Below are 100,842 nucleotides of genomic sequence, written 5' to 3' on the forward strand. Positions count from 1 at the left end.
CCAGGCACGGAGCTTCGGTGCGGTGCCCCAGGCTGCCCGTTCGGGATATGCGGGAGGCAGCACGGGCCCGCCGAAGAGTGTTTCTGTCACCGGGGTCCCTCCACTACGTCTGCCGCTGCCGGAGAAACCCAATTAAGCACAAAAACACCAATCTTTTTCGGATGAACCGTAAGCATGAGCCGGGAACGCCGCGCGCCAGCCGCGCACGGAAAATCAGGGACCTGCCCGCGGAGGTTTCCCGGCCGGGACAGGAGTGATGGTCACACCACGGAAGCGGGGCGGCGGACTGTGCCGCCCGGGAAGGATCTCCGGTTACTTGTCCCCGGAGCCCTTGCCGCCGCTGCTGTCGGGGCGGAGGCCGTCGTAGACCTCTTTGCATTCCGGACAGACGGGGAACTTCTTCGGGTCACGGCCGGGTGTCCACACTTTGCCGCAGAGCGCGATGACCGGCTCCCCGGACAGTGCGGATTCCATGATCTTTTCCTTGCGCACGTAGTGCGAGAAGCGTTCCCGGTCGCCCGGCTCCACTTCCTGGCGCAGTTCCTCGCGCTCGATCGTGGCCGTCGACGTTCCGGCTCCGGAGAGCTCGCGCATCGGGTCGTTTTCGAGGGGATCGGTCATGCTAGTCATGACACCCATCTTAGCCGCTGGAACCGACGGACTTGCGACAGAACGGCCCCGGCCCGGCACTGGCGGGGTCCTACAGACCCTGCCAGGCGGGCTTGTTGTCGAAGCTGTGGCGGTAATAGTCGGCGAGCCGGAGGGAGGACGCCGCGGCCTCGTCCACCAGGATCGTGGCATGCGGATGCAGTTGCAGCACCGAGGCCGCACAGATGGCGGCGACAGGTCCTTCGACAAGGTCCCGTACGGCCTGCGCCTTTTGCGCCCCGGTGGCGATGAGAATCACGTGCCGGGCGGCCAGGATGGTCCCCAGGCCCTGGGTGATGACGTGGTGGGGCACCTCGGCCAGGCTTCCGAAGAACCGCGCGTTGTCCCGGCGTGTCTGCTCAACCAGCGTTTTGATCCTGGTTCGGGAAGCGAGCGAGGAACCCGGCTCGTTGAAGCCGATGTGGCCATCGGTGCCGACGCCCAGGAGCTGCAGGTCCACTCCCCCGGCGTTCCTGATGGCGTCCTCGTAGGCCTGGCAGGCGGCGGGGACGTCTGCGGCCGCACCGTCCGGGCCGTGCACGCTGGCCGGGCTGATGTTCACCTGTTCCGTGAATTCGCGCCTGATGACCTCGCGGTAGGACTCCGGATGGCCGTGCGGCAGCCCCACATACTCGTCGAGGGCAAAACCCCGGACCCGGCTGAAGTCCAGGCCGTCGCGCTCGTGCCGCCGCGCGAGCTCGGCGTAGACGGGCAGCGGCGAGGATCCGGTGGCCAGGCCCAGGACGGCGTCCGGCTTCCGCCGCAACAGCCGCTCGATCGCGTCCGCAGCAAGCGCAGCGATCGCCTTGCTGCCGGGGAGGATAACGACTTCCATGGTCCGGGCCCTTTCTGCGGTGGTACTGCTGCCGTGCGTTCCGGGTGGCATGCCCTACTGGCAGGCTATCCCAGTCGGGTCCTTCCCGGACCCTGTCAGCGGTTGACGGCCAGCTGGGCCAGCAGCTCGGGTGCGCGCGCGTCCAACCACTTTCCGCCGAGCCGGACCCCCGCGGCGAACAGGCCCAGCCCCAGGACCGGCCCGAGGACCAGGTTGATCCAGCCCGGCACGGTGCTTCCCGTGACGAGCTGCACGGCCACGAGGGCGGCTTCGGGGGCCACGAGGAGCAGGAGCACGGCCATGCCGCCGAACTGCACCGCCATGGTCTGTCCCACGTTGCCTGGCGGCTTCTTGAACGGGCTGTCCCCCGGGAGCGGCACGGCGACGGTGTAGCGGGCCGAAACCACCGAGGACAGTCCCATCCCGCTGAACAGGACCCCGAGCGAGAGCCCCAGCACGCCCGGCAGAAGCGCCCAGTCGCCGCTGAACAGGAACGGGAGGATGCTGAAGGCCACCGCGGCGGGCAGCGCGAACACCAGGCACGCGATGGACCGGCCGAGCCTGTCCTGCACGCCGCGCAGGCCGGTGGACACGTGCAGGGCAAAGGCCGTGCTGTCGTAGGAAACATCGGAGGAGATGGACCAGGCCAGCAGGAACGCGGTCAGCGGCCCGATGAAGACCAGCAGCCCGTAGGAGCCGGTCTGGCTGCCCTGGAAAATCAGCAGCACCGGCAGCAGCGGAACGACCACGAGCGCCCCGGCGTAGCGCGGGTCCCGGAGCCAGTAGGTCAGCGAGCGGGCCGCGACCGCTCCGGTTGGCGTGGCCGGGAACAGGGCGAAGAGACCCAGTCCGCCGGTCCGCTTTTTGGCGCTGCCTTCGAAGGGCGGGGTGACGAGGGCGCGCCGCAGCAGGGCCATCCAGCACAGGGCAAGGCCGGCCGTGGTGGCCAGCGCGATGGCGAACTTCTGCGACGCGGCCGCGTAGTCTCCGGCGGCCAGCTCGCCGCCGAGGGACCAGGCGGCCCCGGCCGGCGTCCAGGCAAGCGCCCGGGCCAGCCCGGTCAGGAAATCCCCCGACTCGGCGATCCCCCGGGCGATGCCTCCCACGATCGGCCCCATCAGTACCAGCGGGATGAGGAAGACGATGGCGCTGACGTCCTTGAAGCGGCGCGAAGCGGCAAGTCCTGCCGTGGCCGTCGTCACCACCTTGGACACGAGGACACAGCTCAGCAGGCCCAGAACGGCCCCCACCAGGGCGCCCGCCGCGGCGGGGACGCTCCGGGACCAGGTGCCTACGGTGGCCAGCGCCACAAGCGAGGTCGCCACGCCCGGGATGCCGATGAGGCCGCCCAGGGCCAGCCCGGCCAGCAGCTGCGGCATCGGCACAGCCGAGGTGGTGAACCGCGAGGGGTCCAGGGTCATGTCGGCCGCGGACGCCGCCACCGGGATGATGGCCCAGCCCAGCAGGGCCGCTGCACCGCCCAGCACCACCACTGTCTGGGCCAGCGCGATGTCCGCCTGCCGCAGGAACAGCAGCCCGGCGACGCCGAGCCCCACGATGCCCAGCGCGTACAGGGCGCCGAGCCCGAGGCCCACGAGCTGCCACGGGCTGCGCCGGACGCTGTTGCGCAGCAGGGTGAGCTTGAGCCTTAGAAGGTGCGCAACCATTCCAGTCCTTCCGTGTTGCCGCGGCCGCCGACGAGCTGGACGAAGCGGTCCTCGAGGGACTCGCCGTCCCGGACCTCGTCCACCGTGCCGGCCGCCAGGAGCCGGCCCGCGGCGACGACGGCCACGTGGTCGCACATCCGCTGGACCAGGTCCATGACATGGCTCGAGACGATGACGGTCCCGCCGGAGGCCACATAGCGGTCCAGGATGTCGCGGATGTTGGCCGCGGAGACGGGATCCACGGATTCGAACGGCTCATCCAGCACCAGCAGCCTGGGTGCGTGGATCAGCGCCGAGGCGAGGGCAATCTTCTTGGTCATGCCGGCGGAGTAGTCCACCACGAGGGTCGCGGCGTCCTGGCCCAGGTCCAGCGCGGAGAGCAGCTCCTTGACCCGGTCCGCCACCACGCGCCGGTCCATGCCGCGCAGCAGACCGGCATACGTCACGAGCTGTTCACCGGTCAGCCGGTCAAAGAGCCGCACGCCGTCGGGCAGGATCCCCATCAGCTTTTTGGCTTCCAGCGGGCGCTGCCAGACATCGACGCCGTGCACGTGGGCCGTGCCGAACTCGGGCCGCAGCAGCCCCGTGGCCATCGAGAGCGTGGTGGTCTTGCCGGCGCCGTTGGGGCCGACGATCCCGTAGAACGAGCCGGCCGGCACGTCCAGGCTGAGGCCGTCGACGGCGATCTTGTTACCGAAGCGCTTGGCGAGCCCGCGCAGGGACAGGGCGGGAACCGGCGGCAGGTTCCCAGGGGCATGAGTTTCCGGTTGCTGAGAAGTCATGTCGTTAGACTAACTGCCGCCGGCCGCGAAAAGGATCGTCCGGAAGGCGTACCCGGGCCTAGAAGGAGTGGCGCGGCAAGGCCCGCTCGTACTGTGGCGGCCAGGCCAGCTCGTGGCCCAGTTCAAACGCGGCACGCAGCCACCAGTGCGGGTCCCGCAGCGCGGCCCGGGCGATGAACACGCCGTCGGCCTGGCCGGTGGCCACGGCATGCTCCGCCTGGCCCGCCGAGGTCAGCAGCCCGACAGTTCCGGTAGGCAAACCTGTTTCGCGCCGGATCCGGGCGGCGAATCCGGTCTGGTAGCCGGGCCCCACCGGGATCACCTGATGGGCCACGGCCCCGCCGCTGGAGACGTCGACAAGATCCACGCCGTGTTCCGAGGCGGCCCGGGCCAGCCGGACCGAGGACTCGACGTCGATCCCGCCCTCGGCCCAGTCGGATGCGGAGATCCGCAGCAGCAGCGGCATGGAATCCGGGATGACCTTGCGGACGGCGTCGACCACGGCCAGGGTCAGCCGATTGCGGCCGGCCTCGTCGCCGCCCCAGGCGTCGGTCCTGTCGTTGACGAGCGGGCTCTGGAACTGGTGCAGCAGGTAGCCGTGGGCGCCATGGATCTCAATCGTGTCGAAACCCGCGTCGACGGCCCGCACCGCGGAGGCCGCGAAGTCGGCAATCACGCCGTCGATCTCCGCCAGCGTCATGGCTGAAGGGGCCGCATAGCCGTCGAAGGCCCCGGTGCCGGGTCCCACGGTGTCCCAGCCGCCGTCGGACGCCGGGACCGTGCCCTGCTTGCCGGAGAACGGCCAGTAGGAGGATGCTTTCCGGCCGGCGTGGGCCAGCTGGGTGCCGATTTTGGTGTCAGCGGTTCCGTGGCGGTGCACGAACGAGGTGATCCGTTCCCAGCCGGCAGCCTGTTCGTCGTTGTAGATCCCGGCGTCCCGGGGGCTGATCCGGCCCGCGGCGTTCACGGCGGCGGCCTCGGTGAGGATGAGGGCCGCACCGCCGGTGGCGAAGGCGCCCAGGTGCATCAGGTGCCAGTCGTTGGGGACCCCTTCCCCGGTCTCGGGACCGCAGCTGTACTGGCACATCGGCGAGACCCAGCCACGGTGCTGCAGCTGCATGGAGCGCAGGTCCAGCGGCGTGAACAGGGCCGAACCCATCAGAACAGCACCCGGGCCAGGTTCTGGCGGGACTTGGCGACGCGCTCGTCGGCGGCTCCCACGACGTCGAACAGCTCCAGGAGGCGGACCCGGGCCTTTTCGCGCTCGGGGCCGAAGTTCCTGCCGATGAAGGAGACGATCCGGCCGAGTCCGTCCTCGACGTGTCCGCCGGCGACGTCCAGATCGGCGACGCAGAGCTGCGCGTCGAGGTTGTCCGGCTCATCAGCGGCCTGCCGCCGGAGGGCGTCGGTGTCCGCGGCGGAAAGGGGCTGGAGCCGGCCCATCAGCTCCACCTGCGCCAGCCCGGCCTTGGCGTCGGCATCGGCCGGCATTTCCAGCAGGGCCTGCCGGTAGGCGGCTGCCGCCGTGGCGTAGTCCCCGGCCTCGATCGCGTCGAAGGCCTTCTGGTGCAGCGGCGGCAGCGGCGGAGCCTCGGCCTCCACTCCGGCTGCGCCGGGTCCGGCGGCACCGATCCGGCCGGTGACACCGTTGGCTGCTGCGACCTTGAGCAGTTCATCGAGCAGGGTACGGATCTGCTCTTCCTCGGCCCCGCCCTGGAACAGCGGCACGGGCTGGCCCTTGACCACGGCGACGGCAGTCGGCACGGCCTGGACCTGGAAGGCCTGGGCGAGCTGCGGGAAGGCTTCGATGTCGGCGGCGCCGAGCACCATCCGGCCCTCATAGCTGTCCACGATCCGGGACAGGGAGTCCACGAGCTCGCCGGAGCCTGGTGAATAGCCGGCCCACAGCGCGATCACTACGGGAACCTGGGCAGAGAGGTCCACGAGTTCCTGGAAGTTGGCCTCGGTCACCTCCACCCGCAGGGGGCTTCCGGCGTGTTCCGTGGCGTCGGCCGCGGGGGTCTGGGCACCGGGGGCTCCCGGGGCGGGAGGGGCCGCGGCTCCTCCGGCGGCAGCGGGCGCCGGTGGGCGCTGCTTCAGCGAGGAGAGGTCGACGGCGCCCCGCAGGTTGAGCGGGTTGGCTGCAGCTGGCGGGACCGGGCGGGAAGCTGGCGAAGTCATAGCTCCACTCTAACCACTGCAGCCCCGCCCGGTGCCACCTGGAAACGCAGCGGCCCGGCGGCAGCGGCGCACCGCTGCGGCCGGGCCGCTGTTACTGCAAGGGGGCCGGGGGTTACTTGAAGCCTGCCCCGACCAGGCCGCGGGTGGCCGCGATGAGCTTCATCGGGTCCGTGGATCCTGCCGGCGGGACGTAGACGGCCACGGACTCGGCGAAGTTCAGCACCATGCCCGTGCTGGTTTCTTTGCCGCCGGCCAGGGCGGCCGCGTCGTCACCGATCGTCAGCTTGTCACCGGACGCCTTGGGCGTGCCGTCGAACGTGAAGGTCAGCCGCCCCAGGACCAGCGCACCGCCGTCGGCGGTGCGGAACACAACAGTGCTCTCGGGCAGTGCCTTGTGGGTGAAGGAGAACGTCCCGTTGACACCGGAATTGACCACGTCCGCCTGGTAGGCGAGTGTGTCCCCGATGTACGGGGAGGATTCTCCCTCCACGAGCTTGTCCTTGAACGGGGACTCGGCAGTGGTCAGGCGGTCGCCGAGTCCGGCCAGCGCTTCCTCACCGCTGTACAGGAGCCCCGTCTTCTCTGACGGTGCAAGCGTCTCGGTGCCGTCCCGGGGGATGGCCGGGAACGTCGTGCCCGGCTGCAGCGGAGCGGTGCCAACCAGCTTGTAGTTCTCGCGCGGCGATGCCTGGGTCAGCGTGAGCAGCTGCGGAACAACGTTGCCGTCGCCCTGCGTCACGGCCATGACCGAGCGCGGCCAGGTCCGCTTGTTGGTGACCACGGTGGTCAGGAGCTTGGCGGCGCGGACCGGCATCCGCGGCTCGTAGGCACCGACCTGGGAGCTGATCTTGTAGTTCGCCGTGCGGACTTCAAGCTCCGTCTGGGCCACGCGCGGCTCGAGCTTGGAGGCATCCTTTGCCGCGTCGCCGGCGTCGACGGCGCCGGCGACCTGCTCGAGGATCCGGCGGAACTGCGCATCGATCAGCACGGGAGCGTCCTCCGCCGCGGCGCCGGTGGACGCGGCGGGACCCGGCGCGGGAGCGCTGGTGGACGTGGAAGGGGCCGGCGCCGGGGTCTGGCTGGCCTGGGCGGCCACACCGCTGCCTGCGACGGCGGAAGCCGTCAGGACGGCTAGGACCGCTCCGGACCGGCGCAGCCGCTGCAGGGCGGTGCGCGGGACGGCGGCAATGGTTTCGGCCGGTTTCTCCGGCTCCACCGTGGGGATGGCGGACGTTGTGCCGTCGGCGTCCTTGCCCGCGACGCGTCCGGTGGTCTTGGCCCGCGGACGGTCAGCGAACAGGCGGCCGATTGGACCGCCCTTGGAGCCGCCCGTGCCGTTGCCGTTGCCGGCTCCCGTCCTGGGTTTGAGCACCAGCAGCGCGCTGCCGGCCACGATGAGCAGGCCGCCCAGCCCCATAAGCGGAATGGCCCACGGAGTGGAGGTGTCGTTCGGGAAGGTCATGGTGATCGACGTCGGGGCGGGCTTGGTGCCGTCCGACGCGAGCAGGAGCGACCAGTCGCCGTCGGCGGGCGGGGTCCACGCGTAGTTCAGTTCGCCGCTGGCGTTCTCCGTGGTCACCCACAGGTCCGAGCCGGCAGGCGTCGGCGCGGTTGGCTCGCCGTCGGCATGCGTCAGCTGCAGTGCCTTGCCGTCTTCGGAGACTCCGGACACGGTGTTGTGGGCGGCAGGGCCCACCCATGCGTCGACGTCGTCCGGGCGGCCGACGGCCAGCATGAAGCTGCCCTCCCCCTTGACATTGATCTTCACGGTGCCGCCGTGCAGCGTGCGCAGCTTCTCGTCGAAAACGGTCAGCGGCGCCGCGGTGGCATCGGCAGGGGCGGTGGCGGTGACGGTCTCGGCCGGAGCCCAGATTGTCTTCTGGCCGATTCCTGCCAACAGTGTCAGGAGGCCGAGCAGCATTAATGCAACTGCAGTCTTGAAACGCAAAATATTACCCATCATCAGCGGACACTTAGATTCAATGGTAACCATTTTGTTACCCGGGAGTCAGATCGGCAGATTTGTCAAGGCCTCCGGCGGCGGGCATGTGAACCTGCGAACCGCGGGCTAACAAGCCTGCTGATAGTGTTTGCGTTGATCGTCACATCCGGCCCGCGACCGCGGCTCCACAGGGGATAACCAGAGATAAAGGGCATTAAGCGCAGTGAGTGAACACACGGATTCGTCCCCCGCCGGACAAGAAGTCAGCCCAGAATCCGGAGCCGAGGAATTGGGGCCCCAGGAGCACGTATCGAAGCGCCGGGCCGCCGTGGCGGAAGTCCTGACCACCGTGGCGCGCCGCCTGCGCCAGCCGATCCCGGGCGCGCAGCCGCGGCTCCGTTTCGAAATGCCGCCGGAGCATGAGCAGGACTCCATCACCCCGGAAAGCGAGACGAGCGCCCGCTTCGGCAACCCGGGGCCGCGGATGTCCTCCCAGCACCCCCTCTACGTCGGATTCATGGGGACGGTCGGCGTCGGCGTGGCCCTGCTCGTGTACTGGATCGGTTCCAACACCACCCAGCTCCTGCTCTGGATAGTGGCCGCACTGTTCATCGCCCTCGGCCTGGACCCCGTGGTGCGCTGGCTCGAGGGCAAGAAATTCCCCCGGGCCGCCGGCATCCTCGTCTCCGTCGCCACCCTGGCCGTGGCCGTCGCCGGCTTCTTCGCGACCCTGATCCCCACGATCGTCCAGCAGGTGACCCAGATAGTGCAGCAGGCGCCGCGCTGGATCCAGGACTTCATCGACTCCGACTTCTTCCGCAGCCTCGACAGCCAGTTCGGCGTGCGGGATCGGATCAGCCAGGAACTCGAAAAATTCGTCAACAACCCCGAGGCGATGGGCGGCATCTTCGGCGGCGTCGTCGGCTTCGGCACCACCGTCGCAAACGGCCTGTTCGGGACGCTGATTGTCCTGGTCCTGAGCCTCTATTTCCTGGCCGCCCTGCCCGCCATGAAGAAATGGGGGTACCGGCTGGCGCCGCGGTCCCGCCGCGCCCGGGTGGAGGCCCTCTCCGAGGAGATCACGGCCTCGGTCGGCAACTACGTGATCGGCCAGGCGGTCGTCGCTTTGGTCAACGCCACGTTCGCGTTCATCGTGATGACAATCGTCGGCGTCCCGTTTGCCGTGCTGCTCGCCTTCGTTGTGGCCCTGCTCGCCTTCATTCCGCTGGTCGGCGGCTTGATCGCCGGCGTGATCGTGACCTTGATCGCCCTCACCGCGGGCTGGCAGACGGCAGTGGTGTACGCGGTCTGCTACTTCGCCTACCTGCAGTTCGAGGCGTACTTCATCTCACCGCGCGTGATGCAGAAGGCCGTCGCGGTGCCTGGCGCCGTGGCCGTCATCTCGGTGATCGCCGGCGGCAGCCTGCTCGGTGTGCTTGGTGCCCTCATCGCCATCCCCACGGCCGCGGCGATCATGCTGCTCGTGAAGGAAATCTTTATTGTCCGCCAGGACAACCACTGACGCAGGCGCGCCTCAGGCGTGCGCCGTGGCGACCGGGCCGTCCCATTCCCGCGGCAGCCCGGTCTCCCCGGTTGCGCCGGGAAGGACCTCGTCCACGATCTCGTTGAGCACCCGGCCTGCGTACTTCTCCCCCACCCACAGGTGCTTGGCGCCGTCGACCCCCACCACCCGGGCCTGCGGCACGAGGCTGAACCGCCCGGCCGCGGCCATCGGCTGCAGGTAGTCGTCGTGCTCCGGCACCAGCACTTTCAGCGGTTTGCCTGATCCTGCCCATTCCTTGAGGTGGACATCGGTGGCACGGTGCAGCGGGGGCGAGAGCAGGATGGCGCCCTCGATCTCGGAAGCGACCGGCTCGGATGCACCGTACATCAGGGCCAGCTCGGTCCCGAAGGACCACCCCACGAGCCAGCGGTTGGGCAGGCCGCGGTCCACGGCGAACTGCACGGCCGCTTCCACGTCGAGGCGTTCGCCGATGCCCTCCTCGAATTCCCCCGTGCTGGTGCCGCGCGGGGAGGCGGTGCCGCGGGTGTTGAAACGGAGCACGGCGATTCCGGCCAGCGCCGGCAGCCGGTAGGAGGCCTTGCGGTAGACGTGGGAGTCCATGAAGCCGCCGTGCGTCGGCAAGGGGTGCAGGGTGATCAGGGTCGCCTTGATCCCGCCGGATTCCGGCAGCGCCAGCTCGCCGACCAGCCGGTGGCCGTCCCGGGTGCGTAGTTCCACGTTTTCGCGGTGCGCCGGCAGCACTGTGGAGGCGCGGATCGCGGTGGGTGCGGAGGGCTGGCTGAAAGCGTACGACGCCGGGTCAAAGGTCATGCTGACCAGCTTAGCGATACCGGTAACTGCGCGAGGTCCAGCAGTTCGAATGCCAGTGCCGGCGCTCGGCCAGCCCGGCGGCCGCACCGAAGATATGGTCCTCGGACCAGACCACGAGGTGGGCCACGCCCGGGAGGACTGCGGTGAAGCAGCCCGGGCAGATATAGGTCTTACCGGCCTTGGCCGCCGTGATGGAACGGACCATCCATTCGCCGTCCGGAGCGCTCTCCCGGCGGGCAATTCCCGAGCGCGCGCGTTCCAGGTCCAGTTCGGGTACCGGCCCGCCCCTGGTTCCGGGCTTCGCTGCCTTGCCGGCGGCGGCCCTTCCGGTGGCCGTTCTTCCGGAGACGGCTCGGCGGGGTCGGTTGGAACGGGGCATGGTTCCATTCTGCCCCAGGCCGGAGCCCCCCGTTCCCTCCAGCCGGTACAGTTGACCGGGTGCGTTTAGTCATAGCCCGCTGCTCCGTCGATTACGTCGGCCGGCTCAAAGCCCATCTTCCGCTGGCCACCCGCCTCCTGCTGGTCAAGGCCGACGGTTCCGTCCTGGTCCACTCCGACGGCGGTTCCTACAAGCCGCTGAACTGGATGAGTCCGCCGGCCTCGCTGCGCGTCTCCACCCCGGAGGAGATCGACGTCGAGGTCGGGGTGATCGAGCAATGGACCGTCCAGTCCGCCAAGACCGATGACCGGCTGATCATCAACATCCACGAGCAGCTGCACGACACGTCCCACGAGCTGGGCCAGGACCCGGGCCTGATCAAGGACGGCGTGGAGGCGGACCTGCAGCGCCTGCTGGCCGACCAGATCGAGCTCCTGGGCAGCGGCTTCACCCTGGTCCGCCGCGAGTATTTCACCGCGATCGGCCCCGTGGACATCCTGGCCCGGGACGCCGACGGCGCCACCGTCGCCATTGAGCTGAAACGCCGCGGCGACATCGACGGCGTCGAACAGCTCACGCGGTACCTTGAACTGCTGAACCGAGACCCTTTACTGGCCCCGGTCCGCGGAGTCTTCGCGGCCCAGCAGATCAAGCCCCAGGCGCGGGTCCTCGCGAAGGACCGCGGCATCGATTGCCTCACGCTCGACTACGACGCCATGCGCGGAGTCGACGACAGCGAATCCCGCTTGTTCTAGCGCACCGCCCTTTCCTGGCACCGGTTCCGGCCCGGGAATTCGCTCCCGTTGGGGTTCATCAGTTCTTTGTACAAAATTTGAGGAATTCTCTGCCGGGACCGTTGACCTTACGCAAGTGTCATGAAATTCTTATACGAGTCTTTGTGTAGGTGTTTTTTTATGCTCGCAAGACATGTTGCGAGCGTGAAGCTCCTGCCGCCGAAGCCCGGTTTTCCCGGTCCGGAAGCCAAAGGTTCTTCTCGCAGAGTGACCAAGGCCGGCGCGAAGTGTGCCGGACTTAAACGAGATTGACAATGAGGAGAAATACATGGCACAGGGAACCGTCAAGTGGTTCAACGCTGAAAAGGGCTTCGGCTTCATCACCCCGGATGACTCCGATGGCGATGTCTTCGTTCACTACTCCGAGATCCAGACCGGCGGCTTCAAGACCCTCGACGAGAACGCCCGCGTTCAGTTCGAGATCGGCCAGGGCGCCAAGGGCCCCCAGGCTACCGGCGTCACGCTGGTCTAGTCTCCCGCTGGGGGGCTGCCCCAGGCAGTCTCCGCGATGAATGATCCCCGGCATTGGTGCCGGGGATCATTCTTTTGTTTGCCGGAAGAACAGTGAATTCGCATTCCCGCCGGCGTTCCGGAATGGTCCGCACATGGCCGGGCCCGTGCAATCAGCCGACGAGCGTCCTGAGCAGCCGCGCGCTGTGCCGCACTGACAGGCCCGGCAGGTAGGCCCGGCTCAGCGCCCGTCCGATCGCGGGCAGCTGCAGCGGGTCCTGGTAATAGAGGTAGAGCGTGCGGTAGTCGGGCTTGAACCTGGATTTGAACGTGGCGAGGGACCGGAACCCGTATACGGGTTCCAGGGCCCTGCCCACGACGTCCAGGATCCCGGCCAGGCCCTCGGGCTTGTTGGCGTCAGCGTCCTTGGCGAGCGGCGAGCCGGACAGCGAAATGACCTCCACCGAGCCCCGCAGCTCCTGCACGGCAGAGGCGATGAGGAACTCCATGACGCCGGGGAAGGCCTCGCCGCGCCTGCGCATGAAGTCCAGGGTCCAGCTCACGAGCCGGCCGTCCTCGAACACCGGCAGCCAGCTGGTGACGCCCTGCACCTGGCCCGCGGCGTCGACGGCCAGGCAACAAAGCACCTCGTCGTCGTCGAGTTCGTCGAGGCCGCCAAGGGTGAATCCCATTTCCGGGACGGATTTCTGGGCCGCCCATTCCTCGGAGACTTCACTCAGCTGGAGCCGCAGCGGCGCCGGGAAGTCGCTGTAGCGGCCCCACACTGCCTGCACGCCCGTCTTGGTGGCCCGGTTCAGGGCGGTCCGGACGTTCTGCCATTCCTTGCCCTTGAATTCGAGTTGGCGTACCGCCAGCCGGGTTTCCTGTGCCACGCCCACCCGGCGGAAGCCCCGCGACTGCAGCGACGGCCACAGCTGATCCGTGCAGGAGTAGAAGCACGGAATGAGCGCATGCTGGGCGCAGTAGCGCACGAACCCGGCGGCGGTCTCCTCATGGAGTTCCGCCGGTCCGAACGGGCCGGCAAGGGTCAGCGCCACGTTGCCGTGCTGCTGGTAGGCCACCCCGCTGCGCCGGTCCGGGGTGAACCAGAACTTGTTCGGTTCCCACAGCGCCATCCAGGAGAGCGAGTCGCCGCCCTGCCGGATCAGCCCGCGGGCCACGTCCCGGTCCCCGCTGCCGGCGTCCGTGAGGTGCAGCCGGCGCAGCAGGACCAGCCACACCGCGGCCAGGGCAACACCCCAGAAGATGATGCCGGAGTAGGCAAAGAGGAAGGCCTCGAGGGCGTCCCGGTTCTGGAAGATCCGGCTGTAGGCACCGGGGATCGGCAGCGGCAGGTACTGCCGCGCCAGCTCCGCGGCGAGTCCCAGCAGGCCGCCGTCGCGGGCCATGCCGCCGGCGGCGAGCCAGGCGGCGGTGTAGCCTGCCGCCAGCAGCAGCCAGGTGCCGCCGACCACTATGCCGAGAATGCGCCGGGCCCGCGGGGTGGTCTCGACGCGGAACTGCCGGCGGTTGAGCCAGAGCAGCACCACCAGCAGCAGCGGGACCGCCACGAGCGGGAGCACGTGGACAAAGCCGGAACCCAGCACGCCCGCATGCGGCCGGCTGTTCGGATAGTGCGGCATCCGGGCGAACAGGGCCAGGTACACGGCAGCCATCGCCGTCACCGCGAGCTGCACGATGATGGCGATCCGCAGGGCGAGCCTGCGTCCGTGCCGCATGCCGTCCGCGCAGATGAGCAGCAGGACGACGGGCACGATGGCAAGGGCGACACCCAGCGGGCCGGCGAAGCCCGCCCGGCCGACCTCAAGGCACCCGACGTCGACGGTGCCGCCGCAGTTCCGCTCCAGCTGGCTCAGCGTGGGCAGCGGGTTCAGGACAACGTCCCGCAGCAGGGCCAGCGGCCCGGTGGGGCTCCTGACCGCCGCTGTGAGGATGGGCCCGACGGCAAAGATCGCGACGGTGAGGGCGAGCAGGTTCCGCGTCTCGCGCCCGGTTGAGCGGTGCCGGTGCAGGGTGCCCTGGTCACCCTGGATCCACCATCCCGCAGCCATCCCGGCAAGTGCCCCCGCGAGCCCGACGACGGTTTCCGGGTGGCCCACGTACAGCACCAGCAGGAGTGAGGCCGACAGTACGGCCGTCCGCAGCCGGCGCTGCCACAGCGTTGGCAGCAGGCCGCTGGACGCCAGCGAGACGGCGAGGACCGCGGCGTAGGGCCCGATCAACCGGGCGTTGACCATTAGCCCCAGCCACCCGTCCCCGGCGTAGTGGGCGAGCTGGGTGGCCAGCAGGAACAAGGTGACGGCAGCAAACTGGCCGGCAACGAAGAACGCGGCCGTGCGCCGGGCGCCGAGCTGCCGTTCGGCAAGGCCGAGCAGCAGCAGGATCATCAGCGCGGCAGCAACGTAGGCCAGCAGGTTGGTCGCGAAGAACAACGACGTGAACAAGGACCACCAGTGCCCCGCCTTCAGGCCGGAGGCGCTGACGGAGGCCAGGTCGAGCAGCCGTTCGGGCGGTCCGGAGAGGAAACTGCCGGTCACCGCCCCCGTCGCGAGGAAGACGCCGAGGACGGCCAGCGTGAAGGGTATGGTCCGGAAATGCTTCAGCACGCCCGTCACGGTTGGATTCCCCAGCGCTTCGCCAGGAAATCAAGGCCGCCCGGCAACCCGCTGGACGCCGTCGCCCAGGAATGCCCTGCGTCGGCGATGCTGCGGGTCTGCACGGTGAAGCCGGCAGCCCGCGCCGCTGCCGAGAGGACGTCCATGTAGCCGAGGAACTCGGGATCGCGGACACCGGCGGCGAAGTAGATGGCCTCCCCCTCGAAGCGCCGCTCCGTCATCACCCGCAACGGCGTGAGGGCGTCGAAGGCCTCCGCGTCGCCGCCGAATGAGGCTTCCACGGTCTTGTCCCGTTCCTTGGCGATGGCCGGTTCCTGTTCGCTGGAGAACGCCAGCGCCACCGGGTAGGTCTCCGGATGGCGGGTCACCATCTGCATGGCGCACGTGCCGCCGAAGGAGAATCCGCCCACCGCCCACTGCCGGTGGTCGGGGTCGACGTCGAGTGTCCCGCTGATCCAGGCCGGGACGTCCCGGGACAGAAAGGCGTCGGCCTGGGCGATCCGGCTGTCCATGCACATCGTGTTGCCGGCGGCGGAGCCGTTCGGATCGACCACCACCGTCACCGGCGCCACTCCATGGTGCGCCGACGCGAACCGGTCCATCCGGTTGCGCAGCGCTCCCCCGGTCAGCCAGTCCGCCGGCGCCCCCGGCTGGCCGGAAAAGAGCACCAGCACGGGCAGCGCGGGCCGCGGGGAAGAGAAGTACGCAGGCGGAAGGTAGACATAGGCCTCGCGGCTTTGGAAGCCTGACGCCGTCCCCGGAATCGGGGCCCGCCGCAGCTGCCCGCCGTCCGGAAGGCCGGCAGGCGCCTGCCAGCGGGCGAGGCTGACCGCGGTGGATGCGCCTGCGGCGCGCTTCAGGCCGTCCTCGAGGGGCTGGATCCGGGCCACGGCCGTCCCGGTGAGGTCGCTGACCGTGTGGTTGAGCCCGAAGTAGTCGTTGATCTGCACGGCGGACAGGGTCAGCACGCCGAGGAAAGCAGCCAGGGCGGCAGCAGTCTTCCGCCAGGGTTGCGCGGCGGGTCCGGCCCGCCAGCTCCTCCGGAGGTGCAGGGCCAGGAGCAGCACAGCCGCGACGGGAGGAACAGACCACGCGAGCACATCGAACGGAAGGACTGCCGGGAAGACCGAGAAAACGTAGATCAGCAACCAGTGCACGCCGGCCACGAGGGCGGCAGCGAGCAGGGCTGAGGCCAGGGCAGAAGCGGCGGTGCCGAGCCCCCGCTGTTTGCGGGACACGTTGCCGCGCCGCCAGAGCAGATAGGCCAGGCCGGCCGGGCCGGCCGCCCAGGCAAACCAGAGCACCGGGCCGTCGACGAGCCTGATGTCTTCGATGAAGTCCACCGCGGCTAGCGCCAGGTCCCGACGCCGATGACCGGTCCCGCCTCGAGCCACGAGGACAGCCCGGTGTAGGCGTCGAACCTCATCGCGAGCAGGACGTCCTGTCCTTCATAGCGGAGTTCAACGATCACGGCGTCGGGCTGGACTTTGACGAGCTCCGATTCCGTGGGTTGGCGCCGTCCCAGCAGCTCCAGCGAGCTGCGGCGGAAGGTGTGCTTGGGCCGGGTGCTCAGGGAGGCCAGCCGGAACCATTCGAGGTCGTTGTCCTGATAACGGCAAACCCCCATCAGCCAGCTGTTTCCAGCCATGCAAATGGAGGCGTCCACCGTGCCAAGGGCGCGCCGCAGATTGAAGCGGCGCACCCCCGAAAGGCACAGTGCAAAGACCAGCAACGCAAAGACAGTTGCCAGGACGATGAACGGAAGATCAGTAACGTTCATCAAGGTCGTGCTAGCGGATCCCCGCAGTAGCCGCGTCACCCATTTGGGCGTTGTCAGCAACAATGACGACCCTGTTGTTGTCGACGGAGAAGAATCCGCTGTCGACAGCTACAGAAATGCGGTCACCGGACACCGGCTCGATTGCCAGTTCACCTTCGGCCAGAATCGCCAGCAGGGGCGAGTGGCCGGGCAGGATTCCGATTTCACCATCGCTGGTGCGGGCCTTGACCATCTTGGCCGCTCCGGACCACACGAAGTGGTCCGCTGCGACAATCTCAACCTCAAGCTCAGCCATATTACTTGGTCTGTTCCTGGATCTTGGCCCACTGGCGCTCGACATCATCCAGGCCGCCAATGTTGAAGAACGCCTGCTCTGCGATGTGGTCAAGGTCGCCGTCGCAGATGGCCGTGAAGCCTTCAACCGTGTCCTTGATGGAAACGGTGGAGCCTTCGACGCCGGTGAACTGCTTGGCGGTGTAGGTGTTCTGCGAGAGGAACTGCTGGATGCGGCGTGCACGCGACACGACGATCTTGTCCTCTTCGGAGAGTTCGTCAACGCCGAGGATGGCGATGATGTCCTGGAGTTCCTTGTTCTTCTGCAGGATCTGCTTCACGCGGACGGCCGTGTTGTAGTGGTCGTTGCCGATGTACTGCGGATCCAGGATGCGGGACGTCGACGTCAGCGGGTCAACGGCCGGGTACAGACCACGGGAAGCGATTTCACGGGAAAGTTCCGTGGTCGCGTCGAGGTGTGCGAAGGTCGTGGCCGGGGCCGGGTCGGTGTAGTCATCTGCGGGGACGTAGATGGCCTGCATCGAGGTGATGGAGTGGCCCTTGGTGGACGTGATGCGCTCCTGGAGGAGGCCCATCTCGTCAGCCAGGTTGGGCTGGTAGCCCACGGCCGACGGCATGCGGCCGAGGAGGGTGGAAACCTCGGAGCCTGCCTGGGTGAAGCGGAAGATGTTGTCGATGAACAGCAGCACGTCCTGGTTCTGGACATCGCGGAAGTACTCCGCCATGGTCAGTGCGGACAGGGCCACGCGCAGACGCGTTCCCGGCGGCTCATCCATCTGGCCGAACACAAGTGCGGTGTCCTTGAGGACGCCTGCCTCTTCCATTTCAACCCAGAGGTCGTTACCTTCACGGGTACGCTCGCCGACACCGGCGAACACCGAGGTGCCGCCGAAGTTGCGGGCAACACGGGTGATCATTTCCTGGATCAGCACGGTCTTGCCGACGCCGGCGCCGCCGAACAGGCCGATCTTTCCACCCTTGATGTACGGGGTGAGAAGGTCGATCACCTTGATGCCGGTCTCCAGCATCTCGGTGGAGCCTTCGAGGGTCGCGAAGGCGGGAGCCTTGCGGTGGATCGGCCAGCGTTCGCTGATCTGGAGTTCCGACTCGGCAACGTCGAGCGGCTGGCCCAGCACGTTGAAGATGTGGCCCTTGACGCCGTCGCCCACGGGTACGGTGATCGGTCCGCCGGAGTCAACCACGTTGGTACCGCGGACAAGTCCGTCGGTGGCCTGCAGGGAGATGGCGCGGATGAGGTTGTCGCCGAGGTGCAGGGCAACCTCGAACGTGATGGTCTTGGTCTCACCGTTGAGAGTAATCTCCGTGGTGAGAGCGTTGTAAATCGAGGGGATTGCGTCAGCCGGGAATTCGACGTCGACAACCGGGCCAATGACACGTGCAATACGGCCGGTAGCACCGGACGTTGCGGCTACGTGATCGGTAGCAGTGGCAGTCATCTCTCTCACTTCACTCAGTAGATGGCGTTGGGGTTAAGTTTATCTCTTGGTGCAGGTACAGCTGGACCCGGACTCGTGCTGGCTAGGACGCGCTCAAAGCGTCGGCACCGGCCACGATTTCGGAAAGCTCCTGCGTAATCTCAGCCTGGCGGGCAGTGTTGCGCAGACGCGTGTACTTCTTGATGAGGTCCGTGGCGTTGTCGCCGGCGGACTTCATTGCGCGCTGGCGGGCAGCGAGCTCGGAAGCGGCAGCCTGCAACATGGCGGCGAAGATACGGGACTCTATGTAGCGCGGCAGCAGAGCGTCAAGGACCTGCTCTGTTTCCGGCTCGAACTCGTAGAGCGGCAGGAGGTCCGACTCGGACGCAGCCTGCTCTTCCACAACTTCGAGCGGGAGAAGACGGATGACCGTCGGCTCCTGGGTCACCATGGACTTGAAGCGCGTGTAAACGATGTGGATCTCGTCGACGCCGCCCTCTTCGTACGCGGTCGCAAAGTCAGCCAGCAGTGCTTCGCCGACTTCCCGTGCGGTCGCGAACTCCGGTGAGTCCGTGCCGCCGGTCCAAACACGCCCGTAAGGACGGTTGCGGAAGTCGAAGTACGCCTGTGCCTTGCGGCCGACCAGGTACGTCTTGACTTCTTTGCCTTCCTCGTGGAGAAGTTCGTTGAGGCCTTCCGCCTGCTTGAGCACGCTCGCCGAGTATGAGCCTGCGAGGCCACGGTCGGAGGTGATGACCAGGACCGCTGCCCGGCGGATCTGCTCCGGCTCGGTAACCAGCGGGTGGTCGATTTCGCTCTGGCTTGCGACAGCAGAAACGGCGCGCGTGATCGCGTTTGCGTAAGGCAGTGAAGCTGCTACGCGTGCGCGGGCCTTGCCGATGCGCGACGTAGCGATCAGTTCCATCGCCTTGAAGATCTTGCGCATCGACGTTGTCGAGCTGATCTTCTGGCGGTAGACCCGGATCTGGGCTCCCATACTTATCCTTTCCTAAGATCCCGGTGGCCGGGACTGCCGGAACCTAAGGGCTCCGGCAGTCCCTGCCAGCGAAACTAGCGCTTCTGCTTGACGATTTTTTCCTGGTCGACCTGCTGCTCGTTGATGGGGGCGTGTTCTTCGTGCCCCGCACCGACAAGGTAGCTGTCGCCCTCGCCGAAGAAGCCCTTCTTGAAGTCCACGATGGCGGTCTTCAGTGCTTCTGCGGTGTCATCGTCCATGACGTTGGTCTGGGCCAGCGTCGTCAGGATGGAGGACTTGTGCTTGAGGTGCTCCAGGAACTCGGTCTCGAACCGGTTGATGTCCTCAACCGGAACTTCGTCGAGGTAGCCGTTGGTACCGGCCCAGATGGAGACGACCTGGTTCTCGACCGGGAACGGCGAGTACTGGCCCTGCTTGAGCAGTTCCATCAGGCGGGCACCCCGGGTCAGCTGCTGGCGCGACGCGGCGTCGAGGTCCGACGCGAACATTGCGAAAGCCTGCATGTCGCGGTACTGGGCCAGTTCCAGCTTCAAAGTGCCGGAGACCTTCTTCATGGACTTGACCTGGGCGGCGCCACCAACGCGGGAGACGGACACACCCACGTCGACGGCCGGACGCTGGTTGGCGTTGAAGAGGTCCGACTGCAGGAAGATCTGGCCATCGGTGATGGAGATCACGTTGGTCGGGATGTAGGCGGAAACGTCGTTCGCCTTGGTCTCGATGAGCGGCAGGCCGGTCATCGACCCGGCACCGAGCTCGTCGGAGAGCTTGGCACAACGCTCCAGCAGGCGGGAGTGCAAGTAGAAGACGTCGCCCGGGTAGGCTTCGCGTCCCGGCGGGCGGCGGAGCAGCAGTGACACTGCGCGGTAGGCCTCAGCCTGCTTGGAGAGATCATCGAAGACGATGAGGACGTGCTTGCCGCCGTACATCCAGTGCTGGCCGATGGCCGAGCCGGCGTACGGTGCCAGGTACTTGAAGCCTGCGGGGTCGGAGGCGGGGGAAGCCACGATGGTCGTGTATTCCAGTGCGCCGTTGTCCTCGAGGGTCTGGCGGACAGCCGCGATGGTCGATGCCTTCTGGCCGATCGCCACGTAGATGCAGCGCACCTGCTTCTTGACGTCGCCGGAAGCCCAGTTGGCCTTCTGGTTGATGATCGTGTCGATGGCAATGGCGGACTTGCCGGTCTGGCGGTCACCGATGATCAGCTGACGCTGGCCGCGGCCGATCGGGATCATGGCGTCGATCGCCTTGAGTCCGGTCTGCATCGGCTCGTGGACCGACTTCCGCTGGGTCACGCCGGGCGCCTGGAGTTCCAGTGCACGGGTGGTCTCGGCCTTGATGTCGCCGAGGTCATCGATGGGTTGGCCCAGCGGGTCAACCACGCGGCCGAGGAAGGCATCGCCAACCGGCACGGACAGAACCTGCCCGGTGCGGTGGACTTCCTGGCCTTCTTCGATTCCGGTGAAGTCACCGAGGACGATGACGCCGATCTCGCGGACGTCGAGGTTCTGGGCCAGGCCCAGAGTGCCGTCTTCGAAGCGAAGCAGCTCGTTCGCCATGACCGAGGGAAGACCCTCAACACGGGCGATGCCGTCACCTGCGGTTGTTACACGGCCGACCTCTACGCGCTCTGCGTTTCCGGGTTCGTAGGACGCCGCGAACTCGTTCAACGCAATACGGACGTCGTCGGCGTTGATGGTCAATTCGGCCATCTGCAGTCCCTGCTCTCCTGTTTTCGTGATCATCGTTGCTCACGATGACCGGGGTTTCGTTTCGTTAGGTTGTGCTTGTCCGGCTAGCTAAGCAAGCTGACGGTGAAGCTGGCCCAGGCGGGCGGCAACGGAAGCGTCAACCACTTCGTCACCAACCTGGACCCGGATGCCACCGATCAGCTCCGGGTCAACGCTCATATTGATCTTGAGCTCGCGACCGTAAAGGGTGTTCAGCGCCGTCTGGAGCCGGCCGATCTGTGTCTCCGTCAGCGGACGGGTGACGCCGACCGTGGCAATCCAGCGCTGTTGGCGCTTGGCCGCAAGCTCGGCGAACCGACGCACGAGCCTGGTGACCTTGAGCCCGCGGGGCTGCGAAACTGCCTGTCCGATAAGGACTTTCGCTTCCGCGCTTGCGCCGGGAACGAGCTTTTCGGCGAGGACAATCTTGGCCGCCGGGCTCGCTTGCGGCTCCGACAGAGCACGCTGCACCTCATGGTTGGAGTCGACAGCCTGGCTGAAGGTGAACAGATCGTTCTCCAACGCTTCCAGGCCGCTGATTCCCGAGGCAGAGACGGCCGACTTGTTTTCAGCAACGGCAATGACCACCGTGGCGGCAAGAGTCTCGAGTGCATCGCCGATATCCCGGGCGGATGCCCAGCGTGAGCTGGCCAGACCGCTCGCGATTTCCACAGCGTCCGCGGAGACTTTTCCGCCGAAGAGCTGCTTGACCAGCGCCGACTTTTCGTCACCGCTGCGGGACGGGTCAGTCAGGGCGCGGCGCAAGCCAGCCGAGCTGTCCACCGTTCCCAGGATTCCGAAGAGTTCTTGAGCCAACTGCAGCGATGCGCCGGGAAGCTTTGCTTCCAGCGCTGCCAGCGCCGCGGCCAGCGATTCGCTCGATACACCTGCCATTATTTAGCTACACCTGCGTCCTGAGTCTCCAGGTCTGCCAGGAAACGGTCAACCACACGGGCCGCACGAGCGTCGTCCTCGAGGGACTCGCCAACGATGCGGCCTGCCAGGGTGGTGGCCAGCGTACCGACCTCAGCGCGCAGCGACACAACGGCCGCCTGGCGCTCGGCCTGGATGGCCGCGTGTGCCTGGGCCGTGATGCGGGCAGACTCTGCAGCTGCCTTTTCCTTCAGCTCCGCAAGGATCTGAGCGCCTTCGGCACGTGCTTCCTCGCGGATGCGGTTGGCCTCGGCACGGGCATCCGTGAGCTGCTGCTTGTACTCTTCGAGTGCGGCGGAAGCCTCTGCCTGGGCCTTTTCAGCCTTGGCAATGCCGCCTTCGATGGCCTCGGCACGCTCTGCGAAGGTCTTCTCGAACATCGGGACAACAAACTTGACCACGATGTACATGAGGACAGCAAAGCCGGCGAGGACGACGCCCATTTCCCAGACATTGGGAACCAGGGGGCTCGCGCCCTCAGTGGCGGCTGAGATGATCAGCTGATTCATAATTCACCCGTCCTTATCTACTCGTTCTGGATGTTCGCTTGGTTCCGACGCTTAGCTAAGAACGAAAGCGAAGACCAGGCCGAGGATGGCGAGGGCTTCAGTCAGCGCGAGGCCGAGGAATGCGATCGGCTGAAGGACACGCTGGGCTTCCGGCTGGCGTGCCACGCCGTTGATGTAAGCCGCGAAAACCAGGCCCACACCGATACCACCACCGATTGCGGAGAGGCCGTAGCCGATGAGGTTGATGGAGCCGTTGATGGTGCCGTTCATTTTTCTTCCTTTCAAGATGCCGCCTGTGCGGCAGGTTGTTTGGGTTGCTTCATTCCCCTTGGGGAAGTTTGTGGGTGCCTAGTGGCTGTCCGCGTGCAGGGCGCCTTCGATGTAGATGGCTGTCAGCAGGGTGAAAACATAGGCCTGCAGCGCCATGATCAGCGCTTCCAGCATGTACATGGCGATCGCACCGGCGAGCACGAGGACGGAGGTCCCCTTCAGCAGCACGTTTTCCTGCATGACGAGGTACTCGATGCCGGAACCGGCAATCATGACGATCAGGTGGCCGGCCAGCATCGTGGCGAACAGACGGAGGCTGTGCGTCACGGGGCGGACCAGGAAGTTGGAGATGATCTCGATCGGAATGACGATCGGGAGGATGTAGCCAGGCACTCCGCTCGGCACGGTGGCCAGCTTGAAGTACTTCAGCCCGTTCTTCTTGACGCCGATTCCAATCCAGGTGATGTACACAATGGCGGCCAGTACGTAGGCGCCGCCGACGTGCGAGAAGCTCGGGAGTTGGATCACCGGAATGGCGCCGTAGATGTTGTTCACCAGGATGAAGAAGAAGAGGCTGAACAGCAGCGGGACGTACTTCATGAAGTCTTTGCCGCCGATGATGTCCTTGGCGATGCTGTTCCTGACGAAGCCATAGGCCATCTCGCCTGCGAACTGCAGTTTGCCGGGAACAAGCTGGCCCTTACGGGCAGCTAGCAGAAAGAATGTAGCGATAATAACGACAGACAGGATTACCAGCAGCATCTGCTTGGAGAATCCGTCCGCCGCACCCCACGGCAGGATAGCCGGCAGGTGCATTTCATCAATTCCAGGAGGAGTGAACTCTCCTGAATCTTGGGCCGGGAGCGCAAGCGCGATCAACGCGTTTCCTCTCTGCAGTGTCCATCATTGGGCGTCGGTCGGGGACCGGCGACATTCCTGTCAGCCATTCCCCCTGTGAAATTATTTGGCATTACTGTTCCTCGCCCTTGGCCGGGCCACGTGCAGCATTGTCCCCGCCAGCTGATGTACCGGAACTGGTGAGGCCGTGCATATGAGAAAGATAGAACCCTCCCGCGGCTCCAAGCAGTGCGCCTGCGAGCACAATCCAGCGGGTTCCCCACAGATTATCCAGACCCCACCCTATCAAACTCCAGACGATGATTCCGCCAACAATGTAGCTGAACACGGCGATGCCGGCGTTGTATCCGCCGTCCCCGCCGTCCTCGGATACACCGGGGGCACCGGACGTGGTTTTCGGGGTGCGGGGCTTGTTTTTGCGTCCGTCTTTGCGGCTAAACATCGGTGCCGCTTTCTTTGGTTTCGGGGTCGTTATAGATCTGCAGCCGCGCTTTGCTGAAGCCGTAGATTTCCGCGGACTGCCACGACACCACTGTCACGACAGCGCCGGCGAGGAACCACTTGCCGTTCAACCAGGCGGGGGCGCCGATCGCGAAAAGGACCACGGCAAAGCCGACGACCTTGATGAAATACGTCCCGACAAACAGGCCGATGGCGCCGGAGGGGTTGTTTCGGCCGGCTAAGTGGCCGACCAGCAGGCTGATCGCGAAGAACGCCATCACCAGTGCACCGCCGAAGAGACAGGAAAGCGCGGCCTCCATGCCGTCCAGCAGAAGTACGCCCAGCCCTGCCAGCAGCAGGGCCCCGCCGGCGGCTGCCGAACTCAGGGCCAGCAGGTGCAGCCACAGCGATCCCGTGGGACCGGAGACGCCAACGGGCCCGTTACCGGACGGGCGTCCGGGACCGGCGCTGGAGGTCATAAGATCCCAATCGTCGAAGGGGTGTTGCTCGGGGCAGGGCCGCGGCCGGAAGCCGCCCCTGAATTCTACACGAGATAGAAATTATTCGGAAAGCGTATTGCCGCCGGCATTTGCTCCGGCCGGGGCAGTCCCCAGCCACTGGAGGCTAGGCCAGCGGTGCCCGTTGGCGGAGGTAGGGCCAGGCCGTCACGACGGCCATGATCGCGGTGGCCGCAACATCGACGGCCAGCACGATCTGCCAGGGGAAGATGGCAAATGCCAGTCCCCCGAAAGCCAGGATGCACGTCCACAGGTACATCAGCACCACCGCGCCGCGGTGCGAGTAGCCGAAGTCCAGGAGTTTGTGGTGCAGGTGCCCGCGGTCGGCAGACCACGGTGAACGTCCCAGGGCGGTGCGCCGCACCACCGCCAGGCCCAGGTCCAGCAGCGGCAGGAACAACACGGCGAAGGGCAGGAGTATCGGGATGATCGTGGGGATACCGTTGGCCCGGTCGTACAGCCCGGAACTGATCTGTCCGGTGGACACGATGCCCGCCGACGCCATGATCAGGCCGATCAGCATGGCCCCGGAGTCACCCATAAAGATCTTTGCGGGGAACCAGTTGTGCGGCAGGAAGCCGACGCAGCTGCCGACCACAACGGCTGTCAGGAGGGTGGCCAGGTCAGAGCGGTCCAGCAGAACGGCGGTCCGGTGCACCCAGTAGGCCGTGAGGAAGAACGCCGCTCCCCCGATGATTGCGACCCCGGCAGCGAGGCCGTCCAGCCCGTCGATGAAGTTAAACGCGTTCATGGTGGTCACGATCAGCCCGGCCGTCAACACGATGCTCACGGCCTGGTTCTCGATCACGAACGGCTCGGATATGAACGGGATGATCGTCATCCGCACGCCCCACGTAGCCACCACCAGCGCTGCGGCGCTCTGGCCGATCAGCTTGACCCACCACCGCAGATCCAGCAGGTCGTCGGCCACTCCCACCAGCACAATCACGGCGGAACCGGCCAGGATCCCCCACGGCGCGTCGTTGTTGCGGAAGATGTCCTTGACGAAGAACGAGTTGCTCGCCGTGACCAGGGCCACGAGGACCCCGGCAAAGATGCCCAGGCCGCCGAGCCTGGAAATCGGGGTGGAATGCATGTCGCGGCTGCGGATCGGCGAGTACAGCTCCAGCTTGTGTCCGACCAGGCGGGCTCCCCATGTGGCCGCGTAGCTCACGACAGCGGCGGTGAGCATCATCAGCAGGTACATGATCATGCCGAAGCCACCTGCCCGGAGGCGTCAGCGCCAGCCGCACCCGGCTGCACATTCCGCAGCCACGGTGTCCGCAGCGGGTTTGGGGAGGGGGGTGGCGCCAATTGCCGTAGAACTGTCTTTCGGTAAATGAAACTTCTCCGTCGCCGTGCTCAGGGCAGGCAGTGCGTAGTGCCTGACAGGGCTGTATTACAGTGGACTCTAGTCAAGATACTAATGCCAACGGCCACCTGTCTTCGCGTCACACGGCCCATCGCCGGCGGGAAAACCACTCAAGGCCCGCTGAAAGGACCCCCGCGATGACCCAGTCGGTAGCAGTTGCCGCCGTGACGTTTGACCGTCCCCGGGAGCTGGCTGTTCTTCTGAACGCCATCAACAACCAGACGGCTCCGGTTCGCTCCATTTGCCTCGTTGACAGCGGCACGGAGCCTGCCAAGCACGTCGCCGCGGAGCACGGCAACGTCGATTACGTCCGGTCCGAAGCGAACCTGGGCGGGGCGGGCGGTTTCTCCCTCGCGGTCCTTAAAGCAGTGGCCAGCGGGGCGGACTGGATCTGGATGATGGACGACGACGCCGAGCCGGCCGACGCCGAGTGCCTCGCCACCCTGCTCCGGGAGGCTGCGGCACGCGACCTCGACGCCGTCGTCCCCCTCGTGGTTGCACCCGGCCACCCGGACCGACTGTCCTTCTTCTTCCGCCTGGACGGCAAAGTCACGCACGACCGTGCCGAAGTTGAGAAAGTCGGGTTCCTCCCCGACGACGGCCACTTCTTCAACGGCGCGTTGATCCGCTCCGACGTTTTCTTCAAGGTGGGCCTGCCCGATATGCGGCTCTTCATCCGCGGCGACGAAGTGGACTTCACGCTCCGGCTGCGGAAAGCGGGCATCCGGTTCGGGACGGTGACGACGGCGGCGATCACCCACCCGCACGCGTTCGCGGAGACCAAGCATGTCTTCGGCGCCCGGTGGCATGTGATCGTTCCGGAAACGGCCTTCAAGCGCTACTACTACTACCGCAACCGCGGGTACCTGATCCGACGCTACTTCCGGGTCAAGTCCCTCGTCGCGGATGTAGGCGGCTACCTGGGCTACTTCCTGCGCCGCGGAGACTTCCGCGGCCTGGCCGACTGGTTCCGGGCCTTTTCCACCGGGCTTCGCGGGAAGGGCTTCGGACCGCTGGAGGACCAGAAGTTCTAGGGCCTGGCCCCGGCGCGCAAATACTAGCCCTTCCGGCGGAGGCGCCGCCGGAGCAGCAGTCCCAGCAGCACCCAGGGCTCGCCGAACACGCGGTACGCCACGCGCTTCGGGTGCAGCAGGAGCCGCCAGGCCCATTCGAGTCCGAGGCGTCCGATCCACCGCGGTGCGAGTTTCTGGATTCCGGCGATCTGTTCGATGGCACCGCCGACGGTGCAGTACACGGCCGGAGGCAGGGAGGCCAGGCTCCGCTGCAGCACCTGTTCCTGGAGCGGCATTCCGAGGCCCAGCAGCACCAGCTGCGGACGCAGCCGCTCCAGCCATTGAATGGCTTCCGCTTCGAGTTCCCCGTTCCAGCCCTCGCCGGGCATGCCATCCACCTGCGCGTGCGGGACGGCTTCCTGGAGCCGGGCCACGGCTTGGGCGTTGGCCTGACCGCCGGCGCCGATGATCGCGATCCGCTGGAGCCCTTCGATGTGCTCCAGCGCCGGGATCCAGTCGGTTGAACCCAGCCGGTAGTCCATGGCACGGTCCATGGCGCCGTCCCCTTCCTGGCCCTTGGCCCAGAGCCACAGCACCGGGGCGCCGTCAATGAGCACCACGTCGCTCTGTTCGTAGAAGGCACGGAATTCCGGATCGGAATGCAGCAGGGTCACGCTGTGCAGGTTGTGGCCCACGATTGTCCTGGTGCCGCCTTCGGCGACGAACCGGTTGAGCACGTCCGTCAGTTCGGCCACCGTCATGGGCGTCGCGTCGACCTCGAGGAAAGGGACGAACTGTCGCTGCAGGGTCATGCCGGCGTCTCGCCCTCGGCGGCGTTGCCGTCGATGTCCAGCAATCCCGGCACCACTTCGCGCAGGCGTTCCAGGCTGATGGCTCCCTGGCGGACCACCCGCAGGGGCAGGGCCGTGCCGTCAACGATCGTGGAGGGCAGGGCGTCCGCACCCTCGACCGGCCGGCGGCCGTCTTCGAGGTAGACCTCGACGGAGTCCGCGAGCTGCTCCTCGGCCTCCGCGGCCGTCTGCGCGGCGGCGTGTCCGGTGCGGTTCGCGGAGGAGACGGCCAGCGGTCCGGTGATGGTGAGGAGGTCCTGGGCGATGTCGTCGGCCGGGATCCGCAGGGCGACAGTGCCCTTGGTCTCCCCCAGATCCCAGTCCAGCGAGGGCTGGGCATGCAGGATCAGCGTCAGTCCGCCGGGCCAGAAGGCCTCCGCGAGCCGCCTCGCCTCAGCCGGGACGTCGGTGGCGAGCCCGTCGAGCGCGTTGAGCCTGGGGATCAGCACGGGCGGCGGCATCTTCCGGCTGCGGCCCTTGGAGGCAAGCAGCATGGTGACGGCCAGCGGCGAGAAGGCGTCGGCGGCGATCCCGTACACGGTGTCCGTCGGGAAAACCACGCATTTGTGTTCCCGGATGGCCCGCTGGGCGTGCTCAAGTCCTGCAGCCCGCTGCTCAGCTGCCGTGCAATCGTAGCTAGTCGTCACTGCCCTATTCTTTCATCAGTTCCGGGCTGCTCTGTCCGCCGCGTCCCCGGAGGCGAGGACCGCGCTGGTTGCGCGCTCCTTACCGTTGAGGTCCAGGTGCGTCGTCACTGCGGTCCACAGCCCGGATCGCCGCAGCATGCCGGCAATCCGGCCCGCCTGGACTTCCGCATGTTCCATCACGAAGTAGCCGCCGGGAAGCAGCAGCCGTGCGGCGGAGGCCGCGGCCGCCGTCGGCAGTTCCATTCCGTCCGCTCCCCCGCCATAAAGCGCCTCGGGCGGATCGTGCAGCGCCACTTCGGGCTCGTTCGGGATTGCTTCGGCGGGGATGTACGGAGGGTTGGAGACGACGACGTCGAAGCTGCCGTTGTGTTCGGGGAGGGCCGTGCGCAGGTCCCCGCGGACCAGATTCACACCAAGGGGCAGCAGGTTCTTTGCGGCCCACGCGTGCGCGAACTCGCTGAATTCCACCGCATGGACCTCGGCGCCGGGCACTTCGTGGGCAATCGACCCGGCGATGGCCCCGGATCCGGTACCCAGGTCCGCCACTTTGGGGTGCGGCAGGTCCTGCCGGCGGTCCCTGTCCTTGAGCCAGTCAATGACCAGCTGCACCACTGATTCGGTTTCCGGACGGGGAATGAACACCCCCGGGCCGACAGCCAGTTCCAGGTAGCGGAAGTGCGCCACGCCGGTGATGTGCTGCAGCGGGATCCGTTGCGCCCGCTCGGCCACGAGCCCGGCGTAGCCTTCCGGCGCCGGCGAGTCGCCCAGCATCATTGCCCGGAGCCGGCCAAGGCCGACGCCGAGGAGGTGCTCGGCGAGGAGTTCGGCGTCGACCCGCGGGCTGGGAACCCCGGCAGCGGCCAGCACGGCTGTCGCCTCGCGGACTGCCTCCGCAAGGCTCAGCGCAGGGTCATCAGTCATCACCACGGCACCTGGCGCTTATTCGCCGATGGCGTCGAGCCGGGACTGTTCGTCCAGCTCGATGGCCGACTGGATCACGGGTTCCAGGTCGCCGTTCATGACCTGGTCAAGGTTGTAGGCCTTGTAGCCGGTGCGGTGGTCAGCGATCCGGTTTTCCGGGTAGTTGTATGTGCGGATGCGCTCGGAGCGGTCCATGGTGCGGATCTGCGACTTGCGCTGGGCCGAGTTCTCGGCGTCGATCTGTTCCTGCTGGTGCGCCAGGATGCGGGCGCGCAGGACGCGCATGCCGGCCTCGCGGTTCTGCAGCTGCGACTTCTCGTTCTGCATGGCCACCACGATTCCGGTGGGAAGGTGGGTGATGCGGACGGCCGAGTCGGTCGTGTTGACGGACTGCCCGCCGGGCCCGGAGGAGCGGTAGACGTCGATTTTGAGATCGTTCTGGTTGATCTCGAGTTCCTCGGGCTCGTCCACTTCGGGGAGCACCAGCACGCCGGCGGCCGAGGTGTGGATGCGGCCCTGGGATTCCGTCACGGGGACGCGCTGCACGCGGTGCACGCCGCCTTCGAACTTCAGCCGGGCGTAGACGCCCTCGGCGGGGTCGTTCGAGTTGCCCTTGATGGCCACCTGGACGTCCTTGTACCCGCCAAGGTCGGATTCGTTGGCGGAAATCATTTCCGTCTTCCAGCCGCGGGATTCCGCATAGCGGGTGTACATCCGCAGCAGGTCGGCAGCGAACAGGGCAGCCTCGTCGCCGCCTTCGCCGCCCTTGACTTCGAGGATCACGTTGCGGGCATCGTCGGGATCGCGCGGGATCAGCAGCCGGCGGAGCTTTGCCGCGGCCGTCTCCAGCGCGGCCTCCAGTTCGGGCACCTCCGCGGCAAACTCCGGATCCTCCGAGGCCATCTCCTTGGCTGCCGCCAGGTCATCCTGGATGCCGTGCCAGGCATGGTAGGCCTCGACAATGCCGTTCAGCTGAGCCGAACGCCGCCCCAGTTTCCGGGCCAGCCGCTGGTCAGCATAAACGGCAGGATCCCCAAGCTGCGCCTGGATGGCATCATGCTCATCCAACAGCCCCTGTACGGACTCAAACATTTTCAAACCTCTTTCGACTCTCTCAAGTCTAGTAACTGCGGGCGGGCCCTTTTAAACCAACAACCGCTCGATAAATTGGCGGCCAGGGAGTGGCTTCGGGCCTGCCCTGGCCGGGTGGCTCTCGATCGCAGATCGTGAGCCACCCGGCGGAGGGGCGGGACCGCCAATTTTCGAGCGGTTACGCGACGCTACTTGTCGTTATCGGACTTCGCACCAAGCGTTGTCTTCTGCACCTGCATGAGGAACTCGACGTTGCTCTGGGTCTCCCGGATCTTGTTGGTCAGGAGTTCAAGGCTCTGCTGCGTTTCGAGTCCGGAGAGGACGCGGCGCAGCTTCCACATGATCTTGACTTCCTCGGGGGAAAGCAGATTTTCCTCGCGCCGGGTACCGGACGCGTTGACGTCCACGGCCGGGAAGATGCGCTTGTCCGCCAACTGGCGGGACAGGCGCAGTTCCATGTTGCCGGTGCCCTTGAACTCTTCGAAGATGACCTCGTCCATCTTGGAACCGGTCTCCACGAGGGCGGTTGCCAGGATGGTCAGCGAGCCACCGTTTTCGATGTTGCGGGCTGCACCGAAGAAGCGCTTCGGCGGGTACAGCGCGGCGGAGTCCACGCCACCGGACAGGATGCGGCCGGAGGCCGGTGCTGCCAGGTTGTAGGCGCGGCCCAGTCGGGTCATCGAGTCGAGGAGCACCACAACGTCCATGCCCATTTCCACAAGGCGCTTGGCGCGCTCGATGGAGAGCTCGGCCACGGTGGTGTGGTCGTCGGCGGGACGGTCGAAGGTGGAGGCAATGACCTCGCCCTTGACGGTGCGCTGCATGTCCGTGACTTCTTCGGGGCGTTCGTCAACAAGCACCATCATGAGGTGGACCTCAGGATTGTTGGTGGTGATGGCGTTGGCGATGGACTGCAGGATGAGCGTCTTGCCGGCCTTCGGCGGCGAAACGATCAGGCCGCGCTGGCCCTTGCCGATCGGGGCAACCAGGTCGATGACGCGGGGGCCGATCTTCTTCGGGTCCGTCTCGAGGCGCAGGCGCTCGGAGGGGTACAGCGGGACGAGCTTCGCGAATTCGACGCGGTCCTTGAGTTCCTCGGGGGTCTTGCCGTTGACCGAGGTGACGCGGACCAGGGCATTGAACTTCTGGCGTGCGGACTGCTGCTGGGAACCTTGCGGTGCCTCGCCTTCACGCGGTGCACGGATGGCACCGACGCAGGCGTCGCCCTTGCGCAGGTTGTACTTCTTGACCTGGGCAAGGGACACGTAGACGTCGTTCGGGCCCGGCAGGTAACCGGAGGTGCGGATGAACGCGTAGTTCTCCAGCACGTCGAGGATACCGGCGACGGGCAGCAGGACATCATCCTCGGTGACCTCGACGTCGTCGACGTCCGGTCCCTGGGTGCGTCCCCGACGGCGGTCGTTGCGGTCGCGGAAGCGGTCGTTGCGCGAGGAGTTGTCGCGGCTGTCCTGGCCCCCCGAGCGGTCATTGCGATCGTTGCGGTCACGCCGGTTGCGGCGGTTCCGGCGGCTTCCGCCGTCCGAATCGTCGATGTCGCGGGTGTTGTCCCGGGTGTCATCGCGACGGTTGGTGTCGCGGCCGGCGGTTTCCGTGGTGTCACGGCCGCCGCGGGTGCGGGTGTTCTCGCGGCGCTGGCCGTCTTCGCTGCCCTGTTCGGACTGGCGCTGGTCTGCGCCGCGCTGCTCGGAACGCTGCTCCGTGCGCTGCTCGGAACGCTGCTCCGTGCGCTGCTCGGAACGCTGTTCCGTGCGCTCGGCCTGGCGCTGGTCGCCGGAAGCCTGCTCGGCCGGTGCCTCGTCGCCTGCAGTCTGCGCGGCAGCTTCGCCGCGGCGGCGGTTGCGGGTGCGGGGCTGGCGGGTGCGTTCGCCGGCTTCCGTGCCGGAAGCGGAGGAGCCGTTTTCGGTGCTGCCCGACTCGGCGGCGGCCTCCACCGCGGGGGCAGCAGCGGCCGGTGCTTCGGCGGTCGGAGTCGTGATGACCCCGTCGCTGCCTGCACGCCGGCTGCGGCCACGGCCGCGGGCCCTGGAGTTGTCCTGGCCGTCGGCCTCGACGGTGGTTGCGACGGGCGCTGCAACGGCGGCCTTCGAAACGGTGCTTTCGCTTGCCTTTTCAGCGGCGCGGGCCGGAGCCTTGTTCACCGGAGTGCCCGCACGATGGGCCGAAATGGCTGAGACCAGATCGCCCTTACGCATGCGGGACCCGCCGGAAATACCGAGCTGGCTGGCAAGAGCCTGGAGCTGGGCGAGCTTGAGGCCTGCGAGGCCGCTGCTCTTGGCGGGTGCTGACGTTGACGATCCGGCAGCAGAAGATGATGTTTCCACAGCTGAAGACAGCTCAGTGGTTTCGGTCACGAAGGATCCTTCCCCCTCGACGGCGTCCAGACTAGGAGCTGGACGCGATGATTTGATCTGGGCTGCAGTTCAGATCTGCAGCCGGGATTTCGGCCCTGCCGGATGGATTTTGGCCAGCAAGGCCGGATACTGCGTTCACCTGGCGCGTTCCCGGAACTTAGGGAACGGCGGGCTGACATTTCAGATGGCAGAGATAGTGTCTGCTGAGTCCTGCGTCAGACCAAAAGCAGGTGGCACCGGAGAATATTGCGCAGTGAAAGATGAGAGAGGCAACTGGGCCAACATCGCGGTCTTTTGAACAGTAACTGTATTACCGCCTGCGTGATTACCGCCGGTGCACTTCCACTTTAGCACCTTCAACGTCCACAGCCAGCTTCATCACACGCCAGGCCACTTCCGGCGTGTTGCCTGCAGTGTGGGAACCGATGAAGTCGAACACGGCCCCCGCTTCCGCTTCCCCGTTGGCAAGGACCAGCACCGTGGGTCCTGCTCCGGAGACGACGGCGGCGTGGCCCGCGCGCCGCAGGGCCGCGATCAGTTCGGCGCTGGGCCGCATCGCCTGCGCCCGGTAGCTCTGGTGCAGGTAATCCTCGGTGCCGGGCAGCAGGAATTCGGGCTTTTGCGTCAGCGCATGGATCAGCAGGGCGGCCCGGCCCGAGTTCATGGCCGCGGCGTGGTGGCCTACCGACGCCGGCAGCAGGGCACGCGCCGCCTCGGTGGAAAGCTCAAAATCCGGGACGGCAACGACCGGAATCACCGATTCCGCGACGGCGGCACACGTGCTGCTGTACTGGTCACTGTCCTGCCACGACAGCGCCAGTCCGCCGAATATGGCAGGTGCGACGTTGTCCGGGTGGCCTTCCATGTCGCTTGTCAGCTGCAGGATCCAGTCCTTGCCGCGCCGGGACGCCTCCGGGACCAGCGCATTCGCTGCCGTCACGGCGGCGACCACGGCGGAGGCCGACGAGCCAAGGCCGCGGCCGTGCGGGTTGACGTTGTCGGCGGTGATCCGCAGCCCTTCGTGCCGGAAACCCAACCGGTGCAGCGCCTCGGTGATGGCCTTGACCACCAGGTGGCTCGCGTCCCGCGGCAGGGTTTCCGCACCCTCGCCGCTGAGTTCGAACTCCAGCTCACCGCCGGCCAGCGTTTCCACCGTCAGCGTGTCGTGCAGCGACAGCGCCAGCCCGAGGCTGTCGTAGCCGGGTCCCAGGTTGGCGCTGGTGGCCGGCACCCGCACGGTGACCAGCTGGCCGGCCGGCACTGCCGGGGCGTCGGCGGGAGACTCGGCCGGAATGGTGAGCGTGGTTTCCAAGGCTATTTTTCTTCCAGTCCCAGGGCGGAGGCTACCGTGACGACGTCGTTGGAGACCTTTACGGGCTCGACGTCGCTGCCGTCCTCGGTCCGAAGGGCCCACTGCGGGTCCTTCAGGCCGTGGCCGGTGACCGTGATGACAATCGTTTTCCCGGCGGGGACTTCCCCGGCGGCGTGCTTCTTGATCAGCCCGGCAACGCCGGCAGCGGAGCCGGGCTCCACAAAGACGCCTTCGCGGGCGGACAGCCAGCGGTGGGCGGAGAGGATTTCCTCGTCCGTCACGGCCTCGATCACGCCGCCGGACTCATCCCGCGCAGCCACGGCGGTATCCCAGGAGGCCGGGTTGCCGATCCGGATGGCGGTCGCGATGGTGTCGGGTTCGGTGATGGGGTGGCCGGCGACGAACGGCGCCGCGCCGGCGGCCTGGAAGCCCCACATGACGGGCGTCTTGGTGGCCACGGGGGCCAGGGTGCCGGCCGTCGTGGACTCGAACGGCGCGGAGTACTCCTTGTAGCCCTTCCAGTACGCGCTGATGTTGCCGGCGTTGCCTACCGGGAGGACATGGAAATCGGGGGCGTCGCCGAGGGCGTCGACCACCTCGAACGCTCCGGTCTTCTGGCCTTCGATCCGTGCGGGGTTGACGGAGTTGACCAGGAACACCGGGTACGACTCCCCCAGTTTCCGGGCGATGTCGAGGCAGTCGTCGAAGTTTCCGGCGACCTGCAGCAGCGTGGCGCCATGCGCGATCGCTTGGCTCAGCTTGCCCATGGAGATTTTGCCCTCGGGGACCAGCACGGCGCACTGCAGCCCCGCCGCCGTCGCGTAGGCGGCGGCGGACGCGGAGGTGTTGCCGGTGGAGGCGCACACCACGGCCTTGGCACCGGCGGCGACGGCCGCCGTCATGGCCATGGTCATGCCGCGGTCCTTGAAGGAACCGGTGGGGTTCATGCCTTCGACCTTGAGGTACACATCGCACCCCGTCAGTTCGGAGAGCTTCAGGGCAGGCACCAGCGGGGTGCCGCCCTCGCCCAGGGTGATGACCTTCGTGGCCTCGGTGACAGGCAGGCGTTCGGCGTATTCGCGGATGACTCCGCGCCATTGGTGAGCCACTTAGACTCCTTCTACCCGGAGTACGGATGTAACGGAATTGATGACGTCCAGGCCCTTCACGGCCTCGACGGTGGCTGACAGTGCAGCCTCGCTTGCACGGTGGGTGACGATCCGGAGTTCCGCCGACTCCACCTTGGAATCGGCATCCCGGTGGATGGTCTGCCGCATGATTTCGATGGACACGCCGTGCTCGGCGAACAGCTGGGCGATCCGGGCCAGCACGCCGGGCTGGTCCGCGACATCGAGGCCGATGTAGTAGCTCGTGACGGCGGCGTCGATGGGCAGCGCCGGGACGTGGCCTGTGGTCGTTTCGGTCCGGCCGGGGCCGCCAAGGACCAGCCGGCGGGCAGCGGACACGAGGTCACCCATGACGGCCGAAGCCGTCGGGGTACCGCCGGCGCCCTGGCCGTAGAACATCAGTTCACCGGCGTTCTCGGCCTCGATGAAGACGGCGTTGAACGCGCCGCGGACGGCGGCGAGGGGGTGTTCACGCGGCAGCAGGGTGGGGTGCACGCGCACCGAGACGCCCGGCTGGCCGTCCGTATCCGTGCCTGCGGCAGGCAGCTTCTCGGCGATGGCGAGCAGCTTGATGACGAACCCGGATTCCTTCGCGGCGGCGATGTCTGCGGCGCTGACGGAGCTGATGCCCTCGCAGTGGACGTCCTCCAGGGCGAAGCGTGTGTGGAAGGACAACGAAGCAAGGATGGCTGCCTTCGCGGCGGCGTCGTGGCCTTCGACGTCGGCCGTCGGGTCCGCTTCCGCGTAACCCAGGCGCTGGGCCTCGGCCAGGGCATCGGCGAACTGCGCCCCGGTGGAGTCCATCTGGTCCAGGATGAAGTTGGTGGTGCCGTTGACGATCCCGAGCACGCGGGTGATCCGGTCACCGGACAGGCTGTCCCGGATGGGGCGGAGGATGGGAATGGCCCCGGCCACGGCGGCCTCGTAGGAGAGCTGGACGCCGGCCTTGTCCGCTTCCTCGTAAAGCGTCGGACCGTCCTGCGCCAGCAGGGCCTTGTTGCCGGTGACCACGGAGGCCCCGTGCCGGATGGAGGTCAGGATCAGGCTGCGGGCCGGCTCGATGCCGCCCATCAGTTCGATCACGAGGTCGGCGTCCTTGACGAGGGTCTCGGCGTCGGTGGTGAACAGTTCGTGCGGCAGTTCGACGTCGCGCGGCGCATCGACATTCCGGACGGCGATGCCGCTCAGTTCGAGGCGCGCCCCCGTCCGGGAGGCCAGCGATTCGGCGTCGTCAATGAGAATCCGCGCAACCTGGGCCCCAACGTTGCCACAGCCCAGCAGGGCTACTTTCAGGGTTCGCAATTCTGTCATTCAGACTCCCATGTCGCGGTTCAGCAGATCTTGTTCGGTTTCCCCGCGGACAATCAGCCGGACAGATCCATCGCGCACAGCGACAACGCCCGGCCGGGCCAGATAGTTGTAGTTGCTTGACAGGGCCCAGCAGTAGGCGCCGGTCCCCGGTACAGCGAGCAGATCACCGGCTGCCACGTCCTCGGGCAGATATACATCTCTAACAACTATGTCGCCGCTCTCGCAATGTTTGCCCACCACTCGGGACAGCTGCGGGGCCGCATCGGAGGTCCGCGTCGCCAGAATCGCGGAATAATCCGCGTCGTACAGCACCGGACGGGCGTTATCGCTCATGCCGCCGTCCACTGACACATACCGGCGCGGGTACGTAACGTTTTCCGGCTCTTCATCTGCCGTTCCGGCCGTTCCGCCTGCCGGGGTATCGACCCGGACAGTCTTCAGGGTGCCGACCTCGTAGAGGGTGAAAGTGGTGGTGCCCACGATCGCGCGCCCCGGTTCGATCGAGATCCGGGGAGCGGTGATGCTGAGCTCGGCACACTTGGAACGGACGACGGCGGCCATCGCCTGGGCGATCTCGGTGGCCGGGCGCGGGCTGTCCACGGGCGTGTAGGCGATGCCGTAGCCGCCGCCCAGATCCAGTTCCGGAAGCACGATGGAGTATTTGGCCTGCATCGCGGCCAGGAAGTCCAGGAGTTTCTCCGCCGCGAGGGCGAAGCCGTCCGGCTCGAAAATCTGCGAGCCGATGTGGCAGTGCAGGCCCAGGAGTTCGATGCTGTCATAGCCCGAGGCCGCGGCCACGGCTTCCTCGGCCGCGGACAGCCCGGCCTGCTCCGTGGAGTCACCGGCCATGGAGAGCCCGAATTTCTGGTCCTCGTGCGCGGTGGCGATGAACTCGTGGGTGTGGGCGTACACGCCCGGCGTGAGCCGCAGCATGACCCTGGCGGTTTCGTTCCGGGCTGCGGCGATCGTGGCGACGCGGTCGAGCTCGGCGAGGCTGTCCACGACGATCCGGCCCAGTTTCATGTCCAGGGCCCGGTGGATCTCGGCGTCGGACTTGTTGTTGCCGTGCAGGGCGACGTCGGCGCCCGGGATGCCGGCACGCGCCGCGACGGCGAGTTCCCCGCCGGAAGCGGTGTCGAGACGCAGTCCCTCTTCCTCCACCCAGCGGACCACCGCGGTGCACAGGAAGGACTTCCCGGCGTAGTAGACGTCCACTCCCCCGCAGATATCGGCGAAGGCGTCGTTGAACGCGTCGGAAAAAGCACGCGCCCGGGCGCGGAAGTCGTTCTCGCTCATGACGAACAGCGGCGTCCCGTACTGGCGCTGCAGCTCACTGACCGGGATGCCGTCGATGGCGAGTTCGCCGTCGCCGTTCCGGGCGACGCCGGCCGCCCACATCGGCTCGTGCAGGGCGTTGAGGTCCGCGGGGACCTGCAGCCACTCCGGCGCGAGCGGGGAGGCCGGGTTGGCAGATTTTCCTGTGGCAGCGGTCATGGCAGTTACATCCGTTCCGGCGCCGAGACGCCCAGCAGTTCCAGGCCGTTGGCCAGCACCTGGCTGGTGGCTTCGTTGAGCCACAGCCGGGTACGGTTCACATCGGTAATGGGCTCGTCGCCCTGCGGGGCCACACGGCAGGCGTCGTACCAGCGGTGGTACGCGCCGGCAATGACTTCCAGGTGCCGGGCGACCCGGTGCGGTTCGCGCAGCTCCGCGGCCTTGGCCACGATCGAGGGGTAGCTGCCGAGGTAGGAGAGCAGCTCGTTCTCCGTTGCGTGGTCCAGCAGCGAGGCCTCGAAGCTGTCTCTGCCGTCCACACGGCGCTCGACGCCGGCAGCCACCGCGTTGCGGGCCGTGCCCCGGGACCGGGCGTGGGCGTACTGGACGTAGAACACCGGGTTCTCATTGCTGTGCTTTTTGAGCAGCTCGGGGTCCAGGGTCAGCGGCGAGTCGGCCGGGAAGCGTGCCAGCGAGTAGCGGACGGCGTCCTTGCCCAGCCAGGAGATCAGGTCCTTGAGCTCGATGATGTTGCCGGCGCGTTTGGACAGCTTGGCGCCGTTGACGGAGACCAGCTGGCCGATCAGGACCTCGATGTTGACCTCGGGGTCATCGCCGGCGGCGGCGGCGATGGCCTTGAGCCGGTTGATGTAGCCGTGGTGGTCGGCGCCGAGCAGATAGATCTTTTCGGTGAAGCCGCGGTCCTTCTTGGAGAGGTAGTAGGCGGCGTCGGCGGCGAAGTACGTCGGCTCGCCGTTCGCGCGGATCATCACGCGGTCCTTGTCGTCGCCGAAGTCCGTGGTGCGCAGCCAGACCGCGCCGCCGTCGTCGTAGACATGGCCCTGTTCGCGGAGCCGTGCCACGGCGTCCTCGATGGCACCGGCGTCGTGGAGTTCCTGCTCGGAGAAGTACACATCGAAGTCGACGCCGAACTCCGCAAGGGTCCGCTTGATGTCGTGCAGCTGCGCCTTGTAGGCCGCGCTGCGGATGACCGGCAGCGCCGCCACATCGGTCAGTTCGCGGATGTCCGGGTGCTGCGTCAGGACCTCATGGCCGAGGTCCGCGATGTACTCGCCCGGGTAGCCACCCTCGGGAACGCCGCGGCCGTGCAGCCGGGACAGGACAGAGCGGGCAAAGACGTTCATCTGCGAGCCGGCGTCGTTGACGTAGTACTCGGCCGTGACATCGGCGCCGGATGCCCGGAGCACGCGGGCGATCGAGTCGCCCAGGGCCGCCCAGCGGGTGTGCCCGATGTGCAGCGGGCCCGTGGGGTTGGCGGAGACGAATTCCATGTTCACCACGTGGCCTGCGAGCGCCGAGTTGGTGCCGTACGCCGTGCCCGCCTCAACGATTGCCTTGGCCAGGGCGCCGGCAGCGCCGGCGTCCACCGTGATGTTAAGGAACCCGGGGCCTGCGATGTCGACGGCGGAGACGCCGTCGATGGACTTCAGCCGTGCGCCGAGAACGGCGGCGAACTCCCGCGGATTGGAGCCGGCTGACTTGGCCAGCTGCAGGGCGATGTTGGTGGCCCAATCGCCGTGGTCCCGGTTCTTCGGCCGCTCCACGCGCACCTCATCCGGGACGTCGGATGCGGAGAGCCCGATTTCGCCGGCAGCGACGGCGTCTTTCAGGCAGGCGGAAATGGCGAGGGAGAGTTCTTCTGGGGTCACGGTTCCAGCCTACCGGTGGCCCGCAATGTGGCGGAATTCGGCGGCGGCATGACGGGCCGTCGCAGCGGCACCGGACCGGCCGCATGAGGGCCCCGGCATCACGGGCCGGTCGACACAATCTTTTCAAGGTCGTCTCCGGAGTGAACCATTAGGCTGAAGAGAACGTTGTCATCGGTGTAACCGCCTTGAGCGACACCCCCTGTCCGATCAAACTTGTCCGATCGACCCATGAAACGAGCCTCGGCATGAACACCTCGCTCCGCAAGACCGTCCTGGTCGGCATCGCCGGCCTGTCCCTGGCCGGAACCGCGGCCGGTTGCGCACCCGGCGCCCAGAACACGCCAGCGCAGGCTGCCCCGGGCGCGACGTCCGCGCCCGGTACCGCAAACGGCAACTACAAGGACGGCATCTACTCCGCCGACGGCAACTACATTTCGCCGAACGGCACCGAGACGGTGGGCGTGCAGCTGACGCTGGCCGGCGGGACGGTATCCGATGTCACCATCACCCCGCATCCGTCCAACCCCAATACCAAGAAGTTCCAGGGCGAGTTCGCCGGCGGCATCAAGTCCCAGATCATGGGCAAGAGTCTCGATGAGATCAAGGTCTCCAAGGTGGCCGGTTCCTCGCTGACCAGCGGCGGCTTCAACGCGGCCGTGAAAAAGATCAAGGCCGATGCCGCGTAGTCGTCCGGCAGCCGGGCGGTAGGGAGGCCACGTGCCGCATCCGGGCTGGACGGACTTCAGTTTCGAGGGGATCGGTACCCGCTGGGAGGTTTCCACGCCCTCCCCGCTGCCGGAGAAGCACTGCCGGCGGTTGCTCGACGTCGTGGCGGACTACGACGCCGCCTGGTCCCGATTCCGGCCGGACTCCCTCGTAGCCCGGGCGGCACGGCAGCCGGGGAGCTATCAGCTGCCCGCGGGGGCCGCCGGCCTCGGCCCGCTCTACGAGACGCTGTACCGGCTCAGCGACGGCGCCATGACCCCGCTGATCGGCGGCAGCCTCGAACAGCTCGGCTACGACGAAGGGTACTCGCTGCGGCCCGGCGGTCCCCCGCTTCCCGCCCCGCGCTGGGAAGACGTGCTGGAATGGGACGGCACGGTGCTGACCATTAGCGCGCCCGTCGTGATCGACGTCGGCGCGGCGGGGAAGGGGCAGCTGGCCGATCTGCTTTCCGCCGAACTCCTCGCCGCCGGGATCGGCGAGCATTTCATCGACGCCAGCGGGGACCTGTTGAACCCCGGGACGGCGCCGGTCGAGGTAGCCCTGGAGCACCCCTACGATCCGTCCCGCGCCATCGGCGTCATCAGCCTTGGCGCCGGCGCCCTGTGCGCGTCCGCCGCGAACCGGCGGACCTGGGGAGACGGGCTGCACCATGTCCTGGACGGCACCACGGGCGCGCCCGTGCGGACCGTCGTGGCCAGCTGGGCCATGGCCGGAACCGCGATGCTGGCCGACGCGCTGGCAACCGCCCTGTTTTTCGTCGACGGACCCCGGTTGCGGACCGTCTTCGATTTTTCCTGGCTGACCGTGTACTCGGACGGGCACGCCGAATATTCGGCCGAATTTGAAGGGGCGCTGTTCTCATGACTGCCGTAATCTCGACTCCCATCGGCTCCCGGCTGGACACTGCACTGGGCCGGTTCACGATGTACCGGCTGGTGCTCTGGGTCCTGGCCGTGCTCGCGGCATACAGCCTGCTGCTGAACGTGCTCGGCTGGCTGACCTTCGGGCTGCCGGAGATGCTTGCGCACCTGGCGCTGTGCCTCGGACTGACGTACGGCTCCAACCGCGCACTGGCGGCCCTTTTCCACGTGCGCCCGCATACCGAGTCGTCCCTGATCACGGGCCTGCTGCTGTACTTCCTGTTCTGGCCGACGCAGATCTCGGCGGGGGTGCAGCTGCTGGACCTGGCCGGTGTGGCGCTGGCCTGCGTCCTGGCCTCCGCCTCCAAGTACGCCCTGGCCCGGCGCGGCCGCCACATCTTCAATCCGGCGGCGGCCGGGGCCTTCATCACCGGGCTGACCGGCCTCAACATCGCCACCTGGTGGGCTGCCACACCTGCCATGCTCTGGCTCCTGCTGCCCGGTGTGCTCCTTGTGCTCTACCGGGTGCGGAAGATGCTGATGGCCACCGTGTTCACGGTGGTGGCCGTGTCCATCGTGGCGGCCGAACTGCTCCGGGCCGGTGCGGGGATCGGCGAGGCACTGTGGCAGCCGCTGGCCCAGCGTCCGGTGCTGTTCTTCGTCGGCTTTATGCTCACGGAGCCGCTCACGCTGCCGCCGCGGCGCTGGCAGCAGCTGGCCCTTGCCGCCGTCGTCGGGCTGCTGTTCGCCATCCCGTACAACCTGGGCTTCGTCGCCAACTCCCCCGAACTGGCGCTGCTCGTCGGCAACGCCCTCGCCTTCGCCGCCGGGCAGCGCGGCGGCGTCCGGCTCCGCTTCAAGGGCTCCCGGCCGTTGACGCCGACGACGACCGAGTTCCATTTCATGCCGGAACATCCGGTCCGGTTCAGCCCCGGCCAGTATCTGGAGCTGCACCTGCCCCACGACAAGGCTGCCGGGAAGCCCGATGGCAAGGGGCGGCGGCGGGTGTTCAGCCTGACCAGCGCTCCGGGCGCCCCGGAGCTGAGGATCGGGGTGGGAACAGCCGAGCCGCTGTCCTCGGCCAAACGGTCGCTGCTGGACCTGGAGCACGGCGAAGAACTGACCGCCACCACCGTGGGCGGAGATTTCGTCCTGCCCCGGAAACCCTCGACGCCGGTGCTGCTGATTGCGGCCGGGATCGGCATCACGCCTTATCTGGCCCAGCTGGCCGCGGGCGCGGCCCGGGACAGGGACGTAGTGCTGCTGTACCTGGTCAGGAACGCCGAGGAGTTGGCCTACGCCGGGGAGCTCGAACGTTCCGGCGCCCGGGTTCTGGCCCGGCTCGCAGATGGCTCCGTCCCGCCGCCGTCCATGCAGGATGCAGGGCCCGGCAGGATTGCCGGGGGTTCGCTGAAGACGCTGGTGCCGGACATCGCCGGCCGTGACGTCTTCGTTTCCGGTTCGCCCGCCAGCGTCCGCTCCCTCCGCGCCGCTGCGCGGGATGCCGGCGCCCGGCGCGTCCATGTGGACTCCTTTTCGGGCTACTGAGCGCGTCGATTTTCCCTTGGAGGCCACCTTCCTGCTAAGCTCTAGGACGTCCCGCCGGTAACGGCAGGAACCCTGATTGCCCTCGTAGCTCAGGGGATAGAGCGTCTGCCTCCGGAGCAGAAGGTCGTTGGTTCGATTCCAATCGAGGGCACAGCCAAGAACCCCTAGGATCCACTGGATTCTGGGGGTTCTTTCGTGTTTGCTGACAGGGTGCAGGTTTACAGGCCGCGCTGCGGCCCTACGAATGGGGACATCGGATGGACTTCGGTGCAGCGCTGCTGTTTCCGTTCCAATGGCTGGTCTCGGCCATCATGGTGGGACTCCACGATGGCCTGGGTACCATCGGCATGGCGGCGGCCGGCGGCTGGACCTGGACCCTGTCCATCATCGGCCTGGTGCTGGTCATCCGCGCCGCACTGATTCCCGTATCCCTGAAGCAGATCAAGGCCCAACGCAGCATGCGGCTGCTGCAGCCTGATCTGAAGAAGCTGCAGGAGAAGTACAACGGCCAGACCGACCCGCTGTCCCGGCAGGCCATGGCGCAGGAACAGATGGCCCTGTACAAAAAGCATGGCACCAACCCGTTCTCGGCGTGCCTTCCTTTGCTGATCCAGGTGCCATTCTTCTTCGCGCTCTTCACCGTGATGTCAGGCATTGCGACGGCGGCCGCCAAGGGCCAGGGCATCGGGGCGATGACCGCGGAGCAGGTGGTGCAGTTCGGGGCGTCGAGAATCTTCGGCGCTCCCCTGTCCGCTTCCCTGCTCCACGTCGGCGCCGGTGATCCCCTCAGCGCCGCAGTGCTGGCCATTCTGATGATCCTCACCATGACGGCCGCGCAGTTCATCACCCAGAAGCGCATCTTGGCCAGGAACCTGTCCGCTGAGACCGCGGCAGCTGCGTTCATGTGGCAGCAGAGAACCCTGCTCTACGCCTTGCCGGTCATCTTCGGCGTGGGTGGCATCCTCTTCCCCCTCGGGGTCCTGATCTACTGGACCACCACCAACCTCTGGACCATGGCGCAACAGTTCGTCCTTGACCCGCGGTCGCCCTGAGAGGCGCCGGCCGGGCAAGTCCGCCGGCTCAGCTCCGCGACTCGGCGACGAACTCCTCCTCGCCGTCGAGCTCCACGTCAACGGTGGTGACGCCGTCTGATTCCTTGAACGCATGGGTTTCGTGGGCACCGATGAAGGCCTTGGCAGCATTGCTCGCGGTGTCATCCACACCGCCGACAATCTGGCCGGTGTAGCGCAGGGAAATGAATTCGTGCGGCCTGTACTGCTCAACGGTCGCTTTCATGCCGCCGAGTGAGCCGTCGTCGTCCGGACCCAGGAACCGGATTTCGCCGCTTTGGTCCCAGCCGCCCTCGTAGCGGGAACCGGAGTTGAAGACCCTGGTCCACTCCCGGTAGCTGGCATCGTCCAGCATCGAGTGCCACACGTCCTGCACGGGCGCATTGACCGTCACCGAATATCGCAGTTTTTCCATGCGCGATTCTACGTCCGGGCACGGACCACGAACAGGCACGGACAATCGCCGGCCCGGTCCCCTGCCAAATGTCGGCGCCCGCTCGTATGCTTTGTCCATCGGCAGCGGGGTTCCGGCGGCCGGCGGCGGCGGCGGACCGGGAGTCGGCTGCGCACCGGCCGGTGGCCCCGCCTAAGTAAAAGGGGTCTCGCATGTTCTGTTCCATCATTCCTCCGTACATGCTGCGCCGGCTGGCAGCGCAGCAGGAACCACGGCTCTCCGGGGCAGCGCGTGCGGCGCGGGAAGCGCTGCTGCACGTCAAAAGCTTCCAGGCGTCCCGGATTGTCCCTTCCCCGGCTCCTCCCCCGGGGATGCGCGGGCTCAAGCCCGCGTCTCCGGAGCGGACCGTCTACGACGCGAAGTTCTCGGAACAACTGCCCGGCAGCGTGGTGCGGAAGGAGGGCGAGCCCGCCACCGGCGATCCGGCGGCCGATGAGGCTTACGACGGGCTCGGGCACACCCACCGGCTCTATGCCGAGGCGTTCGGCCGGAATTCCATCGACGGCAACGGGATGCCCCTCGATGCCACCGTCCACTTCGGCCGCCTTTATGACAACGCCTTCTGGGACGGCCGTCAGATGGTCTTCGGGGACGGTGACGGCCAGGTCTTCGAGCGGTTCACGAAGTCCCTCAGCGTCATCGGCCACGAACTGGCCCACGGCGTGACCCAGTATTCCGCCGGTCTGGCCTACCGGAACCAGGCCGGTGCACTGAACGAGTCCATGTCCGATGTGTTTGGAGCGCTCGTTGAGCAGCACGTGCGGAAGCAGTCGACGGCGGAGGCCAGCTGGTTGATCGGCGAAGGGCTGTTCACGGACCAGGTCCAGGGCTCGGCCCTGCGTTCAATGAAAGCACCGGGAACTGCCTACGACGACGACGTGCTGGGAAAGGACCCGCAGCCGGACTCGATGGACGGCTACATCCGGACCAGCGCCGACAACGGCGGGGTGCACCTCAACTCCGGAATCCCCAACCGGGCATTTTGCCTGGTCGCGACGGCCCTGGGCGGCAACGCCTGGGACGCCCCCGCGCAGATCTGGTACGAGACCCTGACCGGCGGCACCCTGGCGCCAAACGCCACCTTCCGCGCCTTTGCCAAGGCCACGGCGCTGTCCGCCAAGGAGCTCTTCGGTGCGGGCTCCAAGGAACATGACGCCGTGCGCTCGGCGTGGGAAACTGTGAAGGTCAAGCTCTGAGCAACCCTTGAGGATCACTCCATGAAGGTCCCGGCTCCATGAAAATCCCAGTCCCGTGAAAATCACCGTCCAGCGCAGCGGCGGCATTGCCGGCATGAAACGGACCTGGTCCGTGCTGGCCACGCCCCCGGATGACAAGGAACTGTGGCAGCCGCTCGTTGAGGCGTGCCCCTGGGACGATGCGCCGAAAACCGCGCGGGCGGCCAACGGGCAGCCTGACCGCTTCCTCTACAGCATCCGCGCCGGCCAGCGGAGGGCCACACTGCCGGAACAGTCCGTCACAGGACCCTGGCGGGAACTGGTCGACCACACCCGGGCTGCGGCAGAGTCGACGCCCGCCCAGCCGGGCGGCCTGCCGCCGTCGGACGGCATCCTGGGACCTGGGGCTTAGACAGCGGCGGCCAGGTGCCCGCGGAAGGTGCGGCGGTAGGACTGCGGGCTGGTGTCCAGCACTTTGGTGAAGTGGTGCCTGAGCAGCACGGAGTGGCCGAAGCCTGATTCCCGGGCGATCTCGTCGATGTTGAGGTCCGTGGTCTCGAGCAATTCCTGTGCCCGGAGCACCCGCTGGGAGTTGAGCCACGCCGCGGGGGTCGCTCCGGTCTCCGAGCGGAAGCGCCGGGCGAACGTCCGGGGCGACATGTGGACGCGGGACGCCAGTTCGTTGACGGAATGGTCCTGGTCCAGATGCAGCACCATCCACTGCAGCAGCTGCTCCATGGGCTCGGAGCCGCAGGGCGGGATCGGCCGGTCGATGAACTGGGCCTGTCCGCCGTCGCGGTGCGGCGGGACCACCATGTCCCGGGCAATGGTTGCCGCCACGTTGGCACCGAATTCCACCCGGACCAGGTGCAGGCAGGCGTCGATGCCGGCGGCCGTGCCCGCGCTCGTGATGATCCGGTCGTCCTCGACGTAGAGCACGTTTTCATCCACCTGGGCGGCGGGGAACCGGCTGGCGAGCTCCTGGGAGTAATGCCAGTGCGTGGTGCAGCGGCGGCCGTCGAGCAGGCCGGCCCGCGCCAGGGCAAAGGCACCGGAGCAGATGGACATGACCCAGGCCCCGCGGGCGTGGGCGGCCCGCAGCGCGTCCAGGACGGATTCGGGGACGTCCTCGTCCCGGCCGAACGGCGACATCACCACCAGATCCGCGTCCGCCGCCGCTTCCATCCCGAGACCTACGTGCATGGAGAGGCCGGATTTGAGCGGGACGTCGCCTGGCTCCGGGGTGCAGACCCGGAATTCAAACGCGGGGACGCCGTTTCCGCGGGCAGAGCGGTCGATGCCGAACACTTCGAAAGCGGTCGCGAACTCGAAGATCGAGAAGTTGGGGACCACGATCATTGCCACTGATTTGATCATGACCCCATTCTCACAGAGACAGTGGCAGAAATTATAGCTTTTTGGGCATTTCTGCCACTTTTTTTACTCCCCCGACCGGAGAACCATAGAGGTATGGAACTCATCGGAATTGCCCTCATCATCCTGGTCATCGCCGGCCTCGCCGCCACCATCGCGGGCCTGCGCAGCGACGGACGGGGCCACACCCCGCCGGTCCGCTCGGAGGACTCCTGGTCCGCCCTGGACCTCCCCAGCACCAGCTACACCCTGCGGATCTTCTGAGGTCCCGCATCCCGGTAAAAGGCTCCACCCGACCACACACCCACCAGTTGCCCGGCCTTTAGGGACCGGGCGGCGCTATGTTCCCGGCATGTTCCCGCCAGGCGGCACCCGGGCGGCCGGTGCAGCCTGAGTCGTCCCGGCGGCAAGCCCAGTAGACTGTCTCCAGCCATGACACTGCATATTTCCTACCCCGCCGAGCTGCCGGTTTCCGAGCGCCGCGAGGACCTGATGGCCGCCATCGCGGCCAACCAGGTGACCATCATCGCCGGCGAGACCGGTTCCGGTAAGACCACCCAGATTCCTAAGATGTGCCTGGAGCTTGGCCTCGGCGAGAACGGCCTGATCGGCCACACCCAGCCGCGCCGGCTGGCCGCCCGCACCGTGGCCGAACGGATCGCCGAGGAGCTGGGCGTCGACATCGGCCAGGAAGTCGGCTTCCAGGTCCGCTTCACCGGCGAGGTCAGCCGCAACACCAAGGTCAAGCTCATGACCGACGGCATCCTGCTGGCCGAAATACAGCGCGACAAACTGCTGCGCAAATACAACGCGATCATCATCGATGAGGCCCACGAGCGCAGCCTGAACATCGACTTCATCCTCGGCTACCTCAAGCGGATCCTGCCGCAGCGGCCGGACCTGAAGATCATCATCACGTCCGCCACCATCGACCCCCAGAGGTTCGCCAAGCACTTCGGCACCGACGAGGACCCGTCGCCGATCATCGAGGTCTCCGGCCGCACCTATCCGGTCGAAATCCGGTACCGGCCGCTGTCCCAGCCCGCCGGCCGTCCCGGTGAAGACGAGGCGTCCGACGACGAGCTCGAGGAGGACCGCGACCCGCTGGACGCTGTGTGCGACGCCGTCGACGAGCTCGCGCAGGAGGCCCCCGGGGACATCCTCATCTTCTTCTCCGGCGAACGCGAGATCCGGGACGCCGCGGAGGCCCTCAACGGCAGGATCCAGTCCAGCCGGCGGCTGGCCGGCACCGAGGTGCTGCCGCTCTTCGCCCGGCTGAGCCTGCAGGAGCAGCACAAGGTCTTCCACCCCGGCAGCAAACGCCGGATTGTGCTGGCCACCAACGTCGCCGAAACCTCGCTCACGGTCCCCGGCATCAAATACGTGATCGATACCGGCACCGCGCGCATCTCCCGGTACTCGCACCGCACCAAGGTCCAGCGGCTGCCGATCGAGCGTGTGTCCCAGGCGTCGGCCAACCAGCGGTCCGGCCGCTGCGGCCGCGTGTCCGACGGCATCGCCATCAGGCTTTACTCGGAGGAGGATTTCGAGTCCCGTCCGCTGTTCACGGATCCTGAAATCCTGCGCACCAACCTCGCCGCCGTCATCCTGCAGATGACCGCAATGGGCGTGGCCCGCGGGCCCAAGGATGTCGAGAACTTCCCGTTTGTGGAGCCGCCGGATTCCCGCGCCATCAACGACGGCGTCACCCTCCTCCGCGAACTTGGCGCACTGACGGCGGCACGCCCGCAGGACCAGGGCGCCGACGGCGACGGACGCACCGGCCGCCGGCCCGCCGGCGCTGCCGGCCGGAACGGCAGCGGCAGGAGCGGCGGCGGCGGCCTCACCGCCGTCGGGCAGCAGCTTGCCCAGCTGCCGGTGGACCCGAGGCTCGGCAGGATGATCGTGGAGTCCGGCAATCGCGGCTGCGTCCGTGAGGTCATGATCCTCGCCGCGGCCCTTACCATCCAGGATCCGCGCGAGCGCCCGACCGACAAGCAGCAGCTCGCGGCGGAGAAACATGCACGATTCCGGGACGAGAACTCGGACTTCACCGGTTTCCTGAACCTCTGGAACTACATCCAGGAGAAGCAACAGGAGCTCTCCTCCACCCAGTTCCGCCGGCTCTGCCGCAACGAGTTCATCAACTACCTGCGCGTCCGAGAATGGCAGGACCTGTTCGCCCAGCTGCGCCAGCTCGCCCGCCCGCTGGGCATCAGCCTGGACAACAAGCGCCTTGCCGATCCGGTGGGCCTCCACGAGGGCATCCACATCAGCCTGCTCTCCGGCCTCCTGAGCCACATCGGCATCCTCGACGAGCGCAAGCGCGAATACGCCGGCGCCCGGGGCAGCCGCTTTGCGATCTTCCCGGGCTCGGCGCTGTTCAAGAAATCGCCCACGTTTGTGATGGCCGCCGAGCTGGTCGAGACAAGCCGGCTGTGGGCCCGCGTCGCCGCGAAGTTCGATCCGCTCTGGGCCGAGCAGGTAGCGCCGGACCTGGTCAAGCACACCTACAGCGAACCGCACTGGTCCAAGAAGATGGGCTCGGTGATGGCCCACGAAAAGGTCACGCTGTACGGTGTGCCGATCATCCCGAGCCGGCGCATCAACTACGGCAAGGTGGATCCGGAGCTGTCCCGCGAGCTCTTCATCCGGCATGCCCTCGTCGAAGGCGACTGGCAGACGCACCACAAGTTCTTCCACCGCAACCGTGCCCTGCTTCACGAGATCGAGGAGCTGGAGGCCCGGATGCGGCGCCGGGACATCCTGGTCGACGACGAGACGCTGTTCGAGTTCTACGACGCCCGGATCGGCAAGGAGGCCGTCTCCGAACGGCACTTCGACAAGTGGTGGAAGGAGGCGCGGCAGCAGGACCCCGCGCTGCTCGACTTCGACCAGGCGCTGCTGATCAGCGAAGACGCCGAGGCGCTCGACGACTCGGCCTATCCGAAGACCCTGCTGCACAAGGGCTTCGAGCTGCCGCTGAGCTACGAATTCAACCCGGTGGCTCCCGGCTCGCCGCCGAACCCGTCCGACGGCGTCACCGCCGAGGTGCCCGTGCTCTTCCTGAACCAGCTGGACGACGCCGCCTTCCGCTGGCTCATTCCGGGCCAGCGGGTGGAGCTCGTCACGGCCCTGGTCAAATCGCTGCCCAAGCAGGTGCGGAAGAACTTCGTGCCCGCCCCGGATGTCGCGCGCCAGGCCGTAGCGGCGCTGGAGGCGGATTTCGATCCCGCCACCGACGAGCTGGAGGCCTCCCTGGAACTGGTCCTGCGCCGGATCCGCGGGCAGGTCATCCCGCCGGGGTCCTGGAGCTGGGATGCCGTGCCGCCGCACCTCCGCGTCAGTTTCCGGGTGGTGGATTCGCGCGGCAAGCTCCTGGACGAGGGCAAGGACCTCGCCGAGCTGCAGGAACGCCTTGCCCCGGCGACGCGCCGCGCTATCGCCGAATCCCTCGGCGCGACGCCGGGCACGACGGCGCCCAGGGCCGGGGCGAAAGGTGCCGGCAAGGGCGCGGGGCAGGGCGCCGGCCCGGCGGCCGGACCGGCTACCGGGCCGGGAGCCGCCGCCGGATCCCCGGCTGCCGTCACGTCCACCGGCTTCGCCGAGCAGTCCGGCCTCACGGAATGGGCCTTCGGCACGGTGCAACGCCAGGTCCAGGGAACTGTCAAGGGCCACACCGTCACCGGCTACCCGGCGCTCGTGGACGAGGGCACTTCGGTGGCGCTGCGGCTCTTCCAGACTTCTTCCGAGCAGGAACAGGCCATGCGCGGCGGTGTGATCCGGCTGCTCGCCCTCAAAGTCCCGCCGCCGGACCGTTACGTCCTGGAGCATCTGAACAACACCGAGAAGCTGACGTTCAGCCAGAACCCGCACGGTTCGGTCTCGGCCCTCATCGCGGACTGCGCCCTGGCCGCCATTGACAAACTCACCCCCGCCGCGCTGCCATGGGACGAGGCCTCGTTCAAGGCGCTCTACGAGAAGGTCCGGGCCGAGCTGATCGACACGGTCTTCACCGTCACCGCCGTCGTAGAGCGCATCCTGGCGAGCTCCCGGCGGATAGAAAAGCAGCTCAAGGGCACCACGAGCCTCGCCCTCATCAGCGCCCTCAACGACATCAAGAGCCAGCTGGAGCAGCTGGTGTTCCCCGGTTTCGTAGCACGCACGGGCTACGCCCAGCTGAGCCAGCTGCCGCGGTACCTCGCCGGCATCGAGAAGCGCCTCGAGAAGCTCCCCACCAACGTCCAGCGCGATGCCCAGCACATGGCGGCGGTGCAGTCGCTTGAAGACGACTACGACGACGCCGCGTCTGCGCTGCTGCCGGGGCGGCGGGCCGGCGCCGAGTTAACCCAGGTCCGCTGGATGATCGAGGAGCTCAGGGTGAGCCTGTTCGCCGTCGAGCTCGGAACGGCATATTCGGTCTCCGAAAAGCGGATCCGCGCAGTGCTGAACAAGGCGCTGGCGCCGGCCTGACCGTGGGCTGAGCGGGGCCCGGCTCAGGCGTCCGGGACGTGTTCCGCGTGGCCGGCGTTCCGGAGGCCGTCGCGGAGCTTGTCCGCGGTGGCGTCCAGCTTTGCCGGCTCGGGGTGCTGGTCGGCCGAGCCGAAGTCGAAGTCAGCCATCGAGTTGGACGGCCAGACGTGGACGTGCAGGTGGTTGATTTCGTAGCCTGCCACAATCAGCCCGGCCCGGGCCGCGTCGAAGATGTCCACCTGGACGGCACCGATCTTCCGGGCCACTTCCATGACCCGTGCCAGCAGCTCCGGGGAGGCGTCCGTCCAGCGGTCCACTTCCTCGGTGGGGACCACCAGGGTATGGCCGTCGGCGAGCGGGCCCGCCGTCAGGAAGGCCACGACGTCGTCCTCACGCCAGACGAAACGGCCCGGGATCTCGCCGTTGATGATCCTGGTGAAGAGAGTGCTCATACATCCGCCTTTTCCGAAGGTGACCCCAGGGTGCTGGCGTCCAGTACAAAACGGTACTTCACGTCGCCGGCCACCATGCGGTCATAGGCCTCGTTGAGCTGGTCCGCCCGGACCACTTCGACCTCGGACACCACACCGTGTTCCGCGCAGAAGTCCAGCATCTCCTGGGTCTCGGCAATGCCGCCGATGAGTGAACCGGCGTAGGCGATCCGGCGCCGGATCAGGGCACCCGGGTTGACCGGCGGCATGTCCTCCGACGGAAGTCCCAGCTGGAACAAGGCACCGTCGAGGCGCAGCGTGCGGAAGTACGGGTTGAGGTCGTGCGGCGCGGCGACGGTATCGATGATGACGTCGATGCTCCGGTTCGCGGCGTCCATCGCCGCCGGGTCCGTGGAGAGGATGACGTCGTCGGCGCCCAGGTCGCGGGCCGCGGCGAACTTCTTCTCCGACGTCGTGAAGACCTTGACCTCGGCGCCCATGGCCTTGGCGATCTTGACCGCCATGTGGCCGAGTCCGCCCAGTCCGACGACGCCGACCACGTCGCCTTCCTCGACCTCGAAGTGGCGCAGCGGCGAGAAGGTGGTGACGCCGGCGCAGAGCAGCGGCGCCGCGGCGGCCGGGTCCAGGCTCTCCGGAACGTGCAGCACGTAGCGGCGGTCCACCACGATGGAGCTGGCGTAGCCGCCCTGGGTGATGGTGTCCCCGTTGCGGCGGTCCTTGGCACCGTAGGTCCCCACGTTGCCGTTTTCGCAGTACTGCTCGAGGCCGTCCAGGCAGCTGTCACATTCGCGGCAGGAATCGACCATGCAGCCGACTCCCACGTTCTCGCCCACCGTGAAGTCCTCGACGGCGGTACCGACCCGGGTGACCCTGCCGACAATTTCGTGGCCCGGCACGAGCGGGTAGTTCTGGGTGCCCCATTCGCCGCGGGTAGCGTGCACGTCCGAGTGGCACAGGCCGGAGAACTCGATGGCGATCTCGACGTCGTCCTCCTTCGGCGCGCGCCGGGAAACGGTCAGGGGAACGAGTCCGCTGCCGCTGGAGGTGGCGCCGTAAGCGGCTACGAGCCGGGGGCCGCCGGCGGCCTCGGACGAGGTGTCGCCGGTGGGGAGCGGCTTGGCAAGGGGCGGCGGTACGGGGCGTCCAGGAGTCATGCCTTGACGCTACCCCTGCGCGCCGGAGCATGGCCAATTCCCGGGCCGGCCACGGCGGCCTGATGCCGGACCGCCTCCCTGGACTAGAACAAGTCGTTGCTGCCGGCGCTGTCGGCGTAGGGCGCAGCGCCGGTCGCGACCTCGTTGGCGGAATTGTTGGACCATTCGGAGAAGGACCCGGGATAGAGCGCCGCGGGGAACCCTGCAATGGCGAGGGCCGCGATTTCATGGGCAGCCGTCACACCCGAACCGCAATACACCGCGGTGGGGACGTCCGGCCGCACACCGAGGCCGGTGAAATGTTCGCGCAACTGGGCGGCCGGCAGGAAACGTCCGTCGGCGCCGAGGTTGTCGCCGGTGGGGGCGCTCACGGCTCCCGGGATGTGCCCGGCACGCGGGTCCACGGGTTCGAACTCTCCGCGGTACCGCTCCCCCGCCCGGGCGTCGAGGAGCAGGCCCTGCTGCCCCCACGAGGCCGCCCGGCCGGCGTCGATCGAGGGCATGGCGCCAGCGGTCAGGACGACGTCCCCGGGCTCCGCCCGCCGTTCGCCGCTTTCGACGTCGAGTCCGGCAGCGCGCCAGGCGGCGAGTCCGCCGTCGAGCAGGTAGACATCGGAAAGCCCGGCGTTCCGGAGCATCCACCAGAGCCGCGCCGCAGCCATGTTGCCGCTGTCGTCATAGGCGACAACAACGTCGCCGCTGCGCACGCCCCAGGAACGGACCGAGCCCTCGAACTGGTCCAGGGGCGGGAGAGGATGGCGGCCACGGCCCGGATCCGGAGGTCCGGCCAGTTCGGTGGCGAGGTCCACGAAGACCGCACCGGGAAGGTGTCCCGCCAGATAGTGCTCCCGGCCGTGCGGGTCGCCCAGCACCCAGCGTACGTCCAGCAATACAGTGCGGCGGCCGGAATCCAGCCGGCCCTTCAGCGAGGCTACGTCCATGAGGGTCTGCATCCGCCCACTCTATCCATGGCGGCCATCGTTGGCGCAGGTCCGCCGCGGGTAGGCTGGGGCAGTGATCACAGAGCGCAAACAGGACCGGACCTGGGCCGACGAAGCCATCCGCAGAATCAATGCCGAGAACAACCGCTCCGCCGACACCCACCTGTATTCCGTCCCGCTCCCGGAAAGCTGGGGCGTGCAGCTGTACCTCAAGGACGAGTCCACACACCGTACCGGCAGCCTCAAGCACCGGCTGGCGCGCTCCCTGTTCCTTTTCGGCCTGGTCAACGGCTGGATCACCGAAGGGACCACCATCGTGGAAGCGTCCAGCGGCAGCACGGCCGTCTCGGAAGCCTACTTTGCGCAGCTGCTGGGCCTGCCCTTCATCGCCGTCATGACCCGGACCACCAGCCGGGAGAAGATCGCCCTCATCGAGCAGTTCGGCGGTTCCTGCCTCCTGGTGGACCACGCCTCGGAGGTCTACGACGCGGCCGCGGAACTGGCCAGGAGCAGCAACGGCCACTACATGGACCAGTTCACCTACGCCGAGCGGGCCACGGACTGGCGGGGGAACAACAACATCGCCGAGTCGATCTTCGGCCAGCTCGCACTCGAAGAGCATCCCATCCCCCGGTGGATCGTTGTGGGCGCCGGGACCGGGGGCACCAGCGCCACAATCGGCCGGTACCTCCGCTACCACCGCCACGACACGGAACTTGCCGTCGTGGACCCCGAGAACTCGGCGTTCCATCCCGCCTGGCTGGCCTCCCGGAACGGCGGCGCCGGCGCGGCCGCCGCGGGGCTCCCCTCCCGGATCGAGGGCATCGGCCGGCCGCGGATGGAGCCGAGCTTTGTCCCTGCCGTGATCGACCACATGCTCCAGGTCCCGGACGCCGCCTCGGTGGCGGCGATGCGGCACCTCCGGCAATACGCCGGCCTGCATGCCGGACCGTCCACCGGCACGAACCTCTGGGGCGTGTGGCAGCTCATCGCCGGCATGATCGCCGAGGGCCGGCGCGGCAGCGTTGTGTCCTTGATGTGCGACGGCGGAGACCGCTATGCCGGCAACTACTACAGCCCGGATTGGCTGCAGACCCAGGGACTGGACCCCGAACCGCACGAGGCCACGCTCCGGGAGTTCTTCGCGACCGGGACCTGGCCGGCCCAGCCCCTGGGCCTGGACACCCGGACGGGTTAGACCTCCACGGAGTCGCCGCTGGAGAGGTGCCGGAATTCGGTACCGTACCTGGCACCGATCCGTGTCACGTGCCCCTCGAGCATGCCCGCCCCGGTCGGGTTGAGCAGGGCGTCGTGGATCGGGAACGCTTTGGGTGCGCGGACGCCGATGACGAAGTCCACCACCTCGCTCACCTTGTTCCACGGCGCGTGGATCGGCACGAGCAGTGTCTGGACGGCCACACCGTCGGGGATCGCGAAGGAATCCCCCGGGTGGTAGACGTTGGAATCCACCAAATATCCGACGTTCGCCACCACCGGAATCTGCGGGTGGATCAGGGCGTGCTGCCCGCCGAAGCTCTTGACCGCGAAGCCGGCGGCGTCGAATTCCTCGCCGGCAGCCACGGTATGGATCCGTTCGGCGGCACTGTCCGCCTTCCCGCGCAATTGCCCAGCGACGCCCGCGGGTGCGAAGAGCCTCAGCGAGCTGTTGTCCAACAGCGCGGCCACCACGGCGTCGACATCGATGTGGTCCGCGTGCTCGTGCGTGATCAGCACGGCATCCGCGCCGGCAAGCGCGTGCTCTGCCTCGGAGAAGTTGCCCGGGTCGAACACGAGCACCCTGCCGTCCTTCTCGAGGCGGACACAAGCGTGGGTGAATTTTGTCAGCTTCATCGAGCCAGCCTAGGCACCCGGCGCCGCGGTGTCCACGGCCCCGGCTGGTAATCTTGGACATTGCCAGCACCCCCAACGCAACCGACAGTGAAGCGAGTTCCACAATGTCCCAGGGCGCCACAGCCGACGGTAACCGGGCTCCGGTTCCGGCTCCTTCAGCGGGCAAGGAGCAGCGCGTCACCAAGCAGCGCCTCGCGGTCAGCGCCGCCTTGGACGACCTGGCGGACTTTGTCAGCACCCAGGAGCTCCACCGCATCCTGCAGGGGCGGGGCACCTCCGTGTCCCTGGCGACCTCGTACCGGATCCTGCAGTCCCTTGCCGACGACGGACTCGTGGACGTGCTGCGGAACGCCGACGGCGAGGCCGTGTACCGCCGCTGCGCCGTCACCGGCCACCACCATCATTTGCTGTGCCGCAACTGCGGCAAGGCGGTCGAAGTCGAGGCGCCCGCCGTCGAGGCGTGGGCCGCACGGATCGCGAAAGAACACGGCTTCACCGCGGTAGAGCACACCGTCGAGATCTTCGGCCTGTGCCCCGATTGCACCGCCCGGCAGTCCGGCAACTAGCCAGGCCGTCCGCGGTTCCGCGGCAGCTCAATCCCTGGCGAACCGGATCTGGCCCAGCTGGCCACTAAGAACCAGTTCCTGCGCGTTCAGCTGGTAGATCATCGGCGACTTGAAGTAGGCCGTCGTCCAGCTGCGTTGCTCCGCGTCCGTACCGGTGCAGCTGTCCGCCGACTCCACCAGTCCCGCCGGATCCGGTGTCAGCCCGAAGGCATCGACGGACACCGGCACATTGAACACTCCGCACGGCATCCGGACCACCACGGTGGCCGACCCGTTCAGCCGGTCGAAGCCCACGTGGAGCGGTGTGGAGGTCAGCCAGTACAGGTTCTGGCCAGCGGCGTTGCCGGCCGTCGACGTGAACTGCTGGCACTCCAGCGCTGCGGCGACGGTCCCGGCATGGCCCGGACCGTCGGAACAATCAGCGGGAAGTTGGCTCGTCGACGGGGCGGCACGGGGGTAGGCGCCGGTCCCGGGGCCGGCGCCGCCGGTCGGCGGGTTCCGGGGCTGGCCGATAGCCAACAACCAGCGCTCCTGGCTCCAGGAGATCGTGTATCTGACGGTCCCGGGCTGACCGTCCCGGGAGGCGTCGATGTTGGCCACTTCCGGGAAATCGTTGCTGAGCTGCAGCTGCCAGGACCCGGGGGCCCAGCCACGGGTGGAGTCCACCAGCTGTTGCGCCTGGGGCCGGACGTTCACCGGGCCGACACCGGCAAGGCTCTCGACCTGCTCCACCGACCCTGACGTGGCAGCGGCCATCACACTCCGGGCAAACGCCTCACGGGTGGACATGTCCGGCGGGACATCCTCCGGGCCGCACGCCGTCACTGACGGCCCCGCGACCAGTAGGAGCGCGGCGAGGCACAGCAGCCGCCGCGCCGCCGTCGTGAGTCGAACCCCCATAGCTGCACCCTACGGTGCGGGCGCGGGGACGGGTAGCGGCATGCCCGCGGAAATTCCCCGGCTTTGGTCCGGTGACGCCGGGGTTGGACGGCGGGCCGCCGTGACACGCCGCCGGACGGAGCCAGACGTGGGGGATTTCCGCCGGCGGGACGTCAGGGGCTGAGACATACCCGCGGCTCAGGCAGCGGGGACCGGTGCGGCGCGCAGCACGCGCCCGTTCACCCCGCGTTTGGCCCGGACTCCGCCGACCACCCGGCAGACGACGTAAATCAGGAACGACAACGTGGTGACGTACGGGCTGATGGGGATCCGTCCGCCGAGGGCCAGCAGGATGCCGCCGACCGTCGCGGTCACGGCAAACACCACGCTGAGGAGCACCACCAGCCGGGGCGACGAGGTGACCCGCAGGGCCGCCGCCGCCGGGGTGATCAGCAGCGCCAGCACCAGCAGGGCACCGACGATCTGGATGGACAGTGCCACGCTGACGCCGAGCAGCAGCATGAATCCAAGGGCGAGGGCCCGGACCGGCACCCCGCGGGCCGCGGCGACCTCGGGATCGACGCTGGCGAATGTCAGCGGCCGCCAGATGGCGATCAGGGCCAGCATCACGACGACGGCGGCGACGGCCAGGACCTGCAGCTGGACGGTCCCGACGGACACGATCTGCCCGGTGAGGAGTCCGAACTTGTTGGCGGCGCGGCCTTCATAGAGCGACAGGAACAGGATGCCGAGGCCCAGTCCGAAGGGCATCAGCACCCCGATGGTCGAATTCTTGTCCCGGGCGCGGACGCCCATCACGCCAAGCAGCAGGGCCGCGACCACCGAACCCAGGAGCGAACCCAGCACGACGTCCACCCCGACCAGCAGGGCGAAGGCCGCGCCGGCGAAGGAGAGCTCGGAGATCCCGTGCACGGCGAACGCCAGGTCCCGCTTCATGACAAAGGTACCGACGAGACCGCCGAGCAGTCCCAGGACAGCCCCGGCCCAGATCGAGTTCTGGACCAGCGCGAGCAACTCGCCGTAGTTCTCGAAATTGAAAATGGAATTGAGTATGTTGTCGAGGTCCATCAGCCGACCTCCCCTGCGATGGCGTGCGCGTCCTCGTGGTGATGTGTGGTGGCATCCGGAACGCCCACCACAACAATCCGGCCGTTGGCATGGATGACTTCGACGTGGCTGCCATACAGATCGGACAAGACCTCGGTGGTCATGACTTCCTCCGGCCGGCCCACCCGGAAGCGTCCGCCGGCCAGGTAGAGCACGGTGTCGACGTAGTCCACGATCGGGTTGATCTCGTGCGTGACGAACACCACGGCGCTTTTCTGCTCGCGGCACTGGTCGTTGATCAGGCCGCTGACGGCCTGCTGGTGCTGCAGGTCCAGGGACAGCAGGGGCTCGTCGCAGAGCAGCACTTTCGGGTCCGTGGCCAGGGCCTGCGCCACCCGCAGCCGCTGCTGCTCGCCGCCGGAGAGCTGCCCCACCGGGACTTTGGCGTAGTCTTCGGCGCCCACGAGCTCGAGCAGCCGGTCAATCTTCCGGTCCGCGCGGGCTGCCCCGAGGCGCACGCCCCAGCGGTGGCCGTCGACGCCGAGGCCGACGAGGTCGCGGGCGCGCAACGGGGTGTCCGGATCAAACGATTTCTGCTGCGGGACATACCCGATCCGCCGGCTCCCGCGTTCCACCGGGTGGCCGTCAAGGACGGCCGTTCCCGAGGTAAGCTCCTGCAGCCCAAGCAGGACCTTGAGAAACGTGGTTTTGCCGCTGCCGTTGGGACCCAGGACGGCGAAGAACTCGCCGGGGTTGATGTCCAGGTCCAGGTTTTCCCAGAGCGTCCGGTGGCCGAACGAGAGGGACGCACCGCGGAGGCTCACTACGGGGGTCAACGTGGATTTCCTCAATTTCTGCACGAGCCGTTCAGCTCACGCGCTCTGCGCACGGAGTGCTGCGCAAGTGTTTGTGTTCACGCGGTCAGCTCACGCTGTCCCGACAATCTTAGGCCCCGGTCTCCCGGGCAGCCCTCAGGACAGCGTCCCGGCGATGCTGTCGACGTTCTCGGCCATCCACTGGACGTAGGTCTTGCCCTCCGGCAGGGTCTCGCCGAAGTTCAGCACGGGAACGCCCGACGCGGTGGCGGCATCCTTCAGCGCCACCGTCTGGGGGCCTTCGGTCTGCGTGTTGTAGGCCAGCAGCCGGACACCGCCGGAGCGTACAAGGTCGACGGCGGCCTTCAGCACGGCGGGCGGGGCGTCGGCACCGGATTCGATGGCCGCCGTGTACTCGGCGGGCGTCTTGTTTTCCAGGCCTGCCGCCTCCAACAGGTAGAGCGGCACGGGCTCGGTGACGGCAACCGCCCCCTGGCCGGCCGAGGCCCTGACCGTGGCCAGCTTGGCTTCGAGGCCACCGAGCGACTCCTTGAAGGACACTGCGTTGGCCTTGAACGTCTCGGCTGAGGACGGTTCGAGCTCCCCGAGCTTGGCCGCGACGGCGTCTGCCAGCCGGGACATTGCCGGCAGGCTGTACCAGACGTGCTCGTTGAAGGCTCCGTGGTCATGGTCATGGCTCGCGTCGGATGCCTCGGTGTGGGCGCCGGCGTCCTCTTCGGGGGCCAGCCCGGAGACCTCGACGGCGTTCAGGACGTTGGCATGGTCCAGCCCGGTATCGTCCGCGAGCTTGTGGATGAAGTCGTCGTAGCCGCCGCCGTTCTCCACGAGGAGTTCGGCCTTGGAAACCGCCAGCTTGTCCTGGGTGGTCGCCTCGTACGAGTGCGGGTCCTGGCTGCTGCGCGAGATGACGGAGTTCACCCGCACCTTGTCGCCGCCGATTGTGCTGACGATGTCGCCGTAGACGCTCGTGGAGGCGACCACCTCAACCACCCCGTCGCCGGCTGCGCCCTTGGCGCTCCCCGTCGTCGGGCCGCATGCCGTCAGCAGCACGCTGAGGCCGGCAACGGCGGTAACTATGGCACGGGCAGCAGGACGACGCACGGGGGACCTCGGATCTGTTATTGAGAATCAGGAGCATTAGCAATTGACCCGAGTGTATCCCTAAATGGGAATCATTCCTATTTAGGGATACACCGCGCGCCTGCCTAGTCCTGGCCGAGCCTCCGGTAACCGGTGGCCTGGGTGGCGTCCCGGATCTCGCCGACGAGTTCCTCGATGACGTCCTCGAGGAACAGGACGCCCTGGGTGTGTCCGTCCGGTCCGATCACACGGGCGAGGTGCGAGCCGGTCCGCTGCATGACGGACATGGCTTTCTCGATCTCGTCGTCCATCGCGAGGTTCGCGAGGGAGCGGATGCGGCTTTCGGCGATCGGCTGGTGGTAGGCCGCGTCGGGGATGGACAGGACGTCCTTGATGTGGAGGTAGCCCGAAAGCATGCCGTCCTCATCGAGCATCGGAAAGCGCGAGAAGCCGGTGCGGCTCACGGCCTTCTCAAACTCCACCGGGGTGGTGGCCGCCTTAAACATCACGAGCTTGTCGAGCGGGACCATCACGCGGGACGCGGTGTGTTCCGAGAACTCCAGCGCACCGGTGATCAGCCCGGCGTCGTCGTCCACCAGTCCGTGACGGGTGGATTCCTGCACGATCGACTGGACTTCCTCGAGCGTGAAGGAGGAGGTGACCTCATCCTTCGGCTCGATCCGCATCAGCTTCAGGATGTGGTTCGCGGCCCAGTTCAGGGCTACGATCACCGGCTTGACCATCCGGGCGATGAACATCAGCGGTGGGGCCAGCAGCAGGGCCGCCTTGTCCGCGACGGACACCGAAATGTTCTTCGGCACCATCTCGCCGAAGGTCACGTGCAGGAAGGTAACCGCCAGCAGCGCGACGGCGAAGGCCACGATGTCGGCGATCTCCACCGGGACGCCCACGGCTTCCAGCGGTACCGCCATCAGGTGATGGATGGCCGGTTCCGCGACCTGGAGGATCAGCAGCGAGCACACCGTGATGCCGAGCTGGGCGCAGGCCAGCATGAGGGAGACGTTTTCCATCGCCCGCAGCGTGGTCTGTGCGCGCTTGGACCCGGCCTCGGCCAGCGGTTCGATCTGGCTCCGCCGGGCGGACATGACCGCGAATTCCGCGGCCACGAAGAAGGCGTTGCCAAGGAGCAGGACGGCAAGCCACAGGATTCCTACCCAGTCGCTCATACGGCACCGACCTCGCCGGAGGCGGGGTTCCCGGTGCTGTCCTCGTCCTGGACGCGGGAGGGGGTGAAGCAGATCCGGTCGACCCTGCGCCCGTCCATCCGGGTCACGCTCAGGGTTCCGCCGCCGACGTCGACGGTGTTCCCCACGGTTGGAATGCGGCCCAGCTCGCTCATGATGTAGCCTCCCACCGTTTCGTAGGCAGCTTCGTCGGGCACGGTCAGGCCCGGGATCTGTTCGGAGAGTTCATCGGGCCGGAGGAGCCCCGGGAAGTACCAGTCCCCCGAGGCGCTCTGCAGCAGCCCCGGCCGGACCTTGTCGTGTTCATCGGCGACTTCTCCGACGATTTCTTCCACGAGGTCCTCCAGGGTGGCGACGCCGGCGGTTCCGCCGTACTCGTCGAGGACGACGGCGAGCTGCAGGTTGCCTTCCCGCAGCTCGGCCAGGAGGGCGTCGAGGTGGATGGTTTCCGGGACGCGGAGCACATCGGTCATGATGGCCCCGGCCTCAAGGTTGGCCCGCCGGTCCGAGGGAACGGCGATGGCCTTCTTGATGTGGACCACGCCGCGGATGTCATCGGAGGATTCGCCGATGACCGGGAAGCGCGAGTAGCCCGTGCGCCGGGCGGCTTCCACGATGTCCGAGACCGGCTGGTCCGCGTCGATCGTTTCGACCCGGATGCGGGGCGTCATGACGTCCGCCGCCGTGCGTCCGGAGAACTTCAGCGTCCGGGCCACGAAGTTGGCGGTCCCGGCGTCGAGGGTTCCCATGGCCGCCGAACGGCGCACCAGGGACGCGAGTTCGGCCGGGGTGCGCGCGCCGGAAATTTCCTCCTTGGCCTCGAGCCCGAAGACGTTGAGGACCTTGTTGGAAAAGCCGTTCAGCACCACGATGGCGGGTTTGAAGATGGCGGTGAAGACCAGCTGGGGACGGGCGACGGCCTTGCCGATGGGAAAGGACAAGGCGATGGCCATGTTCTTGGGCACCAGTTCGCCGATCAGCATCGAGAGCAGCGTGGCGAATGCCATCGCGAGGATCAGTGATACCGAGGCCGCGACGGCCTCCGGGACCCCGACGGCGGCGAGCGGACCTTCGAGGAGCTTCCCGACGGACGGTTCCATGACGTAGCCGGTGAGCAACGTTGTCATGGTGATGCCCAGCTGGCAGCTGGAGAGCTGCGTGGAGAGGGACTTGAGGCACTTGAGCAGCGGCACGGCGGCAGTGTCGCCGTTGTCTACTGCCCGCTGGACGGTGGACTGGTCGAGGGCGACCAGTGAGAATTCAACGGCTACGAAGAAGCCGGTGCCGAGGATAAGCAGGAGGCCTGCTGCGAGGAGGAGCCACTCCATTTAGCGGCCTGCTTCCGGAGCAGCGGCACGGTGTGGGTGCTCGTGGAATCTGCCCGGCGGAGGATGGTCGGCGTGGGCCGACCCCGTTTCCTGGAAGGCCCCGGACTGCTGTGATGCCGGAGAGTGATGGGCGCGTGAACGGGGTTTGCCGGCTCTGCGGGTGGACTGCGCGGTAACGGTTTCCGTTCGCCGCTGACAGCCCCCAGGCCGGCACCTAGATTTACTGTCCATAAGAATGTCAGTCTACAGGAGCGGGTGCCGCCGTCCGCCACGTGACGCCCGGCGGCAGCCACCCCGGCAGACGGCGCAAACGCACCGCTTGGTTACCAGCTCTTACCAGCTTTGCGGCACCGGCCGGCCTTCTTCGTAGCCCGCAGCGGACTGGATCCCGGCGACGGCGCGTTCCCGGAAGGCGGCCAGGTCTGCCGCGCCGGCGTAGCTCATGGAGCTGCGGAGCCCTGCGGTGATCATGTCGAGCAGGTCCTCGACGCCGGGGCGGGCAGGGTCCACGTACATGCGCGAGGTGGAGATGCCCTCCTCGAACAACGCCTTGCGGTCCTTTTCGAAAGCGCCCTCGCGCTGGTTGCGGTTCTGGACGGCCCGGGCAGAGGCCATCCCGAAGCTCTCCTTGAACTGCCGGCCGCCGGCATCGAGCTGCAGGTCCCCCGGGCTCTCGTGGGTTCCGGCGAACCAGGAACCGATCATGACCTGGCTGGCGCCGGCCGCCAACGCGAGGGCCACGTCGCGGGGGTACCGGACACCGCCGTCGGCCCAGACCCGGCCGCCGGCCGCACGGGCGGCAGCGGAACATTCCAGCACGGCGGAGAACTGCGGACGGCCCACGGCCGTCATCATCCGGGTGGTGCACATGGCCCCGGGGCCGACGCCGACCTTGACGATGTCCGCCCCTGCCTCGATAAGCTCCCGGGTCGCGTCGCCCGTGACCACGTTGCCGGCCACCACCGGAACGCCGGGGTTGAGGCCCCTGACGGCGGCCAGTGCGTCGAACATTTTCTGCTGGTGGCCGTGCGCGGTGTCCAGGACGAGCACGTTGACTCCGGCGGCGAGGAGTTCCGCCGCCCGGCCGGCGACGTCGCCATTGATCCCGACGGCGGCGGCGACCTTGAGCCGGCCCACATCGTCCAGCGAGGGCCGGTACAGGGTGGAGCGCAGGGCCCCCTTCCGGGTGAGGACGCCGACGAGGGCGCCGTCCTGCTGGACGGGGGCGTAGTCGGTGCCGGCGGCGTCCATCGCGGCAAAGGCGCGGCGCAGCGCTGCCTCCGCTCCGGCGCCGTTTCCGCCGTCGAACGCGCCGTCGAACAGCGCCGCGTCCAGCACCAGCGGCCTGTGCCGGACCACGGAGGCCAGGGACGCGAAGCGGTCCTGGCCCTCGCAGTCCGCGGCACGGATCACGCCGGTGACGGCGCCGGCGTCGTCCACGACGATGACCGCACCATGCGGCCGCTTCCCCATCAGGTGCAGGGCGTCGATGACCGTGTCCAGGGGCGAGAGCGTCACGGGCGTCTCGAGGACCGGGTGGCGGGTCTTGATCCAGGTGGTAACGTCCCGGATCACTTCGAGCGGCACGTCCTGCGGCAGGACGGCGAGTCCGCCGCGCCGGGCCATGGTCTCCGCCATCCTTTTGCCGGTCACCGCCGTCATGTTCGCGGCCACCAGGGGGATCGTGGAGCCGGATCCGTCGTCGGCCGCCAGGTCCACGTCCAGCCGCGACGTGACATCGGAACGGGACGGCACCAGGAAGATGTCCGAATACGTCAGGTCGGTGGTGGGCTCAGTCAGAAATCGCACGCTGCTCCTTGGTAGGCATTCTCAGTGCTCAGGGGTTCTCCCTGCGATTCTAGGCGAGCCTCCGCCCGCCTGCGGAGCGGCTTCGAAAGCCGCCTCCGGAGGCGGCCCCGCGAAGGTTCCGGACCACTACATGATTTGAGTCACCCTTATTGGCGGTTTGGCAAGAATCGTCACTAGACTGACATGGGTCTGGGTTCACTGGACGCGGAGACTGGTTCGATCGTCGTGCTGCGGCACCATGGAAACCAGTGGGAATCAAACTCATGGAAGAGGCGTATTTCAAGTGCCAGAGCAGCCTAGCCACCGTCTACCAGAGGAATTTGGCGGAAACGAGTGGCTCGTTGACGAACTGTACGAGCGTTACCAGCAGGACAAGAACACGGTGGATGCCAAATGGTGGCCGCTGTTCGAGTCCTTCGACGCCGGCGATGGTTCCTCCGCCAACGGGACCTCGGGTGCAGCGCCAGTTGCGCGCCCTGCCACTCGCGAACTTCCCGTGGTAGCACCTGCCGCCGCGCAGCCGGCAGCGCCTGCACCGGCCGCCGCTGCCGCCCCGGTTCCGGCCGCCCCGGTTCCGGCCGCCAAGAAGGCCCCCGCCACCGTGGCCCGTGACGGCGCCAAGACCTCCGACCCCGCCACCGGCACGCAGCCGATCCCGGCCCAGCTGCCCAAGAACGTCAAGGCCCCGACCGCACCGGAAGAGGACGTCGTCTCTGTCCTCCGCGGCCCGGCGAAGGCCATTGCCACCAATATGATTACCAGCCTGGAAGTTCCGACCGCCACGAGCGTCCGGGCCATTCCTGCGAAGCTGCTGATCGACAACCGCGTGGTCATCAACTCCAACCTCGCCCGTGCCCGCGGCGGCAAGGTCTCCTTCACGCACTTGATCGGCTACGCCGTCATCCGCGCCCTGTCCCAGTTCCCCTCGATGAACGTCTACTACGACGAGGTCGACGGCAAGCCGGTGGCTGTCCAGCCCGCGCACGTGAACTTCGGCATCGCCATCGACATGCCGAAGCCGGACGGCACCCGCCTGCTGATGGTGCCCAACATCAAGAAGGCGGAGACGCTTAACTTCTCCGAGTTCTGGCACACCTACGAGGACCTGATCAAGCGTGCCCGCGCCGGCAAGCTGACCGCGGACGACCACTCGGGCACCACGGTCTCACTGACCAACCCGGGCGGCATCGGCACCGTGCACTCGGTACCGCGCCTGTCCAAGGGCCAGGCCGCCATCATCGGCGTCGGCGCACTGGATTACCCCGCCGAGTTCCAGGGCGCCAGCGAGAAGATCATCGCGCAGAACGCCATCAGCAAGGTCCTTACCCTGACGTCCACCTATGACCACCGCGTCATCCAGGGTGCCGGCAGCGGCGAGTTCCTCAAGCTTGTGCACCAGCTCCTGCTCGGTGCCCAGAACTTCTATGACGAGATCTTCGAGTCGCTGCGGATCCCGTACGAGCCCGTGCGCTGGAGCCCGGACCTGCAGGTGGACCCGGCGGACCAGATCAACAAGGTCGCCCGGATCCAGCAGCTCATCCACTCCTACCGGGTCCGCGGACACCTCATGGCGGACACGGATCCGCTCGAGTACGTCCAGCGCAAGCACCCGGACCTCGACGTCCTGACCTACGGGCTGACGCTGTGGGACCTGGACCGCGAATGGCCGACCGGCGGCTTCGGCGGCAAGCCGATGCTCGCCTTCCGCGACATCCTCGGCGTCCTCCGCGACGCGTACTGCCGCACCACCGGCATCGAGTACATGCACATCCAGGACCCGGCCGAGCGCAAGTGGTTCCAGGACCAGCTGGAGCACCCGTACTCCAAGCCGAGCCGCGACGAGCAGCTGCGCATCGTCTCCAAGCTCAACGCCGCCGAAGCCTTCGAGACGTTCCTGCAGACGAAGTTCGTCGGCCAGAAGCGCTTCTCGCTGGAAGGCGGCGAGTCTCTGATCCCGCTGCTGGACGCCATCATCTCCGACGCCGCCGACGACGAACTCGACGAGGTCGCCATCGGCATGGCCCATCGCGGCCGGCTCAACGTGCTCACCAACATCGCCGGCAAGACCTACGCCCAGGTCTTCCGCGAATTCGAAGGCACGCAGGACCCGCGCTCCGTGCAGGGCTCCGGTGACGTCAAGTACCACCTCGGCACCGAAGGCACCTTCACCTCGGACAACGGCAAGGAGACCAAGGTCTACCTCGCCGCCAACCCGTCCCACCTCGAGGCCGTGGACCCCGTCCTCGAAGGCATCGTCCGCGCCAAGCAGGACCGCCTCGACCAGGGCGAAGCGTTCCCCGTGCTGCCGATCATGGTCCACGGCGACGCCGCCTTCGCAGGCCAGGGCGTCGTGGCGGAAACGCTCAACCTCTCCCAGCTGCGCGGCTACCGCACCGGCGGCACCATCCACATCGTGGTCAACAACCAGGTCGGCTTCACCACCGCCCCGTCGTCCTCGCGCTCGTCCACGTACTCCACGGACGTCGCCAAGATGATCCAGGCACCGGTGTTCCACGTGAACGGCGATGACCCGGAGGCAGTGGTCCGGATCGGCCAGCTCGCCTACGAGTTCCGCCAGCGGTTCCACAAGGACGTTGTCATCGACATGGTCTGCTACCGGCGCCGCGGGCACAACGAGGGCGACGATCCCTCGATGACCCAGCCGCTGATGTACAACCTGATCGAAGCCAAGCGTTCGGTCCGCAAGCTGTACACCGAATCACTGATCGGCCGCGGTGATATCACCGAGGAAGAAGCCGAGCAGCTGCTGCGCGACTACCAGGAACGGCTGGAACGCGTCTTCGCGGAGACCCACGCCGCCCAGACGTCCCCGATTCCGATCATCACGGCCGATTCCGCCGCCGTCTCGGACCTGGAGCGCCCGATGGCGCAGCAGAGCGATTCCGGCGTCAACTCTCCGGTGTCCACGGCGATCACCGCCGAGACGCTGGCCCGGATCGGCAAGGCCCACACCGACATCCCCGACGGCTTCACCGTCCACGCGAAGCTCAAGCAGCTGCTGGAGAAGCGCGAGGTGATGTCCCGCGAGGGTGGCATCGACTGGGGCTTCGGTGAACTCGCGGCCTTCGGCTCGCTCGTCATGGAAGGCGTCCCGGTCCGGCTCGCCGGCCAGGACTCCCGCCGCGGCACGTTCGTCCAGCGGCACGCGGTCTTCCACGACCGCGCCAACGGCGACGAGTGGCTCCCCCTGGCCCACCTCACCGAAGACCAGGCGAAGCTGTGGATCTACGACTCCCTGCTTTCGGAATACGCCGCGATGGGCTTCGAGTACGGCTACTCGGTGGAACGCCCGGACGCCCTCGTGCTCTGGGAAGCCCAGTTCGGCGACTTCGTCAACGGCGCCCAGACCATCATCGACGAGTTCATCTCCTCGGCCGAGCAGAAGTGGGGCCAGCGGTCCTCGCTCGTGCTGATGCTGCCGCACGGCTACGAGGGCCAGGGACCGGACCACTCCTCGGCCCGGATCGAACGCTTCCTGCTGATGTGCGCCGAGGAGAACATGATCGTGGCCAACCCCACGACGTCGGCCTCGCACTTCCACCTGTTGCGCCGCCAGGCGTACAGCCGGCCGCGCAAGCCGCTCATCATCTTCACGCCGAAGCAGCTGCTACGCCTTAAGGCCGCCGCCTCGTCCGTGGAGGACTTCACCACGGGTACCTTCCAGACCGTCATCCCCGAGCACGAGCAGCTGCAGGCGGATGCCGTCGAGCGCGTCCTGCTCGTCTCCGGCCGCCTGTACTACGATCTCCTGTCCACCCGGCAGAAGACCGAGGACAAGACGACGGCGATCGTCCGGGTCGAGCAGCTCTACCCGCTGCCCGCCGCCGAGATCGCCGCGGAACTGGCCAAGTACCCGAACGCCGAAGTCGTCTGGGCGCAGGATGAACCTGCCAACCAGGGCCCGTGGCCGTTCATCGGGCTCAACCTGCCAGGCGCCCTCGACCGCCACGTCCGCCTCGTCTCCCGTCCTGCCTCGGCCTCCACGGCCGCAGGATCGATGAAGCGCCACGCGGCCGAGCAGGATGCCCTGCTCAAGCAGGCATTCGCACGCAAGTAAGGTCCTTGCTGCCCGGCCGGAGATGGAAACACGCAACTCCGGCCGGGCAGCTTAGTTTAACCGTCTGTGCCTGACTGACGCCGTCCCCCTGGGCGGCGCAATCGGCGCTTTGGACTGAAGAGGTAGTCGTGGAAGATCGAAAGCTGCGGATCGCAGCCGTTGGCGATGAGCTGCTGGCCGGGCTCGGTGATCCCCGCGCGCTGGGCTGGCTGGGCCGGGTGCTGGCCCGCACTCCGCAGGACGGCATGGCTGTGGAGAGCTATTCCCTGCCCTGCCCGCAGGAAGGCACGGAGGGGTTGGCCGCGCGCTGGCTCGAGGAGGCCGGGCGCCGCTTCAGCGTCCACCACGAGAACCGCCTGGTGATCGGGCTCTCGGGCCGCGACATCGAGTTCGGGCTCTCCACGGCCCGCAGCCGGCTGAACCTGGCCAACATCCTCGATTCCGCCTCACAGAACAAGATCGAAGTCTTCGTTGTGGGGCCGCCGCCCACGCTCGACCCCACGCAGAACCGCCGGCTGGGCGATCTCAACACCGCCTTTGCCGACGTCACCACACGCCGCAAGCACCTGTATGTGGACACGTTCTCGCCGCTGTTGAACCACGAGCAGTGGCGCCAGGACCTGGCGGCCAACGGCGGCACCCCGGGCCAGGCGGGCTACGGCCTGATGGCGTGGCTCGTGCTGCACCGCGGCTGGTTCCAGTGGCTGGGCATGGACGTGCCCGAGTAGGCAGCAGCCCAACCCCGGGTTTCCCGCGCACGCCCGCCGGCCAATCTTGCGATATATCTTGACCGCGATCAATAGGCGATATATCGTGACTTCATAGTCGCGATATATCGTCAGGATGCATCGCAAATAAGGCGCAGGATCCATCCCGGAGGAACCATGGAAGAGAACACCTGGACCGTTACCGGCCCGCAGACCATCGACGTCGACGGCGTCCGCTCGCTCAAGCTCGGCATCGTGCGCGGCCGCTTCGACATCGTCACCCATGACGAGGACGTCGCCCGGATCGAGGTCTCCGAAATCTCCGGAGACCCGCTGGCCGTCACGCTGGTGAACGGCCGGCTCGAAGTGCGCCACCAGCTGCACGGCGCGCAGGGCTGGTTCAAGAACCTCATGGACACCGTCAACAACAGCAGCAGCAATTCGGTGGTCATCAGCATCGCCCTCCCGGCCGGCGTCGAGGTCGAGGCGGGCACCGTCAGCGGTGACGGCATGGTGTCCGGCCTCAGTGGCCATATGCGCCTCAACACGGTCTCCGGCTCCGTCCTCGCCGACGGTACCTCCGGGGAACTGTCCGTCAAGACGGTCAGCGGCGAGGTGATCGCCCGCAACCACCACGGCGTGCTGACCGCCAAGAGCGTCTCGGGAGAAGTCACGGCCTCCGGCGAGTTCAGCAACATCCGCGCCAACACCGTCAGTGGCGACCTGAGCTTCGACCTGCACGGCTTCACCCACGACTTCGGCGCCAACTCCGTCTCGGGGGACGTCACCATCCGGCTGCCGCACGACGTCGGCGTCGATATCGTCGCGAAGTCCGCCAGCGGCGCCGTCGTCATTGACGACCTGACGTACACGCAGCCCGGCGGCACCGTCCAGACGATCGCCGGCCCCGACGCCCAGCTCATGCTGGTCCGGACCAACTCAGTCTCCGGAAAGACGTCGATCTTCCACGGGACCGCGGACACCGGAGCGGGACTCTGATGCCTCCCGTCTTCGCCCACGGCGCACTGCGGCTGTACCTGCTGGCGCTGCTTGAGACCGGGCCCAAGCACGGCTACGAGCTCATCAAGGCCCTCAGCGACCGCTTCGGCGGCACCTACTCCCCCAGCGCCGGGACCATCTATCCCCGGCTGGGCAAGCTCGAGGAGGAGGGGCTCGTGGCCACGCAGACGGAAGGCCGCCGGACCAACTACAGCATCACCCCTGCCGGCCTGGTCGAGCTCGACAGCCGCCGGGATGAGCTCGCCGGCGTGGAGAACGACATCTCCGCCTCGGTCCGCAGGCTCGCCGACAACCTGCGCCAGGACATCCGCATCAACATGCAGGGACTCCGGGCGGACCTCGCCGCGACGGCCGAGGCCGCACGGTCCGCCGCCCGCACGGCGGGATCACCGGCCGGGGCCGCGACAGGTCCCCACTTCTCCCAGGAGGGCGACCGCCGGCTGCGGGAAGCCGAAATGCTGGTCCAGGCCTTCCGCGATGATATCCGCGTTGAACTGCGCCGCCACGGCAGCCGTCACCCCGTCACGCCGGTCACCCTGGAGACGGTCAGGACCGTGCTTGACCAGGCCCGGATCTCCATCCGCAGCTCGTTTGAGCCGTGAGACGCCGCCCGGCCGCCCGGTTCGCGGCAGGTGCCCCAATGTGGGAGACTTGAGGGCAGCTCTTTTGAGTACCAATATTAAGGAGGCCAGCTATGAGCAAGCGTGCACGTAAACGTCGTGACCGTAAGCGTGGCGGCGCGAACCACGGCAAGCGCCCCAACGCCTAAGCAAAAGCTTGGAATGACAGCTTTAACTGAATGACCCCGGAAACCTCACGGTTCCCGGGGTCATTCACTTTGTCAGCCTGGCCGCCGAGGACTCAGGCTTCAACCGTGCGGATCAAATGGATCCTGTCGAGAATCGAGTTCTTGAGGTTCTCGGGGGCAGCTTCCGTGCACGAACGCTTCACCATCACGCGGATGACGCATTCGAGGTCGTACTGCTCGAAGCACTCCGGACACCCGTCCAGATGGTCCTTGATCTCAGCGATGTCATCGCGCGTCAGCGCGCCATCCAGATACTCGTAGATGCGTTGCATCCGGGCGTCGTCGCAATCGCCCAGTCCCTGGCAGTCGCTCATTTCCTGTTCTCCTGTTTGTTGCTTCCGGCCGCGGCAGTTGACTCGGTGGCGGCCTTGAATCCACGCTCGGCGGCGTAGTCGGCGAGCATGTCCCGCAGCATCTTCCGGCCCCGGTGCAGCCGGGACATGACGGTCCCGATCGGGGTGTTCATGATGTCCGAAATTTCCTTGTACGCGAAGCCCTCGACATCGGCGAAGTAGACGGCCAGCCGGAACTCTTCGGGGATGGCCTGCAGGGCACGCTTCACGTCCGAATCCGGCAGGTGGTCCAGGGCTTCGGCCTCGGCCGACCTCAGCCCCGAGGAGGTGTGCGACTCGGCGCGTGCCAGCTGCCAGTCCTCGATGGTGTCCGAATTCGACTGCAACGGCTCACGTTGCCGCTTGCGGTACAGGTTGATGTACGTGTTGGTGAGGATGCGGTACAGCCACGCCTTGAGGTTGGTGCCCGGCTTGTACTGGTGGAAGGCCGAGAACGCCTTTGTGTATGCCTCCTGGACCAGGTCCTCTGCATCTGCAGGGTTACGGGCCATCCGCATGGCCGCGGAATACAACTGGTCGACGTACTGCATCGCGTCGCGCTCAAAACGGACCCGCCGCTCTTCAGCGGTTTCGGTCGAGGTGTCCAGCGGTTTCCCGTCCACCACCGTCTCCTGCGCAGGATCGGGCGATGCGCCGGCAGGGCTGGCAGCGGGGGTCTTGCTGGGCTTGGCGTCGTTTCCGGCAACCTCGTGCGTGGCCGCAACGGCCGGATCCATGGTGCTCATTGCCTTCAAGTCTACTGTCACCTTCCGGCGGGCAGCCGAAACTGTGCCCAGGTCCTCAACCCGGCGCACCGGACGGGCCGTGGTCCAGGGATTCCCGGGCCCGGTCTCCAGCTCTGTCTCCCACTCCTTGCTTGACTTCACCAACAACAAATTTCCGCCTCCCTGCCGTCGCGGCCGCGCGCCACAACGCCACTGCTTCTTGCACTGCCGTGTTCTTGGACCGCTGTGTTCCGGCCCGCAACCCGGGGCCGAACGGACTCCTGATCCAGCCACTGCAAGCGGCCGGAACCTGCAATTGACAACCACACACAACAGGCAAATATTCCGCAAAAGTGCAAGACTAGAACCGGTTCTCCCGCTTCGGTTCCGCGGTTCGTCCATCCAGGAGGAAATTCATGTCCTTTGTCCGTTTTCTTGCCCGGCCCATGCTCGCCTCCAGTTTCGTCCTCGCAGGCATGGACAAGTTGAAGAATGCGGATGACACTGCGGCACAGTTGTCTCCTCTCTTGCGCCGCGCGGCCGAATCGCTGCCCTTCCAGACCAACGAGAAAGTGCTTGCCCGCGTCATCGGCGGCACCCAGGTCGGCGCCGGCGTGTGCCTCGCGCTGGGCAAGTCCTCGCGCCTGGCCGCCACCGTGCTGGCCGTCATCTCGGCATTGAACGGCTACGTGGAATGGCGTAGTGCGGACATCACCTCCAAGGCGGGCCGCGACGCCCGGCGGAAGCAGCTGTTGAAGAACGTCTCGCTGACCGGCGGCGTCCTGCTGGCCTCCGTCGACACCAACGGAAAGCCCAGCCTCGCCTGGCGCGCGGAGCACCTCGCCGCTGACGCCCGCAGGAACGCCGGCCACCTCGCCGCCGACGTCAAGAAGACCAGCGGCAAGCAGCTCAAGAAGGCCGACAAGGCCGTCCGCAAGGCCGTAGACCACACCGTCGGAGCATAAGAAGGCAATGACAGGCGCCACCCCCACAGCAGCAACCACGCCCGTCCCGGCAGCCGGGGCGCCGCACTGGCGGGCACCGTTTGCCGCGCGGCCCGTCGACGCGACGGTCACCGTTCCGGGGTCCAAGTCCCTGACCAACCGATACCTCGTGCTGGCCGCCCTGGCCGACGGCCCCTCGCGGTTGCGCGCCCCCCTGCATTCGCGGGACTCGGCGCTGATGATCGAGGCGCTCCGCCAGCTCGGAGCCACCATCACGGAGATTCCGGGGGACGGCGCCTTCGGCCCCGACCTGGAAATCACGCCGATCAGCCTTGAGGCCTCCACGGACCGGACCGGCATCGACTGCGGACTCGCGGGCACTGTCATGCGCTTCGTCCCGCCGGTCGCGGCGCTCCGCCACGGCGAGAGCCTGTTCGACGGCGACCCGCACGCCCGCAACCGCCCGATGGGCGCCATCATCGGCGCCCTCAGCGGGCTCGGCGTCGACGTCAGCGCGCCCGACGGCGGACCGGCGTCGTCCCTGCCGTTCACCGTCCAGGGCACAGGCGAAGTCCGCGGCGGGCACCTCGTCATCGACGCCAGCGCCTCCTCGCAGTTCGTCTCCGCCCTGCTGCTCGCCGGTGCCCGCTTCACCGAGGGTCTGCACCTTGAACACGTAGGCAAGCCCGTCCCCAGCCTGGACCACATCGGCATGACGGTCGCCGTGCTGCGGGGAGTCGGTGTCGCCGTGGACGATTCCGTCCCGAACCACTGGATCGTCTCCCCCGGCCCCATCCGCGCCTTCGACCACCACATCGAGCAGGACCTCTCCAACGCAGGACCGTTCCTCGCCGCCGCCCTGGCGACCCGCGGCACCGTCCGGATCCCGGGCTGGCCCGACGCGACCACCCAGGTGGGAGACCTCTGGCGGAACATCCTCACCACCATGGGCGCCACCGTCACCCTCGAGGGCGGCACGTTGACAGTGGCCGGCGGCCCGGAGATCACCGGCGGCGACTTCGATGAAACCAGCGAGCTCGCCCCGACCGTCGCGGCGCTCTGCGCCCTCGCCACGGGACCGTCGCGCCTCAGCGGCATCGCCCACCTCCGGGGACACGAAACGGACCGGCTGGCCGCACTCGTGGCCGAGATCAACCGCCTGGGCGGCGACGCCGAGGAAACCAGTGACGGCCTGATCATCCGGCCCGCTGCGCTCCATGCCGGCGTCGTCCACAGCTATGCGGACCACCGCATGGCCACGGCAGGGGCCATCCTGGGCCTTGCAGTGCCTGGCATCGAGGTCGAGGACATCGCGGCCACGGCCAAGACCATGCCGGATTTCCCCCTGCTGTGGGAAGCGATGCTGGCCCAAGGCAGCACCGGAGAAACCGCCGCGGCCCCCGCAGACACAAAGGACGCCACCCGTGGCCCGCAGCACTGACTCCTGGGACGAATCGGATGTCCGGATCCGGCCCAACAAAAAGGGCACACGGCCGCGCACCAAGGACCGTCCCAGCTATGACGACGCCGTCACCGGCCGGATCATCACCGTCGACCGCGGACGCTACACCGCCGTAGTAGGCGAGGGCACCGGGGAGGAACGCAAGATCATCGCCGCCCGCGCCCGGGAACTGCGCCGCAACCCCGTGGTGGCCGGCGACTTCGTCTCGCTCGTCGGCGACGTCACCGGCGAACCGGACACCCTTGCCCGGCTCGTGAAGATCCAGGACCGCAACACACTCCTGCGGCGCAGCGCCGACGACACCGATCCGATCGAGCGCGCCGTCGTCGCGAACGCGGACCAGCTCGTGATCGTGGTGGCTGCCGCCAACCCGGAGCCGCGGACCGGGTTCATCGACCGCGCCCTCGTGGCCGCCTACGACGCCGGCATCGCTCCCCTGCTCCTCGTCACGAAAGCCGACGTCAAGGATCCCGCCGAGCTGCTCTCCAACTACCAGCACCTGGATTTCCCGGTCATCATCAGCAAAACGGCGGACTCGGCCGCCTCCGGCATCGACGCCCGCTCGGACGACGGGCTGTCCGCCCGGCTGGACAAGGACGCGGTGTCACAGCTGCGCGACTACCTCGACGGCAAGGTCACGGTCATGCTCGGCCACTCCGGCGTCGGCAAGTCCACCATGGTCAACGCCCTCACCGGCGCCGAGCGCGCCACCGGCGGCGTCAACGCGGTCACCGGCCGCGGCCGGCACACCTCGTCCTCGGCACTGGCGCTCAAGGTCAACGATGCGCCCGCCGGCAGCTGGATCATCGACACCCCGGGCATCCGGTCCTTCGGCCTGGCCCACGTGGATCCGGACCGGATCCTGCGTTCCTTCCCGGACCTGGAACCCGGCACGGACAACTGCGAACGGGGCTGCAAGCACGACACGAGCGCCGTCAACTGCGGCGTCGATGCCTGGGTCGCGGCAGGCCACGCGGGACCGTCCGGCCCGGCCCGGCTCACGTCGCTGCGCCGCCTCCTCGGCACGGACCCGCGGATGGAAGCGCAGGACGTCAAGGAACTCGGCACCGTTTCGTAGGCCCGGCGCGGTGCACGCCGGGGCCGCCCCGCGGTGTCCCGGGGCCGTGGCCTCCCGGCGGGCGGCCCGCTTTGGCGGTAGTTTGGAACCATGAGTCAACCCGCTTCGAGCTACAACGATGACCTGCGCCTTGCCCATGTACTGGCAGATTCCGTCGATTCCCAGACCATGAGCCGCTTCAAGGCGCTCGATCTTCGGATCGAAACGAAGCCTGACCTGACGCCGGTCACCGACGCCGACAAGTCCGCCGAGGAAGCGATCCGCGGCCAGCTGTCCCGCTCCCGCCCACGCGACGCCGTCCTCGGCGAGGAATTCGGCAGCTCCGGCCACGGGTCGCGGCGCTGGATCATCGACCCGATCGACGGGACCAAGAACTTCGTCCGCGGCGTCCCCGTCTGGGCCACCCTGATCGCCCTCGTCGACGAGGGAGAGCCCGTCGTCGGCGTCGTCAGCGCCCCGGCCCTGGGCAAGCGCTGGTGGGCGGCCAAGGGCGCCGGCGCCTACATGGGACGCTCGCTCGCCGCCGCGACCCGGCTGCGGGTCTCCAACGTGTCCCAGCTTTCGGACGCCTCGCTGTCCTACTCGAGCCTGGGCGGCTGGAAGGAACGCGGAAACCTTGACGAGTTCCTCGGCCTGACGGAGGAGGTCTGGCGGACCCGCGCCTACGGCGACTTCTGGTCCTACTGCCTCGTGGCGGAGGGCGCCGTCGACATCGCCTGCGAACCCGAACTGAACCTCTACGACATGGCGGCCCTGGTCCCGATCGTCACCGAAGCCGGCGGCCGTTTCACGTCCCTCGAAGGCGAGGACGGGCCCTTCGGCGGCAACGCCCTCGCCACCAACTCGATCCTGCACTCCGAGGTCCTCAAGCGCCTCAACCCGGGACTGGACGACCTGCTCTAAGCAGCCTTCGCACGAATTAATGACGCCGGCGGCCCCCAGATTCGGGGCCGCCGGCGTCTTTTCTTCGCCCAATCCGGCCTTTCCCGGCGGCGCGTAACATTACGCTTCATATTGGCCCCCGCCTTTTCCGCGGCAGCAGGGATGTCCTAGGCTCGAAGCAGGTCACGAGTGCCAGCGCTAAACCCCGGTTTGCTGGCCGGCAACCCTCCATTCGCGGTGGGGTGCCCCGGGTGACGACCTGGCCGGTCCTGACTGGACCCGGCAAGCGCGGATCCCCGGTGCGTGGGGTCCTTTTTCAAGCGAGGTCCCATGACGACTGCCACCATTCCCGCCACCCACTCCCCGTCCGCGACGGCGCTGCCCGACCGTTTCGCCGTCGCCGGCCGGCCGTTCGCCGCCGTCACCGGCGCGGAGATCCAGGCCCCGCTGATCCAGGGCGGACACGTCCGCTACGCGAACCTGGACTACGGAGCGTCCGCGCCCGCCCTGTCCGTGGTGTCGGCCTACCTGAACGAGATCCTGCCGTTCTACGCGAGCGTCCACCGCGGCGCCGGGTACGCCTCCCAGATCAGCACCTCCGTCTACGAAAACGCCCGCGACATTGTGCGCGAGTTTGTCGGCGGACGCCCGGACGACTCGGTGATCTTCACCCGCAACACCACCGATTCGCTGAACCTGCTGGCCGGCTGCCTGCCCGTCGCGGACGGCCGCCACACCGGCGAGGTCCTCTACCTCGACATCGAGCACCACGCCAACCTGCTGCCGTGGCAGTCCGTACCGCACCGCAGCGTCGTCGCCGCTCCCACCCTGGCGGAGACCCTCGGGAAGCTCCGCGAACAGCTCGCGCTCGGCGGCGTCAGCCTCCTGGCCGTCACCGGCGCCTCGAACGTCACGGGCGAGATCCTGCCGGTCCGCGCCCTCGCCGCCCTCGCCCACGAATACGGCGCCCGGATCGTCGTCGACGCCGCGCAGCTTGCCCCGCACCGGCGCATCAACGTGGCCGCGGACGGCATCGACTACCTCGCTTTCTCGGGCCACAAGCTCTACGCACCGTTCGGGTCCGGCGTGCTGGTGGGCCGCCCGGACTGGCTCGACGCCGGAACCCCGCACCTCGCCGGCGGCGGAGCGGTCAGCGACGCCAGGCTCGACACGGTCAGCTGGACCACCGGTCCGGCCCGGCACGAGGGCGGCTCCCCCAATGTCCTGGGTGCCGCCACGCTGGCCCGGGCCACCCAGGTGATAGCGGCCCTTGACCGGACGCGGTGGCACGCCCACGAGGACGCCATCCGGTCCTTCCTGGTTGAGGGACTCCGCCGGATCGACGGCGTGACCGTGCACCAGATCTTCTCGGACACGGACCCCGAAGACCACGGGCAGGGCGCCGGCACGATCGGCGTCGTCAATTTCTCCGTGGAAGGCTACGACGCCGGCCTGGTGGCCGCGTATCTTTCCGCCGAACACGGCATCGGCCTGCGCGACGGCCGGTTCTGCGCCCATCCGCTGCTCAAGCGGCTCGGCCTCCCGTCCGGTTCGCTGCGGGCCAGCTTCGGTCTCGGCTCACGGCTCGAAGACGCGCAGCGGCTGCTCGCCGGGATCCAGGAACTGCGGCAGGCCGGCCTCGGCTGGGACTACGTGGTGGATGCCGGCCGCTGGGTGCCGTCCAACGACACCCGCAGCTACCCGCACTGGGCGCCGAACACCCCCGGCACCGCCGGCGCCGCGCCGTGCACCGTGGTGGAGTAGGCGCCCGAACCACTGGCGCGTGCGCAGCGGTCGCGTGCGGTAAATTCGGAAGGTACCCATCAGACCTGCCCGAAGGAGATCGCACGTGGCACGCGGCGGCCCCAAACTTCACCACGAACGCCGGCAGGAGCTCGGGCAGAGCTTCCAGGACGGTGGAGCCCACTACGAGCGGGTCCGCCCGGGATACCCCGGCGAATCGGCCGACTGGCTGATCCCCGCCGGCGCGCGGGACGCGGCGGACATCGGCGCCGGAACGGGAAAATTCACGGCCCTGCTGGTCGAACGCGGGCTGCACACCGTCGCCGTCGACCCTTCCTCCGACATGCTGGCACAGCTGCGGCAGGCACTGCCCGGAGTGGCCGCCGTCGAGGGCACCGCCGAAGACACCGGGCTGGCTCCGGAGGCCTTCGACCTCGTCACGGTCGCCCAGGCCTGGCACTGGTGCGATCCGCTCCGTGCCAGCACCGAGATCGCCAGGATCCTCCGCCCCGGCGGCGTGCTGGGGCTGATCTGGAACCAGATGGACACCTCCGTCCCGTGGGTGCACCGGCTCTCCCGGATCATGCACGCCGGCGATGTCCACAAGCCGCACTTCAAACCGCCGCTGGGACCGGAGTTCACGGGCCTCGAAAGCCACCTGACCCGCTGGGATGATGCCATGCGCACCGTGGACATCATCGACCTGGCAAAATCCCGCAGCTACTACCTGGCCGCCGGCGAGGCGACCCGGGCCAAGGTGCTGGCCAACCTCGCCTGGTACCTGAACGACCACCTCGGCCACGGCCCCGGCGACGTCCTTGCGTTCCCCTACCTGACCCAGACCTGGCGGGCCGTCCGGACCTGACGCAGGCGGCTCCCGGCCTCATCCCGGCCGCATTGCAGTCGACGCCCGCCGGGGCTTATTGTTTCGGTATGCCTAACATTGAGCTGCAGGCACTCGAAACTTTGGGACCGGTCCGCACCATCCTCCGGTACCAACCGCCGCGTCAACGTTGACGCCCCGAACCTTGGGAGCCGCAGTGCTGGAAGTAACCGGGCACCAGCCCCCGCCGCCGGGAGCACCGGCCCGGCGGAAGCCTGGTGCGCGCAGGGCACTCCTCGGACTGCTGGGCCCCGCCTTCGTGGCCTCCATTGCCTACGTCGACCCGGGAAATGTCGCCGCCAACCTCACGGCCGGGGCACAGTACGGCTACCTCCTGGTCTGGGTCCTCGTCGCCGCCAACGTCATGGCCGTGCTGGTCCAGTACCAGTCCGCGAAGCTGGGCATCGTGACCGGCAAAAGCCTGCCGGAGATTCTTGGCGAGCGGCTCAAGCCGTTCTGGCGGCGCGCCTTCTGGGTCCAGGCCGAAATCGTGGCCGCGGCCACCGACCTCGCGGAAGTCGTGGGCGGGGCGATCGCCCTGTACCTGCTCTTCGGGCTGCCCCTGCCCCTCGGCGCACTGATCGTCGGCGGCGTGTCGATGGGGCTGCTGGCGGTCCAGGCCAGAAACCGGCAGCGGCCCTTCGAATTCGTGATCATCTTCCTGCTGGGCATCATCGCCATCGGATTCCTGGCCGGCCTCTTCATCAACCCGCCCAGCCCCGGCGGCGTCCTTGCCGGGCTGGTGCCGGGCTTCCAGGGTCCGGACACGGTCCTGCTGGCTGCCAGCATGCTGGGCGCCACCGTGATGCCGCACGCCATCTACGTCCATTCCGCGCTCTCCCGGGACCGGCACCGGCCGAATCCGCACGTGCATGTTCCGGCGCCGGCCATGGCCCGCCTCGTCAAGGCCACCCGGTGGGACGTTGTGGCGGCCCTCGCCATCGCCGGCATCGTGAACATCGGCATGCTGCTGCTGGCGGCGTCGACGCTGGGCGGAGAAGAGGGGACGGACACCATCGAGGGCGCGCACGCCGCCATCACGGCCAACCTCGGGCCGGTCATCGGCGTCATTTTCGCCGTCGGCCTGCTCGCTTCCGGACTCGCCTCCACCTCGGTGGGCTGCTACGCCGGCGGAACCATCATGCAGGGCCTGCTCAAGATCCGGATCCCGTTGATGACGCGCCGCGTCATCACGCTGATTCCCGCCGTCGTGCTCCTGTCCGTGGGCTTCGACCCCACCTGGGGCCTCGTCCTGAGCCAGGTGGTGCTGAGCTTCGGCATCCCGTTCGTCCTGGTGCCGCTGGTGGTCCTGACCAGCAACAAGGCGCTGATGGGCCGTTTCGCCGACGGCATCCCGCTCCGGGTGGCCGCCATCATCAGCGTGGTCCTGGTGGTCGCCTTGAACCTGATGCTGCTGTGGCTCACCTTCTCCGGGGCTGCCTGACGGTAGGCTAGTGGCTGTGAAGACCAGCCCGCCATCCTCCTCCATCGAGGACTACGTCAAGGTCATCTACTCCTTCACGGAGTGGCAGGACAAGCCCATTACCTCCACGCAGCTGGCCCAGCGGCTCGGCGTCGCCAACTCCTCGGTCTCCGAGATGGTCCGCAAACTCAAGGACCAGGGCCTTGTCGACCACCAGCCGTACAGCGCGATCACCCTGACGGCCGACGGCGTCCGGCTGGCTCTGCTGATGGTCCGGCGCCACCGGCTGATCGAGACCTTCCTCGTCCACGAGCTCGGCTACCGCTGGGACGAGGTCCACGACGAAGCCGAACTGCTCGAGCACGCCGTCTCGGACACGTTCATCGAGCGGATGGCGGCGAAGCTCGGGAACCCCTCGCGGGATCCGCACGGCGATCCGATCCCGGCCGCCGACGGCACAGTTTTGATGCCCGAGGCCCACCGGATGGGCGAACTCGATGACGGCCACACCGGCCGGATCACCCGGATCAGCGACGAAAACCCGGAGCTCCTGCGCTACCTCGCCGCGGAGGAGATCGAACTGGACGCCGCCGTCGAGGTCATCGGCCGGCGGCCCTTCGGCGGTGCCCTCGTCGTTCGGGTCAGTACCGGCGGCGGCGTCCGCGACGTCGACCTCGCCGAGGAGGTCACGTCCTCGCTCTGGGTCCACAGCGAGGCGGCCCACGCCGGCTGCAGCGTCGAAGGGCGCTGAGTGCCCGGCACGCTGGCGGAGGCCCGGGCGGAAGAACGCCCCGGACTGCCGGGCTGGCGGGTGTGGGCGGCCGTTGCCGCCGGCGGGCTGGTCGGAACAGAGCTGCGCTTCGTGGCGGGCCTTGTCTTTCCGGAGGCGGCTGACGCCCTGCCGTGGACAACACTGGTGATCAACGTGGCCGGCAGCTTTGTCCTCGCCACCCTCACCACCCTCTGGATCGCCCGGCCGCGCACAGCCTTCTGGCTCCGGGCCGGGCTGGGCCCCGGACTGCTCGGGTCCTTCACCACCTTCTCCGTGGTGGTATATGCGGTGGACCAGCAGTTCCGCGCGGGCTTCCACTCGACGTGGCTGGCCTACCTCGCGCTCTCCCTGGTGCTCGGGCTCGGAGCCGCCGCCGCCGGCTGGAAAACCGGCAAGAAGTTGGCCGACCTGGGCGGCAGGGCAGCATGATCACCGCCTTGCTGGTCGGCGCCTTCGGGGTGGCGGGCACCCTGCTGCGGTTCGCCGCCGACTCGTGGTTCGCTCACCGTCCCGGTCCGCATCCGCACTGGCCGTTGGCGACCCTGACCGTGAACGTCGTCGGGTCCTTCATCATCGGAATGTCCATCGGCGTGACGGACAAACTCGGTCTGGGACCAGAATGGCAGGCCGGGCTGGCGACCGGACTTGCCGGAGGCCTGACCACCTTCAGTTCCTGGACCACGGCCACGGTGCGGCTCGTCAGCGAGACGCGCTACCGGGCCGCCGCGCTCAATCTGGCCGTCAATCTGCTGTTCGGCCTTGCCGCCGCTGCCGCGGGCCTCGCACTGGCCGCCTAGGGCGCCGGCGGCGGGTTCCAGGGCCTTGTGACGAGCCTGACACCGCGCTGCGGGTCCTCCCGGGTCCCGTATCGTTGAGGGATGGTTACCCGACGTGAAGCAGCCCAGATCCTCGATATTCCGCTGGAGATGGCGCACCGTCACGGCATTCCCTCCCGCCTGTCCGACGCCGAGCTCGGCGAGCTCCTGGACAACCCGCCGCAGTGGCTGGTCCAGTCGAAGGCGAACCGGACGGGCAAACGGCCGGTGTGGGTCCAGCTGACCTGCGCGGTCTGCGGATTCTCCGAAGCCGCCCGGCCGAAGAAGTGGTGGCCGGAATTCACGTACGTCATCTGCGCCCACCACGCACCCTATGAGGTTCCCGGCGTCGGCGCCGGGCTGGTCCGCAGCGAGTATGAGGGTGTGGGCAGCCGCTTCGTCGGCATCGTGGACGTCGCGGTGCCGGAGGCGTAATTTAAGAACACGGGGCCATTCCGGCCCTTCCGCCTTAGGAGGGCGCAATGCCTGACAAAACCCCACACCAGAACCAGGCCAAGAAGCCGGTCAAGACGATCAAGGAAAAACGGGCCGAGAAGAAGACCAAGAACGTCGCGGACTCCCATGCCGACCCGGTGGCCCATATCAAGAAGCGCTGATGCAAGGCGCCGGTCAATGCTGGCCGGCTGCGGGATCGCTGACCGATTGGCCCAGGAATGACAAAAGGCCGGAAGCAGAGCTTCCGGCCTTTTGGCTGATGTGAGCACTTGCGCGCCCATACGGGGTGGAGCACCGTTGCCGGGGCTCCCAGGTGGAGATGGGGGGAATTGAACCCCCGTCCGATGTCGTGTTGTCAGGGCTTCTCCGGGCGCAGTTTGCGTCGGATTTTCTCGGCCCCTGCCACGCTGCAAACAGCTGGCTGATCCGGGCCCAGTCATCTAAGAGTCCCGTTCACCCCGATGACGGAGGTAAACAGCAGTGGCTATCTAAATGACGCCAGGATCCGGGGCAATAGCAACCTCGGGCTGACGGACTGTCTTACTGCTTAGGCAGCGAGAGCGAAGTCAGTGCGTTTTGATTCGGCACTTATTGGTTTGCAGACAGCGTTTACGAGATAATTCTGCATCCTCGGCCCGCTTCACCTGTCGCGACTAACATCGTCGAAACCGATCATCCCCCGTATTTTTTTATCAAACCGGACAGGTCTGCAGCTGAACCGCTTTCGCGGATTCCGCCCGTTTCCTTCCCGGACTATCAAGCATAACGCACGCCCCCGCAGAATGATTCCCGCTAGCGGCGGTTCCGTTCACGCATCACCCGAAGGGCTTCGCGTTTGTCCTGCTGCTCGCGCAGGGTGTGCCGCTTGTCGTATTCCTTCTTGCCGCGGGCGACGCCGATTTCCACCTTCGCCCGGCCGTCCACGAAGTACAGCTGGAGCGGGACGATCGTGAAGCCGGACTCGCGGATCTTGTGCGAGATCTTCGTGAGCTCGTCACGGTGCAGCAGCAGCTTCCGGCGGCGGCGGGCGGCGTGGTTGGTCCAGCTCCCCTGGTGGTACTCGGGAATGTGGATGCCCTCCATCCACAGCTCGTCGTTGTAGAAGGTGCAGAAGCCGTCAACCATGGACGCGTGGCCCTCACGGAGGGACTTCACTTCGGTGCCCATCAGCGCGATCCCGGCCTCGTAGGTGTCGAGGATGAGGTAGTCATGCCGGGCCTTGCGGTTGGTGGCCACTACCTTACGGCCACTTTCTTTCGGCACGGTAGAACTCCTTGGATCGTGAGGCGACGGACAGGACTCCGGCCGGACGGCGCGGAGTCCCTCCAGTTTACGGCAGGGCAGCCGCGGGGACGTAAGCCCCCGCAGCGGGGTCAGAGCAGGTTCATCGGATCAACGGCACGGCCGTTGAGCCAGGTCTCGAAGTGCGAGTGGCAGCCCGTGGAGTTTCCGGTGGTGCCGGAATAGGCGATCAGCTGGCCCTGGCTGACCTGCTGCCCGCGGGATACGACCACGCTGCTGTTGTGGTAGAAAATCGTTGTCAGCGAGTTGCCCTGGACCACACCGTGCGAGATCTTCACGTTGTTGCCGCCGCCGTCGTTGGCCCAGCCGGCCGAGACGATGGTGCCCGCCGCCGGGGCAAAGACCGGGGTGCCGCAGGCGGCGCCGAAGTCGATGCCGGTATGCATGTAGCCGCCCTGGCCGTAGAAGTCGATGGTGCCCGGCGGCGTCGCACGCCAGCCGAAGCCGGAGGTGATCCGGACGCCGTCGAAGGGGCTCCGCAGCCCGAACGCCGACGGCGGTCCCTGGGCCGGCGGGACGTACGGCCGGATAGCCTGTCCCTGGGCCCGTGCCGCGGCAGCGGCAGCCTCCGCGATGCGCCGCTGCTCGGCTTCCCAGGCCTCGCGCAGCTTCCGGTCGCGTTCGACGATTTCGGCGGCGACGGCGTCCTGCTGGGCCTTGACCTGGGCGATCTGGCTCTGGATGCCGGGCTTGGCGGCCTGCAGTTCGGCGTCGAGCCGCGTGGTGTCCGCGATGAGCTTGTCCACCTGGGCCTTCTTGGCCTCGGCTTCGTCGCGGGCCGCCTTTTCGCGGGCCAGCGCGGCGTCGGCTTTGGCTTTGAGGTCCTTGATTTCGGCTTCCACCGCTTCGAGGCGGGCCTGCGCGTTGGTGTTCGTCGCGCTCTGCTGCGTGAGCTTCTCCATCGCAGCGTTCTGGCTGCGCATGGCCTGGTCGGCGAGGTCGATCGTGTCCGTCAGGCTGCCGTTGTTCGAGCCGAAGAACAGTGAGAGGTTGGACGGCACGCCACCGGACTTGTAGGCCTGGGTGGCGATCTGGCCGATCAGCTTCTTGGTGTCGGCGATCTTTTTCTTGTCGGACTCCAGCTGCTGCGTGATCTGGGCCTTGTTCTGCTGCGCGAGATCCACCCGTGCGGCCAGGGCCTCGACCTCCTTGACGGCGCCGGCTACCCGGCCCTGGGCGTCGAGCAGTGCTTGCTGCGCGCCGGGAAGCTGGCCCTGGTAGAGGACCAGGTCCCCCGCGGCCTGGGCGATGCGGGAATCCACGAATTCGAGCGAATGCTGCACACGGTCCGCCTCTTCCCGGAGCGCCGCCTGCTGGTCTTCCAGCTCGTCCGCGAATGCCACCGGGGTTGACGCGCCGAGGCTGGCCGCGAGGACCAGTGCCAAGGCGGCACTGATCATGCGGCTGCGGCTCCCGGCCAGGCGGGGTCCGGCCTGGCCGGACCGCCGGGCCCGTCGATCCTTCGGTGTCATGTGCAGTCCTTTTTCATTGTGCACGCTAGACCCGCAAGTAACGGCGGAGGGTCAGCAGTGAGGAAATTCCGGCCAGGAGTACGCCCAACCCGATCAGGGCCGGGGCCAGGATCAGGGTCTGCCCGGGTGAAATGAAGGCGGTGTCAGGATACTGCCTGGACAGGTAGTCGCCGAGGAAGAAGTGCGCCACGGCCCAGAGCGTGCCCGAGGCCAGCGCGGCGCCGATCACGGCGGCAATCACGCCCTCGAGGATGAAGGGCAGCTGGATGACCATCTTCGAGGCGCCCACAAGGCGCATGATTCCGGTTTCCCGCCGTCGGCTGAACGCGGACAGACGGATGGTGGTCGCGATCAGCAGGATCGCGCACACGATCATGACGCCGGCGATGCTGACCGCCACGAGCGAGGCGGCGTTCATCGCGGAGAACAGCCGCTCAAGCAGCTGGCGCTGGTCGATCACCGTCTCCACGCCGGCCTGCGAGGAAAAGGTCTCGCTGATGATCTGGTACTTCTCCGGGTCCTTCATGTTGATCCGGAAGGACGCCGGTAGCTGGTCCGGCGTCACCGAGTCGACAATCGGGGAGTTGGAGAACTGTTCCTTGAAGTGCTTGTAGGCGTCGTCCTTGGATTCGAACTGGAAGTCGTTGACGTACTGGGCCACCGCGGGCGACTTCAGGAGGGCTTGCAGGTTCTCTTGCTGCTCCGGCGTCGCGGGGCCGGTGGCGCAGCCGGCCGCCGTCGAACCGTCACTGCACAGGAAGATGGCCACCTGGACTTTGTCGTACCAGTAGCCCTTCATCTGGTTGATCTGCAGCTGCAGCATGCCGGCGGCGCCGACGAAGGTCAGGGACACAAAAGTCACCAGGATGACGGAGACCACCATGGACAGGTTCCGGCGCAGGCCGCTGCCGATCTCACCGAGGACAAACGCGAGCCTCACAGCTGGCCCTCCCCTGCGGCACGGGCTTCGGCGCGGGCGCCGCTGCGGGTGGTGGCGGCGGGTTCGGGATCCCGGCCGCTTGCGTCCCGCAGCCGGCGTGACTGCCCCACGATCGGAATCATCGAGGTGTACAGGGCCTTGGCTTCATCGCGGATCACGACGCCGTTTTTGAGCTCGACAACGCGCTTGCGCATTTCGTTGACGATGTCGTCGTCGTGTGTTGCCATCACGACGGTGGTGCCGTTCTGGTTGATCTTGTCCAGCACGCCCATGATGCCCATCGACGTGGTGGGGTCCAGGTTTCCGGTCGGCTCGTCGGCCAGCAGGATTCCAGGACGGTTGACGACGGCGCGCGCGATTGCAACGCGCTGCTGCTCACCGCCGGAAAGTTCATGCGGCAGGCGGTTCTCTTTGCCCTCCAGGCCGACGGTCTTGAGGACCTCGGGCACGGTGTCGCGGATGACGCTGCGGCTCTTGCCGATCACCTGCATGGCGAAGGCGACGTTGGCGAACACGGTTTTCTGCGGGAGCAGGCGGAAGTCCTGGAACACGACGCCGATCCCGCGGCGCAGCCGGGGCACGCGCCAGCTGGAGATCTTCGCGACGTTCTGGCCGGCAACGTAGACAGCGCCGGAGGAGGCGCGGTCCTCCTTGAGAACCAGCCGGAGGAACGTCGACTTGCCGGAGCCCGAGGCGCCGACGAGGAAGGCAAATTCGCCACGGTCGATCTCAAGGTTGATCGAATCCAGCGCAGGACGCGCTTTCTGGTCATAGACCTTGGTGACATTTTCGAATCGGATCATGGCCCTAAGTACCCTGCAGGACATGGCTCATGGCCTGTTCTGCTGCCGGTGCGCGGGCTTTCGTTTGGGGGAAGTAGAGCTCCGGCTTCTCGACTATACGCACGGCGAACTGCAGTTCAGCCGGAACGGCAGGGCGTGTCGCGCGATTGTCAGGCACCTCCCAGCAGAGGCGCCCCGGGCCTACTTGTCGGCGTTCCGGTTATCGGTCCGCCAGCGGATGCCGGCATCGATGAAGTCGTCGATCTCGCCGTCGAACACGGCGGACGTGTTGCCCACCTCGTGTTCGGTGCGGAGGTCCTTGACCATCTGGTACGGATTGAGCACGTAGGAGCGCATCTGGTCGCCCCAGGAGGCCTTCACGTCGCCGGCGAACGCCTTCTTCTCGGCGTCCTCCTGCTCCTTCTTGAGCAGCAGCAGGCGGGACTGCAGCACCCGGAGGGCGGCCGCACGGTTCTGCAGCTGCGACTTCTCGTTCTGCATGGACACGACGGTGCCGGTGGGGATGTGCGTCAGGCGCACGGCGGAGTCGGTGGTGTTGACCGACTGGCCGCCGGGGCCGGAGGAGCGGAACACGTCGACGCGGATTTCGTTGTCAGGGATGTCGATTGAGTCCGTCTGTTCAATCAGCGGGATGACCTCGACGGCGGCGAACGAGGTCTGCCGGCGGCCCTGATTGTCGAAGGGGCTGATCCGGACCAGGCGGTGGGTACCGGCCTCGACGCTCAGCGTGCCGTAGGCGTAGGGCGCCTTGACCTCGAACGTGGCGGATTTTAGCCCGGCTTCTTCGGCGTAGGAGGTGTCCATGATGGTGGTCGGGTAGCCGTGGCGTTCGGCCCAGCGCAGGTACATCCGCATAAGCATCTCGGCGAAGTCGGCCGCGTCCACGCCGCCGGCGCCGGCGCGGATGGTGACCACGGCTTCGCGCTCGTCGAATTCGCCGGACAGCAGCGTGACCACTTCGAGGTCCTTCAGGGCTTTCCGGATCGATTCCAGCTCGGTGGCGGCTTCGCCCATGGAGGCGGCGTCATCCTCGTCCTGGCCCAGCTCGACCAGGACTTCGAGGTCGTCGATCCGCGAGACGAGCGAATCCAGCCGTGCCAGCTCGGACTGGCGGTGCGAGAGCCGCGAGGTGATCACCTGGGCGGCCGCGGGATCGTCCCAGAGGTTGGGCTCCCCCGCACGCTCGCTCAGTTCAGCGATGTCTTCCTTCAGCGCCTCAACATTCGAAACATTTTCGATGGAGGTGTAGGTGGCGCGCAGTGCGCGGATTTCTGCTGGAAAATCAATGTTAGCCATGGTTTTTTAACCCTACGCTATGTGTCCTAGCCCCCTGACCCGCCGGGCAGTTCGGGCCGGGCAGTGCAGGCCGGGCAGTGCAGGCCGGGCCCTGCACCTCCCGGCCCTATCACTTTGGGTTGACTGAAGGCCCCGGATGGCAGCATCTACTGATAGGTCAACGGGACTGACGGGAGCCGCTCAGCGCGAGAGGCGGGAGCGCGCCGTGGAACTCGCTTCGACGCGGATGCCGTCCGGGACCAGGAAGTTGACCACCGGCGGGTGGACGGTGACGCTCAAGGCCACGACGGCGGTGGAACCGTCCGGGCTGCCGGTTTCCGGGGCAACGGCGAGCCCGCTGAACCGGTCGAATGCACCGTTGCGCTCCAGGTAGTCGAGGGCGGCGGCCCGGACCCTGCCGCCGTCGAGAGTGGCCGTGGGCGTCCCCGCGGACGTCTCGAGCTGTCCGAGGGTGAAGCTTCCGGCCGCGGCCACCGAGGCGCCGTCGGCCAGCGAGAGCAGCTTCTTGTGCTCGATGTAGACACTGGAAACCCCGACGACGACGGTCGCGACGAGCAGGGCGAGCAGGACGAAGCCGATGATCAGCACGATCATCTGGCCGCCGTCCCGGCTTCCGCGGCTCACCGTACTGTCCGGGCCGCCGTCCCGGCTTCCGAGGCTCACCGGAAGCGCCCGACCAGCTGCGTGGCCGAGGCGCTGAGCCTGCTCGCGTTGAGCTGGAAGGCGTCACTGAACGGGACAAACGGCAGCGGCACGGTCAGATGGACTGTGACGGTCACGGCCGAGCCGGCGGCCATGCAGTCCGCCGGCTGGCAGCTGGTGTCCAGGCTGGCGTTGCCGGCCTCGTGCCCGTAGTCGGCGAGCGCCAGCAGGAGAGCCTGCTCGGCGGCGGCCCGGCCGCTTGCCGCGTCCGGCTGGGCGACGAAGACCTTGGCTGCCTGGTCCGCAGCCCCGACCACCGCGAAAGTGCCGCCTTGGATCTGTCCGACGGTGATGACGAAGTAGACGAGCGGCACCATCAGCAGTAGGGACAGGAAGATGAATTCCACCACGGCGCTCCCCTGGTCGGCGTCGTTGTCAGGACTGGATCGCCGCATGTCCCTTCACCTCCAGGAATTCCCGTGGCCCGATCAGGCCGATCACCGGAAGTGGGGCACGGACGGTCACCTCCAGGGTGCGGACGCCTTGGTACGTGGATTCGCTCGTGGTCACGTCCTTGGCGAACTCCGGGTTGAGCGCCACGCTGATCAGCTGGGCCGTACGGTCCCGGGCATCCCCGGAATCCCGGTCCGCGAGTGTGCCGTACCGGGCGCCCGAAGCTGCCGCATCGATCAAGGTGTTCCGGACGTGGAGGACCAGGGTGAGCTGGACGATGGCCAGGAAGAACAGCGTCAGGAGCCCGCCGACCAGAACGAAGTCCACCACGGCCGCGCCCCGTTCCCCTGCGCCGTCCGCAGCGGCACTGTCCGCAGCGGCTCCGCGGTGCGCTCTCCCTAGCTGGGCTCTGCCTAGCTGGGCTCTGCCGGGCACGCCCACCTGCTACTGTCCGACCTTGTCCATTGCCTGGTTGAACAATCCCTCCAGCGCCGGCCCGGCGAGCGCCAGCAGTGCCGCGACGAGGACTGCCGACATCAGGGTGATCATCACCCAGCCCGGCACGTCCCCGCGTTCAGGTGTGTCCCCGTTGTGGGCCGGCCGCGTTGCCCGCCCGGGCCGGGCTGGGCGCCGAAGAACCATATGCAGGGTCAAGACCGCTAAAGCCATGCGGATACCGATGAGTTTCACTGTGTCCCCTATGTCTTGGTGGTTGGAGCTTCTCCATGCTGTGTTCCGATTCCTGCAGCAAGCTTGATCGAAGTCGCCTGCCTCCTACAGTCCGAGGCTGATGGCGGCCAGGCCCGGGAAGACGGCAAAGACGACGGTGAGCGGCAGCACCCCAAAAACGAGCGGCACCATCATCCCGATTTCCTTCTTTCCGGCGGACTCCATCAGCTCCCGCTTGGCGGTGTCCCTGACGTCCTGCGCCTGGGCCCTCAGGACGTCGGCGAGCGGCGTCCCGCGTTCGACCGCCACGATCATCCCGTCCACGAACCTGATCAACGGACCCAGGTCCGTCCGCGAGGAGAACTCCTGCAAGGCTTCCACCAGGGGCTTTCCGGACCTGGTCTCGGCGAGAACGCGGCTGAACTCCTTTGACAGTTCGCCGCGGGCGCTGCGGCACACCCGGTCCAGGGCACCGGTGGCGCTCTCGCCGGCACTGACGGCGAGCGCCATGAGTTCGGCGATGCTGGGGAACTCGGCCAGGATCCGGGACTCGCGCCTCTTGATGCGTACGGACAGCACGTAGTCGCGAAGCAGATAACCGCCGGCGGCGCTGCCCAGCACGGCCACCGCGGCAACGGTGGGGCTGAACCGTCCCGAGGCACTTGAGAGCACCGCCGAGCTGACGGCCAGGACAAAGCCGCCGGCACTCCACAAGAGTTGCTCGGCCCGGAAATCGACCGGCGACGTGGCGCTCCCTGCCCGGGCCAAGCGCCGGGTCAAAGCCGACGTGCCGGGGTTGATCCGGCCCAGTGAGGCGATGGCATCCCGGAACACCGGCCGGAGAATGCGTTCCAGCGGACCGAACGGGGTCACGTTCCGGGCTGCCGGCCGCAGTAGCCCCGATTGCAGGTTGTATGACTTGAGTTGCGGCCCGATGCGCTCGGCGAAGCCGGTGGGCCGCATGAACGGCAGCCGGACGAGTACGAGCCAGAGTCCGCCGCCGAGGACCACGCCACAGACGGCTGCGCCGGCAAGGAGCCCGCTCAACGGAGGACCCGTTCATCGTCGGGAAGCGCTCCGATGCGCAGCATGATGGCGTAGGAGATGAGCGACACCGCGAGACCGCCCAGCAGGACGGCAGCTCCAACCGCGGTGTTGTACGCCGCGACGGCTTCCGGCCTGCTCGCCAGCAGTACCAGGACGATCCACGGCGCGGCCACCGCAAGGCGTGCGGCGTTGACGGTCCAGGATTGCCGGGCCTCCAATTCGCTGCGGGTCCGGGCACTTTCCCGCAGGAATTCGGCAAGAGTGCCCAGAAGCCGGCCAAGGTCTGAGCCGCCCACCTCGCGGGTCAGCCGGAGCGCCTCGATGATTCTGTCGGCCACGGGGTCGGCGAGGCGGTCCTTCAACCTGGTCAGGGCGGGATCGAACCGGCCGCCCGCGCGGTAGTCGGAACCGAAATCGCGGAACACGTGCCGCAGCTCCAGCGGGCCGTTGTCCCCGAGCTGGATAAGGGCCTCGGGCAGCGAGAGGCCCGCCCGGATGGCGGATCGCAGGTGGTCCACGACGTCCGGCCAGAGCTGGCGCAGGACGGCTTTGCGCTTCCTGGCCCGCCACCGGACGATGGCCATCGGCAGCCAGGCTCCGAACAGGCCGAAGCAGGCCGAAATGGGCCACGACCGAGTCAGTGCGAAGAAGATGACAGTGGTGAAGGCCCCGACGCCGAGGCAGCTTGCCACCAACCCCGGTCCGCTCACCTTCTCGATGCCCGCCGTCCGCAACAGGTCCTCCAGCCGCCGGTTGCGCGGCGCGCGCTTGGCCGGCGGCGGCTGCTCCCAGGCGGACCACCAGATCAGCAGCAATCCGACGCCCGCGAGCACGCCCAGCAGCGGCGCCATCAGCGCGGCTCCAGCAAAGCGGCGACGTCATACCCGGACCGGGCAAATTTCTCCGCAGCGGGCATTGAATTGGCTTGTGGCTGAAGGTGCCCGTCACCCATGGCGAAAACCATGGAGGATTCGATGATGCCGTTCTCGACCCTGCGTCCGAGCGACAGGATCTCCGTGACTTGCCGGCGCCCGTTCGCGTGCCGGCTGCAATGGACCACGAGGTCGATGCAGGAGGCAACGGTGGGAACGACGAAGGCACTGGAGATGTTCTCGCCCGCCAGCAGCGGGAGTGTGCAGAGCTTCGTGACCGCATCATGGGCCGAGTTGGCGTGGATGGTGCACATCCCTGGCAAGCCCGAATTCAAGGCGATCAGCATGTCGAGGCTTTCCGCTTCCCTGACTTCGCCGACGACCAGCCGGTCAGGCCGCATGCGCAGGGCCTCCTTGACGAGCCGGCGCAAGGGAATCTCGCCCTCCCCCTCCAGGTTCGGCTGTCGGCACTGCAGCCCCACCACGTCACGCAGCGGAAACTGAAGTTCGAAGATTTCCTCCACCGTGATGACCCGTTCGCGGGTGCCGATGCCGGCCGCGAGGCAGTTGAGCATTGTGGTCTTGCCCGCCTGGGTGGCGCCGGACACGAGGATGTTGAGGCCGCTGGCCACCGCCGCGCCCAGGAACCGTGCAGCCTGCGGGGTGAGCGTCCCGAGTTCCACGAGGTGTTCGAGCCTGCTGGCCTTGACGACGAACTTGCGGATATTGATGGCCCAATGCCTCCGGGTGATGTCCGGAATGACCACGTGGAGGCGTGAACCGTCAGGAAGCGCAGCATCAGCAAAGGGCGAAGACATGTCGAGCCACCGGCCCGAGCTTTTGAGCATCCGCTCCACCAGGTCCCGGACCTGCTGCTCGGACAGCGAGATGGAGGTGAGCTCCGATTCGCCGTTGCGGGCGATATAGACCTCATGCGGGGCGTTGATCCAGACCTCTTCGATCCCGGGGTCGTCCAGCAGCGGCTGCAGTGGACCGAAGCCGGCGACGGCGTCGAAGACGAATCGTCGGGCTGGTTCCAGGGGGCCGATCGGGGGCAGCGGCGCCAGGAGTGCCCGCTCGTCGTAATCGCTGACGGCCGCCTCGACGAGGCGCCTGACCTCTCCGGCCTGCCGCAGCGGGTCCAGCCCGCGGCGTCGGATCAGCTCGCGGACTTCATCCTCGACAATGCGCACAGCCTCCATTGGCCCCCACTTAGACTGCCGGCCTGCCGCCTGGGCAGGGCAATTGCGTTAAACCTAGGGGAGGGTGATCTGCCGGACAATAGCCCGCAGGGAGCGATGTGGATAACCCTTAAGATTGCGGCATGACAACATTCCCACGAGTAACACCAGAATCACTGGTTTCAAAAATCCACCGATGTTAGGGTGGGCGCGATAAGTCAGACAATCTCCAGTCCGGGCAGCTTTTTTCGCTTTTCCCCCCGGGACGGGACCTACGTGACGCGGCTCCGACAGCGTGTCATTGCACGGAGCGAAATATGAAGCGGACCCTACTTTCCCCCACCAGTCAGAGCAGGCGCCGATTCGGGGCCGTCTTTCTTGCTGCCGCGCTACTGGCGGGTCCGGGTCTGGCGCCGCCCGCCGGCGCCGTCGAGCCTTCACCGACTGCCCCGGCCAAGCCTGCAACAACCGGGACGACGGCCTCCGCATCCCCCGCCGCGACAGCGCCCGCGCCGAAGCTCACGCCGTCGCCCGCCGCGACGAAGCCGGCCCAGGCGCCAGCAACCACGGCGCCCGCAACGAAGCCGGCAACCACTGCCCCCGCAGCACAGCCGACAACAGGCGCCGCTCCCGATCCGTCGTCGGACTCCGCCAAGGCAGCCATGGCCCAGGCCGTCGGCCCGGGCGGCGCGGAGATGGGACAACGCTCCGCCCGAGTCACCGCGACCTCACCGATGCTCAGGAAGTCCTCCCCGTCCGCGGCGATCGAGGCCCTCACGACGCAGGGCACCTGGTCACCGACGTTCGGGATCAAGGGACTCGACGTCAGCGGCCACCAGCCGAGCGTCAACTGGCGGGAGCAATACAACGTCGGCGCCCGCTTCGCCTACGTCAAGGCCAGCGAGGGCAACTACTACACCAACCCGCTGTTCGGCTCCCAGTACGAGGGATCCCGCAGCGTGGGAATGATCCGCGGCGCCTACCACTTCGCCATCCCGAACTGGTCCTCAGGTGCCGACCAAGCCAGGTACTTCGTCCGGAACGGCGGCGGCTGGAGCGCCGACGGCTCCACCATGCCGCCGGTCCTGGACTTCGAGTTCAACCCGTACGCGGGCCGGACCATCGAGGGCTTCTATTTCGGCAACACCTGCTACGACATGTCGGCCGGGCAGCTGGCGTCGTGGGTTCACGACTTCGGCAACACCGTGCGGTCCTTGACGGGCCGGCTTCCCGTGATCTACACCAACACCTCATGGTGGAACCAGTGCCTGGGCAACCCGACCGGCTTCGGGGACTACCCCTTGTGGATCGCCGCCTACCCCAGCTCACCCACAAACAACGCGGGACCGGTTCCGACCCGGAGCTGGAGCAACTACAGCATCTGGCAGTACAGCAGCAGCGGACCCTACGCCGGAGATTCCAACGTCTGGAACGGTGACATGGCCGGCCTCCGCGAGTTCGCGGCCCCCGCAGCACGGGCCGCCGTCTCGGCAATCACGAAGGAAGCCTCCGACTCGGCAACTCAGCTCGGCAACGCCTGGAGCGGGGTGGTCTGCGGCCTGACGAACGGCGGGTGCTACCAGAGCTTCCAGGGCGGAGCGGTCCTTTGGTCGCCGGCATCCGGGGCGCATGCCAGCGTGAACGGCGCAATCCGGGGCGCGTACCAGAGCACCGGCTACGAGAACGGCGTCCTGGGTTACCCCGTGATGGGGCCCGAGCAGTGCGGGCTGAAGAACGGCGGCTGCTACCAGATGCTCCAGGGCGGAGCGATTCTCTGGTCCGGCGCCACCAATGCCCAGATCAGTCCCAACGGCCCCATCCGCACCGCGTACAGTGAGGCCGGCTTCGAGAACGGCTACTTCGGCTATCCGGTATCCGGCCAGATCTGCGGTCTCAGGGATGGCGGCTGCTACCAGATGTTCCAGGGCGGCGCCATGCTGTGGTCCAAGGCTTCCGGCGCGCAGCCGAGTACTTTCGGTGCGATCCGCGGCGCCTACGCCGCGCTCGGCTTCGAGAACGGACGCGCGGGCTACCCGACGTCCAAGGAATTCTGCGGCTCCAAGAACGGCGGCTGCTACCAGATGTACCAGACCGGAGCGATGGTCTGGGGACCGGGGCTGGGCGCCTACTTCAGCCCGTTCGGAGCCATCCGGGGCGTCTGGGCCAGCCAGGGTTTCGAATACGGCTGGATGGGTTATCCCCTGACCAACGAGACGTGCTCCAGCTCATCAAACTGCCAGCAGGTGTTCCAGGGCGCAGTGCTGACGTGGACTCCGTCCAGCGGCGTGACAGTAACGCCGCGATGACCCAATGGACCGGCGGAGTGCGCAACTTCCCGGCCATTGGTCACAACTAGAAATCACATACTTTTGGGGGAAAAGTGACCAGTAGAACCAAATGGAATCAACCACTTGCAACGGCGCTGTTGGCCGTGGTTTTGACCATGTCCATGGGGTCGCAGGCCGTCGCAGCACCTCCGCCGGCCCTCGAGCCGGCTCCGTCGCCGGCCGGTACGGCGGCTGCCACCCAGCAGAAGGCCAGTCCGACGGCGTCCGGCGCGGCCACCGCGTCCCCGGGGGCCGCTGCCTCAGCGTCCGCGACGCCGACTCCCCTGCCAACCCGGACGGCCACCGCAAGTCCGAGCCCAACAGCAAGCCCGACGCCGTCGGCCACGCCTACTGCACCGGCGAAGAAATCGCCGCCGGTGACCGAGCTGGCGGCGCCCTCCACAGGCGAGAAGGCCATCAACGCACGGTGGCTTGAACTCGGCGGAGCCAAAGGGGTCCTCGGAGCATCCGAAGGAGCCGTCGAGTGCAAGCTCGCGTCCAACGGCTGCCTGGGCGGGTACGCGAAAGGGTCGATCGCCTGGACGGAGGGCACCAAGGCCGTCTCCGTGCGCGCCACGATTGCCCAGCGATGGGCGAAACTCGGCGGCGTCGACGGGGTCCTGGGCTATCCCCTGGCCGAAGAGCGCTGCGGACTCACCGGCGGAGGGTGCAGCCAGTCATTCGAACGCGGCGCCATCTACTACTCCCCGCAGGCCGGAGCCTTCGAAGTCCTGAACGGCATCCGTGCCCGGTGGACGAATTTCGGCGCCGAGTCCGGCGCCCTCGGCTACCCCACGGGTGGCGAAACGTGCGGCCTCCGGGGCGGGGCCTGCATGCAGCCGTTCCAGCGGGGCACCATGTACTACGTTCCCGGCTGGGGAACCAATCCCGTGATGAACGCGATCCTTGCCCGGTGGAAGGACATCGGCGCGGAAAAGGGCGCCCTGGGATTCCCGATCGGCGCCGAAAGCTGCGGGCTTACCGCCGGTGGCTGCGTCCAGCACTTCGAACAGGGTGGAATCTTTTACGCCCCCGGGGTGGGGACGAACCCGGTCATGAACGCGATCCTGGCCCGCTGGTCCTCCCTCGGTGCCGAGCGGGGCGCCCTCCGCTACCCCGTTGAGGCCGAAAAGTGTGGCCTTGCCGCCGGCGGCTGCCAGCAGGGCTTCCAGGGCGGGGCCATCTACTACGCACCGCACGCCGGAACCAACGCCATTTCCGGAGCCTTCTACGCCGGCTACCGCCAACGCGGCGGCCCCTCCAGCGCCCTGGGCTACCCCGTCTCCGATGAGTCGTGCTGGGGTGGCTCCTGCCGCCAGAACTTCGACTACGGCACCTACACCTGGACGTCACAGGGAGTCCTGAGCTCGGCGATCACGCCGTGGGGCTACTGTGCGTCGCTCGGCCGCGGGGCCGCAAAGTTCGAGCATGCCGGCGCCAAGAGGGTCAGCTTTGCCGTGGCCCCCAGCTACGGCTCCACGGCGGTCACGTTCGTCAACTGCCTCCGCCAGTCGTGGGGATACTCGCTCGAATGGGCAACCCGCGGATCCGACGGCGAAAGCGGCTTCGCCCGTCCCGGCGTCGCGACCGGTCCGACCACCGGAAAGCTTTCACCGACGGGGTCCTTCAGTGTCACCGAAGCCTTCGGACTGTCCAACCCCGGTACGGCTCTTCCGTACCGGACCCTCAACCCGTACTCACGCTGGGGCGGGCGGCTGAACTCGAACTACAACAAGTATTTCGAATCGTCCGCCGACATCTTCCCGGATGAAAACATGTGGTACTACGCAACCCGCCGTCAGGGCGACTACCGCCAGGGCGCCGTCATCAACTACAACCGGCCGCCCGATTCACCGATCACCATGAACGCCGGCTTCGCCATCTTCCTGCACGCCAACCCGGTAGGGACCTGGGGCTGCATTTCACTGTCGGAAAGCGACGTCATCCGCTACATCCGCTCCGCAGCCCCGGGCGACCGCCTCATCATGGGAGTTGACGCCGATGTTTTCCGCTAGAAGGAAAGCCCTCGGGCTGGCTTCCGCATTGGCCGTCCTGGCCGTTCTGGGGTCCGGCTGCACGCCCGGGCCGCAGGGCAAGACGTCCGGTTCCACGGACGGCGGCACCGCCTCGGCAACCCCGTCTGCGCCCGTAACGGAAACTGCGCGGGACGGGAGGACCGTGCTGCCGACGGGCGAGTCCGTGGCCTGCGGGCTCCTGGGGGACGATGCCATCAAGTCCACGCTTGGCCCGGTGGCCACCTCGTTGCAACCCGCCCAACCGGACGCGGAGCGCACGCCTGAGGGCGTCCTGTACGACTCCTGCATCCACGCCTTCGATCCGGACGGCGCCACAACAAACGCCTTGACCGTGCAGATCATCACGTACCCCTCGGAGCAGGAAGCGTCCCGGGCGGACCCGTACAGCCTGCTGCCCGCCGCCGAGGACGTGGCAGGGCTCAAGCATCCGGCCAAGTACTCAATGATTCCGCTGAGCGGTTCCACCGAGTTCGTCCTTGTTTCCGTCGACGGGCCACGCGTGGTCAAGTTCATTGCGGCGCTGCCCCAATCAGGGGCTTGGGATGTTGCCAAGGGCCGCGAGTCGATGACGCGGCTGGCCCAGGCGTCAGGGCTGTAGCACCCCCACGGCCCGGAGGCCGGGCTAGCGCCGTTCCGCCAGAAGCTGCTGCAGCCACGCACTGTTTCGCGGATCGACGACTATGTTCGCCTCCGGGTGCGCGGTCCGCAGCGCCCGTACGACATCCGGCACACTTTCGAGGCCGGCGGACAGCGGCACAACGTGAGATATCAGCGTGACCGTCTTCTCCGTGTACGTCCCCGTCAAAGCGGCAAACCACTGGGCGGCAAGGACGGGATCGAACTCCGTGCCGTACGTGGTGAGATACACCGCCGGCTCTCCCCCGTTGGACTCTGCGGCCGCCAACAGCGCGTGAATATGTGCGGGCACCGGCGCGTCCAGGGTCTTCCGCTGCCGCTCAAGCTCGAGGGCCGAGGCGGAACTGGGCGTCAGGCCCACCGACCTCGTGTCCAGCGTCAGTCCGAAAACCTGCGTTGCAGCCGCACTCACGAGCAATGTTGACGTGACACTTGCCCACCCCGCCTTCGGACTCCCCTGCCGGGCGGGACCGACCAGGCTGACCACTCCCATCCCCAGAACCACCAGCGCCACGAGTTCCAGGGCGAGAAGGTATTTAATGCCGTAGTACGACAGCTGCCCTGATGCCGAAATCTGGGGGGCCGCCATCAGGACAACAACTATCAGTCCCGTGACCACAGCCCACGCCGTTGCGGCCGTCCGCTTCGTCTGGTCGATGGCCAGGCCGGACCGTCCCCGCGGCGCCCGTCGGGACACTGCCAGCGCCACACCGACGGAACCGATCACGATGGCACCTGCCATCCCGTAGTCCGGAGCCGGCACACCTCCCACGGCGTAAAGCACGTCCTCCGCGTCGATGGAGGACAACTGTCCAAGAGCCGGGACAACGGCCAGCACGGTGAACACTGCGATGACGGCAGCCAACACGTACACCCGGCGCGTTCCCGCCCAGCGGCGCCGGTTCCACGGGAGCACCAGGCCCGCGGCGGCGCCGAGCAACAGGGTCGCCAGCAGGGCCCAGTTGTGCACGACACCAATGGCGGCGGCTGAAGCCGCGAACAGCGTCAGTGGCCGAAGGACGCGGACCTGGAGCACCATCAGTACCAGGAACGCTGCGACCAGCGCCGCCGCGAGGTAGAAGTTTTGAAATCCGTGCAGCGTCGCGGCCGCCCCGGGTCCGTAAATCCATCCGGCGGTCACCACGGCCACTGCGGGGGCGGCCACCAGGAACCGCCGCCGGAACGCGGGCAGGGAGCACAGGGCAGCGGCAACCATGGTGACGGCCAGCACGGAAGCAACCGCGCTCAACACTGTGTAGCTGACCAGTTCCCCGCCCGGGCCGGACACCGCCGGTCCCCTGACGATCTCGGCCAGCAATGCCACAACTGCGTGAAATCCCTGCGGATAGTTATGGAAATGCCAGGGGCTGCCGTCCGGCGACGGACCCAGGGCGCCCAGGATCTGGCCGTGCTGGCGCACCATGTAATACATATCGAAATGCGAAGAGTTGTCCCAGCTCATTGCCAGCAGCGTCATCGATTCCTCTGCTGTCCGGGATTTGAGGAAATTGATGAGCGTTGCTGCCGAGAGCGCCGCGGCGATCAGCGGCAGGGCATCAATGGCCTGGACTCGCGGGAGGAGACGACGGAATCTCGACCGCGGATCGTGACCGCAGGCTATCCAGCCTCCCAGCCACGCTGCAGTGACTGCCAGCAGGACGGTGGCCCTGCCGACAGACGTCAGCGGGAAGGGAATCCACCAGAGGACCGGGGCTGTTCCAAACACAATGGCCAAAACTATGAGCAACCTCCGCGACAGGGAACGCGCAGTTGGAAGCGCCAACAGCAGAACAGCCGCCGCGGCAAGCACTGCAAATCCACCCCAGTTGCCGGCCCACCGGCCCAACACCACGGCTGCGAAGATCGTTGCGGAAACAGCCCCGGCCCGGCCCGGCCCGGGGTCGTGGAAACGCCGGCGAAGCGTATTGCGTCCGGGTCCACTCTGCGTCACGGAAGGATCCCCCTGGTGCACGTCAATCATGAATTCGCGCCGGAACTGGATGGGCGTACGTTGCGCAAGCTTGAATCCCGGCCTCCTGACATCAATATGGTGCTCTGCATAAAGGCTCCGTGGAAGCTGGCAGTGTCATCGGGAACGCCGGCAGCCCTGATGCCCTGAAGGCGGCCAAGACTGGAAACAGTCTTGGCCGCCTCGTGGGATCGCCTAGGGTGTGTTGCTAAACCCCTGATTTGATCCAGATCAGGGCCGAGGCGAGCGTGACGCCAGCGAGGTAGCTGCGTGCCGTTTTGTCGCTTCTGGTCGCGATGCCACGCCATTGTTTGAGCCGGTTGAAGCAGCGTTCAACGACATTTCGGCCTTTGTACGCTTCCCTGTCGAAGGATCGGGGGCGTCCGCCTTTGGAACCGCGCCGGGCCCGTCCTGCGATCTGATCTGACCGCTCGGGTATCGTGACCTTGATTCCCCTGCCGGCCAGGTAGCCGCGGTTGGCGCTGGAGGTATACGCCTTGTCTGCCAGCACCCGGTCGGGCCGCATGCGCGGCCGTCCCCGGGAGCCGCCGGCGACCGAGATGGTCTCCAGCACCGTTTGGAAGAATGAGGTGTCGGCGGCCTGGCCAGCGGTGAGGACCAGG

At 67.3% G+C, this 100,842-nt stretch carries 97 protein-coding genes, 1 tRNA gene, 1 other RNA gene, 1 pseudogene and 1 riboswitch (1 of these 101 only partly in view); of the genes and pseudogenes, 35 read left to right on the forward strand and 65 right to left on the reverse strand.

Annotated elements, in window-relative coordinates:
- The 8 genes from ABIB51_RS08330 to ABIB51_RS08365 form a co-directional block, all read right to left on the reverse strand.
- Positions 1–90, reverse strand: the start of a protein-coding gene (locus tag ABIB51_RS08330; RefSeq protein WP_354187321.1) for a DEAD/DEAH box helicase. The gene continues 1,704 nt to the left of window position 1, outside the view; the window shows 90 of its 1,794 coding nt (coding positions 1–90); its start codon is at positions 88–90; the stop codon falls past the left edge of the window.
- 222 nt (positions 91–312) lie between these two features.
- The gene (locus ABIB51_RS08335) at positions 313–630 is read right to left on the reverse strand and encodes a DUF3039 domain-containing protein (protein WP_502916095.1); all 318 of its coding nucleotides are present in this window, start codon (positions 628–630) and stop codon (positions 313–315) included.
- Between the two features lie 70 nt (positions 631–700).
- Entirely contained in the window at positions 701–1,483 is a 783-nt protein-coding gene (gene nagB, locus ABIB51_RS08340; RefSeq protein ID WP_354187325.1) for a glucosamine-6-phosphate deaminase, read from the reverse strand.
- 95 nt (positions 1,484–1,578) lie between these two features.
- Positions 1,579–3,150, reverse strand: a complete 1,572-nt coding sequence (locus ABIB51_RS08345; RefSeq protein WP_354187327.1) for a transporter — start codon at positions 3,148–3,150, stop codon at positions 1,579–1,581.
- On the reverse strand, positions 3,132–3,932 hold the full coding sequence (locus ABIB51_RS08350; RefSeq protein ID WP_354187329.1) for an ABC transporter ATP-binding protein: 801 nt from the start codon (positions 3,930–3,932) through the stop codon (positions 3,132–3,134). Before ABIB51_RS08350 ends, ABIB51_RS08345 begins: the two co-directional genes overlap by 19 nt.
- A 58-nt stretch (positions 3,933–3,990) precedes the next feature.
- Complete coding sequence (locus ABIB51_RS08355) at positions 3,991–5,091, reverse strand: NADH:flavin oxidoreductase/NADH oxidase (RefSeq protein ID WP_354187331.1); 1,101 nt, start codon at positions 5,089–5,091, stop codon at positions 3,991–3,993.
- Complete coding sequence (locus ABIB51_RS08360; RefSeq protein WP_354187333.1) at positions 5,091–6,113, reverse strand: tetratricopeptide repeat protein; 1,023 nt, start codon at positions 6,111–6,113, stop codon at positions 5,091–5,093. Before ABIB51_RS08360 ends, ABIB51_RS08355 begins: the two co-directional genes overlap by 1 nt.
- 112 nt (positions 6,114–6,225) lie before the next feature.
- Entirely contained in the window at positions 6,226–8,034 is a 1,809-nt protein-coding gene (locus ABIB51_RS08365; RefSeq protein ID WP_354187335.1) for a DUF8094 domain-containing protein, read from the reverse strand.
- A gap of 349 nt (positions 8,035–8,383) precedes the next feature.
- Here ABIB51_RS08365 and ABIB51_RS08370 point away from each other — a divergent pair, with 349 nt between their 5' ends.
- Positions 8,384–9,577, forward strand: coding sequence for an AI-2E family transporter (locus ABIB51_RS08370; RefSeq protein ID WP_354187517.1), 1,194 nt, complete (start codon positions 8,384–8,386; stop codon positions 9,575–9,577).
- 12 nt (positions 9,578–9,589) lie between these two features.
- Here the strand turns inward: ABIB51_RS08370 and ABIB51_RS08375 are convergent, their stop codons facing one another.
- Both ABIB51_RS08375 and ABIB51_RS08380 read right to left on the reverse strand, forming a co-directional pair.
- A complete protein-coding gene (locus tag ABIB51_RS08375; protein WP_354187337.1) occupies positions 9,590–10,390 on the reverse strand; it encodes an alpha/beta hydrolase in 801 nt (266 codons plus the stop codon).
- A 10-nt stretch (positions 10,391–10,400) separates the two neighbouring features.
- The gene (locus tag ABIB51_RS08380; RefSeq protein ID WP_354187339.1) at positions 10,401–10,769 is read right to left on the reverse strand and encodes an Rv1322 family protein; all 369 of its coding nucleotides are present in this window, start codon (positions 10,767–10,769) and stop codon (positions 10,401–10,403) included.
- A gap of 59 nt (positions 10,770–10,828) precedes the next feature.
- Here ABIB51_RS08380 and nucS point away from each other — a divergent pair, with 59 nt between their 5' ends.
- Together nucS and ABIB51_RS08390 are read left to right on the forward strand one after the other, a co-directional pair.
- The gene (gene nucS, locus ABIB51_RS08385) at positions 10,829–11,524 is read left to right on the forward strand and encodes an endonuclease NucS (RefSeq protein WP_354187341.1); all 696 of its coding nucleotides are present in this window, start codon (positions 10,829–10,831) and stop codon (positions 11,522–11,524) included.
- Between the two features lie 307 nt (positions 11,525–11,831).
- On the forward strand, positions 11,832–12,035 hold the full coding sequence (locus tag ABIB51_RS08390) for a cold-shock protein (RefSeq protein ID WP_024365900.1): 204 nt from the start codon (positions 11,832–11,834) through the stop codon (positions 12,033–12,035).
- 151 nt (positions 12,036–12,186) lie between these two features.
- Here the strand turns inward: ABIB51_RS08390 and ABIB51_RS08395 are convergent, their stop codons facing one another.
- The 14 genes from ABIB51_RS08395 to ABIB51_RS08460 all read right to left on the reverse strand — a co-directional run bounded on the left by ABIB51_RS08395 (position 12,187) and on the right by ABIB51_RS08460 (position 25,628).
- A complete protein-coding gene (locus ABIB51_RS08395; RefSeq protein ID WP_354187343.1) occupies positions 12,187–14,640 on the reverse strand; it encodes a bifunctional lysylphosphatidylglycerol flippase/synthetase MprF in 2,454 nt (817 codons plus the stop codon).
- A 5-nt stretch (positions 14,641–14,645) separates the two neighbouring features.
- Entirely contained in the window at positions 14,646–15,992 is a 1,347-nt protein-coding gene (locus ABIB51_RS08400) for an alpha/beta hydrolase (RefSeq protein ID WP_354187345.1), read from the reverse strand.
- 5 nt (positions 15,993–15,997) lie between these two features.
- A complete protein-coding gene (locus ABIB51_RS08405; protein WP_354187347.1) occupies positions 15,998–16,429 on the reverse strand; it encodes a DUF2550 domain-containing protein in 432 nt (143 codons plus the stop codon).
- 10 nt (positions 16,430–16,439) lie between these two features.
- Positions 16,440–16,724, reverse strand: coding sequence for a F0F1 ATP synthase subunit epsilon (locus ABIB51_RS08410; RefSeq protein ID WP_354187349.1), 285 nt, complete (start codon positions 16,722–16,724; stop codon positions 16,440–16,442).
- A gap of 1 nt (position 16,725) precedes the next feature.
- The gene (atpD, locus tag ABIB51_RS08415) at positions 16,726–18,180 is read right to left on the reverse strand and encodes a F0F1 ATP synthase subunit beta (protein WP_354187350.1); all 1,455 of its coding nucleotides are present in this window, start codon (positions 18,178–18,180) and stop codon (positions 16,726–16,728) included.
- 82 nt (positions 18,181–18,262) lie between these two features.
- A complete protein-coding gene (locus tag ABIB51_RS08420) occupies positions 18,263–19,156 on the reverse strand; it encodes a F0F1 ATP synthase subunit gamma (RefSeq protein ID WP_354187352.1) in 894 nt (297 codons plus the stop codon).
- Positions 19,157–19,230: 74 nt separating this feature from the next.
- Complete coding sequence (gene atpA / locus ABIB51_RS08425; protein ID WP_354187354.1) at positions 19,231–20,868, reverse strand: F0F1 ATP synthase subunit alpha; 1,638 nt, start codon at positions 20,866–20,868, stop codon at positions 19,231–19,233.
- 87 nt (positions 20,869–20,955) lie between these two features.
- Entirely contained in the window at positions 20,956–21,780 is an 825-nt protein-coding gene (locus ABIB51_RS08430; protein WP_354187356.1) for a F0F1 ATP synthase subunit delta, read from the reverse strand.
- Positions 21,780–22,328 carry a F0F1 ATP synthase subunit B gene (locus tag ABIB51_RS08435; RefSeq protein WP_354187358.1) on the reverse strand — a complete coding sequence of 183 codons (549 nt, stop codon included), beginning with the start codon at positions 22,326–22,328 and terminating at the stop codon, positions 21,780–21,782. Before ABIB51_RS08435 ends, ABIB51_RS08430 begins: the two co-directional genes overlap by 1 nt.
- Positions 22,329–22,379: 51 nt before the next feature.
- On the reverse strand, positions 22,380–22,598 hold the full coding sequence (atpE, locus tag ABIB51_RS08440; protein ID WP_354187360.1) for an ATP synthase F0 subunit C: 219 nt from the start codon (positions 22,596–22,598) through the stop codon (positions 22,380–22,382).
- Positions 22,599–22,676: 78 nt separating this feature from the next.
- Entirely contained in the window at positions 22,677–23,477 is an 801-nt protein-coding gene (atpB, locus tag ABIB51_RS08445) for a F0F1 ATP synthase subunit A (RefSeq protein WP_354187362.1), read from the reverse strand.
- A gap of 91 nt (positions 23,478–23,568) precedes the next feature.
- On the reverse strand, positions 23,569–23,898 hold the full coding sequence (locus ABIB51_RS08450; RefSeq protein WP_354187363.1) for a hypothetical protein: 330 nt from the start codon (positions 23,896–23,898) through the stop codon (positions 23,569–23,571).
- Positions 23,891–24,376, reverse strand: coding sequence for a hypothetical protein (locus ABIB51_RS08455; RefSeq protein ID WP_354187365.1), 486 nt, complete (start codon positions 24,374–24,376; stop codon positions 23,891–23,893). The genes ABIB51_RS08450 and ABIB51_RS08455 overlap by 8 nt, the downstream gene beginning before the upstream one ends.
- Positions 24,377–24,521: 145 nt before the next feature.
- Positions 24,522–25,628, reverse strand: coding sequence for an MraY family glycosyltransferase (locus ABIB51_RS08460; protein ID WP_354187367.1), 1,107 nt, complete (start codon positions 25,626–25,628; stop codon positions 24,522–24,524).
- 296 nt (positions 25,629–25,924) lie between these two features.
- On the opposite strand from ABIB51_RS08460, the gene ABIB51_RS08465 reads away from it, so the two are divergent.
- Entirely contained in the window at positions 25,925–26,821 is an 897-nt protein-coding gene (locus ABIB51_RS08465) for a glycosyltransferase (RefSeq protein ID WP_354187369.1), read from the forward strand.
- 23 nt (positions 26,822–26,844) lie between these two features.
- Here the strand turns inward: ABIB51_RS08465 and ABIB51_RS08470 are convergent, their stop codons facing one another.
- The 10 genes from ABIB51_RS08470 to argS all read right to left on the reverse strand — a co-directional run bounded on the left by ABIB51_RS08470 (position 26,845) and on the right by argS (position 39,597).
- Positions 26,845–27,612: a WecB/TagA/CpsF family glycosyltransferase gene (locus ABIB51_RS08470; protein WP_354187371.1), complete on the reverse strand. Its 768-nt coding sequence runs from the start codon at positions 27,610–27,612 to the stop codon at positions 26,845–26,847.
- The gene (locus tag ABIB51_RS08475; RefSeq protein ID WP_354187373.1) at positions 27,609–28,298 is read right to left on the reverse strand and encodes an L-threonylcarbamoyladenylate synthase; all 690 of its coding nucleotides are present in this window, start codon (positions 28,296–28,298) and stop codon (positions 27,609–27,611) included. The genes ABIB51_RS08470 and ABIB51_RS08475 overlap by 4 nt, the downstream gene beginning before the upstream one ends.
- Positions 28,299–28,313: 15 nt before the next feature.
- Positions 28,314–29,219, reverse strand: coding sequence for a peptide chain release factor N(5)-glutamine methyltransferase (prmC, locus tag ABIB51_RS08480; RefSeq protein ID WP_354187375.1), 906 nt, complete (start codon positions 29,217–29,219; stop codon positions 28,314–28,316).
- Between the two features lie 18 nt (positions 29,220–29,237).
- Positions 29,238–30,311, reverse strand: a complete 1,074-nt coding sequence (gene prfA, locus ABIB51_RS08485; protein ID WP_354187377.1) for a peptide chain release factor 1 — start codon at positions 30,309–30,311, stop codon at positions 29,238–29,240.
- Positions 30,312–30,499: 188 nt separating this feature from the next.
- Positions 30,500–32,683 carry a transcription termination factor Rho gene (rho, locus tag ABIB51_RS08490; protein ID WP_354187379.1) on the reverse strand — a complete coding sequence of 728 codons (2,184 nt, stop codon included), beginning with the start codon at positions 32,681–32,683 and terminating at the stop codon, positions 30,500–30,502.
- A 325-nt stretch (positions 32,684–33,008) separates the two neighbouring features.
- Positions 33,009–33,995, reverse strand: a complete 987-nt coding sequence (thrB, locus tag ABIB51_RS08495) for a homoserine kinase (RefSeq protein ID WP_354187381.1) — start codon at positions 33,993–33,995, stop codon at positions 33,009–33,011.
- Between the two features lie 2 nt (positions 33,996–33,997).
- Positions 33,998–35,104 (reverse strand): threonine synthase, encoded by a 1,107-nt coding sequence (gene thrC, locus ABIB51_RS08500; RefSeq protein ID WP_354187383.1) that lies wholly within the window; start codon positions 35,102–35,104, stop codon positions 33,998–34,000.
- Positions 35,105–36,433 (reverse strand): homoserine dehydrogenase, encoded by a 1,329-nt coding sequence (locus ABIB51_RS08505; RefSeq protein WP_354187385.1) that lies wholly within the window; start codon positions 36,431–36,433, stop codon positions 35,105–35,107.
- The gene (lysA, locus tag ABIB51_RS08510; RefSeq protein ID WP_354187387.1) at positions 36,434–37,927 is read right to left on the reverse strand and encodes a diaminopimelate decarboxylase; all 1,494 of its coding nucleotides are present in this window, start codon (positions 37,925–37,927) and stop codon (positions 36,434–36,436) included.
- Between the two features lie 5 nt (positions 37,928–37,932).
- Entirely contained in the window at positions 37,933–39,597 is a 1,665-nt protein-coding gene (argS, locus tag ABIB51_RS08515) for an arginine--tRNA ligase (RefSeq protein WP_354187389.1), read from the reverse strand.
- 245 nt (positions 39,598–39,842) lie between these two features.
- Between argS and ABIB51_RS08520 the strand changes: the two genes are divergently transcribed.
- The 5 genes and pseudogenes from ABIB51_RS08520 to yidC form a co-directional block, all read left to right on the forward strand.
- Positions 39,843–40,283, forward strand: coding sequence for an FMN-binding protein (locus ABIB51_RS08520; RefSeq protein ID WP_354187391.1), 441 nt, complete (start codon positions 39,843–39,845; stop codon positions 40,281–40,283).
- Positions 40,284–40,314: 31 nt separating this feature from the next.
- Complete coding sequence (locus ABIB51_RS08525) at positions 40,315–41,187, forward strand: FAD:protein FMN transferase (RefSeq protein WP_354187393.1); 873 nt, start codon at positions 40,315–40,317, stop codon at positions 41,185–41,187.
- On the forward strand, positions 41,184–42,731 hold the full coding sequence (locus ABIB51_RS08530) for an FAD-dependent oxidoreductase (RefSeq protein ID WP_354187395.1): 1,548 nt from the start codon (positions 41,184–41,186) through the stop codon (positions 42,729–42,731). Before ABIB51_RS08525 ends, ABIB51_RS08530 begins: the two co-directional genes overlap by 4 nt.
- Before the next feature lie 78 nt (positions 42,732–42,809).
- Positions 42,810–42,882 (forward strand) — tRNA-Arg (locus tag ABIB51_RS08535).
- 106 nt (positions 42,883–42,988) lie between these two features.
- Positions 42,989–43,780 (forward strand): annotated as a pseudogene (gene yidC / locus ABIB51_RS08540) (membrane protein insertase YidC); the annotation flags it as partial.
- A 31-nt stretch (positions 43,781–43,811) separates the two neighbouring features.
- Here yidC and ABIB51_RS08545 read toward each other — a convergent pair.
- Positions 43,812–44,216: an SRPBCC family protein gene (locus ABIB51_RS08545; RefSeq protein ID WP_354187397.1), complete on the reverse strand. Its 405-nt coding sequence runs from the start codon at positions 44,214–44,216 to the stop codon at positions 43,812–43,814.
- Between the two features lie 191 nt (positions 44,217–44,407).
- Between ABIB51_RS08545 and ABIB51_RS08550 the strand changes: the two genes are divergently transcribed.
- Both ABIB51_RS08550 and ABIB51_RS08555 read left to right on the forward strand, forming a co-directional pair.
- Positions 44,408–45,451 (forward strand): M4 family metallopeptidase, encoded by a 1,044-nt coding sequence (locus tag ABIB51_RS08550; protein ID WP_354187399.1) that lies wholly within the window; start codon positions 44,408–44,410, stop codon positions 45,449–45,451.
- Positions 45,452–45,506: 55 nt separating this feature from the next.
- On the forward strand, positions 45,507–45,842 hold the full coding sequence (locus tag ABIB51_RS08555) for a protealysin inhibitor emfourin (RefSeq protein ID WP_354187401.1): 336 nt from the start codon (positions 45,507–45,509) through the stop codon (positions 45,840–45,842).
- On the opposite strand, the gene ABIB51_RS08560 is transcribed toward ABIB51_RS08555, so the two are convergent.
- Positions 45,839–46,807, reverse strand: coding sequence for a GlxA family transcriptional regulator (locus ABIB51_RS08560; protein WP_354187403.1), 969 nt, complete (start codon positions 46,805–46,807; stop codon positions 45,839–45,841). The two genes, ABIB51_RS08555 and ABIB51_RS08560, sit on opposite strands and share 4 nt — an antisense overlap.
- Before the next feature lie 93 nt (positions 46,808–46,900).
- Here ABIB51_RS08560 and ABIB51_RS08565 point away from each other — a divergent pair, with 93 nt between their 5' ends.
- Both ABIB51_RS08565 and hrpA read left to right on the forward strand, forming a co-directional pair.
- Positions 46,901–47,068, forward strand: coding sequence for a hypothetical protein (locus ABIB51_RS08565; RefSeq protein WP_354187405.1), 168 nt, complete (start codon positions 46,901–46,903; stop codon positions 47,066–47,068).
- Positions 47,069–47,236: 168 nt separating this feature from the next.
- Entirely contained in the window at positions 47,237–51,277 is a 4,041-nt protein-coding gene (gene hrpA, locus ABIB51_RS08570) for an ATP-dependent RNA helicase HrpA (protein ID WP_354187407.1), read from the forward strand.
- A gap of 23 nt (positions 51,278–51,300) precedes the next feature.
- Here hrpA and ABIB51_RS08575 read toward each other — a convergent pair whose 3' ends face one another.
- The 3 genes from ABIB51_RS08575 to ABIB51_RS08585 all read right to left on the reverse strand — a co-directional run bounded on the left by ABIB51_RS08575 (position 51,301) and on the right by ABIB51_RS08585 (position 53,836).
- The gene (locus ABIB51_RS08575) at positions 51,301–51,729 is read right to left on the reverse strand and encodes an HIT family protein (protein WP_354187409.1); all 429 of its coding nucleotides are present in this window, start codon (positions 51,727–51,729) and stop codon (positions 51,301–51,303) included.
- Positions 51,726–52,883 carry an NAD(P)-dependent alcohol dehydrogenase gene (locus ABIB51_RS08580; protein ID WP_354187411.1) on the reverse strand — a complete coding sequence of 386 codons (1,158 nt, stop codon included), beginning with the start codon at positions 52,881–52,883 and terminating at the stop codon, positions 51,726–51,728. The genes ABIB51_RS08575 and ABIB51_RS08580 overlap by 4 nt, the downstream gene beginning before the upstream one ends.
- 83 nt (positions 52,884–52,966) lie before the next feature.
- The gene (locus ABIB51_RS08585; protein WP_354187413.1) at positions 52,967–53,836 is read right to left on the reverse strand and encodes a sulfurtransferase; all 870 of its coding nucleotides are present in this window, start codon (positions 53,834–53,836) and stop codon (positions 52,967–52,969) included.
- Positions 53,837–53,897: 61 nt separating this feature from the next.
- Here ABIB51_RS08585 and ABIB51_RS08590 point away from each other — a divergent pair, with 61 nt between their 5' ends.
- On the forward strand, positions 53,898–55,022 hold the full coding sequence (locus tag ABIB51_RS08590) for a PLP-dependent cysteine synthase family protein (protein WP_354187415.1): 1,125 nt from the start codon (positions 53,898–53,900) through the stop codon (positions 55,020–55,022).
- Here ABIB51_RS08590 and ABIB51_RS08595 read toward each other — a convergent pair.
- Positions 55,019–55,675: an MBL fold metallo-hydrolase gene (locus ABIB51_RS08595; protein WP_354187417.1), complete on the reverse strand. Its 657-nt coding sequence runs from the start codon at positions 55,673–55,675 to the stop codon at positions 55,019–55,021. The genes ABIB51_RS08590 and ABIB51_RS08595 overlap by 4 nt on opposite strands.
- 104 nt (positions 55,676–55,779) lie before the next feature.
- Here ABIB51_RS08595 and ABIB51_RS08600 point away from each other — a divergent pair, with 104 nt between their 5' ends.
- On the forward strand, positions 55,780–56,241 hold the full coding sequence (locus tag ABIB51_RS08600; RefSeq protein WP_354187419.1) for a Fur family transcriptional regulator: 462 nt from the start codon (positions 55,780–55,782) through the stop codon (positions 56,239–56,241).
- A 27-nt stretch (positions 56,242–56,268) separates the two neighbouring features.
- Here ABIB51_RS08600 and ABIB51_RS08605 read toward each other — a convergent pair whose 3' ends face one another.
- From ABIB51_RS08605 to ABIB51_RS08635, 7 genes are all read right to left on the reverse strand, one after another.
- Positions 56,269–57,141, reverse strand: a complete 873-nt coding sequence (locus ABIB51_RS08605) for a hypothetical protein (protein WP_354187421.1) — start codon at positions 57,139–57,141, stop codon at positions 56,269–56,271.
- A gap of 177 nt (positions 57,142–57,318) precedes the next feature.
- Entirely contained in the window at positions 57,319–58,209 is an 891-nt protein-coding gene (locus ABIB51_RS08610) for a metal ABC transporter permease (protein WP_354187423.1), read from the reverse strand.
- Positions 58,209–59,024 carry a metal ABC transporter ATP-binding protein gene (locus tag ABIB51_RS08615; RefSeq protein ID WP_354187425.1) on the reverse strand — a complete coding sequence of 272 codons (816 nt, stop codon included), beginning with the start codon at positions 59,022–59,024 and terminating at the stop codon, positions 58,209–58,211. Before ABIB51_RS08615 ends, ABIB51_RS08610 begins: the two co-directional genes overlap by 1 nt.
- A 135-nt stretch (positions 59,025–59,159) precedes the next feature.
- Positions 59,160–60,125, reverse strand: a complete 966-nt coding sequence (locus ABIB51_RS08620; RefSeq protein WP_354187427.1) for a metal ABC transporter solute-binding protein, Zn/Mn family — start codon at positions 60,123–60,125, stop codon at positions 59,160–59,162.
- Positions 60,126–60,229: 104 nt separating this feature from the next.
- On the reverse strand, positions 60,230–61,291 hold the full coding sequence (locus ABIB51_RS08625; RefSeq protein WP_354187429.1) for a hemolysin family protein: 1,062 nt from the start codon (positions 61,289–61,291) through the stop codon (positions 60,230–60,232).
- Positions 61,288–62,637, reverse strand: coding sequence for a hemolysin family protein (locus ABIB51_RS08630; RefSeq protein WP_354187431.1), 1,350 nt, complete (start codon positions 62,635–62,637; stop codon positions 61,288–61,290). Before ABIB51_RS08630 ends, ABIB51_RS08625 begins: the two co-directional genes overlap by 4 nt.
- A 333-nt stretch (positions 62,638–62,970) precedes the next feature.
- Positions 62,971–64,446, reverse strand: coding sequence for a GuaB1 family IMP dehydrogenase-related protein (locus ABIB51_RS08635; RefSeq protein WP_354187433.1), 1,476 nt, complete (start codon positions 64,444–64,446; stop codon positions 62,971–62,973).
- A gap of 283 nt (positions 64,447–64,729) precedes the next feature.
- Here ABIB51_RS08635 and ABIB51_RS08640 point away from each other — a divergent pair, with 283 nt between their 5' ends.
- The 5 genes from ABIB51_RS08640 (at position 64,730) to ABIB51_RS23190 (ending at position 71,020) form a co-directional block, all read left to right on the forward strand.
- Positions 64,730–68,524 (forward strand): multifunctional oxoglutarate decarboxylase/oxoglutarate dehydrogenase thiamine pyrophosphate-binding subunit/dihydrolipoyllysine-residue succinyltransferase subunit, encoded by a 3,795-nt coding sequence (locus tag ABIB51_RS08640; RefSeq protein WP_354187435.1) that lies wholly within the window; start codon positions 64,730–64,732, stop codon positions 68,522–68,524.
- Positions 68,525–68,652: 128 nt separating this feature from the next.
- Positions 68,653–69,252 carry a GDSL-type esterase/lipase family protein gene (locus tag ABIB51_RS08645; RefSeq protein WP_354187437.1) on the forward strand — a complete coding sequence of 200 codons (600 nt, stop codon included), beginning with the start codon at positions 68,653–68,655 and terminating at the stop codon, positions 69,250–69,252.
- A gap of 156 nt (positions 69,253–69,408) precedes the next feature.
- The gene (locus ABIB51_RS08650; RefSeq protein WP_354187439.1) at positions 69,409–70,230 is read left to right on the forward strand and encodes a DUF4097 family beta strand repeat-containing protein; all 822 of its coding nucleotides are present in this window, start codon (positions 69,409–69,411) and stop codon (positions 70,228–70,230) included.
- The gene (locus ABIB51_RS08655) at positions 70,230–70,853 is read left to right on the forward strand and encodes a PadR family transcriptional regulator (protein ID WP_354187441.1); all 624 of its coding nucleotides are present in this window, start codon (positions 70,230–70,232) and stop codon (positions 70,851–70,853) included. The genes ABIB51_RS08650 and ABIB51_RS08655 overlap by 1 nt, the downstream gene beginning before the upstream one ends.
- Before the next feature lie 92 nt (positions 70,854–70,945).
- On the forward strand, positions 70,946–71,020 hold the full coding sequence (locus ABIB51_RS23190; protein ID WP_104061284.1) for a 50S ribosomal protein bL37: 75 nt from the start codon (positions 70,946–70,948) through the stop codon (positions 71,018–71,020).
- A 92-nt stretch (positions 71,021–71,112) separates the two neighbouring features.
- Here ABIB51_RS23190 and rsrA read toward each other — a convergent pair whose 3' ends face one another.
- Positions 71,113–71,373, reverse strand: a complete 261-nt coding sequence (rsrA, locus tag ABIB51_RS08660; RefSeq protein ID WP_354187443.1) for a mycothiol system anti-sigma-R factor — start codon at positions 71,371–71,373, stop codon at positions 71,113–71,115.
- A complete protein-coding gene (locus ABIB51_RS08665; protein WP_354187445.1) occupies positions 71,370–72,137 on the reverse strand; it encodes a sigma-70 family RNA polymerase sigma factor in 768 nt (255 codons plus the stop codon). Before ABIB51_RS08665 ends, rsrA begins: the two co-directional genes overlap by 4 nt.
- A 395-nt stretch (positions 72,138–72,532) precedes the next feature.
- Between ABIB51_RS08665 and ABIB51_RS08670 the strand changes: the two genes are divergently transcribed.
- From ABIB51_RS08670 to ABIB51_RS08725, 12 genes are all read left to right on the forward strand, one after another.
- On the forward strand, positions 72,533–73,081 hold the full coding sequence (locus tag ABIB51_RS08670; protein ID WP_354187447.1) for a DoxX family protein: 549 nt from the start codon (positions 72,533–72,535) through the stop codon (positions 73,079–73,081).
- 7 nt (positions 73,082–73,088) lie between these two features.
- Positions 73,089–74,501: a 3-phosphoshikimate 1-carboxyvinyltransferase gene (gene aroA / locus ABIB51_RS08675; protein ID WP_354187449.1), complete on the forward strand. Its 1,413-nt coding sequence runs from the start codon at positions 73,089–73,091 to the stop codon at positions 74,499–74,501.
- A complete protein-coding gene (gene rsgA / locus ABIB51_RS08680) occupies positions 74,485–75,600 on the forward strand; it encodes a ribosome small subunit-dependent GTPase A (protein WP_354187451.1) in 1,116 nt (371 codons plus the stop codon). Before aroA ends, rsgA begins: the two co-directional genes overlap by 17 nt.
- A gap of 90 nt (positions 75,601–75,690) precedes the next feature.
- Complete coding sequence (hisN, locus tag ABIB51_RS08685) at positions 75,691–76,503, forward strand: histidinol-phosphatase (protein WP_354187453.1); 813 nt, start codon at positions 75,691–75,693, stop codon at positions 76,501–76,503.
- Positions 76,504–76,663: 160 nt separating this feature from the next.
- A riboswitch (SAM riboswitch) is annotated at positions 76,664–76,777 on the forward strand.
- Between the two features lie 35 nt (positions 76,778–76,812).
- Positions 76,813–78,246, forward strand: a complete 1,434-nt coding sequence (locus ABIB51_RS08690) for an aminotransferase class V-fold PLP-dependent enzyme (RefSeq protein ID WP_354187455.1) — start codon at positions 76,813–76,815, stop codon at positions 78,244–78,246.
- 85 nt (positions 78,247–78,331) lie between these two features.
- The gene (locus tag ABIB51_RS08695; RefSeq protein ID WP_354187457.1) at positions 78,332–79,090 is read left to right on the forward strand and encodes a class I SAM-dependent methyltransferase; all 759 of its coding nucleotides are present in this window, start codon (positions 78,332–78,334) and stop codon (positions 79,088–79,090) included.
- Positions 79,091–79,265: 175 nt separating this feature from the next.
- A complete protein-coding gene (locus ABIB51_RS08700; RefSeq protein ID WP_354187459.1) occupies positions 79,266–80,552 on the forward strand; it encodes an Nramp family divalent metal transporter in 1,287 nt (428 codons plus the stop codon).
- A gap of 16 nt (positions 80,553–80,568) precedes the next feature.
- Positions 80,569–81,282 (forward strand): metal-dependent transcriptional regulator, encoded by a 714-nt coding sequence (locus tag ABIB51_RS08705; RefSeq protein WP_354187461.1) that lies wholly within the window; start codon positions 80,569–80,571, stop codon positions 81,280–81,282.
- Positions 81,283–81,732, forward strand: coding sequence for a fluoride efflux transporter FluC (locus ABIB51_RS08710; RefSeq protein ID WP_354187463.1), 450 nt, complete (start codon positions 81,283–81,285; stop codon positions 81,730–81,732).
- Positions 81,729–82,100 (forward strand): fluoride efflux transporter FluC, encoded by a 372-nt coding sequence (locus ABIB51_RS08715; protein ID WP_354187465.1) that lies wholly within the window; start codon positions 81,729–81,731, stop codon positions 82,098–82,100. The genes ABIB51_RS08710 and ABIB51_RS08715 overlap by 4 nt, the downstream gene beginning before the upstream one ends.
- 81 nt (positions 82,101–82,181) lie before the next feature.
- Positions 82,182–82,553: a hypothetical protein gene (locus tag ABIB51_RS08720; protein ID WP_354187467.1), complete on the forward strand. Its 372-nt coding sequence runs from the start codon at positions 82,182–82,184 to the stop codon at positions 82,551–82,553.
- Positions 82,554–82,600: 47 nt separating this feature from the next.
- On the forward strand, positions 82,601–82,735 hold the full coding sequence (locus ABIB51_RS08725) for a hypothetical protein (RefSeq protein ID WP_354187469.1): 135 nt from the start codon (positions 82,601–82,603) through the stop codon (positions 82,733–82,735).
- A 150-nt stretch (positions 82,736–82,885) separates the two neighbouring features.
- Here ABIB51_RS08725 and ssrA read toward each other — a convergent pair.
- The 13 genes from ssrA to ABIB51_RS08790 form a co-directional block, all read right to left on the reverse strand.
- Positions 82,886–83,254, reverse strand: a transfer-messenger RNA (tmRNA) gene (ssrA, locus tag ABIB51_RS08730).
- Between the two features lie 112 nt (positions 83,255–83,366).
- On the reverse strand, positions 83,367–83,837 hold the full coding sequence (smpB, locus tag ABIB51_RS08735; RefSeq protein WP_354187471.1) for an SsrA-binding protein SmpB: 471 nt from the start codon (positions 83,835–83,837) through the stop codon (positions 83,367–83,369).
- A 110-nt stretch (positions 83,838–83,947) separates the two neighbouring features.
- On the reverse strand, positions 83,948–85,348 hold the full coding sequence (locus ABIB51_RS08740) for a peptidoglycan DD-metalloendopeptidase family protein (RefSeq protein ID WP_354187473.1): 1,401 nt from the start codon (positions 85,346–85,348) through the stop codon (positions 83,948–83,950).
- Positions 85,349–85,373: 25 nt separating this feature from the next.
- Positions 85,374–86,288 carry a permease-like cell division protein FtsX gene (gene ftsX / locus ABIB51_RS08745; protein ID WP_354187475.1) on the reverse strand — a complete coding sequence of 305 codons (915 nt, stop codon included), beginning with the start codon at positions 86,286–86,288 and terminating at the stop codon, positions 85,374–85,376.
- Positions 86,285–87,091, reverse strand: coding sequence for a cell division ATP-binding protein FtsE (gene ftsE, locus ABIB51_RS08750; RefSeq protein ID WP_354187477.1), 807 nt, complete (start codon positions 87,089–87,091; stop codon positions 86,285–86,287). The genes ftsX and ftsE overlap by 4 nt, the downstream gene beginning before the upstream one ends.
- A gap of 180 nt (positions 87,092–87,271) precedes the next feature.
- On the reverse strand, positions 87,272–88,387 hold the full coding sequence (gene prfB / locus ABIB51_RS08755) for a peptide chain release factor 2 (RefSeq protein ID WP_354187479.1): 1,116 nt from the start codon (positions 88,385–88,387) through the stop codon (positions 87,272–87,274).
- A gap of 180 nt (positions 88,388–88,567) precedes the next feature.
- A complete protein-coding gene (locus tag ABIB51_RS08760; RefSeq protein WP_354187481.1) occupies positions 88,568–89,050 on the reverse strand; it encodes a pilus assembly protein TadG-related protein in 483 nt (160 codons plus the stop codon).
- The gene (locus ABIB51_RS08765) at positions 89,047–89,484 is read right to left on the reverse strand and encodes a hypothetical protein (protein ID WP_354187483.1); all 438 of its coding nucleotides are present in this window, start codon (positions 89,482–89,484) and stop codon (positions 89,047–89,049) included. Before ABIB51_RS08765 ends, ABIB51_RS08760 begins: the two co-directional genes overlap by 4 nt.
- The gene (locus ABIB51_RS08770; protein WP_354187519.1) at positions 89,465–89,809 is read right to left on the reverse strand and encodes a TadE family protein; all 345 of its coding nucleotides are present in this window, start codon (positions 89,807–89,809) and stop codon (positions 89,465–89,467) included. Before ABIB51_RS08770 ends, ABIB51_RS08765 begins: the two co-directional genes overlap by 20 nt.
- Positions 89,810–89,926: 117 nt before the next feature.
- On the reverse strand, positions 89,927–90,172 hold the full coding sequence (locus tag ABIB51_RS08775) for a hypothetical protein (RefSeq protein WP_502916096.1): 246 nt from the start codon (positions 90,170–90,172) through the stop codon (positions 89,927–89,929).
- An 84-nt stretch (positions 90,173–90,256) separates the two neighbouring features.
- Positions 90,257–91,198, reverse strand: coding sequence for a type II secretion system F family protein (locus ABIB51_RS08780; protein ID WP_354187485.1), 942 nt, complete (start codon positions 91,196–91,198; stop codon positions 90,257–90,259).
- Positions 91,195–92,049 (reverse strand): type II secretion system F family protein, encoded by an 855-nt coding sequence (locus ABIB51_RS08785; RefSeq protein WP_354187487.1) that lies wholly within the window; start codon positions 92,047–92,049, stop codon positions 91,195–91,197. Before ABIB51_RS08785 ends, ABIB51_RS08780 begins: the two co-directional genes overlap by 4 nt.
- Positions 92,049–93,272 carry a TadA family conjugal transfer-associated ATPase gene (locus tag ABIB51_RS08790; protein ID WP_354187489.1) on the reverse strand — a complete coding sequence of 408 codons (1,224 nt, stop codon included), beginning with the start codon at positions 93,270–93,272 and terminating at the stop codon, positions 92,049–92,051. The genes ABIB51_RS08785 and ABIB51_RS08790 overlap by 1 nt, the downstream gene beginning before the upstream one ends.
- 296 nt (positions 93,273–93,568) lie before the next feature.
- Here ABIB51_RS08790 and ABIB51_RS08795 point away from each other — a divergent pair, with 296 nt between their 5' ends.
- On the forward strand, positions 93,569–95,557 hold the full coding sequence (locus ABIB51_RS08795) for a GH25 family lysozyme (protein WP_354187491.1): 1,989 nt from the start codon (positions 93,569–93,571) through the stop codon (positions 95,555–95,557).
- Between the two features lie 97 nt (positions 95,558–95,654).
- Here ABIB51_RS08795 and ABIB51_RS08800 read toward each other — a convergent pair whose 3' ends face one another.
- Complete coding sequence (locus ABIB51_RS08800; protein ID WP_354187493.1) at positions 95,655–95,996, reverse strand: hypothetical protein; 342 nt, start codon at positions 95,994–95,996, stop codon at positions 95,655–95,657.
- Here ABIB51_RS08800 and ABIB51_RS08805 point away from each other — a divergent pair.
- Positions 95,956–97,593, forward strand: a complete 1,638-nt coding sequence (locus ABIB51_RS08805; protein WP_354187495.1) for a L,D-transpeptidase family protein — start codon at positions 95,956–95,958, stop codon at positions 97,591–97,593. The genes ABIB51_RS08800 and ABIB51_RS08805 overlap by 41 nt on opposite strands.
- Positions 97,580–98,212: a hypothetical protein gene (locus ABIB51_RS08810; RefSeq protein WP_354187497.1), complete on the forward strand. Its 633-nt coding sequence runs from the start codon at positions 97,580–97,582 to the stop codon at positions 98,210–98,212. Before ABIB51_RS08805 ends, ABIB51_RS08810 begins: the two co-directional genes overlap by 14 nt.
- A 24-nt stretch (positions 98,213–98,236) precedes the next feature.
- Here the strand turns inward: ABIB51_RS08810 and ABIB51_RS08815 are convergent, their stop codons facing one another.
- Together ABIB51_RS08815 and ABIB51_RS08820 are read right to left on the reverse strand one after the other, a co-directional pair.
- Positions 98,237–99,976 carry a DUF6541 family protein gene (locus ABIB51_RS08815; RefSeq protein WP_354187499.1) on the reverse strand — a complete coding sequence of 580 codons (1,740 nt, stop codon included), beginning with the start codon at positions 99,974–99,976 and terminating at the stop codon, positions 98,237–98,239.
- A 451-nt stretch (positions 99,977–100,427) separates the two neighbouring features.
- Positions 100,428–100,842 (reverse strand): transposase (locus tag ABIB51_RS08820; protein ID WP_354187501.1); only part of this gene is annotated, 415 nt, incomplete at its 5' end.

Origin of the sequence: Arthrobacter sp. UYCu712 (genome assembly GCF_040547005.1) — a bacterium.
Lineage (GTDB): Bacteria > Actinomycetota > Actinomycetes > Actinomycetales > Micrococcaceae > Arthrobacter.

Excerpts from the sequence above, each read along its gene's own strand:
- ABIB51_RS08335 (WP_502916095.1), bottom strand. The coding sequence starts at position 630 with ATGACTAGCATGACCGATCCCCTCGAAAACGACCCGATGCGCGAGCTC.
- nagB (WP_354187325.1), bottom strand. The coding sequence starts at position 1,483 with ATGGAAGTCGTTATCCTCCCCGGCAGCAAGGCGATCGCTGCGCTTGCT.
- ABIB51_RS08345 (WP_354187327.1), bottom strand. The coding sequence starts at position 3,150 with ATGGTTGCGCACCTTCTAAGGCTCAAGCTCACCCTGCTGCGCAACAGC.
- ABIB51_RS08350 (WP_354187329.1), bottom strand. The coding sequence starts at position 3,932 with ATGACTTCTCAGCAACCGGAAACTCATGCCCCTGGGAACCTGCCGCCG.
- ABIB51_RS08355 (WP_354187331.1), bottom strand. The coding sequence starts at position 5,091 with ATGGGTTCGGCCCTGTTCACGCCGCTGGACCTGCGCTCCATGCAGCTG.
- ABIB51_RS08360 (WP_354187333.1), bottom strand. The coding sequence starts at position 6,113 with ATGACTTCGCCAGCTTCCCGCCCGGTCCCGCCAGCTGCAGCCAACCCG.
- ABIB51_RS08365 (WP_354187335.1), bottom strand. The coding sequence starts at position 8,034 with ATGCTGCTCGGCCTCCTGACACTGTTGGCAGGAATCGGCCAGAAGACA.
- ABIB51_RS08375 (WP_354187337.1), bottom strand. The coding sequence starts at position 10,390 with ATGACCTTTGACCCGGCGTCGTACGCTTTCAGCCAGCCCTCCGCACCC.
- ABIB51_RS08380 (WP_354187339.1), bottom strand. The coding sequence starts at position 10,769 with ATGCCCCGTTCCAACCGACCCCGCCGAGCCGTCTCCGGAAGAACGGCC.
- ABIB51_RS08390 (WP_024365900.1), top strand. The coding sequence starts at position 11,832 with ATGGCACAGGGAACCGTCAAGTGGTTCAACGCTGAAAAGGGCTTCGGC.
- ABIB51_RS08405 (WP_354187347.1), bottom strand. The coding sequence starts at position 16,429 with ATGAACGTTACTGATCTTCCGTTCATCGTCCTGGCAACTGTCTTTGCG.
- ABIB51_RS08410 (WP_354187349.1), bottom strand. The coding sequence starts at position 16,724 with ATGGCTGAGCTTGAGGTTGAGATTGTCGCAGCGGACCACTTCGTGTGG.
- atpD (WP_354187350.1), bottom strand. The coding sequence starts at position 18,180 with ATGACTGCCACTGCTACCGATCACGTAGCCGCAACGTCCGGTGCTACC.
- ABIB51_RS08420 (WP_354187352.1), bottom strand. The coding sequence starts at position 19,156 with ATGGGAGCCCAGATCCGGGTCTACCGCCAGAAGATCAGCTCGACAACG.
- atpA (WP_354187354.1), bottom strand. The coding sequence starts at position 20,868 with ATGGCCGAATTGACCATCAACGCCGACGACGTCCGTATTGCGTTGAAC.
- ABIB51_RS08430 (WP_354187356.1), bottom strand. The coding sequence starts at position 21,780 with ATGGCAGGTGTATCGAGCGAATCGCTGGCCGCGGCGCTGGCAGCGCTG.
- ABIB51_RS08435 (WP_354187358.1), bottom strand. The coding sequence starts at position 22,328 with ATGAATCAGCTGATCATCTCAGCCGCCACTGAGGGCGCGAGCCCCCTG.
- atpE (WP_354187360.1), bottom strand. The coding sequence starts at position 22,598 with ATGAACGGCACCATCAACGGCTCCATCAACCTCATCGGCTACGGCCTC.
- ABIB51_RS08450 (WP_354187363.1), bottom strand. The coding sequence starts at position 23,898 with ATGTTTAGCCGCAAAGACGGACGCAAAAACAAGCCCCGCACCCCGAAA.
- ABIB51_RS08455 (WP_354187365.1), bottom strand. The coding sequence starts at position 24,376 with ATGACCTCCAGCGCCGGTCCCGGACGCCCGTCCGGTAACGGGCCCGTT.
- ABIB51_RS08460 (WP_354187367.1), bottom strand. The coding sequence starts at position 25,628 with ATGATCATGTACCTGCTGATGATGCTCACCGCCGCTGTCGTGAGCTAC.
- ABIB51_RS08465 (WP_354187369.1), top strand. The coding sequence starts at position 25,925 with ATGACCCAGTCGGTAGCAGTTGCCGCCGTGACGTTTGACCGTCCCCGG.
- ABIB51_RS08470 (WP_354187371.1), bottom strand. The coding sequence starts at position 27,612 with ATGACCCTGCAGCGACAGTTCGTCCCTTTCCTCGAGGTCGACGCGACG.
- prmC (WP_354187375.1), bottom strand. The coding sequence starts at position 29,219 with ATGACTGATGACCCTGCGCTGAGCCTTGCGGAGGCAGTCCGCGAGGCG.
- prfA (WP_354187377.1), bottom strand. The coding sequence starts at position 30,311 with ATGTTTGAGTCCGTACAGGGGCTGTTGGATGAGCATGATGCCATCCAG.
- ABIB51_RS08505 (WP_354187385.1), bottom strand. The coding sequence starts at position 36,433 with ATGACAGAATTGCGAACCCTGAAAGTAGCCCTGCTGGGCTGTGGCAAC.
- lysA (WP_354187387.1), bottom strand. The coding sequence starts at position 37,927 with ATGACCGCTGCCACAGGAAAATCTGCCAACCCGGCCTCCCCGCTCGCG.
- ABIB51_RS08520 (WP_354187391.1), top strand. The coding sequence starts at position 39,843 with ATGAACACCTCGCTCCGCAAGACCGTCCTGGTCGGCATCGCCGGCCTG.
- ABIB51_RS08530 (WP_354187395.1), top strand. The coding sequence starts at position 41,184 with ATGACTGCCGTAATCTCGACTCCCATCGGCTCCCGGCTGGACACTGCA.
- ABIB51_RS08545 (WP_354187397.1), bottom strand. The coding sequence starts at position 44,216 with ATGGAAAAACTGCGATATTCGGTGACGGTCAATGCGCCCGTGCAGGAC.
- ABIB51_RS08550 (WP_354187399.1), top strand. The coding sequence starts at position 44,408 with ATGTTCTGTTCCATCATTCCTCCGTACATGCTGCGCCGGCTGGCAGCG.
- ABIB51_RS08560 (WP_354187403.1), bottom strand. The coding sequence starts at position 46,807 with ATGATCAAATCAGTGGCAATGATCGTGGTCCCCAACTTCTCGATCTTC.
- ABIB51_RS08565 (WP_354187405.1), top strand. The coding sequence starts at position 46,901 with ATGGAACTCATCGGAATTGCCCTCATCATCCTGGTCATCGCCGGCCTC.
- hrpA (WP_354187407.1), top strand. The coding sequence starts at position 47,237 with ATGACACTGCATATTTCCTACCCCGCCGAGCTGCCGGTTTCCGAGCGC.
- ABIB51_RS08575 (WP_354187409.1), bottom strand. The coding sequence starts at position 51,729 with ATGAGCACTCTCTTCACCAGGATCATCAACGGCGAGATCCCGGGCCGT.
- ABIB51_RS08580 (WP_354187411.1), bottom strand. The coding sequence starts at position 52,883 with ATGACTCCTGGACGCCCCGTACCGCCGCCCCTTGCCAAGCCGCTCCCC.
- ABIB51_RS08585 (WP_354187413.1), bottom strand. The coding sequence starts at position 53,836 with ATGCAGACCCTCATGGACGTAGCCTCGCTGAAGGGCCGGCTGGATTCC.
- ABIB51_RS08595 (WP_354187417.1), bottom strand. The coding sequence starts at position 55,675 with ATGAAGCTGACAAAATTCACCCACGCTTGTGTCCGCCTCGAGAAGGAC.
- ABIB51_RS08600 (WP_354187419.1), top strand. The coding sequence starts at position 55,780 with ATGTCCCAGGGCGCCACAGCCGACGGTAACCGGGCTCCGGTTCCGGCT.
- ABIB51_RS08605 (WP_354187421.1), bottom strand. The coding sequence starts at position 57,141 with ATGGGGGTTCGACTCACGACGGCGGCGCGGCGGCTGCTGTGCCTCGCC.
- ABIB51_RS08610 (WP_354187423.1), bottom strand. The coding sequence starts at position 58,209 with ATGGACCTCGACAACATACTCAATTCCATTTTCAATTTCGAGAACTAC.
- ABIB51_RS08625 (WP_354187429.1), bottom strand. The coding sequence starts at position 61,291 with ATGAGCGACTGGGTAGGAATCCTGTGGCTTGCCGTCCTGCTCCTTGGC.
- ABIB51_RS08630 (WP_354187431.1), bottom strand. The coding sequence starts at position 62,637 with ATGGAGTGGCTCCTCCTCGCAGCAGGCCTCCTGCTTATCCTCGGCACC.
- ABIB51_RS08650 (WP_354187439.1), top strand. The coding sequence starts at position 69,409 with ATGGAAGAGAACACCTGGACCGTTACCGGCCCGCAGACCATCGACGTC.
- ABIB51_RS08655 (WP_354187441.1), top strand. The coding sequence starts at position 70,230 with ATGCCTCCCGTCTTCGCCCACGGCGCACTGCGGCTGTACCTGCTGGCG.
- rsrA (WP_354187443.1), bottom strand. The coding sequence starts at position 71,373 with ATGAGCGACTGCCAGGGACTGGGCGATTGCGACGACGCCCGGATGCAA.
- ABIB51_RS08665 (WP_354187445.1), bottom strand. The coding sequence starts at position 72,137 with ATGAGCACCATGGATCCGGCCGTTGCGGCCACGCACGAGGTTGCCGGA.
- ABIB51_RS08670 (WP_354187447.1), top strand. The coding sequence starts at position 72,533 with ATGTCCTTTGTCCGTTTTCTTGCCCGGCCCATGCTCGCCTCCAGTTTC.
- aroA (WP_354187449.1), top strand. The coding sequence starts at position 73,089 with ATGACAGGCGCCACCCCCACAGCAGCAACCACGCCCGTCCCGGCAGCC.
- hisN (WP_354187453.1), top strand. The coding sequence starts at position 75,691 with ATGAGTCAACCCGCTTCGAGCTACAACGATGACCTGCGCCTTGCCCAT.
- ABIB51_RS08690 (WP_354187455.1), top strand. The coding sequence starts at position 76,813 with ATGACGACTGCCACCATTCCCGCCACCCACTCCCCGTCCGCGACGGCG.
- ABIB51_RS08715 (WP_354187465.1), top strand. The coding sequence starts at position 81,729 with ATGATCACCGCCTTGCTGGTCGGCGCCTTCGGGGTGGCGGGCACCCTG.
- ABIB51_RS08720 (WP_354187467.1), top strand. The coding sequence starts at position 82,182 with ATGGTTACCCGACGTGAAGCAGCCCAGATCCTCGATATTCCGCTGGAG.
- ABIB51_RS08725 (WP_354187469.1), top strand. The coding sequence starts at position 82,601 with ATGCCTGACAAAACCCCACACCAGAACCAGGCCAAGAAGCCGGTCAAG.
- ABIB51_RS08740 (WP_354187473.1), bottom strand. The coding sequence starts at position 85,348 with ATGACACCGAAGGATCGACGGGCCCGGCGGTCCGGCCAGGCCGGACCC.
- ftsE (WP_354187477.1), bottom strand. The coding sequence starts at position 87,091 with ATGATCCGATTCGAAAATGTCACCAAGGTCTATGACCAGAAAGCGCGT.
- prfB (WP_354187479.1), bottom strand. The coding sequence starts at position 88,387 with ATGGCTAACATTGATTTTCCAGCAGAAATCCGCGCACTGCGCGCCACC.
- ABIB51_RS08765 (WP_354187483.1), bottom strand. The coding sequence starts at position 89,484 with ATGCGGCGATCCAGTCCTGACAACGACGCCGACCAGGGGAGCGCCGTG.
- ABIB51_RS08785 (WP_354187487.1), bottom strand. The coding sequence starts at position 92,049 with ATGGCGCCGCTGCTGGGCGTGCTCGCGGGCGTCGGATTGCTGCTGATC.
- ABIB51_RS08790 (WP_354187489.1), bottom strand. The coding sequence starts at position 93,272 with ATGGAGGCTGTGCGCATTGTCGAGGATGAAGTCCGCGAGCTGATCCGA.
- ABIB51_RS08795 (WP_354187491.1), top strand. The coding sequence starts at position 93,569 with ATGAAGCGGACCCTACTTTCCCCCACCAGTCAGAGCAGGCGCCGATTC.
- ABIB51_RS08800 (WP_354187493.1), bottom strand. The coding sequence starts at position 95,996 with ATGGCCTTCTCGCCTGTGGAGGGCGCCGCCAGCTCGGTCACCGGCGGC.
- ABIB51_RS08810 (WP_354187497.1), top strand. The coding sequence starts at position 97,580 with ATGTTTTCCGCTAGAAGGAAAGCCCTCGGGCTGGCTTCCGCATTGGCC.